This is a genomic window from Planktothrix rubescens CCAP 1459/22 (genome assembly GCA_904830895.1).
Lineage (GTDB): Bacteria > Cyanobacteriota > Cyanobacteriia > Cyanobacteriales > Microcoleaceae > Planktothrix > Planktothrix agardhii.
Map to the genome: position 1 here is coordinate 4,852,573 of LR882958.1, position 115,343 is coordinate 4,967,915.

The window sequence follows — 115,343 nt, forward strand, 5'->3', positions numbered from 1 at the left end:
GGAACACTTTCTTCAATTTGAGAGGGATGACTATAGAGTAATTCCACACTCGATCCAAAGACTGTTTCTAAATAAGCTAACCGATCCAAATTCACATCTAAAATTTGAACTTTTGCCCCCATTCCGATTGCAATTCTTGCTGCTTCAGTCCCGACTATTCCCCCGCCTAAAATCACAACTTTTCCGGCTTTTACCCCAGGAATTCCGGCTAAAAGTACCCCTCTCCCGCCCTGTTGTCGTTCCAAATAACGGGAGCCAAACTGAATTGATAAACGTCCGGCGATGATACTCATGGGCGTTAATAAAGGTAATCGACCGTCAGGAAGTTCTACGGTTTCATAGGCGATCGCCTGGACACCACTTGTAATTAATTGTTCTGTGAGTTCTCGATTAGCCGCCAGATGCAGATAGGTAAACAACAGTTGATTTTTTTGAATTAAGCCATATTCGGCGGGTAAAGGTTCTTTGACTTTAACCACAAGTTCCCGACTCCAGGCATCGGTCGCAGAATTAACGATTGTGGCTCCGGCTCGTGTATAATCGCGATCGCTAAACCCCGAACCCTCCCCTGCACCTGTTTCTACAAAAACTTGATGACCTCGTTCCGTGCAAACCCTGACACTATCAGGATTCAAGCCCACTCTAAATTCCTGATCCTTGATTTCTTTGGGAATACCAATTTCCATAAATTCTGATTTCTCCTAAGTCTTAATTAGATTTTTACACTGGATTTAAAGATCGATAAGACTTTTGCTATACCAAGAATGATATTCCTATAAAACCCTTCCAAGGCCTGATTTCGGGTTTATAAGGGACATAAAATTTGTCTAACCCCTAGACATTTAGAATCTTTTAGGTAGAATCAGAACAAAAAATCTAAGTATCGTAAACGTACAAACCATTTTTGGAGGATAGACCCATTACACTAGCTATACGTTCATCGAATGTTTCAACTGCGTCCCACGCTAACCAGTCCAGTCTTAAAATTTGGGGACGTCAACCCCTACGAGGTCATGTTCCGATTAGCGGAGCTAAGAATTCTGCTTTAGTCCTAATGGCGGGTGCATTACTCTGTTCCGAAGATTGTCGGCTACGGAATGTTCCCTCTTTAGCTGATGTTAATAGCATGAGTGAGATTCTCATGACTCTGGGTGTCAAGATTGACCGCCAGGGCGACATCATTGACATTAAGGCGGGTGAGTTATCAGAATCACAAGCCCCCTATGAACTGGTGAGCCAACTACGGGCGAGTTTCTTTGCCATTGGGCCAATATTGGCTCGTTTAGGGATAGCCCGGGTTCCCTTACCTGGGGGATGTGCCATTGGTGCTAGACCTGTGGATCTTCATGTTCGTGGACTTCAATCCATGGGCGCGGAAGTACACATCGAACATGGGATTGTTCATGCTCATGTAGCTGGGGCGAATCGTCGGCTCAAGGGTGCTCGCATCTATCTGGATTATCCCAGTGTCGGGGCGACGGAAACTTTGATGATGGCGGCCACCCTAGCGGATGGGGAAACCATCATTGAAAATGCGGCTCAAGAACCGGAAGTTATCGATTTAGCGAATTTCTGCCGGGCGATGGGAGCCAGAATTCATGGGGCTGGTAGCAAAACAATTGTGATTTCTGGAGTTCCGAGTCTACATTCTGCGGATTATTCGATTATTCCTGACCGAATAGAAGCCGGAACTTTTTTAATAGCTGGGGCGATTACAGGTTGTGAAATCAACCTATCGCCGATTATTCCAGAACATTTGAGTCCTGTACTGGCTAAACTCAAAACTATGGGGGTGAAAATCCGCATGGAAGGGCTAAACCATTTAAGCATTCTCCCCGGAGAACAACTAAAGGCGACGGATATTAAAACCCTACCCTATCCAGGCTTCCCTACTGATATGCAAGCCCCCTTTATGGCGCTATTAACGCTGTGTGAAGGCAATAGTTTGATCAGTGAAACGGTATTTGAAAATCGTTTTGGTCATGTTCCTGAACTCAGTCGCATGGGTGCTGATATTCAGGTGAAGGGGAATACGGTTTTAGTCCGAGGTGTTCCTTTGCTATCGGGTGCTCCGGTCACAGCGACGGATTTACGCGCTTCGGCTGCTTTAGTTCTTGCCGCCTTAGCTGCTGAAGGAGAAACGACGATTCAGGGATTAAAACATCTGGATCGGGGTTATGAACAATTGGAAGCTAAACTCCGACAATTGGGTGCTAAAATTGAGCGTTTTGATCCTACGCCCACGGAGTAATCAGTTATCAGTAAACAGTTATCAGTTATCAGTATAGCAGGGAACGCCGGATCTGGGAACGCCGGATCTCGGAGGAAAAGACTTCACCGTCTAGCTTTGCTGCATCACTCTTTGTCCTAATAGGTCTGGCGACTGCTGTAAGAGTTAATATTTCCGATAACTGATAACTAATAACTGGTACAGACGCGCCAATAGCCTACGGCATCGCTGCGCTCACCGCACGTCTCTACTAATAACTAATAACTAATAACTGATGAAATTTCAACGTTCAACATTAATTTTAATGGGTTTAGCTTTGGGTTTGACCGGGGCTGTTTATGTATTTGAAATTCATGGGAAAACACAACAGCAGGAAATTCAGGCTAAACAACAACAAATTTTTTCTTTTCCTAAGAATGAGATTCAATTCTTTACTATTACAACTCCCCAACAAACTGTTACTTTGGAACGGGTGACTAACGCCGATGAGTTGAAAAAATCTCCTTGGAAAATCACCGCACCAATACAATTTTTGGCTAATCCGGCTTCGGTAGATTATTTGCTTAGAGAACTATTTAAAAATCAAAGTAATCCCTCGGATATTAACTCAGGGATTCAGAAATTAACGGTTTCTACAGAAAAACTTAAGGATTATGGGTTAGATACGGTTACGGATAAAATAGAAATTAAACTTAAAAATAATACAATCTATAAATTAAGTTTAGGGAAAAATGATTTTCGCGGAGATTCTTTATATGCTCAAATTGATTCCCCCCAAACTTCTACAAAGGAAGTCAATATTTTGGTGATTTCTAATGATATTTTATCAACTATTAATCGTCCCATAGAGGAGTGGAAACTTCCCCCAGAAATTCCGCAAACACCTCCTAAACCTCCTACACCTCAACCCATTCCTACACCTTCCGCTAGTCCTAAATAATGTCAATTTAGCTGTTAGGAGTGCGCTGAAGCGCAACAACGAGCGCAACAACGAGCGCAACAACGAGTGCAACTATGAAACAGTCAAAAGTATTATCCCCATTCCCTGTTCCCTCCCCTCTAGCCCCCCGTGCACGGGGGGTTTGGGGGGCTGTTCCCTATTCCAATCATGAATTTAGAATCAGAAATATTTCCGGTAAATTTAGCTAACCGATTTGCTCAGTTTGGCTTGCAATGTGTTATACAAGAATATCCTCATATTCAATATTATTGGTTAGAAAGTTCTCAGGATTTAATTCCCCATCGACAACTTAATCCGGCATTTTATGGCTGTTTAGATTGGCATTCGGCGGTTCATAACCATTGGATGTTAACTCGGTTAATTAAATATTTTCCCGATGGGGATTTTGTGTCTTTTGCTAGAGATATTTTAACTAAAAATATTACCCCAGAACATATTAAAATAGAAGCCAAATTTTTACAATCTCAGCCTCGATTTGAATGTCCCTATGGGTTAGCTTGGTTTTTACAATTAATAGCCGAATTGACTGAATGGGAAGACGAACAAGCTAAAATCTTATTAGAATATTTACAACCTTTAAAAACTGTTATTATTAATAATATTCATAAATGGTTATTAACTTTATCCTATCCTAACCGCACCGGATTACATAATCAAACAGCTTTTGCATTGGGATTAATTTGGGATTGGGCAACCTTAACTCAGCATCAAAAATTATTAGAAGAAGTTGCACATAAAATCCAAAAATTTTATTACCATGATTACAATTATTCCCTCCATTGTGAACCCTTGGGTGATGATTTTCTCTCTCCCTGTCTAGCAGAAGCAGATTTAATGCGCCGGATTTTACCGCATTTTGAATTTGGAGAATGGTTAACTATTTTTTTACCCCACCTTCCCCAAAAGTTGGAAACCGATTGGTTTTCTCCGATTATTATTAATAATCCTGAAGATTACGGACAATCCCATTTTGATGGGTTAAACTTGAGTCGGGCGTGGATGTTAGAAGGGATAATCTCTGGTTTATTACCAACAGATAACCGCATCCCCGCTTTGAAAACTGTAGCAAATCTTCATTACCAAGTCGGGTTAAATCCTGTATCTGGTAATTTCTATGGCGGAAGTCATTGGTTAGGAAGTTTTGCCGTTTATCTAGGAACAAAAAGAGGTTTAAACAGCCATAAAAAATAATCAATCCTTTTTATTAGCAAATGCGCCTGTGCGGTTAGGACAAAGACTAATACATACTCTTTTCCTCCGGTGTTCTCCGTTCCCTGTTATCCGTTCCCTATTCCCTATTCCCTATTCCCTCCCCCCCCTAGCCCTGCGTGCACGGGGGGTTTGGGGGGGCTATTCCCTGTTCCCTGTTCCCTGTTCCCTTCTATATGACTGAACTCAGACAGAATCTAATCACCAGAGATTGGGTAATTATTGCCACCGAAAGGGCAAAACGACCCGATGAATTTACTAAAACTGAAACCCAACTTATTCCCACTCCTGAATATCGTTCTAATTGTCCCTTTTGTCCAGGGAATGAATTGTTAACTGGAGGTCGAGAAATATTGCGGTTATCGGATGATTTAAACTGGAAAGTTCGCGTTGTTTCTAATAAGTATCCTGCTTTATCTCCTGAAGGTGAAAGAGTCCGAGAAACCGATGGTATTTTTCATTCTTTATCAGGGTTTGGGTTTCATGAAGTAGTAATTGAACATCCTCGCCATGATTTAACAATGGCGTTAATGGAAATCAAAGATATAGCAAATATTATTCGAGTTTATCGCCAACGTTATATTCATATTCGCAAAGATGCTCGGGTAGAAACTATTATTATCTTTAAAAATCATGGTCAAGGAGCGGGAACTTCTTTAGAACATCCTCATTCCCAAATTGCTGCAATTCCCATTGTTCCCTATCAATGGCGTGACCGTGTTAGGGAAGCAATTCGTCATTATGATGATACCGGAGAATGTATTTTTTGTCGCACCTTAAAGGAAGAATTAGAAGCCCAAGAACGGATTATTTTTACCAGTGAACATTTCGTTGCTTTTATTCCCTATGCCGCTCTTTCTCCCTTCCATACTTGGATTTTTCCCCGTCGTCATAGTTCCTCATTTGATGAAATTACAGATGTGGAAATCTTGGATTTAGCTAAAACCTTAAAAAATGTCCTAGCTAAACTTTACTATGGGTTAAATAATCCCGATTATAATTATACTATTCGTTCCATTCCCACCGCCGAACAACGCACTGATTATTCCCATTGGTATATTGCCTTAATTCCTCGGGTTTCTTTATCCGCCGGATTTGAATTAGGTAGTGGAATGTATATTAATACCGCTTTACCCGAAGAAAGTGCTGCATTCTTGCGTTCTGTTAAAATTCCTCCTGATAATTGCTATTGATACTAATATTATTGTTAGATTTATTACTAGAGATAATGAATTACAGTATCAACAAAGTTTAGAATTGTTCAAAAATAAAAATATTTTTATTCCTGATACTGTTTTTGATGAAGTAATTAAACGGAAATAGATGAGTATGAGTTATTTATTAGATACTAATATTGTTTCCTGATAAAAATGACATTTATTGACTTTATTATTGTTTTCATAATCATCCTAATTTTAGTCTTATTTGGAATTAGAAAACGGGGAATTTTATCTAGTTTTACTGGTGGTAAACTTGATGAATATCTTAACCGATGGGAGGTTTATGCACCACAATCTTACCAGAAAATACGAGCAACCAATGATATTCAGATAATTGCTGAAAAGACGGGGTTTTCTCAGGTTAAAATTGCAAAAATTAAGGAACATATATTTTTTAAAGAACATCAATTAGATGATGGTATCAGGTTGTTTGATCCTGATCCTGATATTGCTGATGCTTGGTTTAGGTTACAAGAAGGAGATTATAATGATCAGGATCTAAGGTTATTGAAGCATGAATATTTTGAAGCTCGTTTTGAGGGAATATTTCAAACTGATTATCGGACTTCCCATAATGCTACAATTAAGTCAGGGAGAACATGGACTCCTTAATGAGTATCAATTTAAACTTTATTTAGAGGAATGTTTTATGGCTTTTTATGTAATGTTAATTAAGGTCAACGAAGATGAGCAAGGTGTTACTTATAATTTTGGAAGTGACTCTGAACATTTAGGAAAGATTCATCTTGATAAACATCAGGGAACAATTCAAGAAATTGAACCTATTAATAGTGAAAATTATCAACATCTTTTAGTTAGAGCAGAGGTTAAGTTACGTCAACATTGGAAAGCGGGTAACTTTCCTGACCACACTTGTTGGGCTTCTTGATTTTTAAATTGTTGTCTAATAATTTCGGGAATTTCAATAAATCCTGATTGATTTAAGGTGACTAAGTTCATAATATTTTCCTAACCTAAAGTTACCTGTGTATATTATAGCAGCGATCGCACTCCTAACTCCCTTACACTCCAAATTCTCCTAAACCCCTTACACCAACAAAAGTATATCTTTGAACATCATCGGGCAAGATTTCTGTAATATGCTAAGATTAGAATGGTTATCTAATTGTATTTGAATGGAGGCAATCAATATGTTATCAACTGATGTTAGACAAGAATCCATGATCAAAAGAATTGAGCAAGTTGTTTCGATTTTAATGGAAGAACGTCCTTTATTTAAAGAAGAACTGAATCAATCAGAAATGATTAAAGAGTTATTTAAACTCTTTCAAGAAAACTTACCTTTTGAAAAATTTAACACGATGTCAGATCAGGAATTAAAGAAACATTGTAGTCTGATTATGGTGACAGAAGCAGTGGCGGGAACCTTGAATGAATTAACACCTGAACAAATGGCTATTTTTGATGAAGTAATTAAACGGAAATAGATGAGTATGAGTTATTTATTAGATACTAATATTGTTTCCTTATCCCTGAAAAATAATCTTAAAGTTAAGGAAAAGCTCAAACAATTAGAATCTCAAAAAGAATTACTCTGTATCAGTTGCATTACTTATTTTGAAATTAAAAGAGGATTATTTGCAGTAAAAGCAACTAAACAACTAGAGAGATTTAATGAATTTTGCCAAGATTATAAAATTATTTTATTAGATGATTTAGCAATTTTAGAGAAAGCAGCCGAAATTCATGCCAATTTAAGGTTAAGAGGATTACCGATCCAAACAGAAGATATTTTAATTGCTGCGACTGCTATTGTTAAAGGTTTAATTCTGGTTTCTAATGATAGTGATTTATTAGACCTCTTGCAAAAAAAATCTATGCTATAATAACAAATTTTCACTTTCAGACTAAGAGTGTCAACTCATAATTATAAATGGCCGACAACAAATTACAACGAAGACCATAACGGCGACGACGATTTCGATAACGACTCGATAAGATCCTGAAAATTTTGAGGCTCCGATTAACGTGTTCAATCACAATTCGTTGATGAGCCAAAGCTTGATTATAGTCTTTTTCTAAGACCGAAAGATTGCCATTTTTGGGTTTCTTTTTGGGTACATAGCTATTCAAGTGATAATCCTTAATCCCTTGATAGCCACTATCTTGTAAACTATCAGTTTGGGGGTGAAAATGAATTTTGCTTTTTTTGAATAAGCTGAAATCGTGGCAATGTCCTTGTCCAAAATCTGTACAAATAATCTGTTTAGTTTCTTGATCAATTACTAACTGAATTTTGAGCGTGTGATGTTTTTTCTTTCCTGAGTAACATTTTTTCTGTTTTTTTTTCGGTCTTTCAATAGCCGTTTCCGTGACATCCATCACTACGATTTCGGGGTAGCCAGAATCTTGAATTAATGCTTTCTTTCCCGGAATCCGAAACTTTCCTGTTTTCATTAAAGTTGATTCAATATTAGCAACAATTCGGCAAATAGTTGATTCTGATACTCCCCAATTTGTCCCAATATGAAAATATGTTCTGTATTCTCGCCAATACTCCAAGGCTACTAAAACTTGCTCTTGGAGAGTCAGGTGGGTGTGACGTCCTCTCCTATCTTTAGGATGTTCTAACCTGAACTGCTCTATGGCATTAACCATTTCTTGAAAGGTTTGAATCTTGACACCAAATCTCCGTTTAAATTCAGGAGGTTTCAAATTTAGATAAAATTGAGTGTTCATCGCAGAGTTATTGTCTTAATTCACTTTCAATTTTTACCATTTTATGGAGTTTTTAGCAAAAGTTTGTGAAGAATGGTTAGTCTCTAGGATTTTATGAAATTGAGCAAAACTTACCATAATACCATAAAATTATTTTGCAAGAGTTCTATTGAGAGTTGAGGGTTTAAGTTTAGAGAATTGGGTAGAGTGATAAGTTGAAGTTTTGTTGAAGGTGTTATATAGCGATCGCACCCTCAACAACCCTAAAATAAAAAGCGATCGCATTAATAATTTTACTCCAGATCAAGGGGATTAAAAGTAATTAAAGATTGTGCGCTATGACGAAGATAAAGAATATAAACTATATCCTCTCGAATGGTGAAAATAATCCGGTATTTATTCCTTGATTTCCCATAAATAATTTGTCTGATTTCTTCAGGAAAATCATCGTTTTCTCTAGCTAAAGCAAAACGTTTTGGCTTATCTTGCAAAGTAGCAATAGTATTCATTAAATCTCTAAACCATTGATCAGCATAATTAGGGTTAAGATTTTTTAACCAAAGATAAGCAGATTCTATTTCTAGTTTAGCATTCCGGGTTAATTTAACTTGAAATTCCATGTTTTTGCTGCATTTCTTCGATGAATTGATTTAGGGTTTGTGTGTCACCTATTGCTATATCTTCTAATCCTTTTTTAATCCCAATAATAGTTTCTAATTTCTCGATAAAATCTAGTAATTTTTGATAAGATACAGCATCTTGTACTACTAATTCGGCTTTCCCATTAACAGTTAAAACGATAGGATTACCTGTTTCTTTCATCTGGGTAATCATTTCATTTGTATTCCGTTTAAAGGTGGAGAGGGATTGAATATCTCGATTTAGATTAATCATGATTGGGGACTTCGCACTAAATTTGCATTAAATTTAATGTTAGCACAAAATAGCAAAAGCGATCGCACTCTCAACACTCCTACAATAAAATAGGTTATAATAGCAAGCAGTTAAATAATCACCTAATTCATTATGCAACAAAGTTTTGATGCGGTTTTTGAAAACGGGGTTTTTCGCCCCTTAGCTGATTTCCAATTAACAGAAGGTCAAACCGTAAAACTTATTATAGAATCGGAATCTATGAAAAAAACGAAAAGCTTTCCTACGACGGGAATTATTGCTAAACTAACAGCAAATCCTATTGTGATTCCTAACTTTCATTCCCTGAAAAGAGAGGAAGCGAATGAACGCTGGTAAACCTCAACGTTTACATTCCTTACACAAACAAAAGCCGATTTTTGGACATCATCAGGTAAGATATCTATAATATGCTGAGATTAACTAATTAAGACGACCACTTTTCAAAAAAGTTATCAATTAATTGTTTAGCTTGACTTGCTGTTGTTCCTAATAACTTTCCTATTTCATAACTAATACTACCAATCCATTGTTTAAAAGAGCTTTGAGATTTAGTTGTAATACTCCTTTCAAAACTATCCATTTCGTTCAGCTTTTGAATTAAACGTTGTTTTAATAACTGTGTTGTTGAAAGAGCATTTTCTACTTCTGATGCGCTGAAAGTGTAGCCACAAGAGCAATTAAAATTACTGTTTAGTAAATCCCATTGTTTACTACAACCGCAACATTTTGCTTGTCTTTGATAAGGTTCAACTAAAACTTCACCATTAGAAAAACAATCATGATAACTTTTAACCCAAGAATCATGACATCTTGGGCATTTTGGAAAAGGTAAGGGCATCCATTCACTCATGATTTTAATTTTTTATTTTTCAGTCATAATCAAATCACTAATTAGTTAATCTCCCAACCCTGCTTCCCATCCTGCTCGCCAACCGCGACTAATGCCTCTACCCATATCTCTGAAAGTACCGACAATTTGACCAATGATATAACCAAAAAGTGCAGCAATAGATCTAAAGGCATCCGCAAGATAAGCTCTAAGACTAGCTTCAGATTTAGCTATAGTTCTTAAGTCAGCTTCATTCATTGAATCAATTTGTCTCTTAACTCTGGCTTTGATCTGATTATAATCCTCCGTAGGAATATATGTCTCATCTGGCACATATTGTGTCATTTCAAATGTCCTCATTTTAGTTGATTTTTATTGAAAAAAATAAAATTATTGTTGTTACAATCCTTGTGATTTTAGCCATTTTTCAAAAGCCTTTTTATCGCTTGATAATTTGGCAAATTCTTCAGGAGGCATATTGGCAACAATATCTGACATTTTTGAAGGTCTAGGTTGTTGATTTTGTAATCTTTCCCGTCTTTTTTCTGGAGGTAATAATTGAGGATCAACTAATTCTAAAAAGTCAGCTAAAGCTTTACGCGAAGCAACTACCCATCGTCTTTTATTAGGAACAGCATCCATCATGGCATCAAAAAGATGAGGTAAATTGTATCTTCTGTTAGCAGAATAGCCGACAATTGTTCCTCGCCAATTAGGAAGAACTTCATGAATTTTTCTTTTAACATCACGGATTCTTCCTTTGATATTTTCTTCTTGTTCTTCGCTAGGTAAATTAGCTAAAGGATGCCAATGAGTTTCACCCGGATGCACTAAATCTACTTTGTTTAAAGCGATAACCATTCTTTCTAAAAGTCTAGGATTAATTGATTTTAATTCAACTTCGAGATATTCTTGTATTTGGGCGATCGCTCTATTCTGACCATCTAAAATCCATAAAGCTACATCAACATCTTTTAAAATGTTTTCATATAGAGCAATATGTTCTCTTTGTTTAAGGCGACTTTCACCTAATCCTGGCATATCATAAGCGATTAATGCCCCATTAACTCCTTCAAGTTCGTTGAATTTAACTTCAATCCCTCTTGCTGTTTGTGTACAGGCTTCGATATGGCTAACTTCTAAACCTGCGTTGAATAGTGCATTGAGAGTAGAGGATTTTCCTACTCCTGTTTCACCAATAAAAGCAAAGCGAGGAGGAGGTTCGTTATCTACCTTATCCTCAATTATTTGGTAGATTTCCTCAAAATGTTCCTCTGACATTTGTTGACCCGGCAGAAGTTCATTTACTAGCCCCTGTAATACACTTCTTAAATCCATAAATTTTTCTTTCTTTAATTTTTAGGTACTTCTAGCATAAACTTAAACTTTGGATTTAACCACTCTCAAACAACGGATTTTAGCGGGAGTTTTTTACAGAATGTTAAGCAAAAAAGCGGAAAAGTTAGGAAAAATTGGGATTGACTTAGGCTATAATAGCTAAAACCTTTACTATATATGGTTTTTATGAATATAACAGAAGTTTTACAATTTGTGGATCAGTTAATTTTTGAACGCACTGGAAAGCATTTAGATAATGTGCAAAGGGCTGTAGTTGAGGGAACATGGCAGGGAGAAACCTATAGTCAGATTGGTGAAAAGAATCATTTTAATAAAAATCATGCTAGTGATGTAGGGGGTGAATTATGGAAATTTTTATCTGAAGCATTGGGTGAAGATATAAAAAAGACTAATTTTAGTTCCACTTTTGAAAGATTAGATATTTCATTGTCTCAATCATCTCAAAATATTTGCAATATGGGTAATATTTACTGTCATTTTGGATCACAAATTTTATATAATTCAACGCCAAATAATGAACAAAATTTAGCAAATCACAAATATAAATCACCTCATCACGATTTAACCCTAGCTCCTCAAATAATAAATTTTTATAACCGAGAAACTGAACTTAACACCATTTCTAATTGGATATTCAAACAAAATAGTCGTTTAATCTCAATATTAGGATTATCTGGAATTGGTAAAACTGCTCTTGTTAAAAGATGGGTTGATTTAAACTTAGATCAATTTGAATTCATTATTTGGAGAAGTTTAAAATATCCTAAACCTTTAGAATTGCTTGTTAAGGATTTATTGAATATTATTAAACTAGAAGACAAACAAACTATAGATGATCAAGTAAAACAATTATTAGATATACTCATTAATAAAAAATGTTTAATTATCCTTGATGATGTTCATAATATCTTTACTTCGGGTCAATTCACGGGACAATATCAACCGGAATATCAAAGTTATCAAAACTTTTTCACTCTGATCACAGAAACCGAACATCAGAGCAGTTTAATTTTAATCAGTCAAGAAAAATGTCCAGAAATGGAAGGTTGGGAAAACGAATTATATCCGATTAATTGTTTAGAGTTATCAGGTTTATATGATCTGGAAATTCTGAATAATAAAGGATTAAAAAATGACGAGTTTTGGTTAAATTTAATTAATTTATATGAAGGTAATCCCGTTTATTTAAAAAGTATTGCTATTTTAATTAAAAATATATTTGATGGTGATGTTGCTGAGTTTTTAGCTGAGAATGAATTAGTGATTACTCCAGAAATGCGATCGCATTTTAACCAATTATTTAATAGACTTTCACCCATTGAACAACAAATCGTTTTAAAATTAAGTCAATTTGAGCAATCTTTATCCAGAGAAACATTGAGAGAAAGTGTAGAATTATCATCAACGGATTTAATTAATGGGTTACAATCTTTACAACAACGGTATTTAGTTACCAAAATAAAACAGGATAAAATTATGTTTAAATTGTCTTCTATTTTTGGGAAATATGTAAAAAACTTTAATCTCGATTAGGAAGGGAACGATCTTGACGAATTTCTTGTTGCCATTTTTGAGGATTGATTTTAGAATAGACATTGTTTTTTGCTAATTTATTTAAGGCTTCAGACATTTTTTGACCATTAGATTTAGTTGCATTCGTTGATATTTCTTCTTCTAAAAAAGTAATTTTAACTTCAACTGAATTATCTAAGTTGATATCTGGAGTTTGATCCAGCCATTGAATAGAATTGTTTTTTAAAATAGCATTGAAAGTTTTTAGCATGATTTTTTCACTAATTAATAAGTTGATAATTCTGGTGAGTCCCCACAAGAAGCCTAGACTAATAATTATATAGCAATCCCCGCCGAGGTAGTAATATTTTCTCGTCGGGGTTTTGTCTCCCAACCCCTACCCTACATTGTTTTTTTCATACACGGATTGCTATAATCTTCCCTACACCCTTAGCGAGCGACGATACCCGCTCCACAGACCGCCTTCTTCATTCTTTACAAAATTTACAGTTTTTTGTGTTTGCACCAACCTATACTGCTAAATGTAGGCGATTGCGGGATAATGTTGAACCGGAATTCAAAGCGTCAACGTTTATCCTGCCCAAAAGTGAGCCCTATAACCTCACAATTGAAAGTCTACCGCCATCAAATTAACAATTTGGGATAAATGATTTTAAATTTCGGGTTTAGTTCATAGAACATCCCCAATCCTAAATCCTTGCATTCTCAGTGAAATTTTTAAGGAATATATTGTCATGTCCACCAATAGAAAAAAACGCACGACTCCTGCTACCCGTAACACTTCTGCCATTAGTGACAAAGTAAAAGTTACGGTTTCTTTAACGGCTGATTCTGCTCAACAGGTAGAGGCGCTCGCCAAAGAATTAGGAGTATCAAAATCAGAATTATTTGAACGTCTGACTAAAGAACATTTAAACCAAGCTACCCCAGGAGAAGAAACCACAGCTACCCTTAACGTAGAATCTTCTGCGCCTGCGACTGATGATACTGCTTTAAAACAGGAGATTGAAGCCCAAGCTAATACAATTCAAGAGTTAAAACAGCAACTCACCCAAACTATTGCCGTCCAAACATATCAAACCTTAAAACAAGAAGCAGAACAACAAAAACAAACTATTGCTGATTTACAACAACAACTAGAAAATAAGGTAACACAAACCGTTGATAAAGAAACGTATCAGGCTTTACAAGAAACCTCGAAAGAACAAGAATCAACAATTGCTCAATTACAAACTCAATTAAATCGAATTCCTGAATTGGAGCAACAATTAACAACAACTATTCCCGCAGAAACTTACCAGGCTTTACAAAGCCAGTTAGAACAGGAACAAAATACTATATTGCAACTCAACCAGCGCCTTGAAACCCTGGAAAAAGAAGTGGAAAAAAGCAATAGTTCTCTAGCTGAACTGCAAGTTAAACAAGGGAGAATTGCGGAATTAGAAGCAAAGTTATCTCATAGTATTTCAGAAGATAATTATCATAATTTAGAATATCTCTGTGCGACTCAAAAAAAACAAATGGCAACTCTGGAACAAAAATTAGCGAGTTTAATTTCCACTAAAACCCAACATCAAGGAACTGCTAGTTATGATGCCCTAAAAAACTATCTGCAAGAACAAGATGATTTAATTAATGTTTTGGAAAAACGGGTTTTAGAACTGCATGGGTTAGCTTCCTTTGGAGAATCTCAACTATCCAAATGGCGAAATCGCACATTCAACGGTTAAAATTACAACAAACACCCTTAATGGCTCAAACCCTCTAAGGGTGTAACTAACAAAACAATAATATTAAAATAAATTGAATTTTTCCGGTTTTTTGACCGAATCCCTAACACGAAGGGTGTAACTAAAGTTTACAATAAAGCGCAGATAGTTTCAACAAAAACAAAACTATGGTAACTCTTTACGTCAACCCCGCCACTGGAAATGATTTTAGTTCCGGGGAGTCGAATAAACCCTTTAAAACCCTAAAAAAAGCCCTTTCCCAAGCTCAGTCGGGAACCACAATTTACCTAGAACCAGGAACTTATAGTAGTTTAAGTGGTGAAACCTTTCCCCTTATCCTCGCAGATGGTGTCATAGTCATCGGGAATGAGTCAGGAAAAGGCAGTGGCATTTTAATCGAAGGGAATGGACTCCATAGCAGTAGCAGTGCTGGGAGTCAAAATATCACAATTTTGATGGAAAATAACGCCCAATTGCGAGGCGTCACCGTTACCAATATTCAAACTAGAGGAACGGGAGTTTGGATTGAATCTCAATCTCCTGTAATTGCTAATTCTACCTTTACCCGATGCAAACGAGAAGGGATTTATGCCGTAGGTTCGGGAAATCCTCAGATTCTCAATAGTATTTTTGTGCAAAATGAGGGCTATGGAGTCTCAATTGAAGGGGATATCAAAGGAGAAATCGGAGGAAATACCTTTGAAAACACCGGATACGGGATTTCTCTTAAAAATCAAGCTGCTCCGTTAATTCGGGATAATGCTATTGTAGAAAACCGTTCTGGGATATTAATTGCCGGGGACTCCCAACCGATTTTGCGCCAAAACTTAATTGAACGCAATACCGGGGATGGGGTGGTAATTATGAATCAAGCTACACCGGATTTAGGAACCGCCCAAACCCCAGGGGGAAATACTATTCGGAATAATGGCGGTTTTGATGTCCAAAATGCCGGAACCACCAGCTTAACCTCCTTTGGAAATATTCTTAGTTCTACTCGCGTTAAAGGAAATATACAAGTCGTGACTCAAAGCGTACCAACAGCCGCATCTGCAACCCTATTTGTTAATTCGGCTACCGGGAATGATTCGGCCACAGGCGGTCAATCTACTCCTTTAAAAACCATTGCTAAGGCTATTAGTCAAGCCCAGTCGGGAACCCTGATTCAAGTCGCTCCTGGGAGCTATAACGCCGCTACTGGGGAAGTATTTCCGTTAATTGTGCGGTCGGGAGTAACTATTGTTGGGAATGAAACGACCAAGGGCAAAGATGTCGTAATTCTGGGAAGTGGTCGCTTCAGTAGTCCCAGTTCGGCGGCTCAAAATGTGACGATTTTGATGGAAAATAACTCAACGGTTAAGGGGGTTAGCGTTACCAATGACCAAACGCGAGGGACTGGAATTTGGGTAGAATCGGTTTACTGTAATATCGGTAGTTGTACCCTGACGAAATCCAAACGGGAAGGGGTTTTTGCCACGGGAACAGCCATTGCTGCGGTAACGAATAGTGATTTTATCGAAAATGTGGGTAATGGTATTGCTTTGGGGGGGAATGCTAAGGGGGAAATTCGGGGGAATAAATTCCAAAATACCGGATATGCAATTTCTGTCCAAGCCCAAGCTTCTCCCTTAATTATTGAGAACGAAATTCTGGAAAATCGGTCTGGGATTGTGTTATCAGGACAGTCTAAACCCGTATTACGAAAAAATCAAATTAAGAAAAATCTTCAAGATGGTTTAACGGTAATTGCTGATTCTGCCCCGGATATTGGTAGCCCTCAAGATAATGGCGGGAATGTATTTGTTGATAATGGCAAATATGATGTTCAAAATGCCAGTAAATTTACCTTAATTTCGGTGGGAAATCAAATTAACCCGACCCGAACTTTGGGAAGTATTGAGTTTACCGCCAATCAAACCCCAACTCCTGGCCCTAGTCCTAGCCCGACCCCAACCCCCGGCGGCTCTACTCCCACACCGACTCCAACTCCGCCACCCGGAGGGGCGAAATTTAACGATATTGGTTCCCATTGGGCGAGAACTTTTATTGAAAGGTTAGCGGATATGGGGATTATTAGCGGTTTCCCCGATGGTTCGTTTAAACCCGATGCTACCTTAACCCGCGCCCAACACGCTGCGATGTTAAAGTCGGCGTTTGAATTAACACCAATTCGCGAAGGAATTGTGTTTACTGATGTGGCGGCGGATTTTTGGGGAAAAGAGGCAATTGATAAAGCAAATCGGGCCGGGTTCCTATCAGGTTATCCCGATAAAACTTTCAGACCAAATCAAAATTTAACTCGTTCTCAAGCGATTGTTTCCTTAGTCAATGGGTTGAAATTAACCGGGGGAACATCTAATAGTTTGGGTGTTTATACTGACAGGGCTCAAATTCAATCTTTTGCTACTAATGCAGTGATTACGGCAACGGAATTAAATATAGTGGTCAATTACCCGAAAAAGGAGGTTTTTAACCCATTAAAAGATGTGACTCGTGGGGAAATTGCGGCGATTTTCTATCAAACTTTGGTAGCAGTTAATCGGGCGCAAGCAGTTGATTCTCCTTATATTGTTTAACTAAAAACTCTGGTTCCCTGGTTCTACCTGGGAACCCACTCAGGGAGGCTCTGCCTCCGATGAACAGCAGGCGGAGCCTGCTTAAAGTATTGCTAGGTAGAACCTAGCAACAAGAAAATAGATAATCTTCATACTCCCCACATAACGTATTTTTACAATAATAATTGAATCTTTTCCTTTTCTTCAGAATCAACTGTTTCCAACTCCCTAACAATATTAAAATCCTTACTAACCTTAGATAACTCTAATAAAGTCGGGTCAATTCTATTTCTATATTTTTTCTCCTCATATAACCAGTTCAATATATCCGACAAGTGCCAGATAGAAGGAGTCCCGCTATAGATAGGTCTGGGACATTGTTATTATAAGGGCAGTAAATCTTTCCCCACGCATGAGAGCCACCCTCTGCAATACGCCATCCATTTTGTTCAGCATACTTCAAGGCTGCTTCAATTTCTGGCTTAGGATGTTTTTTCCTAGACATAAAATTCTGAGCTTGTATTGACTATAGTTTATTCTGATCAAATTGTCAAGTGACAACTTATTATTACCTGGATGGAATGAGTCAAACTCTCTGTTATATTTATAAGGAAATGCAAGTCTGGGTGCTGGTGCGTGTGCGTTGATAGCTGCACCCTACAATAGTTTAGAATGTTTATTATTGTGAAAAATTATGACTTATCCGCAAGTGATTTGTATTGGTGAAATCCTATTTGATCGATTATCTAATCAATTGGGAAAACCCTTAGAAACCGTTGAATTTTGGACAGATTACCCCGGAGGCGCTCCGGCTAATACTGCTTGTGGATTAGTAAAATTAGGGATTCCGACGGCTTTTATAGGCTGTATTGGGGAAGATCAATCGGGAGATCAATTAGTGGAATTATTAACTAAAACTGGGGTTAATATTACGGGAGTTCAACGGCATTCTAGTGCACCGACTAGAATTGTTTATGTGGTTAGAGATGAAAAAGGCGATCGCAGTTTTGCTGGATTTGGAGATAGAAAAACTACTGAATTTGCTGATACTTATTTACAATCAGAACAACTTCCAAAAGACTTATTTAAAACCGCAAAATTCCTGGTTTTAGGAACGTTAGAATTAGCCTATCAACCGAGTCAAGACGCTATATTAACAGCCCTTAAATTAGCTAAAAATTATCAGGTTAAATTATTTATTGATATTAACTGGCGACCGATGTTTTGGAAAAATCCTGATCAAGCAATTGAACTAATTTTAAACTTTGTTAAAAATGCCGATTTTCTCAAGTTAACCAATGAAGAAGCAGAATTATTATTTAATACTATAGATCCAAAAGTGATCGCTAAAAAGTTACAAATTCAAGGAGTATTTGTCACGGCTGGAGAACGGGGTTGTGCCTATTATTTAGCGGGGAATTATGGAAAAATACCCGCATTTTATGTTAATGTTACAGATACGACTGGAGCCGGGGATGGTTTTACCGCCGGAATTATTTATCAATTTTGTAAATTAGGGATAGAATCTATTAATAATCCTCAAATAGCCGAAAAAATAGTCAAATTTGCCAGTGCAGTCGGGGCATTAACCACAACAAAACCCGGTGCGATTGCCGCCCAACCTACCTTAACAGAAGTTGAAACTTTTTTAGATCAATTTTTGTAATAATTTTCCCAATTGTTCATCAAAAATAGGGAGAAACAAAGAAAAATCCATTTTAATATGGGGATAGACCCGGATTTTGATTATAATTTTTAATGCCAATTGTAATAAAGCTCATGAAAAAATACATTTCTCGTCTGTTAGCCCTAGTTCTCGTGGCTGCCGTTACTCTAGTCGGATGCGGTGGGAGTCCTTCGGGAATGTTAACGGGCAATTATTCTAAAGATACTTTAGCCGTTGTCGATAGCCTGAGAACCGCTATTCTCTTACCTGATGATGCTCCCCAGAAGGCTGAAGCCCAAGGTCAAGCTCGGGAGGTAATTAACGAATTTATTGCTCGTTACCGTCGGGATAGTGCTGTTACGACCCTAAGCTCATTTACCACTATGCGTACAGCCCTCAATGCCTTAGCGGGCCATTATAGCTCCTATCCCAACCGTCCCATTCCAGATAAATTAAAAGAACGTTTACAACAGGAATTTAAACAAGTAGAAACCGCAGTTAGTCGAGGAGCATAGTCAGTTATCAGTTATCAGTTATACGGGCGGGTTCTATTTATCAGTGTGTTTCCCTACTGATTTTATTTGGAACGTTGTGAATGCTTGAAAATGTAGTAAAATCCAATAAAATTTTATGTCAAATTTAATGATTCAGCAACGTCGTCTTTCAGGGTTATTATTAAATTTGTTAATAACCCTTTCCTTGAATCCTTTTTTATTGATTTCTGTAGCTAATTCTCAAACCCTGGCTCAGTGCAAATTATCTCCTCAAGCGATCGCCCAAAAAGAAAATTTACGACAAGCAGCATTAACGAGAGATTCAGAAGCTATAAAAAACTACAATACTATTCTAACACAACACGCCCAACAAGTCAATCAATGTCGTCAACAAATTACCCCTAAAAATCAAGCCATTTGGTTAAGATTATATCCCTGTGATACCAGAACTGGAGAAATTGATCGGATTTTAGATAATATTATTAATAAAGGTTATAACAAAGTTTATTTAGAAGTATTTTATGATGGTCAAGTATTATTACCTTCGGCAAAGAATCCCACTGCATGGCCAGCAGCTATCCGCAAACCCGGAACAGAAAACCAAGATTTATTAGCAGAAACCATCCAAAAAGGGAGACAACGGGGCTTAAAAGTTTATGCTTGGATGTTTATGTTAAATTATGGCTATACTTATACTTTAAAACCAGATCGAACATCAGTTTTAGCCATAAATGGGAAAGGAGAAACCACCACAACAGCAGTAGTAGACCAAACCAAAATAGACGAATATGGGGAAAGTTTTGTTAATCAAGGGTTTGTTGACCCCTATCATCCCGTAGCCAGACAAGATTATTTAACCTTATTAAATGCCATCTTACAACGTCGTCCCGATGGGGTTTTATTTGACTATGTTCGCTATCCCAAAGGGTTAGGAGCAGATTCCGTTGCCTCAAAAGTCAAAGACCTATGGATTTATGGAGAATATTCTCAACAAGCATTTTTAAATCGAGCCAGTAGTCAGAAAGGGCGAGACTTGATGCAGCGATTTTTACAGCAGGGATTTATTACCGAAATAGATGTTAAAACAGTGAATGAAAAGCATCCCGATGAAAAGGATAAACCCTATTGGCTTGATGAAAAACAGTGGAAGACTTTAGCCTCTATTCCCAAGATGGGAGAAACCTTACAACTACAATTATGGCGGCTAAGTGTTGCCCATGCTAGACAGGGAGTTTTAGATTTTTTAGCAATAGCAACTCAACCCGTACAAAGCCAAGGAATTCCAGCAGGAGCGGTATTTTTTCCCGAAGGAAATCGCAGAATTGGACAGATGGGTTTTGACTCTCGAATGCAGCCTTGGGATCAATTTTCGCCCTCGATTGAATGGCATCCCATGTCCTATGCTGTCTGTGGTCAGGTGAATTGTATTACGGCTCAAGTGCAGCAAGTTGTGACTCAGGCGCCCCCAGGAACTCAAGTTATCCCAGCTTTAGCGGGAGACTGGGGAAAATCGATCAAAAATCGCCCGTCTTTGGAACAACAAATGATAGATATTTACAGCACAATTCCTCAAATTAATGCTTTTAGTCATTATGGTTATGACTGGCAAGATACTGAAGAAACTAGACAAAGAAAATTTTGTAAACAATAATCAATTCTATCGGATTAACCTTAGCTGTGGTTCAGATTTGATCAATAACGGTATAATTATTTTATCAATTGGAGTAAGTTTCATGAAAAGTGCAGAACCACAAGCTGGGTTAACCAGTATTATTTTCGGAATTGCTTTGGCAATATTAGCTTTGATTTCTGTCAATTCTTTTGTGATTATTAACCCAGGTCAAGCGGGGGTATTGAGTATTTTAGGAAAAGCTCAAGATGGGGTATTATTAGAAGGCATTCATTTCAAACCGCCCTTAATTTCTGCTGTTGATATTTACGATTTGACGGTACAAAAATTTGAAGTTCCGGCTCAAAGTTCTACAAAAGATTTACAAGAATTATCGGCAAGTTTTGCCATTAACTTTAGGCTTGACCCGATACAAGTAGTCAGAATTAGACGAGAACAGGGAACTTTACAAAATGTTGTTTCTAAAGTTGTGGCTCCCCAAACCCAAGAATGCTTTAAAATTGCAGCGGCAAAACGAACCATTGAAGAAGCCATTACTCAACGGGAATTATTAAAATCAGACTTTGATGAAGCCTTGAATGAACGATTAGATAAATATGGAATTATTGTCTTAGATACCAGTGTGGTTGATTTGTCATTTTCTCCTGAATTTGCTAAAGCAGTTGAAGAAAAACAAATTGCTGAACAAAGATCAAAACGGGCTGTTTATATTGCCCAGGAAGCAGAACAACAAGCTCAAGCTGATATTAACCGAGCAAAAGGAACGGCGGAAGCTCAACGTTTATTAGCAGAAACTTTGAAAGCAACGGGAGGAGAATTAGTGTTACAAAAAGAAGCAATTGAAGCTTGGAAACAAGGCGGTTCTCAAATGCCAAGAGTGTTAATTATGAATGGGGATGATAAAAGCATGATTCCCTTCTTATTTAATTTAGGGAATACTTCAGAAATGAGTTATGAATAACCACAATTCCTAAATAATTAGAGGGTTTATAGCAGAAGGAATTACTAAACCCTCTAATTATTCAGCACCATAAGCAATACAAGCTAGAATATCTTCTCGTTCTATTCCAGAATATTCTTCTAAAAGGTATTCAATGGTGACTCCACTGGCTAAAAAATCTAAGATTAGAGACACCCAAATGCGATGACCCCGAATGCAGGGTTTACCAAAACAAATATTAGGGTCAATAGAAATTCGAGACAGTAAATCTGCTGACATCATACTTTACCTATTTTTATCGGTTTAAGTTCGGCTATTTCATAGTATAATTATAGTAGATTCCCGTGAATTAATTTATTCGGCTACAATCATCTATTTTTAATCCCTTAACGCTTATGTCTATTTTTACCTTACAATCCGTTAAAAAAGAATTTGGAACCAAAGAAATTCTCCGAGATGCTAACTTTAGTTTAGATGCGACGGATAAAGTCGGTTTAATTGGAACCAATGGGTCAGGAAAATCAACTTTATTAAAGATGATTGCGGGACAAGAATCTATTGATGAAGGGCAACTTTGGGTTAATCCCAGGGCAAAAGTTATCTATTTACCCCAACAACCTAATTTAGATGAAAACCTCACGGTTTTAGAACAAATTTTTGCCGATAGTGGCGAACAAATGCACCTAATTCAAGAATATGAAGACCTATCTCATAAATTAGCAAAACATCCTGAAGATTCCCAACTCTTAACGCAATTTTCCCAAGTTATGCAACGCATGGATGCCACCAATGCTTGGGAATTAGAAAACACAGCTAAAATTATTTTAACAAAATTAGGAATAGAAGATTTTGATACTCCCATTCGCCAATTATCGGGGGGATATCGCAAACGCATTGCTTTAGCAACAGCATTATTAGTAGAACCGGATGTTTTATTAATGGATGAACCTACAAACCATTTAGATGCAGCTTCCGTAGAATGGTTACAGGATTATTTAAAAAATTATCGCGGGGCTTTATTATTAATTACCCACGACCGCTACTTTTTAGACCAAGTAACCAATCGAATTTTAGAATTAGACCGAGGTGATTTATTTACCCATGGGGGAAATTATTCTTATTTTTTAGAAAAGAAAGCCGAAGCCGAGGATGTTGCTGTTAGTCAACAACGCAAACATCGGGGGGTTTTGCGTCGGGAATTAGAGTGGTTAAGACGGGGGCCAAAAGCTAGGAGTACCAAGCAAAAAGCCCGGATTCAAAGGGTTGAAGGGCTGCAAGATACGGAGTTTAAACAAGTCCATGGGAAAGTTGAAATTTCCACGCCCGGTCGTCGCATCGGTAAAAAAGTTATTGAATTAAACCATGTTTTTAAGTCCTATGATAATCGACCTTTAATTCAAGATTTCACCTATAGTTTTAATCCTGATGACCGTTTAGGAATTATTGGGGGAAATGGGGTAGGAAAATCAACTTTATTAGATATGATTACGGGTAGAATTAAACCCGATGAGGGAATAGTAGAAATTGGGTCAACCATTCATATCGGTTATTTTGACCAACATTCGGAGGATTTGTTGGCGGCGATGAATGAAAATCAGCGTGTGATTGATTACTTAAAAGAAGTTGCAGAATTTGTAAAAACTGCCGATGGAACCCAGATTACAGCATCACAAATGTTGGAAAGGTTTTTGTTTCCGCCTAATCAACAATATTCTCCGTTAAATAAACTTTCTGGGGGTGAAAAACGCAGGTTATTTTTATTGCGGGTATTAATGAGTGCGCCCAATGTGTTGATTTTAGATGAACCTACTAATGATTTAGATGTCCAAACATTATCGGTTTTAGAAGATTATTTAGAGGATTTTAATGGTTGTGTAATTGTGGTTTCCCATGACCGATATTTTTTAGACCGGACAGTAGAAACCATTTTTTCCTTTGAAGCAGGGGGAATTTTACGACAATATCCGGGGAATTATTCGGTTTATTTAGATTATAAAAAAGCCGAGGAATTAGAGTTAAGTCGTCAAGGGGTAAAAACAGAAGAAAAAAACTTATCTGCGGGTACAGATTCGGAAAAGTCTCAACGGTATTCTTGGGATAAAAGCGGACAACGGAAATTATCTTCTAAAGAAAAGCGAGAATATGAAAAGTTAGAGACAAAAATTGCTGAACTAGAAGGGAAAAAAGCCCAATTAGAACAGAAATTATATTATGCACCTCCGGGGGCGGTTTCTAATGTTCAAGACTTGCATCAACAGGTGGAAAATATTATCATAGAAATTGATAATGCCACAGAAAGATGGTTAGAATTAGCGGAAATTGATGCTTCTAGCTAATTATAAGTAGGTAAACAAAATTAATTACATAACAAGCAAATAATAATTTATACTAAAAAAACACTCTAAATCTCGAAAATCAATGATATTGCTGAAAGAAATGAATCTCGAAATAAGTGGAGAATTGAGGTGAGCATAATTAGAGAAAAGTTAAATCGGAAACAAATTTTCATCTAAAATTTGTTCTAAAGATCCAATTGAAATTACCGGAAAAGTATCTAACGGAAGTTGAGAACGAGCGCTCGCTTCTTTTCGCGCATCTTCATAACATTCATCAAAGATTTCTAAAATATAAGGTTTTAGACTAGGACTGCTTTTAAGTTGCTTGTTAATTTGTCTCCTAAATGCCATAATTTCTCCTTTCCAATGTCCTTGATTTCGTTCCCTTTCTCCTTGCCAAAATTGCAATTTTAGGAGATGCTCAAATAGCTTCACTAATAAATTTTCAATCTTGTGCTTTTCGCTTCTCCCCATTGTCTCTAATTCTTCCAGTAAATTCTCTAAATCAACCTGGGAAAACTGATTAGCACGCAGTTGGTTAATTGTTGTTTTCAACCAGAGATAATAGTCTTGGTCGTATAACGTTTCAGTCGGACGGGGAGATTGAGCCAACATAAACATAAAAACCTAAACCTCTCATTAATTATAGCTAATTTTTGTTAAAATTGTCAACCTGATTTTCTAAAATTTCTAATACCGCCTTCGGAGATAATTTATCCTTAAACCAAACCACAGGAACCGGGAGACGATTAATATTAATTCCGGCATTTTCTAAATTCAATCGTTCAGAAATTGCTAATATTAAATAGTCACAGCCAGAAGATTGAACTTGATAAAACTTTTTCTGTAAATATTCCGGTCGCCAATAACCAATAATCTCTAATAAAAACATTCTACCATCGGGATGAACTAAGCGAAAATCAGGAATCATTACACTCCCTGGAATTGGAATTAAATCGACTTCCCGTTCTAATTTCCACTCGGTTTTCAAGGTATTCCAGCGCTCGGCAAAAGATTGTTCAATCATACTATCATAGGGTTTACCGGGGGGATAATGACTGACTAAACCGCAATCATAATTCAAACTAAAATAACCAGTTTTTATCACCCGAGTATAGGGATCACGTTGTTGTAATTTAGCTTTTAAACTCCATTTGGTAACATGAAGTAAGGCGGGAATCATTTTAGCTAAAGATAAACCATAGCGGGTACTGGCTTTAAATAAACTGGTTGGGCCATCAATAGTTAAAGTAAAACCGTGATCTGCATCTCCTTCAATATAAGTCATTAATTGGAATAATTTTAAATAGCGAAATAAGAGTTTATATTCCCCTGGATCATTCCGATAGGCGTTAATAATAATTTGACTCGCTTGATAGAAAATTCCCTGAACTTGAGATAAATTATACCGATGTAATAATGCTTCTGGAGTGGGAGAATCTAATTGGGTTAAAATCCGATTTTCCTGTAAATCTGCATAAAGACCCGATAAAATTTGATGGGGTAAAACCTCTCGATTTAAGTCTTGACTTAGTTGAGTTGCTAACTGTTCTAAGGTCTGTTCTGTTGCGTCTAAACTCGGTATTGTTTTCGCGGATAATGTAAATACTTTTTGTCGTAATTCCACAGGTTCTAGGGGACTAACTATCTCAAAAGTACAAAAACCACTTCTTAATAAATGGGCTAATCCTCTTTTTAACCGATAGTCGGGACTATCTCCTTCAAATTCCTGTAAGCGTTTATTTAATTCCCCTTGGGTTTTATTCACAGATTCTTCAAAACATTGAATCACATCCGTTGCTAAATTGATATGTTTGGGATCGATTTTTAGCCGCAGGGGAATTACTGTTTCTCCCTGTTGTTTATAACTTAAAAGTTCAGAAGGTAGCATCAGAAATTCCAACTCATAAATTTAGGGTAAAACTGAAATTTTACTAACTTTTATTCAGCAATTTTTTGTTCTATAATTACCATAAATCCTCTAAATTTCCCAGTTTCGGGATGAAAACTTTGGGTAGTTCTAATTCGTTCGGAGGGACTAATCAGATTGATAGTTTCAACGGCTCTTAATTTACCTGTTGTTTTATCCCAAACCCTGAAAATAATTAAATCATCATCTCGTTCTGTTGCTATAGATTTATAATTAACAAAAGCCGAATCTGAACCTTCAATTAAGACTTCCCCTTCTCCGATAACCGTACCAATGAAATTTCGAGTTTCTGATTGACCATTACTATAGGTTTGAACATTTGTTTGCACCCACTGATTCTCAACAATATTTTGGGTTACAACCGCCGTAAATCGAGTTTTTTCTTGCCCATTTTCATCGAAAATTATCCAGTTTCCTTGCCAAGTTCCTATATGTTTAGGAAAAATGCTAAAGTCTTTTAATAAAGGCAGGTTGGTCAAATTCATTACTTTTTTCCTCTGAGATAAGCAAACTATACGAATAATTACTAATTATATCACACCTTAAAATTATTGCCTATATTTTTATTCGGATTCTTCTTGATTATTCCATATTTCTGAAGATTCTGCAACTCGTTTACCTGGAAAATTCTGAACACCATATAAAGGTTTAGGTTGAAATATATCCAACTGCTGATAATCAGATTTAGGCACTTTTTTGGGCGGTTGAGGTTGAGATTTTGTTTCACCTTTGCGACGTTGGGATGTGCGCTCTTCGCTGGTATCTTCCGTAACTACTTCATACAAAATCGCCTGTTTATTGGGGGTATTTCCTTTGCGTAAAACTCGTCCCAACCGTTGAATATATTCCCGTTCTGAACCTGTCCCTGATAAAATAATTGCTATCTTAGCATCGGGAACATCGACTCCTTCATTTAAAACATGGGATGCAACTAGGGTTTTATAGTCTCCTGCTCGGAATTTAGTTAAGATTTCATGGCGTTCTTTTACGGGGGTTTGATGGGTAATAGCTGGAATTAAAAAACTTTGAGAAATTTTATAAACCGTTGAATTATCGGCGGTAAAAATTAGGGTTTTTTCGAGATAATGTTGACTCAATAAATCTGCTAATATCCTCAATTTTCCGTTAGTACATAATGATATTTCCTTAGCTTGTCGGTGGGCTAACATTGCCCTTCTTCCTAAAGGCGATCGCGCACTTAACATCACAAATTGTTTCCAACCGTCTAAACTCGATAATTTAATATTATTCTCTTTGATAAACTCATTTCTGACTTTCATTTGTTCTTGATAAGTCTCTCTTTCCTTGGGAGAAAGTTTAACTAAAATTTGTACAACTCGATGATTTGCTAATGCCGATCCCGCTAAATCTTCCGGGGTTTTCCGATAAACCGTAGACCCAATTAACAACGATAAATCACTATGTCTACCATCTGAACGTTCAGGAGTTGCTGTTAGCCCTAAACGATAAGGGGCGAGGGAATATTCCGCAATAACTCGATAAAAGTCCGTGGGTAAATGATGACATTCATCAAAAATTAACAGTCCATATTTATTTCCCAATGTCTCAGAATTAATCGTTGCACTATCATAAGTTGCTACTAAAATCGGGGTTCTATCCTTCGATCCTCCTCCCAATAATCCAATTTCAATATCAGGAAAAGCCGCTAATAAATGGGCATACCATTGGTGCATTAAATCCAAGGTTGGCACAATAATTAAGCTACTATATCCTGTCTCTTGCATCGCTAATTGAGCTAAATAGGTTTTCCCTGAAGCTGTTGGTAAAACCACCACTCCTTGACTTCCTGCCGCTTGCCAAGCTGCTAATGCTTCCTGTTGATGAAGATAGGGGGGCATTTCAAAACTGGGAGTTAATTCTAGTCGGTTAAAATTATGAGCTTGATCAATAAAATCTACTTGATTTTTGCGTAAAGTTTCTACTAAATTGCGATAATAAAAAGCGGGACTTCTAAATTTTTCTACCCGATCATCCCAGGTCACAAAATCAATCCAACTTTTTCCCTTTGGGGGAGGATGTAATAAAAGTGTACCCCGATCAAAGGATAATGTAGGCGTGCGAGGCATGGGTTTCTATGGTATTTTTAATAGCGATTTTGAATCAAGATATCTTTGACTTATTAATCAATATTAGAATAATTATACCCATTGGATCAAAATTAGTATACAATTCTTAATATTCAGATTGACAGACCCATAGCATCTATCAGGATCAATAGAATTATGTTACTCCAACGCCATGAACGGATTAAATTAGATGAAACAGAGGACTCACTATTTTACTCGTTTCCTCGCTTTGTAACCCACGTTGATCAAGGGTTTATTGGTCAATTAACAACTCTGTATCAAAAGCATCTTAAACCCCAAACTCGGATTTTAGATTTAATGAGTAGTTGGGTATCTCACCTTCCCCCTGAAATTCAATTTTCCCATGTCGAAGGACATGGAATGAATGAAGAAGAATTAACTAAAAATTCTCAACTTGATCATTATTTTATTCAAGACTTAAACCAAAATCTCAAACTTCCCCTATCTGATCAAGATTTTGATGCGGTTTTAATTTGTGTTTCTATCCAATATTTACAATATCCTGAAGCAATTTTATCCGAAATTCATCGAATTTTAAAACCCGGTGGAATTACCATTATTAGCTTTTCTAATCGAATGTTTTATCAAAAAGCGATCTCCGCCTGGCGAGAAGCAACAGAACCTGATAGAATTGAATTAGTCAAAGGCTATATTAATTCCGTTAAAATTAATAATTTACCCGGATTTAATAGCCCCAAAGTTATTGCTAGTCAATCTAAAACCCCCCTATTTATGCAAATGTTAGGAATGGGAGGAAGCGACCCATTTTATGCTTTAATTGCATCCCGACAATCTTAACCGTAGTGAGCCCTTCAGGGCTCTCTCTAAACCTCTAAGCCCCGTAGTTGTAGTGAGCCCTTCAGGGCTCTCTCTAAACCTCTAAGCCCCGTAGTGAGCCCTTCAGGGCTCTCTCTAAACCTCTAAGCCCTGAAGGGCTTACTACTTAGAATTAACAAATATTATGAAACCTTATCAACAAATTCCGATTCAAGAATGTGGCGAACCTTTAGTTAATATACCCCTGGAAAAATTTGTAGTAGAAACTCCCCATGCTTATCAAAAATTAGGAGCGCCTTATCATTTTTCTTCGGTAGATTCTCCCTATTATTTAAGACAAGGTGTTTTAGAACGTCTGCTCGAAGCACAACTACAATTACAGAATAATTATCCTAGTTGGAAGATATTGATTTTTGACGCCTATCGTCCCGTAGAAGTGCAACAATTTATGGTAAATTATTCATACAACCAACTATTAGAAGAACGGGGATTAACACCAGATAATCTTTCAGCAGAACAACACCAATCTATATTAACAGAAGTTGATCAATTTTGGGCGGCTCCGAGCTTAGATCCCGCCACTCCTCCCCCCCATAGTACGGGTGCGGCTTTGGATATTACTTTAGTTGATTATATGGGGAAAATATTAAATATGGGTTCGGAAATTGATCAGATTTCTCCTCGATCCTATCCTAATTATTTTGAGCATAGTTCTGATCAAATAGAGAAAGAATATCATCAAAATCGTCTGATTTTATCCCAAATTATGCTATTAACAGGATTTCAACAACATCCGAATGAATGGTGGCATTTTTCCCTGGGTGATCAACTTTGGGCGTGGTTAATAAATCAACAAAATCCAGAGGAAAATGCGATCGCAAAATACGGTCGATATTCCTCTTAATTCTTGAAAAAATTAGGATCTTAAGTTTTGAATTTCTGCTAAACTTAACCCGGTTGTGCGACTAATAGTTTGATCATCTAAAATATTCAAAAGTTGACGAGCAATTTCTATCGCTTTTTCTTGTCTAGCTTCATTTTCTGCAAAACTAATTGCATTTCTTTGATCTTGTAAAAACAGTTCTACTTTTTCAACTTCATCGAGTTCCTCACGGGTTAAATTAGTTTGATTAGCAATTTGAAAAGCCCGTTGAATTTGAGGGACAGTTTCTAAGGTTTCAGGAACAGTTTCTAAGATTCTAGCACTTTGCATAAAATAAATCCATTTATCCGTTAAAGTTTCTAATTGTTCTAAGGATTTTTGAAATTTAGGTAATTCCACAAATACTAACTCTAATTCATTCTCAGAATAATTAAAATTTTGATTTTTTTCTTTAAAAATAAAGTGAGAAATCCCAGAATTCGTATTTTCAAATTGGATAAAATCCGTAATTGTTAAAGCAATCACAGGTTTTAAAAACCGATAGCCTTGTCCCACATCTAATTGCAGAGAATAGGTCTTAGCTGCATTATATAAGACTCGTTTGGTAAAGGCTTCTACATTAATCACCTGCATCTCAATAATGACAATTTCACCTGTATTTAGTTGAGCTTTAACGTCTAAATAAGTATCTTTTAATCCGGTAACTTTGGGCGCAAGGTAAGGATCAATAATCTCTAAATCCTGAATAACTAGCTCAGAATTATAAACCATTGCATTCAGAAAACTGATTAAAATATCCTTACTTTCCGAAGAACCAAATATTTTTTTAAAGGCAAAATCAGTTTTGGGATTGATAAAACGCATAGCTTTTATTTCCTTTTTAACATATCGAAATAATCACCATTAATTGGGGCAATATATTTCAAATTAGCCCGAACATAACAGACTCCAGAATTTAATCGAGGCCCATAAGGATGAATACTTTCTACTTTTAACCAAGATTGACCATTTTTAAGTACAATAGCATCACCTTTTCCATCATTAGAAAACAGGGCTGTCATCATTGCGCCCGACTCTAAGCGAGCCTTAACCGTTCCTTCGGGAGTATTGCGACAGTTCAAATATTCAGGATCGACAACTAACCAGTTAATATTATTATAAAGTCCTCGATTTCCTTGAACTTTTGCTGTGATAAAATCTCCTTTCATATTGGGTTTGGGGACTTCGGCCATTTGAGCCATGGCTAGACCTGTCACCAAGGTCAGGGCGGTAATCGAGGTGGTAATTCCAGAAAACAGGATAGAAATGAGTTTCATAATTTAGCTCTAAACCTCTAAACAAGGATTGAAAAAATATGGACAAGTTGACATTTTTTAAAGATTGTAACTTATCCTACTTTGGTGTACAATTCATACTGCTATTATATTCTTTCTGAATCAAATTAGAGGCAAAGTTAATAGATCGTATCGTTTTGTTCAAAAATATTAACAATTAAACGGAAATCTTTAACGAATGTCTAACTAATTTTATCAATTTTTACCCCTTTTAAACGCTATGGTAAACTTTACAGATATCACAAATCATTGGGCGAAAAACAGTATTGAAACTCTGGCAAATAAAGGTATCATCAGTGGCTATCGAGATGGAACTTTTAAGCCCGATGCTACCTTAACTCGTGCTGAGTTTGCCACCATGCTAATTAAAGCCTTTCCCCAACTTTTAGACATTCGAGAAACCATCCAATTTAAGGATGTTTCGGCTGATTTTTGGGCTCATAGTGTGATTCAAAAAACCTATAGTACGGGGTTTATGAGTGGCTATGAAGACCAAAGTTTTAAACCCCAACAAAATATTCCTAGAGTACAAGCATTAGTCGCTTTAGTTAAGGGGTTAAATTATGAACCCAGTCAGTCTATTATTAAAACCCTAAATCAAAGTTTAAATGATGCTAAAGATGTTCCTAATTATGCTAAAAATGCGATCACGGCAGCGATTGAATTTGGGTTAGTGGTTAATTATCCAGAGGTGAAACTTTTAAACCCTAATAAACCCGCAACTCGCGCCGAAGTCGCTGTGTTTTTCTGTCAAGCATTGCGCCAAGTTGAGGAGCCCTTAACTATTGCTGAACAGTATATTGTTAAACCGCCAATTATTCCCGTTCCTAGGGGTGAATTAAGGGGAGTTTGGTTAACAAATATTGATAGTGATGTTTTGTTCTCTAAAAATACCTTAACTAATGCTATTAATTTATTAGCAGAATATAATTTTAATACCATTTATCCTACCATTTGGAATAACGGTTATACCCTTTATCCAAGTGTTTTAATGGAACGGTTTACCGGAACCAAAATATATCCGATTCCTGAATTAAAAGATCGAGATATCCTCAAGGAAATGATTCCCTTAGCCAAAGAAAAAAAGATTAGTGTGATTCCTTGGTTTGAATATGGATTTATGGTTCCCCCGGATTCTCAAATTGCCCAACTGCGTCCCCATTGGATTACCTGTCGTCAAGATGGTACAAAAGTATATAAAGAAAGTCAAGTTAATCAATTTTGGTTAAATCCCTTCCATCCTCAAGTACAACAGTTTCTTTTAGGTTTAATCATTGAAGTCGTCAAAACCTATGATGTTGATGGTATTCAATTTGATGATCATTTTGGTTTACCTGTCGATTTAGGCTATGATGAATTTACAATCCAATTATATCGGAAAGAAACGGGAAATCCCCAACCCCCCACAGACTTTCAAGATGTAAATTGGGTAAGTTGGAGAGCGAAAAAGATCACAGAATTTGTGAATAGAGTTTTCTGGGTGATCAAAGATTATAAACCGAATTGTATTCTTTCTTTATCCCCAAATCCCTATCTTTTTGCCTATTCTCAGTTTTTACAAGATTGGAAAACCTGGGAACAAGAAGGCTATTTAGAAGAATTAGTTTTACAAGTATATCGGGATGATATCAATGGATTTTTAGCGGATTTAAAACGTCCTGAACTTTTGGAAGCAAAAAGCCATATTCCTGTTAGTATTGGTATTTTAACCGGGTTAAGAATTAAACCGATGTCTTTTGTTAATGTCAAAGAACAAATTCAACTGACTCGCGATCGCCAATTCGCCGGAACCACATTTTTCTTCTATGAAACCTGGAAACAAATGATGGAATTAGAAACCCAAAAAGTTGAATTTAAAACCCTATTTTCCCAGGTTTTAGAACGTCCACAATTTGTCTAAACATGAATGAAAATAATTACTATCCGTCCTTATTTAGAAACAGATTGGTCGGCTATTTGTCAGGTGCATGATCGCTCCCAACCCGATGAATTTAAAGGGTCTTGTGATTTAAGGGCGATGAGACCTCTGGAACAAAATCCCAATGTTCATCATATTTGCTATACTTACGATAAATTCGTAGCCTGTAAAGGCAAAAAAGTTGTCGCTTTTGTTGCCCTAGATTCTCACTGTATTGCTTTATTATATGTTGATCCAGATTATCAAAATCAAGGCATTGGTAAACGGTTGTTAGACTTAGCTTTAAAACTAATTGGTTCTCCTATTTATACAATTGTAATGGCAGGAAATCAACGGGCGATCGCATTTTATAAAAAAGCCGGATTTCAAGAAATTGGCACTTTTAACAGCAATATTTCCGGTTATCCCTGTCAATTTATTCGTTTAGTTTGTTCAACAAATTAGGTTTTTAATAAGAGGATTACGGAGATTAACACAGATTAAAATCTGAACACGGATTAAACGGATTACGCAGATTAACACAGATTAAAATCCGTGAAATCCGTGAAATCCTCTTAAATCCGTGATCCCTATTCCCTAATTAATTTTTGTAATTCTTGGCATGATCTTCCATTAATTGGGCAACATCTGGGTTATAAATTCTGAGATAATTCCAATAATTCTCAAATACGGATTTCACATAATCTTGAGTTTCAGGATAGGGAATTTTAACCACAAATTCATCGGGGTCTTGAAATCCAAAGCGCTGTAACCAACCCGAAACAGCCCCCGGCCCAGCATTATAACTAGCTACTGCTAACATCGAATTATTGTTATATTCTCGATGGGTAAAATCCAGATAATAGGTTCCTAAATTGATGTTATCATTGACATTATCCAAGGCATAATCCGTCAATTTAATTTGTTTAGCCACATCCGCCCCCGTTTCCGGCATCACCTGCATTAATCCAGTAGCTCCAACAACGGATTTAATCCCCGGCATAAACCGCGATTCTTGACGAATTAATGCTGTTACTAATACCGGATTTAGTTGCCGTTCTTTTGACCAATTAACAATAGTTTCTAAGTAGGGAAATGGATATAATGCTTCCCAATAAGCAGGTTTTTGTTTAATTTCTAAATATTGCGATCGCTCTTGGGGATCATCTCGACGATTTAAACTTGATAACATCCAAATCCCCTCTAAATTATCCCCAATTCCCATCCGCATTAAACCATCGGTATATTGTTCGGCAACCGAAGGCTGTTTAATATTTTTAAACTCCGTTTGCCATAGTTTCCAAGCCTCTTGATTTTGTCCTAACGCATACAGTTCTTGTAAAGTTTCAGAACCAGCCGGAGGCACTTCTCTAATATCAGGATGTTCAACATGGGGAGATAGGGGTCTAACGGTGGTAAAATCCCCCACAGGCCATCCTAAATGCACCGCCGAACGCCAAGCATAATAGGAAGAAGGATAACGAACAATTAAATATTCAAAGGCTTTTTTTGCCTCTTGAGAATTGCCATTTTTTTCCGCCCATTTCCCTACCCAAAATGTCGCTTCTGGGGCAAATTCACTGTCAGGATTCTTCGTTGAAACTTGTTTTGCCCAGTCGGATGCTGATTTTAAATCCCCGGCTTTTAAGGCTTGTTGGGCGAGTTCCCAACGCAATTGGGCAGCGGCTTCAGAATCACTATATTTACTGAGTAATTGTTGACGAGTTTGGGAGGATAATTTTTCCGATCCCATTTTATCTAAGAGTTTAGATTTATCTAATAAAGCCTCGGCTGCATGGCGGGGAAATTTAGCAATCACTTGATCTAAATAAACTAAAGCATCTTTTTGATCGGAAAGCCGTGATAAACGTAATAAACCAAATCCTGCATCTTCTCCTTGAGGATCTATTTCCTGGGGAAAGGTATTAATTAATTGTTTATAGGCAATTCGAGACTCAGGAATTTTATCATTTAACCATAATCCTCTCGCCTGACGGTAAAGATTTTTAGGGGTTTTGGTAGCTTTAGAATAGGCAATAGCCGCCTTCCCATAATCCTGTTTTTCCCAATAGCCAAATGCCACAATTTCCCATTGTTCTGGGGTGAGTTGATTTCCGAATTTGGCTTTTAATTGTTCTAAATAGGTTCCATAGTCTTTTAAAGATAATCCATGGTTTGCAATTAAGAATAATAATTCCGGTTGATTTGGATTTTGTTTTAGGCGAGTTTCAGCAATTTCTATAGTTCTGGGATGACTGGGAAATTTGGCGATCGCCTGATCCCAATATTCAGGATTTGTTTTTCCTAATGTATATAATGCTTCGACTACAACGGGTTGATCACCATAGTTTGTTAACAATTCCTGCCAAGTTTTTTCGGCTTTTTCCACATCTCCAATTTTTTCATAAGCCCGCGCCCGTTTGACTAAAATATGACCTCCTAATATGGGATAATCCTGCTCTAATCCTTTTAATAATTTAATCGCTGTTTCGGGATTTTCAGCTAAAGTATCACTAGCTAATAAATATCGTGCTCGACTTCTTTCTAAAGAGGGATTTCGGTCTTGGGCGATCGCTTCTAATTCCGTTTGACGTTCAGAAACTGGGGATAAAGCCAATCGTAATACTTTCGACTCAGGGATTTGTTGATCAACCGAATAACTTTGTTCAACGGACTGTTTCCATCCCTGAAAGACCGCCATCGGAAAGAACACACCCACTAACAAAGCCCCAGATGCGATCGCGGGCAAAATCCAAATTTTAGAGATTTTTCGCTTAATCATAATAAGTAGTTACACAAAATAAATTACCTAGTTGAGAGAGGGAACACCGGAAAAGCCCCCCCGAACCACCCGTGCACGGGGGGCTAGGGGGGAAGGGAACAGAGTGGAGGATGTGTAATTAATTTTGTTTAGGTACTTAGATGTTTAGAAACAGAAAATTACGAATTACGAATTACAGAATAATTAAGATAATTCGTAATTTCTAATTCGTAATTCGTCATTATGAGGAAGCATGATCTTCCCCTCAAACTCAAACTTTATTTATTTACCCGACATAATAACCAACGCAAGGACATCGGGGGTTTTTGGATCGGAACTACATCTCGACCCTGTGACCAATGTTCAAACCAACCCGTTGGCGGCCAGGATTCCGGGGGGAGGTGAGCGCGTTCATACTCATACACCGACTCATTGGAAATCAATTGTAGCGGTAAACCCTGGAGCAAGGAATTCATCTCACCTGGGGTAATCACATAAGACCATTGAATTTGACCCATTTCTCGAATTTTATCATCCGGCTCGAAATCGGCATCGGTGATAAACGTACTGAATAAAATTAAACCCCCGGCCGCCACCGCATCACAGACTTTGCTTAACAGGGTTTGGACATCATCCAAGTTGCGAAAATGGGAAATCACTTCTGCAATTAACCCTAACCGATAATAATTAGCCGGAAGGACTAAAGCCGGGTTGAGAATATTACTTTGGATTACCCGAATTGGTAAACTGGCGTCTTTGGCTTCCTTGGCGATAATTTGGGCAAAGTCTGGGGTGAGTTCCACCGCATCCACCGGATGTCCTTTGCGGGCTAAAGGTAAGGTATTACGGCCCACCCCCGCCCCCACATCTAAAATCGGAGTTCGGGCTGGGTCAGGAAATTCGGACACCACGGCCATTAATTTAGTATCGGGATGGGCTCCGAACAATGGCCCCTCGCGGGTGGTTAACCAGCGTTGATATTTGTTTTCTAAAGAGGCGACTTCGGTGGTTACGGTTAGTTTTAAACCACTGGTTAAGCCTTGAGTGGGTTCGGGAGGTTCATATCTAAAGATTAAACGGGCATGGGGTGAAGCCTGATATCCTTCATGCAGTTTGCGTTCGACAAGTTGACGTAACCCATTCATTTCCTCCGGGGTAAAGTTCTGTCCCAACGCCGCCAGCAGAGCGTTAAACTGAGTCATATATTCATCGATCAAAGCTGGCGCACAAGGGAGAACCAGTTGTCCCCGGGCTGAAGTGAGTCGTTTCACTTTCAGTAAAAGTGCTTTTTCAATCAGATTTTGATCATTCACGGCCATCGATTGATTTACTGTCTCCACCAATGCAATATCCTCTAAATGCTGTATACTGAGTCGCACTGTTATTCTAATTTACAACAATAACATGGGAGATTGAAAACAAGTGGGGTTTGCGCCTAACCAATAAAAACTGATCAACTCTGACACTGATAACCGATAACTAATAACTTATTAAGAGAATTTGGAGGTTAACAAACGTGCAATTGATCACGAAAGCTGCTCTCATCCGCCTGGGGATTTTGTTAGCAGGTTTAATGTTTTTTCTAATAGCGATCGGCTCTTTAATGATATCCATGCCGGGAAAAAGTTATTCAGGACAGTTACCCCCATTGACCCCCTCTCAAGAACAGGTATCGCAGCAGTTAAACCGATATATTAAAATAATTGCCGATGATATTGGTGAACATAATTATATTTTTTATAATCAGTTGATTCAAGTAGAAAATTTTTTAAATGAACGGTTGAGTCAGGCTGGTTATGCCGTAAAAACTCAAGAGTATTCCGTTGATGGAAAGGTTTTTCGCAACTTAGAAATAGAAATTAGAGGGACTGAAAAACCCGATGAAATTGTGATTGTTGGTGCTCATTATGATTCAGTTGTTGGTTCTCCAGGAGCTAATGATAATGGAACCGGAGCCGTTGCTATCTTGGCTTTAGCCGAAAAATTTGCTACCCTTAAACCGAAACGAACTTTAAGGTTTGTGGAATTTGTCAATGAAGAACCTCCTTTTTTCTGGTCAGAAAATATGGGAAGTTGGGTTTATGCCCAACGCTGCAAAGAACGCCAGGAAAATATTGTAGCAATGCTCAGTTTAGAAACGATGGGCTTTTACTCTCAAGCCTCGAATAGTCAACAATATCCGGTAAATATTTTAAAATTAATTTATCCCAACCAAGGCAATTTTATCAGTTTTATTGGCAATATTAGCTCTCGATCCTTAATCCATCAAGCGATCGGAAAATTTCGCAATTCGGCTCAATTTCCCTCCCAAGGCGTGAGTTTACCTAATTTTATTCCCGGGGTAGGGTGGTCAGATCATTGGTCATTTTGGCAAGCTGGCTATCCCGCTTTGATGGTTACAGATACTGCCCCCTTTCGCTATCCCTATTATCATACTCAGCAGGATACTCCCGAACACATTGACTATTATGCCTTAACCCTTGTGATATCTGGATTAGAGTCTGTCATTCAAGATTTAATCGAGTAATCTAGCAGATCCGCAAATATTGATTATAGATTTTTCCCAACCCTATAAGACACAAGATTTTGAAGCGTCTGGGATGTATGCAGCTATGCCCCGGGATATATTGCTGGTGGTGGGAGATGAAATTATTGAAGCTCCGATGGCATGGCGATCGCGTTTTTTTGAATACCGTGCCTATCGTTCTTTAGTTAAGGAGTATTTTCAACAAGGAGCCAAGTGGACAACAGCCCCGAAACCTTTGATGTCAGACGGGATGGACAACTAGAAGAATACGGGTTTTCTGATCGCTTGAACACTTAACCTTTGGAATCTTAACAAATTATCATCTTTCAACCGATCGGCAAAAGTATAACGTTTGATTACAATTACCCAATCCGGTATACTGTGATCCAGTTAAGATCGAACCACAAAATTTACTAAAATTCGGGAAGGTTGCAAATCAATGGACGAAATCAATAAACAACTAAGCGATCTAGGATTTTCTCCAGAGGAAATTTCTAAACAACTGGTGTCAATGGGAATTTCTCTTGACGAAATCGCTAAAAAGTTTGCCTCTCTCAGCTTGCCTGGCATCCTCCTGGCAGCTACATTTACCACATTTGGTGGTACAGGACTGATAGTTACTCTCGCCACCGCTTTGTCTGGCTCAATTGGTGTGATTGGAGATGGTTTAACCGGCTATGGAATCGAGATCATTCTTGCCACCTTTTATGTAGAGCGGAGCAAAACTGAAATTTTAGACAATTTGCTCAAAGAAATTGATATTTTGCCGGTTACAGACTCTTTGAAACTTAAGATAAAAAGCCAACTCAGTCAGGAAAAAGCTCCAGACAATAATATTATTGATACTCCACCAATAATTACTATTGTTGTCGAAGACTGAATCAAAAATACACCCCCATCCCCTACTTGCAAACTTCAAGAAAAACAGGAATAACCTTTTAACCCTGAAAAAAAGCATTCCCAAGCTCTAGCTTGGGAATCGAAAAAAATTAATCTCGGAGTCCGTCAAACTTCTAAGGGTAAAACTTCTTGAGCTTGACGGATTTTTCGATAATTCAGATCACTAACCATAAAACTATCAAGGCGACGTCGTAAATCTTCTCGACCTTGAAAATGTTCGAGCCGATATAAAATTTGACCTCGATCAAAAATAATTAATGTTGGTAAAGTTTGGAGGCGATAGGTATTCGCTAACTTTAAACTTTGATCTGCATTCACACCAACCACTTTAATTGTGCCTCGCCAGTCCTGCTGGAATTGACAAAGTTGAGGCGTAATCAGCTTACACAGTCCACACCAAGGCGCCCAAAAATGTACTAAAACCGGAGAAGAAGATTTCAGAACTTCTTGAGTAAACATCTGCTCATTGACTGACAATAGCATCATTTCTCAAATTTTATTAATCACTGTTTTTATATCCTTGAGATTATGCTACCAGTCTATGTTACCTGTTGCACGCATTAATAAGGGATGAATTTCCCAGAGTAACAGGATAAAAATACTGACTCCTAAATAAGACCATCGGAAAAACTCTTTTAATTCAAGGGTTTGGCGACCTTGGGCGATCGCTAAAAATGGAATTACTGAGGTGCGAGATCTCACGGTTTCAAAGGATTTGCCATAACGGGCCAACAAACGGCGATCGCCATGCCAAACGGCAAATAAGTGATGCAAGATCAACCCCAGGGAGGTTAACAGGGTGAAACTTGTCCCCAACCATAAGCTATGACCCACACACCAAATTACTTGACCCACCATTTGCGGATGTCTGGTAATGCGGATAATTCCGGTTTCATAGAGATGGACTTCCGGTTTTTGAATAGCCGCAATTTCTAACAAATTAAACGTGGCTGGATAGAGAAAAACAAATGAAATTGCTGATAAAATCCAAACCATGGGTTTAACAATAACCCGATCCTGTACCATCCAAAGTTGTAATCCATCGTAACGATGATTAAAAAAGTAGATAATCAAAACCGTGGCGAAGGGGATACTCACCAAAGCAAATAAAACTCGATAAGCCCTCGCCCCAATTTTTGATTCTCCCCAGGGTCGTAGGGCTGCTAACCCACTATGGGCGATCGCAAACCCTAAAATTAAACCCAACATCACAAAATGGCTAGATGTTAGCCAATACTCAGACATTTTGACCTTTTCTCCATTAATAATAAACTTAATTTCAATTACCCTTCATGGTTGCAGTATGCTGAAAGAACTTGATCCCCCATCCTAAAAGTCATCACGCTTCCTTATTTTACCGAGGTTGAGGAATATGTCTGACGTTCCATTTACTTTAGATCAGTTACGCATCCTGAAAGCGATCGCGGCTGAAGGTAGCTTCAAACGTGCTGCTGATAGTCTTTATGTCTCCCAACCCGCCGTTAGTCTTCAGGTACAAAACCTGGAACGACAGTTGGATGTGCCACTATTTGACCGAGGGGGACGCCGTGCCCAACTAACCGAAGCCGGTCATTTGCTCCTGAATTATGGGGATAAAATTTTGTCCCTGTGCCAAGAAACTTGCCGCGCCATTGAAGATTTACAAAATTTGCGGGGAGGAACTTTAATTATTGGGGCGTCTCAAACCACCGGGACGTATATGTTACCACGGATGATCGGGTTATTTCGAGAAAAATACCCCGATGTTTCGGTACAGTTGCACGTTCATTCGACCCGGCGCACCGCTTGGAGTGTGGTGAATGGACAAATTGACTTAGCCATTATCGGGGGGGAAATTGCCCCTGAATTGATGTCAGCTTTAGAAATTGTTCCCTATGCGGAGGATGAACTGGCGTTAATTGTTCCCACGTCCCATGAATTTGCCCAGCGAGAAACCATTCTCAAAGAGAATTTATACTCTTTAAAATTTATTAGTTTGGATTCTCAATCAACCATTCGGAAAGTCATTGATCAAGTTTTAACCCGTTGTGGTATTGATACCACCCATCTGCAATTAGAAATGGAACTCAGTTCGATTGAAGCGATAAAAAATGCAGTTCAATCGGGGTTGGGAGTCGCGTTTGTTTCTATATCTGCCATTGAAAAAGAGTTACAAATGGGGGTAATCAAACGGGTTAAAATTGATCAGGTAATTGTCAAACGGACATTATCAGTGATTTATAATCCGAATCGCTATCGATCCAAGGCAGCCGAGGCATTTACTAATGAAATTTTACCCAAGTTTGCCAGCCCCGATTTTAACAAACATAGTATAGATGTTCAATACCCAACTGAATATACGGCTTTACCTTTATCAGATTGATTTCACTGGGTTGTTTTTTACCCTTTCTGACTGATTTTTGATTCTATTTTTGTTCAATTCTTTACCCACTCTCACAATGACAGATGTTCCTTTTACTTTAGATCAATTACGCATTCTCAAAGCGATCGCGGCTGAGGGAAGTTTTAAGCGGGCGGCGGATAGTTTATATGTTTCCCAGCCCGCTATTAGTTTACAAGTCCAAAATTTAGAACGACAGTTAAATGTTCCTTTATTTGATCGAGGAGGACGCAGAGCTAAATTAACAGAAGCTGGACATCTTTTATTAAATTATGGCGAAAAAATCTTGAGTTTATGTCAGGAAACCTGCCGCGCTATTGAGGATTTACAAAATCTGCAAGGGGGAACTTTAATTGTCGGGGCTTCTCAAACTACCGGAACCTATTTACTCCCTCGAATGATTGGTTTATTTCGAGAAAAATATCCCGATGTCGCGGTGCAACTGCACGTTCATTCGACTCGACGCACCGCTTGGAGTGTGGCAAATGGACAAATTGACTTAGCTATTGTTGGGGGGGAAGTGCCGCCGGAATTGCAAGATGCTTTGACAATTCAACCCTATATTGAAGATGAATTAGCCTTAATTATTCCACCTTCCCATCCCTTTGCCAAATTAGACAAAATTCAAAAAGAAGACTTATATCAACTGGAATTTATTGCCTTGGATTCTCAGTCTACTATTCGCAAAGTCATTGATCAGGTTTTAACCAGAGCCGAGATTGATCCACGCTGTTTAAAAGTTGAAATGGAGTTAAATTCTATTGAAGCGATTAAAAATACGGTACAAGCCGGATTAGGGGCTGCTTTTGTTTCGACTTCAGCCATTGAAAAAGAATTAGAAATGAAAGTTTTACACCGTATGGTGATTGAAGATATTGTGGTTAAACGAATGCTTTCAGTCATTGTTAACCACCATCGCTATCAGTCCAAGGCATCTGAGGCTTTTATTCGAGATATCTTACCCTTGTTTACGGCTCAAAATTGGACATTAAACACCCATAATTTTTCCTCAAATTCTTCTAAAAAATTGATTAACATTGAGACGTTTGTTTCTCCTACGGATTTTGAAGAAACTCAAGAATTAGAACCTTGAACTCGCAAAGATCAAGTAGGTGATGAGTTGATATCGTGGGAATTTTCTTAATCCTAAACTTTCAAGACCATGAAACTCAAATTTTAATTTTTTATTGGCAGTAACACTATGAAAATTTACTGTACTCGTCCAGGTTGTTTGGGGGCTGATCGCAATAATTTTACCGATTTAGAGGATCAAATGACCCTCAAAACCGTACAGCAAAAATTCTGTACTACCTGCGGAATGCCTTTAATTTTAGATGGTCGTTATCTCCCCGAACTATTATTAGGACAAGGGGGATTTGGTACGGCCTATTTAGCTAAAGATCGGCGTTCTCCGACTCTTAAATCCTGTGTAGTTAAACAATTTAAACCCTCATCGGATTTAAACCCTCAACAATTAGCAACGGCCCAGATTTTATTTGAAAGAGAAGCTCATGTTTTGGAACAATTAGGCAATAAACATCCCCAAATTCCTGATTTATTTGCCTATTTTCCTTTAGAAGCTCCCCCATGGCGAACCTCAAAATCGGAAAGTTTTTTTTATATTGTTCAAGAGTATATTAATGGAGAGAATTTAGAAGCTGAACTAAATTCAAAAGGAGAATTTTCAGAAGCAGAAGTTAGGGAAGTTCTCCAAGAAGTGCTAAAAATTTTAGAATTTGTTCATGATCATGATGTGATTCACCGCGATATTAAACCCTCTAATATTATGCGCGATCGCCAAGGAATTTTACATTTATTAGATTTTGGGGCAGTTAAACAAGTCACCCAAAATCCCGCCGGAACATCGACCGGAATTTATTCTTTAGGGTTTGCACCTCCTGAACAAATGCGAGGTCATACCGTGTTTCTTTCCACGGATTTATATGCGTTGGCGGTGACTTGTATTGTATTATTAACAGCAAAAGATCCTCAAGATTTATTTGATAGTTATAGTAATCAATGGAACTGGAAACAATTTGTTAGGGTTTCCGATGAATTAGCTGATGTTTTAGATAAAATGTTATTATCGACACCGAGCGATCGCTTTGGTTCGGCTACTCAAGTTTTAACCGCCTTAAACCCTCCCCAAATTATACCAATTCCCCAACCTCCTCCAATTCCTTCTCCTGCTATTTCTCCTGCTATTTCTCCTCCTGTAACTCCGGTTCAACCTTTAACAACAACTCGTTCTTTTTCTACCTTAGAATTGTTATCGAATGCCGCCTTTATTGGGTTTGAAGTTGGAGTTTTCGCCAGTTTGGGATTTGCTATATTTAAAGTATTTAATTTCAACCCTATTGTTTTATTAATTATCGGTTTAGTCGGAGTCACGGGATTAATATTTGCCCTGTATCACCGTTGGATCGAAGCCGGATTAGATTCTATCATTATCCCCTTAATTTCCATAGGAGTTTTATATTTTATCTTATTAAAATTAAACTTTTATATCATGTTAACCACAGTCCCTTTAATTCTGGCTGTATTTAGCGTAGCTGTAACTACTTTATTCCGCTTAATTTATCTCCTACTTAAACGATTTTTATAAAAAATTTACCCGTAAGAGCGGATTCGTATTAATAGGGAAAGAATCGAATTAGGATGTTTTTTTCCCCGCAGCTATGCGCTTTGCTCGTTCTTTCATAGCTTGATAACCTTCCGGTGGAAAAGCTTGCAAAGGTCTATTTTTATAAAACCATAACTCACTTATAAATTCTGCATTTTCTGTCAGACTCCATTGCTCTGTTGTTCTATTCTTTTGAATGATTTTTTCTTGATTAAATCGCCCTAAGTAACCAGCAATGCTTTTTTTGCCAGATTCATTTAGGCATAAACCTCTGTGTATTTGTTTAATTGTAATTTTATCCCAGCAAGTAATTGTCCGTAATAAAGCAACTCTAAGCAATGGAAGACGATGACCTATACCATTGACTCCATTATTTGAGTAGTCGAGAAATTTAAAAATATCCGAACAACTCTGTGAGTAATATTGATTTTCAATTTGACCAGTTAAGATGACTTTATGAGGATTCACTCGACCATAAATTAATATTCTGGCTGTCTTTTTCGAGTTTAATAAAGAAACAGTTTCCAAAGTATTCTTCACACCAAGTGATATTTGGAATACTGTTTGCTTTTCCTCCGAGAAACCAGAGGACATCGGCTCCGACACTTGCATAATCTTTTGTCCTTTGTTCTAATAATTCTGGTGTGATGGCTGCTAACTGACACTCGTAAACCAATACCCATCCGCTAGGAAAAACGGCTGCTACATCGGCGATTCTACCATGTTCTCCTGCTTCTGGGATAGGATACTCGATAATAACTTCTACATCCGATTGTTCAGATAGCTCGGCTTTTAAATATTCAGCTAAAGCTAATTTTCCCGCAAAGTGTTCAACACTTTCTGGGTGATACCCCATTTTTGTAGAACATTCCGTGGCATGAACAAAATGTAAAGCGGAATACTTGGAAATTCCGCCTCTGCCAAATAACTCAGTTTTACAGAAAGGGCAAACTAATTCACCCCTTTTAAATTCTTTTCTGATTTGACTAGAATCTTGAAAGTCTGTTGCAAGAAGCCGTTTGCCTGATGGAGTATGTAATGCTGTTAATGGCATCTGTTGTACATCGATTAACCTTTTTGATTAAGCTAACCCTTTAATTAGTTTAGTAAGATTTTATCAAAAAAATAATCCTGAAGCAACCGGATTTTTAAGTCTCCCGAAATAATCACAAGGAACAAATAATTAAGGGAAACAGAATTGATCGCAGAACCCGACCCTATAATCCTACAAAAATGCTAAAATTTTCCTGAACATGAAAAACCCTCAAGAGGAGTTATGGCTCAAAAAAATGACACTACAACTTTAATCCTAGCCTTACTAATTACCGGAGGATTAATTAGTGGCGGAATTTGGTGGTTTACTCGCAATATGAATTTGTCAACATTCTTAAATTCTAATCCCTCTCCCTCTAGTTCAATTCCACCTAAACCCGCCCCAATTCCACCTAACTCTGTACCTCCAACCTCCACAAAAGATTTTAAAACCTTTGCTGAAGTTCCTAATGTTCCGAATGGAGTCTTTACCTATGGTGGGAGTACCACTTTTGCACCTATTCGTCAAGGAATTAACCCAGAAATTCAGAATGTTTTTCCTCAATTTCAGTTACGATATTTTCAAAATCCTAGTCAATCTCCAGGTTCAGGAAGTGGGATTAAAATGTTAATTGATAATCAAATTACCTTTGCTGAATCTTCCCGATCTTTACAGGAATCAGACTATCAACAAGCCAGACAAAGGGGATTAAATTTAATTGAACTTCCTATTGCTATTGATGGGATTGTAGTTGCAGTTAATCCTAACTTAAATATTCAAGGATTAACTGTTAATGAATTAAAACAAATTTATACAGGTAAAATCACTAATTGGAGTCAACTCGGCGGGGAAAATATTCCCATTGTTGCCTATTCTCGCACTCAGGAAGCCGGAACAACAGAATTTTTTATTACAAATGTATTAGGAGGAGAGAGTTTTGCAGAGACGGTAAAATTTATTCCTACTACCACAGAAGCCCTAAGAGCGATCGCCAATAACCCTGGGGGAATTTATTATGCTTCTGCCCCAGAAGTGGTCGAACAATGTACGATTAAACCTATCGCCATTGGTTTAACCTCTGATGCCTTAATTCAACCCTATAAAAATCCCTTAATTCCCCCGGAAAATTGTCCTCAACAACGGAATCAAATTGATCATATTGTGTTTAAAAATGGAGCCTATCCTCTCACCAGACGTTTATTTATTATTGTTAAGCAAAATAATCAAACTGAACAACAAGCTGGGGAAGCATACACTCAACTTTTATTGACTTCTCAAGGTCAAGATTTAATTGAAAAATTGGGATTTATTAGAATCCGTTAAATTTTCTAAGCTGGGTATGTTTCTGTCTGTTAACTTAGATTAGAGGTTAATCCCAGAAAAAAATGTTAAAATAGAACCTAAGCATCAATTTATAATCCGATGTCTCAAAAAAATGAATCTCTAATTTTATTTTTAGCCCTGCTAATTACAGGGAGCTTATTAGGGGCGGGTTATTTTTTATTTTTCGTATTTCCTCCTAAACCCCTATTGAATACGAATAACCCCTCTGGAACTTTACCCCCAACGTCCTCACCTAATATTGCGGTTGGGTCTATCGAAACTCGAATTAGTCAAGGGGAAAAAGTTTTAATTGCTTCAGGAAATTTAGCTCTCAAGCAGGCGGGAGTTGCGGCTTTAGCGTCTCGTCAATATCAGAATGCTGTTGAACAATTTAACGCCGCATTACAACAAAATAAAAATGATCCTGAAGCATTAGTTTATAGAAATAATGCTCAGATTTTGCAAAATAATCAACCCTTTTATACTATAGCAGTCTCAATTCCCATTGGAACTTCTGTTAATACCGCCCAGGAGATTTTAAGGGGAGTTGCTCAAGCTCAAATGGAAGTCAATCAAGGGGGAGGAATTGCAGGAAAATCATTAAATGTGATTATTGTCAATGATGATAATAGTCCTGAAGTTGCTAAAGAAGTTGCTCAAAAATTAGTCAATAATTCAGAAGTTTTAGGAGTAGTTGGTCATTTTGGGAGTAATACCACCGAAGCCGCAGCACCGATTTATGAAGCAGGGAAATTAGTCTTAATTTCTCCTACAAGTACATCAACAAATATTTCTAATGCGGGAGACTTTATTTTTAGAACTGTTCCTAGTGATCGCTTTGCTGGAAGTAGTTTATCTCGATATTTACTAAATAAGTTAAACTTAAAAAAAGCGGTAATATTTTTTAATAGTGCTAATCAATATAGTAATTCCCTACAAACAGAATTTACCACTGCTTTAAGTGGAGATGGGGGCGAAATAGTCAGTATTTTTGATATTGCAAAACCTGATTTTAACCCGCTTCAATCCCTAGAACAAGCCCGCCAACAGGGAGCAGAAGTAATTGTATTAACTCCCGATTCTTCTACTATTGAACAGGCGTTACAAGTGGTGAGAATTAATCGGAGACAGTTACCTTTATTGGGCGGGGATAGTTTATATCGACCGGAAACATTGAAGGTTGGAAGTGATGCGTTGGGGATGGTAATTGCAATTCCTTGGCATATTTTAGCTAATCCTAATTCGGCTTTTGCTCAAACAGCAAATCAACTCTGGGGAGCGAGTGTTAACTGGCGTACCGCCACCGCCTATGATGCTACAAAAGCCTTGGTTGCTGCTATTACTAAAAACCCTACCCGAACCGGGGTTCAACAAGCACTTTCCGCCCCAGATTTTACTCCCCAAGGTGCAACGGGTGTGATTAGATTTTTACCATCGGGCGATCGCAATCAACCCTTACAATTAGTTACAATTGAACCCGGAAATACTTCGGGATTGGGTTATGATTTTGTTCCAGTTCCTTGATTTTATTGTTTTTATTGATTTTAAATGCTTAGGCAGTTGTCAAAAAATCTGATTAATGTTAATATTAAATTCAGGAAAAGCAGCTAAAGTTAAGGTTTGTTCTACTGTAAAAAACTGAATAGATTGATAACCGTTGGCGGTGGGAGTGCGATACACGCGGACAATATTTTGATTCAGGTCAATTAACCAAACTTCCTGAATATCACTCTGACAATAGAGAGGAATTTTTACCTGTTGGTCAAAATCAATTGTTGTATCTGAGACTTCTATTAATAATATAATATCTGAGGGTTGTGGATGTCTTTCTTCATAAAAATCTGGACGAGGTTGCAGTAGAACTAAATCGGGTTGAGGTTGTGATAAATTATTTAATTGAATCGGGTTTTGAACACTGATCAGAATTCGATCACCCAATATTTGATAAAATAAATGGTTACAGCGATTAACACAAGCCGCATGACGTTTTCCAATTGGTGACATTTTAATAATTTCTCCTGCTACTAATTCATTATTTTCATCGGCTTTAAAAACCCCAACTTCTCCCATTTTCTGATAGTCTTCAACGGTAAAACATCTTTTTAAAACTTGGATTGACATTTTAACCTCCTTGTTTATTAATATAATTATAATCTATAGCAATCCTAAATGAATTGTATAGCAGGGAACAGCCCCCCAAACCCCCCGTGCACGGTGGGCTAGGGGGGGAAGGGGAGGGGTTCTATTTACCAACAATTAAAAGCGTTTTATTAGTAAGCTAATCCCACCAACCTAGCACTTAAATCCCACATTTTTTTGCCTTTTTCATCATCACTGGCTTGAGGAGAAACCTTCTGCACAAAAGACTGGCGATCTTTCTTCTGACGATTTCCCCAACTCCAATACATTCCAGACTGTTTATATTCAGGATCAGCCACCACCATTGCGACGCGATCGCCCGATAATTCCTCCGTGACAAATCCCCCGGTAATATATTTTTGAAATAGGGGAAAAATCTTTTGAAATAGGGGATAATGGTTGCGGAATAAAGCCGTTGTTGCCACACAACCCGGATAAAGAGAAGTAAAAGTAATCCCCGTGGAATCATGGTAACGGCGATGTAATTCTCGCATCGTTAACACATTACAAACCTTACTATCTTTATAGGCTTTAACAGGTTCAAATTGTTTGCCATTAATCATCGTAATCGGATCTTTGAAACCTTCCGCAAAACCTTCGAGATTTCCTAAATCTGGACGCGGGGGAATTTTACCTCCTAACTCGTCGGGGTTGTGAGTAACTGTTCCTAAAATCACCATTCTGCGATCAGCAAAAGTTGATCTTTTCATATCTTCTAACATCACATTGCAGAGGTAAAAATGGTTTAAATGGTTGGTCGCCATCGTTAATTCATAGCCCTCTGGACTCCATAAAGGCTCCTTAATTAAGGGCATATAAATCGCCGCATTACAGACCAAGGCATCCAGGGAGCGACCCAAAGACCGGAAATTAGCAACAAACTGTTTTACACTGGCTAAAGATCCTAAATCTATGGGAAGAATGGTATAGCTGTCCTTGGACATTCCCACGGATTGGGCCGCCCGTTCGGTTTTGGCTAAATCCCGACAGGCCATCACCACATACCAACCCTTTTCGGCCAAGGCTCTAGCGGCTTGCAAACCAACGCCCGAAGACGCTCCCGTAATCACAACTGTTGCTTGATTTGCCATGAAATTCTAACTCAATTTACTATTGTTGACTCTTTCTAGGATCTCATGTTTTACCACACTGGTCACTATTGTAGTGAGTCCTTCAGGACTCAGAGTTAGATAGCCCTAAAGGGCTTACTACAAAACTCGTAGTGAGTCATTTAGGACTCAGAGTTAGATAGCCCTAAAGGGCTTACTACAAGTCAAGAATCACTTTCAACATAAGGAATCGTAAAATGGAACTGACTCCCTTGATTTTTCCCCTGAGAATCTGCCCAAATTTCCCCGCCCCAACCATTCACAATTTGTCTGCTGATCGCCAATCCTAAGCCCGTTCCACCCACACTTCGACGTAAGGAACCTTCTTCTTGATAAAATCGCTCAAATACCGCACCTAAACGATTGGGTTCAATTCCCCGTCCCGTATCGGAGATCGTTACTTCTATCATTTGTTCTCCATTGCATTTGGCGTTAACAGTAACTTTGCCATCAGCACTCGTAAATTTACAGGCATTATCTAATAGTTTAGACAGCAATTCTACTAACCATTCGCCATCGGCTTGAACTAAAGGCAAATTTGAGGGAACTTGTGTTTCAATACCTGGAACTTGATTTTGATGGGTACGAATGCCACTAACGGCTAAATCAATACATTCTTTTAATCTTAAAGATTCGGGATTCCAGTCTACTCGACCACTTTCTAAATGGGATAATTTTAAAAAATCTTGGACTAATTTTCTTAACCGTTCTGCATCTGTTAAGGCTGTATCTAACATGATTTTTCGCATTTCTACGGGCATATCTGGCTCTTGATTCAAACTTTCTAAACAAATTAAAATTGTGGATAAGGGCGTTCTAAGTTCATGTCCGGTAATGGCAATTAAATTACTGCGGGTGCGTTCTAATGCTTCTAATTGTTGGTTTAAGTCTTCTAAATTTGCATAGGTTTCGGCTTGAATAATGGCAGCACCTAGTTGAGTTGCGATCGCATCTACCATTAATAAATCATCTTCTTTCCACAGGGAAAGATTACAATTACATTGGTGTAATTCCACCATTCCCAAGAGTTGACCTTGGTATAAAATAGGAATCATTAACCAACCTTTAATTTCCCATTTTTGGGTTATTTTTTTTAAGGATTCTTGGGATTTTACTGAATTATTATTATTGTTATTAAGCCAGTCTATGTCAATTTCATCCGTTTGATTAATATAAATTGGTTCTTGACGTTTAACAACTTCTTGGAATAGCGGATTTTCGCGTAAAATCCAAGTTTTTCCCATCACAGAAACGATATCACTACATAAATATTCATTAGAAATTTTAACAGAATTATCCGTTGCTTTGCAGCGATAAATTAAACAACGACAAGCTCCCATTGCTTCCCCTAATTCCTGGGTTGCCACCTTGATCACTTCTTGAGGGTTTAGAGATTGGCGAATTGTTGCCGTAATCGAGTTAACTAAACGTTCCTTCCGTTCTTTTGCTGCTAAGGAACGATAGACTCGTAAAAGTTCATGTTGTCCTGCTTGTAAATAGGTAACTAAACGATAAGCAAATGGATCATTGAGGGAAGAATAATCTGTAGAGATAGTATTTGGTTTTGTCCGATTTGAAGGTTTTTTGCCTTTTTTAGTTTCTGAACGAATACCATAAATACTATAGGCTTGTTCTACTTTTTCAGCTAATTTGGGACGGTAATATAAAATCCTTTCTAAAAGCAATTCTGCAACCTTAATACAAACTTGACGATCGGATGTCCAAATCCCTTCAAAGGGACGAGCTTGATCTATTAATAACTGTTCGGGTAAATCAGAATTCTGGACTAAATCTTCTCGTTCAACACAAACTAAACAGGTTGAATAATATTGTCCTAAAACCAATAAATTCCATTCTTGACTCAGTTGATCTTGGGCGGCAAACCCCAAGGTTTCATTAGTATCTGAGGAGTTTTGAAACTCAGTTTCTAGTGCCACCAGTACATAAACCTGTGGCGTGAGTTCCGCAATTTTTCGGTAACGGTGAGCTTCTTGACGATAAAATCTTTCCTGTTGAAAGGTAGCAATAACCAGAGGTTGATCAGTTCCAGCCAAAACCTGATCCTCCATCGCATGAGATAGGGCAGTTAAAGAGGATTTAAAATAAATTTGGGGCTTTAAACTGGGCAAAAACTGCACCAATTCCGTTAATACCGAGGTGGAGACACTCATTTTATATTAAATCTATAGCTTTAACTGGATTTTTAACTAAAGACGTATTTATGTTAGTGTTAGCCGAGCAAATGGAGGTTATCTTCACTATGGGTTATGATAGTGTTGCAGTTGTTTGACCAAGGCTAAAACTAGCTCAAAGTTAAGGGAAAGTTGATCATTAGCTGAACTCATTTTCCATTACCCTTTGGGTCTATAAGTATTTTACCGTAAATCATGGATACTGGAAAATAATCAATTTTTTTGAGTAGCTCTTGACTGGAGGCAAAAGCTGTGTTTTTAAAGCAAATGCAGGTCAATATCTAGTTATTTTTACTCAAATAAAAGACCTTTAAGTTATTATCAGGAATAAATAATGAATCAGAATGAATTATTAGATAAGTTTATTTGTGGAGATTGTATATCCATAATGAGTCGAATGCCAGATAATTGTCTGGATTTAGTTGTAACTTCCCCACCCTACAACCTAAAAAATTCTACCGGAAATGGGATGAAGGATGGTAGAGGTGGCAAGTGGAAAAATGCTCAACTTGTGCATGGTTATTCAGACTATGACGACAATATGCCCCACGAAAAATATGTGGAATGGCAAAGAGAATGTCTATCCCAAATGATGCGTTTATTAAAAGATGATGGGGCAATATTTTACAACCATAAATGGCGGGTTCAAGACGGTTTGCTTCAAGATAGACAAGATATAGTTTCGGGTTTTCCAGTGCGACAAATTATCATCTGGCGACGAAAAGGAGGAATTAACTTCAACCCGGGTTACTTCTTACCCACCTACGAAGTTATTTATTTAATCACTAAGCCAAAATTTAAGTTGACACCTAAAGCTAATGCTCATGGTGATGTTTGGGAGTTCACGCAGGAAATGAATAACTCCCATCCCGCACCTTTTCCCATAGCATTAGCCAGGCGATGTATTGAGTCAACAAATGCCGAAATAATTCTTGATCCTTTTATGGGTAGTGGCACGACAGCAGTAGCAGCAAAAAGGCTAGGAAGAAGTTTTATTGGGATTGATCTATCGGCAGAATACTGTCAAAAAGCTGAACACAGGCTAAGAACTGATACACCTCAATTGGAATTATCATTTTCATGAAAATATACACCAAAAATGAACTAAAAGCGGAATTAGCAAGAATTCGTGAGCTAGGATATATCCAAAATGCTCGTAAAGGAAATGATGGTGGAATTGGTAATACTCTCGAAGATTTACTCGGTATTACTGAGAATAACCTACCCATACCTAATGCGGCTGAATGGGAATTAAAAACTCAACGAATTAATACGACCTCTTTAACGACATTATTTCATTTTGAACCCTCTCCAACGGCATTAAAACTGGTACCATCATTATTACTACCTTGCTACGGGTGGAGGCACAAACAAGCCGGTAAGAAATATCCAGAAACGGAAATGAGCTTTCGACAAACTATTCATGGTTTAAATCGAAGCGATAGAGGTTTTCAGGTAATTGTAGATGAAACAAGCAAAAAAGTTTTGATATCATTTGATTATCAATTTGTAGCTGAAAAACATGATCAATGGCTACAAGGAGTTGAAAATGGGGTAGGAATTAATCAGTTAAATCCTCAGCCCTATTGGGGATTTGATGACCTATTCCACAAGGCGGGTACAAAATTACTTAACTGTTTTTATGTACAAGCAGAAGTAAAGAAAGAAAACGGGCATGAATTTTATCACTATACGAAAATTTTTATGCTTCAAGGATTTAGTTTAGTTAAGTTCCTTGAAGGAATTAAGCAAGGATTTATACTTGTGGATTTTGATGCAAGAACTGGACACAATCATGGCACAAAGTTTCGACTAAGGCGGAACCGGTTGGCAGATTTGTATGATTCAGTAGATGAAATTTAGGATTATTTTACTTATTAAAAAATAGTCAATAAAAATCCCCCACCCGCAGGCAGGGGATATTTTTAATTACCAATCAAACGAGGATGCAGTTAACAGTTACATTAACCAAACTTACTCGCAGTCGAGGCAATTAGGAACGCTGCGTAGGTGAGGATATAGCCAACGGTGAAGTGAGCTAAACCAACCACACGAGCTTGAACGATAGACAGAGCCACGGGTTTGTCTTTCCAACGAACTAAGTTCGCCAGAGGAGTCCGCTCATGGGCCCAGACAATCGTTTCGATTAACTCTTGCCAGTAACCCCGCCAAGAGATCAGGAACATAAATCCAGTCGCCCAAACTAGGTGTCCGAATAGGAACATCCAAGCCCAAACCGACAGGTTATTGGTTCCATAAGGGTTGTAACCGTTAATTAACTGAGCCGAATTCAGCCACAGATAGTCACGGAACCAGCCCATCAGGTAGGTGGAGGATTCGTTGAACTGAGCAACGTTTCCTTGCCAAACGCCCAGGTGCTTCCAGTGCCAGTAGAAGGTAGTCCAACCAATGGTATTCAGCATCCAGAACATCGACAGGTAGAAAGAGTCCCAAGCGGAGATGTCGCAAGTACCACCACGGCCAGGGCCATCACAAGGGAAGGCATAACCGAAGTCTTTCTTGTCGGGCATCAGCTTAGAGCCACGGGCATCCAACGCACCTTTGACCAAAATCAGGGTGGTGGTGTGCAGACCTAGAGCGATGGCATGGTGAACTAAGAAGTCTCCAGGGCCAATGCTCAGGAATAGGGAGTTGCTACCAGAGTTGATAGCATCTAACCAACCGGGCAACCAAACGTTACCAGCGTTAGGCCAAGCAGTGGTGGCGATGCTGTCAGCGTTGGACAATAAAACATCCATGCCGTACAGCACTTTACCCGAAGCCGCTTGAACGAATTGAGCAAAAACCGGTTCAATCAGAATTTGCTTTTCAGGAGTTCCAAAGGCAACCACAACATCGTTATGGACATATAAGCCCAGGGTGTGGAAACCGAGGAACAGAGACACCCAGCTTAAGTGAGAGATGAGGGCCTCTTTGTGCTGTAACATCCGATCCAAGACGTTGCCTTTGTTCTGTTCGGAATCATAGTCGCGCACCAGGAAGATTGCCCCGTGAGCGAAAGCCCCGACCATTAAGAACCCAGCAATATATTGGTGGTGGGTATACAGCGCCGCCATCGTGGTGTAATCCTTAGCGATGAAGGCGTAGGGAGGCAGCGCGTACATATGTTGCGCTACCAGGGAGGTGATCACACCCAGCGCAGCCAGAGCAAATGCTAACTGGAAGTGCAGGGAGTTATTCATGGTGTCGTACAACCCCTGATGAGGCAGGTTGAACGGCCCTTCATTTTTGATCCCGAACAAAGGATCTTTGGAATTCATCATTTCTTTGATGCTATGACCAATTCCGAAGTTTGTCCGGTACATATGGCCTGCAATGATGAATAACACTGCGATCGCCAAATGGTGGTGAGCCATATCCGTCAACCAGAGAGACTCGGTTTGAGGATGGAAGCCACCTAAGAAGGTTAGAATAGCTGTTCCAGAACCCGTAGAGGTTCCGAAAATGTGACCGGCGGTATCTGGGCTTTGTGCGTACACACCCCAGTTACCCGTGAAGAAGGGAGCCAGACCTGCCGGGTGGGGCAGAGTGCTGAGGAAATTATCCCAACCCACGTGTTGTCCGCGAGATTCAGGAATGGCAACGTGAACCAAGTGACCAGTCCAAGCCAGGGAACTAACCCCGAACAGACCTGCCAAGTGGTGGTTCAAACGAGATTCAGCATTCTTGAACCAAGACAGACTGGGACGATACTTCGGTTGTAGGTGTAACCAACCTGCGAACAGGAAGGTAGCAGCCAAAAGCAACAGGAAGATAGACCCTTGATACAGGTCAGCATTTGAGCGCATTCCGATGGTATACCACCAGTGGTACACCCCAGAATAGGCGATGTTAACTGGGTTAGAAGCACCCGCTTGGGTGAAAGCTTCTACCGCAGGTTGGCCAAATTGGGGATCCCAAATGGCGTGAGCAATGGGGCGAACATTTAAAGGATCTTTAACCCATTGTTCAAAATTACCTTGCCAAGCCACGTGGAACAGGTTGCCTGAAGTCCAGAGGAAAATGATAGCGAGGTGACCGAAGTGGGAAGCAAAAATCTTTTGGTAAAGATTTTCCTCTGTTATGCCATCATGGGTCTCGAAATCATGGGCTGTGGCAATCCCGTACCAAATCCGACGTGTTGTCGGGTCTTGGGCCAAGTCCTGGCTAAATTTTGGGAATTTAGTTGCCATAAGTCCTAACTAAATCGTGTTCTTTGTGATTCCGCTTCAGGGGGAGGGAGAAAGCTGATTCAGCCTTTCCCAGTCCCTGAGCAGAGAGTTTTCATCCTACTGAAATAATTCGGGCTAGGAAGAATGCCCAAGTTGTAGCAATGCCTCCTAAGAGGTAGTGAGCTACACCAACCGCACGACCTTGAGTAATACTCAGAGCGCGAGGTTGAATTGCTGGGGCTAATTTCAGCTTGTTATGGGCCCAAACAATGGACTCAATCAGTTCTTGCCAGTAACCACGGCCACTGAACAGGAACATTAAGCTGAACGCCCAAACGAAGTGGGCACCCAAGAACAACAGACCGTAGGCGGAGAGGGCTGATCCGTAGGAACTGATTACCTGAGCAGCTTGCGCCCACAGGAAATCACGCAGCCATCCGTTGATGGTAATGGCACTCTGGGCAAAGTTGCCACTGGTGATGTGAGAAACGGTGCCGTCTGAACCAACTGTTCCCCAGACATCGGATTGCATCTTCCAGCTAAAGTGGAAAATTACGATGGAGAGGGAGTTGTACATCCAGAACAGACCCAGGAAAACGTGATCCCAGCCAGAGACTTGGCAAGTACCACCCCGACCTGGCCCATCGCAAGGGAACCGGAAACCCAATTCACTCTTGTCAGGAACCAAGCGAGAGCTACGGGCGTATAAAACGCCTTTCAGCAGAATTAAAACCGTGACGTGAATTGTGAAGGCATGGATATGGTGAACCATGAAGTCCGCCGTACCTAACACAATCGGCATCATTGCTACTTTGCCACCGACGGCTACGACACCGCCACCAAACACGGGGCTAACACTGGCTAAGGCATGGGGAGCAGTGCTACCAGGGGCCAGAGTGTGAATGTTTTGTATCCATTGGGCAAATACGGGTTGGAGTTGAATCCCTGTATCCGAGAACATATCTTGAGGACGACCAAACGCACGCATGGTGTCGTTATGGACATATAACCCAAAGCTATGGAATCCCAGGAAGATACAGACCCAGTTTAGGTGGGAGATAATTGCGTCGCGGTGACGAAGCACCCGATCAAGCAAGTTGTTGACATTGTTGGCCGGAACATAATCACGCACCATGAAAATGGAAGCGTGAGCGCCCGCACCCACAATCAGGAAGCCACCAATCCACATATGATGCGTGAACAGGGACAACTGCGTGGGGTAATCCGTCGCAATGTAAGGATAGGGAGGCATTGCGTACATGTGTTGAGCCACAATAATACTCAAAGAACCCATCATTGCGAGGTTAATCGCCAACTGAGCGTGCCAAGAGGTGGTCAGGATTTCATAGAGTCCTTTATGGCCTTCTCCAGTGAAGGGGCCTTTATGGGCTACTAAGATTTCCTTCATGCTGTGACCAATGCCCCAGTTTGTCCGGTACATATGGCCAGCAATGATGAACAGGACTGCCAGTGCCAGGTGATGGTGTGCAGTATCGGATAACCACAGACCGCCTGTTTGGGGGTTTAATCCACCTTTGAAGGTTAAGAAGTCGGAATAGACTCCCCAATTCAAGGTAAAGAATGGTGTTAAACCTTGTTTAAAACTGGGATACAGTTCTGCCATCAGGTTGGGATTGAGGATGAATTCATGGGGTAAAGGAATATCCTTCGCCGCCACTCCTGCATCCAGCAATTTGTTCACGGGTAAGGACACATGAATTTGGTGTCCTGCCCAAGACAAACAGCCTAGACCCAACAAGCCAGCTAAGTGGTGGTTCATCATCGACTCCACATTCTGGAACCATTCCAGTTTGGGAGCGCGTTTGTGATAGTGGAACCAACCAGCAAACAGCATCAAACCTGCCATTACCAGCCCACCAATGGCGGTGCAATAAAGCTGGTATGTGTTGGTGAAACCAGAAGCTCGCCACAGTTGGAATAACCCAGAGGTAATCTGAATCCCGTGGAAGCCACCACCAACATCACCGTTTAAAATTTCTTGGCCGAAAATTGGCCATACAACTTGAGCGCTAGGCTTAATCCCCGTAGGGTTAGCCAACCAAGCTTCGTAGTTCGAAAATTTAGCGCCGTGGAAGTAGGCACCACTTAACCAGATAAAAATCACGGCTAAATGACCAAAATGGGCGCTAAAGATTTTACGCGAAATATCTTCTAAATCGCTGGTATGACTATCGAAGTCGTGAGCGTCGGCGTGTAGGTTCCAAATCCAAGTGGTGGTATTTGGCCCTTTGGCGAGGTCACGGCGAAAGTGTCCAGGTTTAGACCATCTTTCAAAAGATGTAGGAACCGGATCTTTATCAACCGTAACCTTTACTTTTGCCTCACGCTCTGGAGGACTGATTGTCATTTAGACTCTCCTCGACCTGTGACAAAAAATAAGTAACGTTGCAGATTTTGACAGAAGTTATACCCCTTTTTCAAAATCCTTAACAAAAGTTAGTGTTTCGTTAACTTGTTCCATAGATAAATTTCTATGAGACTAATTATTCAGGTTTATACCTGCACTAAAACCAACCTTTGTTCGGGGGCAACAGGACGCCCCTGTGTTTGCCTTAAGGCTTTTAAAATTTTATTTCCACAACTAACCCAGACTTAAACCCTTGCATAGCAATGGCTTTCCGTTTGGGGTAGCTGTTGTCTTTAAATGATATATCATCTTTTTGAATCCGGGGGGAACTACTTGTTAACAATAATTAAAATTTCGTCTCATTCTTTACAAAATCATCATTTTAGTTTCCATAAGGGTTTCAAAAAGTCAAATCTTTCTCAATAAATGTTACAAAACTTAAAATTTATCAAAATAACTTAGAAGGTTGAAAACCTTGTCCATTTCCAGATGGAATCAAAATCAATTCCACCGGACTTTCATCTCTATGTGCTTGATGTCCCGATTCCGCGCTAGGATTGGTCTGAACTCCTCAAGTGGCACCCTACCGAACCCAGGGAGGTTAAATACCCCCCTAAAACCGATAGATTAAGGCTGGGCTTATGATTTTCAATAAAAAACTTATGGATAAAATTAGATTGGGCTTCTTTCAAAAAAATCAGGTGCTAAATCCCATACTTCAGATATGGACAAGAGTAAAAACCCAACTCAAAACCCTGTTAGCACTCTTAATAATCGTCAGTCTGGCTGGATGTGGAAATTCCTCCTCGGAAGTTCCGCCCCAAACTCCTCCAACCCTGACGATATCCAAATCCGCGCCACCGATTTCCCAAGTTTCTCCCCCAAAACTAATCCAGAAACTGCATCAATCCTTGGATGCTTACCAGCCTCAAGTTACCATCCTCAATCCTAAACCCGATCAACTAATCGAAGACGATACAATTAACCTGCAACTCCAAGTTCAGGGTTTACCACTATTCCAAGATCCTAAATTCGGTTTAGGGCCACATTTACAAGTAATCCTCGATAACCAGCCCAATATTGATATTTACGATATCACCACCCCCATAACCTTCCCCAACTTAGGCCCCGGAACCCATACTCTCAGGGTGTTTGCAGCCTATCCCTGGGATGAAAGCTACAAAAATGAAGGGTCTTTTGCCCAAACTACCTTTCATGTTTTCACAAAAACCCCTGATCATGACCCCGATCAAAATTTACCTTTACTAACCTATAACCGTCCCCAAGGGGTATATGGGGCGGAACCAATTTTACTAGACTTCCACCTCAATAACGCCCCTCTACATATTGTGGCTCAAGACAATCCAACGGATGAAATAGTAGATTGGCAAATTCGGATTACCCTTAATGGCGAAAGTTTCACCACCGATAAATGGCAACCTCTATATTTAAAAGGCTTAAAACCGGGTAAAAATTGGGTACAAATTGAATATCTGAATGAACAGGGAAATCCCGTTGATAATGTTTTTAATAAAACCGCCCGGGTAATTACCTATAATCCCAATTTCAAAAATACCCTGTCTCAACTGACTCAAGAAAAATTGTCCTTTGCAGAAGTTAAAGGAATCCTGAATCCTAATTTTTCCACTCAAGACTTAATTAAAACTCCTGAACCGGAAGAACTTCCTCCGACCGAACCCGAAGTTATTTCGACTCCCGTAGACGAACCCACGCCCGAACCTCTTGAGGAAACGACACCAGAAGCAGAATTAATCGTAGAATCTGAAACTACTCCATTGGAAAATATAGAATCAATAGTAGAATCTGAAACTACTCCATTGGAAAATATAGAATCAATAGTAGAATCTGAAACTACTCCATTGGAAAATATAGAATCAATAGTAGAATCTGAAACTACTCCATTGGAACCAGTAGCAACTGAAATTCCAGCAGAAAAAACCACGCCGGATATTTCCCCTGAGTCCCTAATTAAACAATTAGGTGAGTTTTTGAGTCGTTTTCATCTTCCTTTTTTAAATCCAGTTCAGGTATAGCAGTTGCCGCATCTATTAGGACATTCTTGAAAGCTAAAAACTGCTCACAGTAAGTATTTACCTATAGCGAGATTGCCTATTCCCTATTGCCTCTTGCTATAACATCTAATTCTCCGATACCCTCACCTGAAATTGTTGATCAAGTTTCCATTTCAGAACCCGTCACCGAACCCCAACGGTCAGAAAATATTAATCTAGTTCCCGAACTTCCCTCAATAGAAGATTCCACACCAGAATCAATAATTGAACCCGAAATCATCACCGAAGAAACCCAAACCGTTGACATCGAGTAAACTATCTAATTTTACAGATTACGTTAATAGTTTGTTTAAAGGTTAATGTAATCTGTAAAATTCATTCAATTAATTATTTACCGATATTATGAAAGCTAATTCCCAATCTTCCCTATTTACTCCTGAATCAAAATCCTATAATTGGCAGGGATATGAATGTTATTATGAATATTATCCGACCGTTAATCCTAATATTGATAATGATATTTCATTATTATTAATTCATCCGATTGGAGTGGGATTATCTGGAAATTTTTGGTATAGATTTTGTCAAGAATCGCGGGAAAATGGATTAAATCATGCCATTTATAATCCCGATTTAATCGGTTGTGGAAATTCTGATATTCCAAAATTTGCCTATTATCCCCAAGATTGGGCGGAACAATTGCATTATTTTTTACAGAATATTATTCAAAAACCTGTTATTATAATAGTACAAGGAGCTTTATTACCCGTTGCGATCGCCCTAACTCAACTCCAAAACAAATCTAATTCTAACTTAATTAAAGGATTAATATTATCCGGCCCCCCAGCTTGGCGAGTCATGAACGAACCCAGTTCAGAAAAACAGCAAAAACTCGTCTGGAATCTATTCTTTGATTCTCCCATTGGCAATTTATTCTGGCTGTATGCCCGTCGTCGTCAATTTATCGAATCCTTCTCCATTCGTCAACTTTTTGCCAAAGCCGAAGATGTCGATCAAAATTGGTTAGACTTATTAGAAACAGGAGCCAAAAATGATCAAAGCCGTTATGCCGTTTATTCCTTTTTAGCTGGATTTTGGCGACAAAACTATATGGATATTATGGCAGAAATTTCGATTCCCACCTTAGCGGTTTTTGGGACAACTGCATCTAGTATTAGTCGCAGTGGATTTTCAGAAACCCCAGAACAACGTTGTCAACTTTATGAAAAAGGCTGGAAAAATTGCCAATCTGCTATAATTCCAGGGCGTAATGTTTTACCCTACGAATCGACCTCAGAATTTGTTAAAATTGTTGCCAAATTTATCCGTCAACTAACCCCTAATTTTTCCGACTAGGAAACACCCGCAAAGCATTTTCAAGGACAGAAACATTAACCCGCATTCCCACAGGTAAAGCCGTTGTCGCACTGGTTCTGGCGATGAGTTCCCGACCGGATGGAACCTGCAAACTATAGTGATTTTCTCGTCCGAGAAATTGGCGATCGCGAATCACAACCGGGGCGTTATCATCAGGTTTAAGAATAAAATCCTCTTGTCGTACCATTAATTCTACCCGGTCTAATTTATCCCAATCTGGGTTAACAGCATCTACAAGATAGGGGTTAATAGCAAAACAACCCAATTCCGTTTCCCAAAAATCTCCTCGACGTTTGGCGGGAATAAAATTAGCTTGGGTAACAAATTCTGCCACAAACCGAGAGGCGGGTTGTCGATAAATCGTTTCCGGTGTGCCAAACTGTTCTAGGTGTCCGTCTCGCATCACCGCCAACCAATCAGAAATGGCTAGGGCTTCTTCTTGGTCATGGGTAACAAAAATTGCGGTGGTTCCTGCTACTTTTAAAATATCGCGTAATTCCTGCCGCAATCTTAACCGAACCTGTACATCTAAATTACTTAAAGGTTCATCTAATAATACTAAAGCTGGATGGGGAGCTAAGGCGCGGGCTAGGGCGACCCGTTGTTGTTGTCCTCCCGATATTTCATGGGGATAGCGTTTTTCATAACCCGATAATCCCACTAATTCTAAAACTTCTGCTACCCGTCTGTTAATCCCTAAACTAGATTTTTTCTTACTATTTTTCAAGCCAAAGGCAATATTTTTAGCAACGGTTAAATGGGGAAATAGGGCATAATCCTGAAACACCATTCCCACATCTCGTTGTTCTGGCGGTATCCAATAGTCCAAGCCGGCGACTTCCCGCCCCGCTAGGGTAATTGTTCCGGTGTCCGGTTGTTCAAATCCGGCAATCATTCGCAATAACGTGGTTTTCCCACACCCAGAAGGGCCTAATAGTCCGAGGATATCCCCTTCATGTAAGTCTAGGTTAACGGCTTGAACGGCTGGGGTCTGGTTTTGAGGAAACTGTTTACCGACGTCCTCTAAATGCAGAATTACAGATTGAGTCATCTTTACAGGCATTAATTTGATCTTAGGGTTCAACGGTACTGTTGAAACTAATATTGCTGAAACTTCATTCCAATTATACTCCCTTTTTAGGATATATTCTCACTAAGACTTAATTAAATTTTTAGGAGTGTTTGGTTGTGTCATTATTGTCCTGGGAGTCCTTGAGCAAAGCCCTGCGTAGCTTTAAGCTGGACGTTTGGACTGTTTTTGTGGTAGCGATCGCTGTTTTGATTGCGACTCCGGTATTATTTGTATTAAGTAGTATTTTTGTTAATTCTAGCGAGGTCTGGAACCATTTAGGCTCAACGGTTCTCCCCGGTTATATCCTTAATTCCTTATTGCTAATCTTTGGCGTTGGTAGTCTTGTGTTGCTGCTGGGGGTGAGTAGTGCTTGGTTAGTGACCCTGTGTAGGTTTCCGGGTAGCCGTTTATTTGAATGGGGGTTGTTAATCCCCCTAGCCGCCCCTAGTTATATTCTCGCCTATGTGTACACTGAATGGTTGGAATTTTATGGCCCGGTACAAACCCTCCTAAGAAACACTTTTGGATGGAGTGGAATTGATGACTATTGGTTTCCTGATATTCGTTCGATTTGGGGGGCAATTTTTTTATTATCTTTAACTTTATATCCCTACGTTTATTTATTAACTAGAGTTGCGTTTTTAGAACAATCAACCTGCACCTTAGAAGCAAGTCGTTCCCTCGGTTGTAACCCTTGGCAAAGTTTTTTTACCGTAGCTTTACCCCTAGCCCGTCCCTCTATTATTGCCGGATTAGCTTTAGCATTAATGGAAACATTAAACGATTTTGGAACCGTTCAATATTTCGGAGTTGATACTTTTACAACCGGAATCTATCGAACTTGGTTCGGAATGGGAGAACGGGTGGCGGCTTCCCAATTAGCGGCGGTTTTAATGTTATTTATTTTAGGATTAATTTTACTCGAACTTTGGTCACGTCGTCAAGCCCAATATTACCAAACGGGAAATCGCTTTCAATCTTTAAATCAATTTAAACTCACGGGATTTCGGGCAGGATTAGCTTTTTTTATCTGTTTATTCCCGATTGTTTTTGGGTTTCTAATTCCTAGTATTATTTTATTGAAAATGACCTTAGAAAATTTAGGAACTTTTTTTAATTCTGAGTTTTGGAGTTATGCCTTACACAGTTTAACTTTAGCGACTATTAGCGGAATTTTAGCGGTTCTGATCGCCTTAATTATGGCCTATGGTGTTCGGTTAAATGCTAATTCCCTGATGCGATTATCCACCCGTATTGCTGCTATGGGATATGCGATTCCAGGTTCGGTAATTGCGGTGGGTATTTTAATTCCTATTGGTAGATTAGATAATGCAATTGATGGGGTAATGCGGTCTACCTTTGGTATTTCTACAGGATTGTTATTGAGTGGCACAATTATCGCTTTAATTTATGCCTATTTAGTTCGATTTTTAGCAGTTTCTTTCGGGACAGTAGAATCGAGTTTAAGTAAAATTAAACCTAATTTAGATGAAGCTGCCCGTAGTTTAGGATACGGGGCGACTAGCACTTTAATTAAGGTGCATACCCCGATTATGTGGAGTGGGTTATTAACAGCCGGAATGTTAACTTTTGTTGATGTCATGAAGGAGTTATCAGCTACCTTAGTGATTCGTCCATTTAATTTTGATACCTTGGCAGTTCGGGTTTATAATTTAGCTTCCGATGAACGATTAGCTGAAGCCGCTGCCCCCGCATTAGCGATTGTTTTAGTGGGGATAATTCCGGTTATTTTCTTAAGTTTAAAAATCAGTCAATCCCATCACCATTGACTGTTAAATTGTAACTATAGTATTAGATGTATTTGTCCTTGAAAAGTGTCAATTTCTACTGCTATTTTACCCAAACTCTCGACGTAAGCTCTACCAATTCTTGAGGAATACGAATTACATTTTTTAGATAGTTTTGGAAATCCTCTCCCGCTTCCCTAATATCTTCATCCTCATGCTGCAATGCTCGTTTAACAAGCTTTTCAGTGAGGTGATCGTCAATATTAATATACAGTTCTAACAACCGTCTATACTCTTCATCCGTACCATCAGCTAACAATTCTTCAGCACTGTTTTCAATATTGTCCAACAACCAAGTTTTCGGTAGAGAAAGAATGGCTTCCCGGCAGAGTTCAATATCCGAATGAGAGACAGTAGCTAAAGCCACTAAATCATTGAATAAAAGCTGACATTCTGGTACAGTGAGGTAAAAGAGCAATCGCAATGCAGTTCCTCTTTCTCTAGGGTTTTGTAATCCTTTTTGCAGCATTGCTACTCTGTCTGTACAACTGTTCAGAAATACTTGACGACTCTGAATATAACCCAATTCTTTAGTGACAACGGATTGCCATAAATCAAGATTTTGAGCAGTTTGTTGTTGACTTAACATAATTTTTTCTTTTTGGTTTTGTATTTATTTTAGCTCTTTCTTCCCAATATAAACCCACCCACTCCCCAGAAATTTCTCAACAAATTCTGTCAATAACATTTTTCGATTAGGGTAGATAGTATGATGAGTCGGCGAATGAGAACCGCCAACATCTCGGCCATCAGCGATTACATCAAGACCTTCAGGCAATAAAGTATTTTTATCTAGTCTATGATAGTGTCCCGTCAAAGCTGCATACTCAATATCCCCAAAAGTTGATGCACCTGTTGGGGGCTGGGTTGGTTCAACCTGATTGCTTTCAACAGCAATGTCCTTACCTTTACGGGGTGGACGAGGACGCTGTTTGTTGCCAAATGCGTATAGTGTTGTAGGTACTACGACTTGCTTGAATCCATTCACAGATTCTTTAGGTTCGATGGGTTGACCATTTATATTGTTATTGATCGCCACTGATGTATCACTAATTATATTATTGACCCAAGAGAAAATAGCGATCGCTATCAGTTTACTTTGTTTTGTTACCCGGTTAATTTTGTTTAATTTGGATAAATTCAATCTGCGGTAAAAGGGGCTCTTTAACCATTGCAATACCAGTAAATCCCCAACGCTGTAAAATCGGTTTAATTTGATAACCCGTAACTGATTCTACCGCAAACCGATCTTTGACATCCGTAGCGTGTTTGTTTAAATAACTCAAAGCATCAAAATTTTCTGAAAATAATAATAAATAAGCCAATGGACTATCGGGTTCAGGATGGGAGGTAACATAACGTCCATCGGCTTTTGAGCGCAGAATATAATAAACTTCAGAGAGCATTTAAACCGTCTCCTTAAAATTGCAAACTAGGTTTAACCCAATTTATTTTGATCCTATTATCTCTATTTTACCGCTAAAATTTCAACGTAAATCTTCTAATTTAATTCTAGGGTCAACGGCTTTTAAGAGTAAATCCGCTAATAAATTCCCAATAATTAACATAACCGCCCCCATCATTAAACTCGCCATAACTAAATATAAATCCTGTTGTTGTACCGCTTGTAAAATTAATTTACCCAATCCTGGCCAGTTAAAAAAGGTTTCGGCGATAAAAGCTCCCCCTAATAAACTGGCAAATTCAAAGCCTAATAATGTGATTAAAGGGTTAATGGCATTCCGTAGGGCGTGAACATAAATCACCCGATTTTCTGGGAGTCCTTTCGCCCTCGCCGTTTGAATATAATCTTGGCGTAAAACATCTAAAAGTTGCCCTCGCATTAATCTTTGTAACCCGGCAAAACTGGTAATACTTAATGCTAATGTCGGTAAAATACTATGCCAAGCAATATCGGCTATTTTTCCCAGGGGTGATAAATCGGGAAAATTAATACTGGTCATGCCGCCAACGGGAAATAGGGGAGAGGTTTTTTGAGCTAAAAATAATAATAATAAAGCGGTGATGAAACTGGGAAAACCCTGTCCGGTGTAACTAATAACTTGCAAAAATCGGTCGGTAAAACGATTCTGATTTACCGCCCCAATTATCCCTAATGGAATGCCGATTATCCAGGTTAAAATTAACGATGAAAATGCTAATAATAATGTAGCAGGAACTCGTTCTATTAGCAAGGAAGTAACGGAACGTTGATTGGCAAAACTAAACCCAAAATTTCCCCTAGTGACAATTTGGCTTAACCAATACCAATATTGTTCTAGGGGAGATTTATCTAGGTGAAATTGTTCTCGCAATTGTTTTAAGGTTTCGGGGGAAATTTGAGGATTATTTGAGAGGTTATCTAAATAGTCTCCGGGGGCAAGTTGAGTAATGGCAAAACATAAAGCCGATGCTAAAAGTAGAGTTAAAAGCGCCTGTAATAATCGCTTACCAATATAGACTAATGTTTCACCCATAACCTTGATTTTTTCCCTTGATAACTAATAAATTTACCCTAAAAAACCTTAAACTATTAATCATATTGTAATAGACTAATTATCGGAACATCGGGCAATTGTTCCCGTCCTTTTAACCCGGTAAGTTCAACCACAAAACAAAATCCTACTATTGTAGCCCCGGCTTGTTTAACTAATTCTGCGGTGGCTTTGGCTGTGCCTCCAGTGGCAATTAAATCATCAACAATTAAGACTTTATCCCCCGATGAAAGGGCATCTTGGTGCATCTCCAAACAATCTGTCCCATATTCCAATTCATATTCTGCCCGATAGACGGCTGCGGGTAATTTTTTGGGCTTACGAATTGGAATAAAACCTACTTCTAATTGATAGGCTAAAGGCATTCCAAATAAAAAACCCCTCGACTCCATTCCCAGAATATAGTCAGGAGACAAAGGACGACATTTTTCTGTTAAAGAATCAATTGTATATCGAAGTCCCTGGGGGTTTTGTAACAGGGTAGTAATATCTCGAAATAAAATTCCAGGCTTAGGAAAATCGGGAATATTGCGAATGAGAGACTTTAAATCCATGAGTATTTTAGTAAATAAGAAAATTGATTGACTCAGGGCAATTGTCTCTCATTTTGTCCGTTCTGTCGAGTTATTTTTTAGTCTGGCTTTTGGTATCTTCTTCGGGAAAACGAGTAATATCATCATCTCCTAAATATTCGCCATTTTGGACTTCAATCATCACCAAAGGAATTACCCCAGGATTTTCTAGGCGGTGGGGGGTATTCATGGGAACATAGGTGGACTGTTTTGGAAGTAATAAGGTTTCTTGTCCGCCACAGATTACCCTAGCGGTTCCAGCCACAACAATCCAGTGTTCACTGCGATGATAGTGCATTTGGGTACTGATATGATAACCCGGATTTACCACAATTCGATTAATCCGATAGCGCTCGCCTTCTTCTAGTAGGCTAACCTGACCCCAAGGCGGTGTCCGAGTCGTTGATTCTTCACTAAGGGTCGGTGATGGGGTTTTATCTTGGCTCATAATTATTTGTGGGTAATTGATTGGTTATTAATTTTAAAGCGTCTAAGGTCAATATGGATATTAAATATTATATCTCGATTTACCAAGGACTACCAATTAAGGTAAAACCCGACCAATAATAGGGGTGAGTCAGACTTTTAGAGGGTAAATTTTGCAATTCTGGAGGTAGAGGAATGGCTTGTTTATCGTCTAATTGTAAATAACCATTTTCCAATTTTATCTCTCCTTTTAAAAGTTTAATTTGTGCTTTTCTTAACGCAGTAGACTGCGTAATCCGGCATCTAAACTTAATAATAAGGTTTCAATATTTGGATGGGTCATCGGATTCATATTCCCCGGAATTGGAATAGAAAGGTTGGGAACTAAATCCGGGTATTTATTCATAGGAATCGGAGGAACAAATAGCGCGGGTGCTGGATTTGATGGTCTAAAATTAGGGTTAGTCAGCACCGGAGGTGGAACGGGTTGAGCAATAACATTGGAGGGAAAAACAGGAATTTGAGCCCCTGCTGGAAAGGTTAGGTGGCTGAAAACAAAAAGTGTAATCAATCTAGCTGTTAATTGATTGGTTTTCATTTTGTCTAACTTCCCCCAGATTTTTCTACAGCTATTTTAACGGATTTACCCCTTTTTTTAATTAATTTTTATTAACTCTTTACATTCATTATTCCTGGGCAAAAGGGAACAGGGATAATACATTAATTAGATCCAGGTTTTAACCATTGTTTCATCAGCTTAATTTCTGCTGCTTGGGAAACTAAAATAGCTTGGGAAAGTTGCTGAATTTCAGGTCGTTTTGACTTCGATTGAGCATCTTTTGCCATAATTAATGCCCCTTCATGGTGAGGAATCATCGCCTGAACAAATCGTTGATCAAAACCGCCATCAGCAGCGCCTAAATCAACCATCATCATCATTGATTCCATCTGTTCCTTAGACATGGACATACTATGACCCATAGCGGCATGATACATGATGGCATCTTTCGCTTGGGGATACCATGTTTTCCGCCATTCCTGCATCTGAGCAATTTCTTTTTTCTGGGCTTTAATAATTTCTTCTGCTAATTTTTTAAGTTCAGGATTATTAGATTTTTGAAGCACCTGTTCAGCCATTTTAATCGCCCCTTGATGGTGGGGAATCATCCCATCAATAAAGCGTAAATCATACTCAGCATCAGCCGGCCCCAAATCCATCATCATGCTATGATTTCCTGGCATCATGCCGTTATTTTGGGCTAGAACTGTTTCCGAACTAACGGGAGTTGCTGTTTCTGAAGTCATGGGTTTAGAATGGGATTGAAGCATTGTACAAGCTCCCAAAATCAAGGTAATAGGAAGACCTAGGATGGGTAATAAAAACCGAGCATTAATTTTCATAGTTTTGATGTCAAAATTAGCAAGAAAAGGATCAGTAAGTTAAGATTAAATCAAAATTTGATTTAACGCTTAAATCTTTGACTTTATTATAACACAAAAAAAATGAAATGAGCAAAAATAATTACCACTCTAATTCTTAGCAAGTGGTTAAAAATTTACTGAAAATATCAATTTAAAATTGCTGATTCATATTAGGATTAATAACAACAACCTGATCGCGTCCCTGGGCTTTAGCTTGATATAATGCCTGGTCTGCAAATTGTAATAAATTATCACAGGATTGGGTATGTTCAGGAAACCCCGCGACCCCAATTGATATAGTTACTCCTATTAAAAAATCATAGGAATACTCATACTGTAAGTTTTTAATCTTTTGACGAATTTCTTCCGCAATAATTTCAGCAACTTCAACATTTGTATTGGGTAAAATAAAGACTAATTCTTCTCCCCCATAACGATAAGCCAGATCAGAAGTTCGCATCACTCCTTGTACCGCTTGAGAGACTAATTTTAAAACAATATCTCCAGCTTTATGACCGAAATTATCGTTAAATTGCTTAAAATGATCAATATCCGCAATTAAAATACTTAAACACTCTTGTATTTTTTGGGCTGATTTGAATACCTGGGGTAATACGAGATCTAAATATCTCCGATTAAATAACCCGGTTAGGGGATCATGAATACTATCATAATGTAAGGATTCTTCGACAATATTACTATGTTCGATGGTTGTTTCTAGGATTAACTCTAAGTCATTTTTTTCCTGACTTAATAAAGTGACTAAGGATTGTAAATGTTCTTGAGATGCTTCGAGTTTGAGTTGGGCTAAATAGTGTTGTTCGATTTCGGCTTTGAGTTTTTTCTGGGATTCGCGTAACTGAGTTTCGACTAAATCTCCGTGATCAATGATAACTTCTAATAGAATTTCCAGATCAGCTTTTTCTTGTTTAAGAGTTTCTATATCTTGGCGAAGTCGGCTGATATAGTCTAACAGTTGTTTTTCAGAAAGATGCTCATTTTTCATTAACTTATACTTACCATAAAGGATGAAATTAGATTTATAACATTATTGATTTAATATTAATTCAAAAATTCATTTTATTAAAAAAAATAAATCTCCTGGGGATAGGATACTACATCTTTATAATGTTTATATAATCTATAAATATCCAGTTTAGATTTAAAATCAAAGTCTAAATGGGGATAAAATTCTATTCAATGTTTAGTTCTAAAGAGGGCATGAGTTTTGTTAGATTTTTGAGAGATTTTCCTTGCCAGGAAATTTTTTTTGAGGCTAAAACTTTTAATCTTAGTCTCTTTTTTATTGCGAACTTCAATTACAAATTTAGACAGCATATTAATACCAGAACTATTTAAAAACTCTAATTCTTGGAGATTAATAGTAATCAGGGATAGGTTTTCTTTTTGTAGATTTACCGTCGTGGGATCATCTTGATTTTCAGGAAAAAAGGTGGTGACATAATCAGCCATAAAATTAGCGGATAATCCATTATTGCGCCAACGGTGTTTCATGGGAATGGAACTCGGAGAGAAACCAATGACAAGAAATTCGTTGCTGGTTGGAGGAACTTCAACAAAGTCGCCAAAAATTTGTGTCATAAATCCTTTTGTTAACTGACCCATTATCGGCTGATCCAAAAAACTCCGTTAGCTCATTTTATCATGTCAGGGTAAAAAAATTTACTCATTCAATAAAAATTAATTAGGACTCTTTTTAATTACATTGATAAGGATTGAATCACACGCTGTAAGTAAATTTGAGCGACTTGATCCGAGGGATTTTCTTGTAGACAGGCTTCAAAGCACTGAGCCGATTCAAAAAATGCTTCCAGATGATATAGGGTTAAGGCTTGCTCAAACAAGGTTTTTGTTTCTACTTTTTTTTGATAAAGTAAGGGCGGATCGGCATCAAAAACTTCAAAAACCGAGACCATTTTTGATTTCCCTTTTACCCTAACTTTATCAATCACTCGGAAGGAATAACTATTAGGATCTTCAAGGGATAAAAATGTATGTTCACTAATTAATAAAGGAATTCCATACTGTTTACTTAATTCCTCTAAGCGAGATCCTAAATTAACCGCATCACTAATCACGGTACTATCCATTCTATGTTGTCCACCCACGATCCCTAACATTAAATCCCCGGTATTAATTCCGATCCCAATGCTAATCGGAGGGCGATCAGGACGTTGACGAGTCAGGTTATATTCTGATAATCTTTGTAACATAGAAATTCCCGCTTTCACCGCATCATCAGCACTCCCGCCAAAGAGTGCCATAATTGCATCGCCAATATACTTATCAATAAAGCCTCGATTTTCAGTAATAGCAGGTTCCATGCGGGATAAATAAGCATTAATAAATTTAAAATTATCTTCGGGGGTCATCCGTTCCGACATTTGGGTAAAACTCCGAATATCTGAGAATAAAATCGACATTCGTTTCTGTACCGCATCCCCGGATTTAACATCCACTAAACTTTCATATCCTAAAAACGATAAAAACTGATTCGGAACAAATCTTCCCGCCGCATCGGTTAATTGTTCTTCTTGATCTAAAGCCAATTCTAAATTACAATTAACCTCAAACATCTCCTCAATAAACTGTTGGCGTTCTTCCTCGGCTTTTCGGCGTTCACTAACATCTTGAAACACACCAATGGCATAGGTCACTTGACCAAATTCATCAAAAATTGGAGTTCCCCACATTTGCAAAGGTATAGTCTGATCTAAGGATATGATTTCTAAGGTATCAATGCAGCAAACGCCATCACGCAGGGCTTTAAAAATGGGTAAATTATCTAAAATATAAGGTGTTTTTGTGGCTGATGATGAATTTGAATAAACGTTCAATTGTAACGGGGGATTAGAAAATAAAACCTCAACTCCCAATAACTCTTGAGCCACTTTATTACTATAATATAACTTTCCCAGGGCATCCATAACCACAACACCTAAAGGAATCGCCTCTAAAAATTGATAGAGGTGTTGATTTTGAACCTTTAATTCTGACATCAAATCCAAATTTTCAGTTTTCAGCCTTTCGTTAAGCAGACTAATTTCTTGATAGGCTTGAGTTAATTGATTTTTCTGAACCTCACTAATTTTTTTCTCGGCTTTGAGTTGATTTAAACTCTGTTTTAATTCAATTTCTTTTTTCTCAAGGAGAAAAAGTTTTTCTTCTAAACCCTGATAGAGACGGCGTAGTTGGCGGGTCATTTGGTTAAAAGAAATAGCCAATTGTCCGACTTCATCATCAGTAACCACTGGAGCCACTAACGTCAAATCTCCATCGGAGACTTGAGTTGCTATTTCAGTAATATTGATAATTGGGCGAGTAATTTGTAGTGCTAAAATATAAACTCCAATTGCTAAAATAACCGCCGAAGTTAATCCCACCCATAAAATAATCCAAGCTAATCTTTCGGCGGGTTCATTTGCTTCAGATTGGTGCATTTCTACTAATAACGCTAATTCCTGTCTATCCAGCCAACGATAGGCTGCAATCACCGGAATCCCGGCATGATTAATATAAGTTTTATAGCCATTTTTTCCCGATAAAGCATCTTGAATACCTGGACTATTAACTTTTTTTGCAAATTCATACCGACCAAATTGTTCGGCGGTAAAAAATATCTGAGATCGATCAAATAAATAGGTTTCTCCCGTGGTTTTTAAACCTGTTTTATCAAAAACAATTTCTTCCATTTTTTTCATATTCAGGTGTACTACCAACACCCCAAATACATCCTGATTAGATCCCTTAATTGGTGTCGAGATCGTTAAATTTAGTTTATTTGTAATAGATGAAATATAAAGATTTTGAACAAAAGTCTTGTAAATACCAGATTGAAAATATTTTTCTTGATCCCGATATTGACCTTCGGATTTGGGATTAGTAGAAAAAACAATTTGTCCCCCAGTTGCCCTCAAAATCTGAACTTCCTGAAAGTCCGGTTTGGTAGCTAATACCGAAGCCATATATTGCCGGATTTGAGTATGAGCATCCTGCCAGAGTTGGGAACTGGGATCATCAGTTACTAAAATTTTGGTAGCTGTTTTAATATCAGGTAACTGTGCTAAGGAAAAAGTCGCATTTTTTTGGTTTTCCACCCATAAATTTAAAGATTTTTCCTTGAGGGTAGCCGTGACTTCCAATTGCTCAAAAATGAGTTGCTGCATGGAGGTTTTAGCACTTTGAAATGCGACCGCCGCCACACCAAGGACAGTGACCATAGATAGTAGTAAAAAATAGATCACAAGCCTGGACATCAGGCTTTTTGTCCAGAATTTCATTCAATTTGCCCTTGATCACTGGTCACAACTTCAGTTTCTCAGTTACAACACAAAACTTACACACACTTTTGTTAAGCACGGGAGAATTTTGCTGTTAGACCTGGTTTATACCAAGCCCGACGGCTAAGAATAGTCCCCAAGATTTCATCAGAAAAATGGGTAGAAACCCCGTCCCATTCGACAAGCTCAGGGCAGGCCTTCTAGGACGGCTTTATATTTTTCCCTTTTCAGGGAGGAGGGTATGGTTACCCTCCTAACTCCTATTTCTAGGGTAAAGTTAGCTTCGCCAATGTTTTAAGAGCTTGTTAGGCTAGTAGCAATGTCTTACCCCTCGTAAAACTGTTTAACTACTAACGACAGAGCCAGGGACTAGCTATGGCTGACGCCACGCTTCGCTATCGCATCCAACAGGGTGTCATGACTCAAAAAACGTAGTCAGTTAAGACTTAGGCTGGTCAACTAACTGAAGTTAGAGGCACGAAGCCCCGTCACTTCAGTGCGGGGTGCTGACTCCCTCAATACTTAGCATAAAACGTCTGCACCCTACTTTTTTATTGACACTCTCAGGTCTGAAGACACGCTCGATTCTGCGGACAGAATTAGTTTAATCTAATTCTCGCTACGACTGCCGCATATCGTCTACTGAGTTGATTAAGCGACAAACCTAATCTTCCCGATACTTTTTTTAAAATATTAGCTGCACCATTTAAGTCAGCATTAACAACAAAACCATCAGATGTCCGATAAAGACCACGCTTAATTCTATTCCCAGATGCTTTCCACCCCATCGGTTTTTCACCGTATTTGGGTAGGGAGTCTCCATCTAAGAAACTAGCTTTTGAAGTGTAGGCTTCCTCGGTTTCAATAAACCTAATCTCGTGTAAATCACAAAGTTGTTTTACACGGGATTTTAATTTACCCAAAGGCATTTGAACAAACTTTTGATTATTCAAATTCCCTAAATTTGCATCAACTTTAAACCCTTCATTCCAACCAATCACTAAAGTTCCAATGCCATATTTTGGTTAATATCTAACTCATGGTTTTGTTTCTCTACTTCGTAGGACATTTCCAGATAAAAAACACCATTTTTAGGTAGAATCGTGAACTCTTTAACTTTGGAATAGTCAAGATTTGATGGCATAGGTAAGAAAAATTCTGATATTCCAAACCATCTTTTAACTGTTAATCCCAGAGCGAATCTAAGTTGACCATTAATTAATGTTGGTCTTTGACCTCCAGAATTAGGATAAGCAACTTTAAATAGTTTAGAACCCTGGAGATAACCGGGAGGTTTAGGTCTAAAATGTAGCTGACCTTTCTTGTGTGAATCTCTCAAGTTTTTGAAAGATTTGAATGCTTCTGTCACCGACATTAAGGTTTGTTGCATCGGTGTTGATGGCATTGATTGTGCTAATAAAGATTTTGATACCGATGGTTCAAAAGCTAAATCAAACTTTCCTGTTAATAACTTACCTGTCTTAAACAATGTTTGACGGGCAAAATAAATTCCCGTGTTGTACAATTTACCGGATTGTTGACAAAGGTATTCTAGTAACGCACAGGTTTCTAGGTCGGGAGACAACAAGATTTGCTGTACTCCGATTGTTTTACTTGCTTTAGTCATTGACTCGACTATTACGGCCATGTTGGTTTCTTTATGATAGCATTACTAAATATTTCTAGGGGAATAAATTCCCCTGGGTCGTGTTTCCTCTCAGGTCTGAAGACACTGAGTTTCCACACTCCCATCCTTTTTTAATGATTCGGTACATTTCCTAAATTAATACTATATTCAATTTCTGAATTATTCAGGACTTACGCATCACCTCTATAGAAAATAGGAGTAATTCATGAATTACCCCTACTTATGGGCTTAAATCCCCAAATTTCCGTAAGTCCTGAATACTTTTAGACCGATAGGGGTAAGGGGGTGAGAATCTCAACTTCAGGGGTTGCTAAGGGGTGAAGATTCATCTGTTGCTCAATCCTTTCTCTAGCCAAGGCCCGATATTCCCAGAAATGTTCCCCAGCCGCACATAGCCCCAGATACAGATTCAGCAGTTGGGGTTTTTTCTGGAGGATGATCCAAAGCTGACTCCAAAACTGTCCTCTAATCTCAGGCCGCCGTATCCCCTGATGCCAGATCACCTGGGCTACTAATCTTAACCCTTTACCCAGGGGAAACTGCATGGTTTGTTTTTTAGTTGTGGAGCAGTTAATTTTCAGACATTGTTGCAAACAGCGACGCAGATAATTCTCTGGCTCGTATAACGTCCAAAACCCTTCGATATACTCCTGGGCGATATCGGCCATGGGGCGAGTCGGGATGAAATTCATCAGGGTATTTTGGTCGCCAGTGGGATGGCCGTTTCCCGCCATTAAGCGTTTTTCTTGTTTCAGCCGATCCCAAAGCGCCGTATTGGGGAGAGCCTGAAGGATACCAAGCATCGGTTGCGGAATACTGGTTTCTTCAATAAAGGCTTGTATCCGATCGCCCGCGCCCGCCTTCTCTCCATCAAAACCCAGGATAAACCCGGCATAAATCAGTAGCCCCGCCTGGTTAATTTTACGACAGGCTTCGGATAAGGGACTACGGGTATTTTGCTGTTTGCGGGTGAATTTCAGGCTATCTTGGTCGGGGGTTTCAATTCCCAGGAAAACCGCATAAAAACCCGCTTTCCCCATCAATTGTAAGAGTTCATCATCTTCGGCTAAATTGACCGAGGCTTCGGTAATAAAAGTGAAGGGATGGTTATGTTGCTCCATCCAGGGAATCAATTCCCGCAGAAAGGATTTAACATTCTTCTGATTACCAATAAAGTTGTCATCGACAATAAACAGAGAACCGCGCCACCCCAGATCATAGAGGGTTTGTAACTCCCCTAGGGCTTGAGACGGCTCTTTGGTGCGGGGTTTGCGGCCATACAGGGAAATAATGTCACAAAATTCGCAGTTGAAGGGACAGCCCCGGGAAAACTGCATCGCCATCATAAAATAGCTATCCCTCTGAAGCAGGTCAAAACGCGGGATCGGACTTTGGCTAACATCGGGCTTTTCAGTGGAGCGAAAGATCCCCTGGGTTTGACCTTGACTCAGGGCTTCTAGGAATAGGGGAATAGTCATTTCCCCTTCATCAAGAATCAGGAAATCAGCCCCAGCGTCGAGGGCGTCTTGGGGGACGGATGTGGGATAGGGGCCACCCACGGCTACGGTTTTACCCAGGCGCACCGCTTTTTGAATTAAGGCTTCAAAGTCGGGTTTCTGCACTAGCATGGCGGAAAGAATCACCAGATCGCACCAGTCCCAGTCGGCTTGGGTTTCACAGGCGACATTGCGATCGCGAAATCTCATCTCCCAGTCTTGCGGTAACATGGCTGCAACTGTAATAATACCTAACGGTGGAATTACTGCTTTGAGACCAGCAATTTCCATGAAGCGATCGTAAGACCAGAAAGATTGAGGAAATTGAGGATAGATCAGCAATACTTTCATGGATTTTTAGTTTCTAATTTTATTGAGTGTAGGTAAAATTGGCTTAATTTTTATCTATCTTAAGTATGATTATTTGATCAAATCACCAAAATTGAATTTCTGTTAATCTAATCTAAACTAAATTTTTTTTACAATGTCAAGACCTACTGTATATTTAGCAATTACCAATCATGGATTTGGTCATGCGGTTAGAACCTCTGCGGTTGCCAATGAAATCCAAAGGCGTTGTCCTGATGTTTTATTAATTCTCGTCACAACAGCCCCTCGATGGTTATTAGAATCTTATTTGGAGGGAGATTTTATTATCCGTCCTCGCGGTTTTGATGTGGGGGTGGTACAGTCCGATAGTTTGACCATGGATACAGCAGCAACCCGGGAACAATGGCAACAAATCCGTCAACAGCAACGGGCGATTATTGCCGGGGAAGTGAATTTTATTAAACAAAATAAAGTTGATTTAATTTTAGCTGATATTTCTCCCCTGGCTACGGAAATTGCTAAGGCTGCGGGGGTTCCCTGTTGGATGATGGGTAATTTTGGTTGGGATTTTATCTATCGAGATTGGGGGGAAGATTTTATGGAGTTAGCAGATTGGATTTCCGGTTGTTTTAGTCAATGCGATCGCCTATTTCGGTTTCCTCTCCATGAACCGATGACAGCTTTTCCCCATCAAATTGATGTGGGTTTAACCGGGGGAAATCCTCGGTTTGATTTAGACTATCTGAGAAAAACATTAGGGATTAAAACCCCACCGGAAAAAACCATATTATTAACTTTTGGTGGTTTGGGATTATCGGCAATTCCCTATCATAATATTGAACGGTTATCGGATTATACCTTTATTACCTTTGATCAACATTTACCCCCCTTTCCGAATTTAATTCAAGTCAGTAATTCTCTGAAATTACCCGATCACAATTCCCATCTATTCCATCTGCGTCCGGTGGATTTAATGCCCCTATGTAGGCAGGTAATTTCTAAACCCGGTTATAGTACCTTTGCGGAGGCATTACGGTTAGATATTCCGGTTGTTTCTTTAACCCGAGAGGGATTTGCAGAAGCTCCAGTTTTATTAGAATGGTTAGAAAATTATGGGACACATCAGATTATTCCGGCGACGGAATTTTTTGAACAGGATTGGAATTTTCTACACCAACCTTTAATTAAACCCCGTTTATCTGAAACCTTAGATAAAAATGGGAATGAAGCGATCGCTCAAGGGGTGATTGACTATCTTATGGGTTAACTTTACTATTTAAGGATAATTAAGCCCTGAAGGGCTTACTACGGGTAAAATTATGGCGCATTATCAAGAAATTTTAGAAATACAAACCAGTGGAAAATCCTTTTCTACAATTACGGCTTATGTACAGGAAGTGGTTAATAATTCTGGGATAAAAATCGGAATTTGCCATCTATTTTTACGTCATACTTCCGCCAGTTTAATTATCCAAGAAAACGCTGATCCTGATGTTTTGAGGGATTTAGAGAACTTTTTATCTAAGTTGGTTCCCGAAGGCAATTATTATATTCATGATGCCGAAGGAGCCGATGATATGCCCGCCCATATTCGCACTGTTCTGACCAATACTTCTGAAGAAATTCCGATTTCCCAAGGACGGTTACTATTAGGAACCTGGCAAGGAATCTATCTCTGGGAACATCGACGTCATCGTCAAACACGGGAATTAGTCGTACATATTACGGGAGACTAAAACCGATTTTAGGGGGATTCGGTCGGTATGGAAATGGACTCTAAATAGTGCAGAAAATCCAATAATTCATTATCAGTTAAATGCTGGCGAGACCGTTTCCCATAGGTTTTGAGTAAATGGGCGCGACCTTGTTCCTGCGTCCATTGTAGCCGCTTTAATTCAATATCCGTTTTAGCAATATCCGAGGAAAAATCCGTTGTTTCGAAAGAACGACCAGAACCCGCCGAGGCTTGGCTAAATTCGGGTTCATCGGGATAGGTGGGGATAACTTCGGGACTTGCAGGAACCGGAGGTAAGGAAGCACTACGTCCTTTAGAACCCTTAGCAGAGGACGATTTGCTCTCCGTATCCTTGTCCGGGGTCTTGTCGGTTTTGGGCTGAATATAGGTGGCTGATAACCAATCATCGGAGGTGAGAGACGCGGAGGGAATTCCCTCAGAATCTTGATCGGGGATAGAAGATGGAGCGAGGGGGGGTGGACTCTCAAGGTTAGGAGAGGCTGCGGGAACTGAAACAGGCGTCGCAACTTCCGGTTTGAGTTCCATGGGTGTCGGTTTTAAAGGTTCCCTGGGGGTAGAAGATTGGGGTCGGGTGGTATCAATATCTAGGGATTGAATCGCCCGTTTTTTGGCTTGATCCTCTGCTAACTCAACGGTATCGGCGGCGGCTAATCCCGTGGTTAGGATCGCCCCGTCGATTTCAACCACCGCCCGTACCACATATTTTCCTAGGTAAATGGTGAGTAACTCAGAAATTAAACTTGCCGTCGGATAACGCGATCGCAATTGAGCCAACATAATAAATAATTCCTAAACAAACTACGATATACTTAAAGATTAGTCATTCACAAAGCTAAACGTCACAAATTCTATACCCTATCTCACAAGCACCAAGGGAATCAACATTAGGTGCTATTTCATAAGCTCGAAGTTAGCATTGCCCAAGGGAATAGATACTAGGGTCTCCTCTGTTTAGCCTGTAGCCTCTATATCTAACGGACGGCTTTTGTGCATCCTTGATTGTAACACTGTCCCTATGGGGTTGGTACAATCAGCCCGTGAGAAGTTCCCCCCCAGGTGTTTTAAAGATGGGGTTTTGGGGATTGGGTGTTGGGTGTCCGATGTGTGGAAAGCACCAAATCACTTCTTTGCTCAATCTTCACCCGTTTAACACCCAATATCCTATCCCTAACACCCAAAACCTGATTCTGACAAAAAGAGGATTAATCGCTACATGGAATTTTCAATCGCTACACTATTAGCCTATTTTTCCGATGATAAATTAGTCACCCCCAAGGCTTTAGAGAAAAAACTCGCCCCCGACGAGGAAAGTCTCCGAAAGTTTCAGATTGCTTTGGATGCTTTGGAAAGAATTGGAATTCTGGAAAAAGATAAAGGTCGCTATCGTCGGGTTCCCGAAGAAGGAATTGTCGAAGCCAAACTCCGATGTTCCAGTAAAGGCTTCTGTTTTGCCATTCAAGATGCTGAAGGAGCCGAAGATGTTTATATTCGCGAAAGTCATCTAAGTACCGCTTGGAATGGCGATCGGGTTCTGGTTAGAATCATTAAAGAAGGCAGTCGTCGCCGTTCTCCCGAAGGGGAAGTTTATGTGATTTTAGAACGGGCGAATCCTTCGGTTTTAGCCAGAATTAAACAATCCAAAACCGGATATCGGGCGGTTCCTTTAGATGATCGGTTGTTATTTGAATTAGACCTAATTAATGATCCGTCGGAACTGTCCGGGGCTGTGGATCATTTGGTTCATGTAGAAGTCCTGCGTTATCCCATTGGTGTTCATCGTCCCCTAGGTCACGTTGTCCAAATTCTCGGTTCCGATGCCGAAGATGCCGATGATTTGGATATTGTTTGTTGTAAACACGATTTACCCCGCAAATGGCCCGCCGGAGTCCTACGGGAAGCGGAGGCGATTGACCGTAACCCGAAAAAAAGTGACTTAAAAAATCGGGTTGATATTCGCAATGTTTTAACGATTAGTTTTCAACCGGATTTAGGCAATCCTGAATTTTCGGTTTTCAAGGATTCAGAACGACCGAACCATCCACCCTGTATCGATCATGCCTTTAGTATTGAACAAACAAAATCCGATCATTGGCAATTAGGGATTCATTTAGCTGATGCTGCCCATTATATTCTTCCCGATAGTGATCTTGACCGAGAAGCCCGCAAACGGGGAACGGCGATTCATTTAGCGGATAAATTAATTCCGATTTATCCCGAAACCATTTCTGGTGATCGCTTGGCTTTAGTTCCCGACGAGGAACGATTGGCCATCTCAATTATGATCACCCTCGATATGGCGGGACGGGTAACGGAATACGAGATCCAACCCAGTGTGATCCGGGTTGATCATCAACTCGGCTTTGAACAAACCCAGACCATTCTCGATGGTGAACCCTCGCCTTTTGCGAATGTCCTAGAAAATTTCTTGGAACTAAGTCGGGCGGTACGCCAAATTCGCTTAGAACGGGGAAGTTTTGAACTAAATTTACCCGATAGTCATTGTCATTTTAATGATGAAGGGGAACTTGGGCCAATTGTTCTCTCATCTTTATCTCCCGCCCGGGCGATGGTTTCTGAATTGGTGGTTTTGGCGAATCAAATTGTCGGGAGTCATTTACATACTTTGGGTGTTCCGGCGATTTACCGCGTCCAACCACCTCCAGAAGCGTCTGATGTCTCGGAGTTAGCGAAATTAGCAACCCATTTGGGGACGGAATTATTTTTGGATGAGGATGAAGAAGTAGAACCCAGTACCTTCCAACAATTTACGGAGGAATTGGCAAATAGTCGGGCGGAAAGGGTTTTGAGTTATTTATTAGAGGAAACTCTCAAACCTGCGGTTTATAGCACCACTGCTAAACTTCATTTTGGTTTGGCCCTTCCCTGTTATACCCATTGCACTTCCCCTCTGTCTCGCTATTGCGATTTACAGATTTTGCGGGTACTCAAAAGCGTGTTTGAGGAAGGACGCGATCGCCGTTCCACCCGGGCTAAGGAGGGTGTGGATTTGGGCCATTCTTCCTGTCATGGGAAAATTACCTGGAATGTGCTTCCCCCGGAAATTCAGCATGACTTAGAAAGTCAGTTTAACCAGTTAGTGATTCATTTGAGTGAACGGGAAAGCGTGGCTGTGGATGCGGAGGAGGACTTAGAAGGACTCAAGAAAACCGGGTTCATGAAGGAACGCACGGGTCAAAACTTCATTGGCTTAATTACCGGGGTTCAGTCCTATGGATTCTTTGTGGAAATTGAGGTGAAGTCCCCCGGCGGTAAGGTTTTACGGGTGGAAGGACTGGTTCATGTCTCCTCCCTCAAGGATGACTGGTATGAATACCGTTCTCGTCAACAAACCTTAGTCGGTCGCAAAAATCGCAACCAATACCGTCTTGGGGATAATGTTGAAGTCCAGGTAAAAAGTGTAGACTACTATCGTCAACAAATTGATTTAGTCGCGGTCGGTGGTGGTAGTGAGGCCTCAGAGGATAACGACGAACCCTATTTTTCCTAAATCTTAACGCGGATTTAAGAGGATTTCACGGATTTTAATCTGTGTTAATCTGCGTCATCCTCTTAAATTCGTAATTCATAATTCGTAATTGGTAAAATGTCTATTACACAATTAATTAGTTTACTGATTCTGGTGGGGGGTTTGGCGATCTTTACGATCCAAAATCTATCCCCCTCTTTACCTTTGATTTTTTTAGGAAATCAATTGCCAACTTTACCTATTTCTGTTTGGATTTTAATTGCGATCGCTGCGGGAATATTAACCTATTTAATCATTCATAATTTATTTCAAATTAATCATCAGAAGGTTAAACCGTTTTCTCCCTCTAAAACATCCCCTGAAACCGTTGCTAAACCGCCCCTAGACCCTGTTAATCAGTCTTCTTGGGGTTATACTCCCGAACCCGTCGAACCCACTCCAGAAGCGGTTTATACGGCCCATAGTTCCGTGAGTCCTTCTGAACCCGAACCCCGTCGGAGTCGTTTTGCGGATGATGATGATTGGGAAACAGAAGTAAAACCTTTTGACCCTGCTTGGGAGCGAGAAGGGAGAGAAACCCCAGAAAAATCACCCCAAACCGCAACGGATTCGGATTCATCCTATGCCTATTCCTACGAAGATCGAGATTCTAGTAGTACCGGAGTCGGGAAAGTTGAAACGGTGTATGATGCTGATTATCGAATTATTACCCCGCCTCCTAAAACAAAAATTCAAGATGATATTAAACCTCAAAGTCATAATAATTATGATCAAGAAGATTGGGGATTAGAAGATGAGGAGGATCAACCTAATTTTCCCTAAAATTAAGATTTACTGTTGAAAATTTGAACTATAAAATGATATAATTAATGGCTAATTTCTCAGGAGATCTAATAATTTTGCAAGAACGATTAAAAGGCATCAATATTTATTTAATTGGGATGATGGGTTCAGGGAAAAGTACCATTGGCGGATTATTAGCCAAACAGTTAGGGTATAGATTCATAGATACCGATGACATAATTAGCAAAACAACTAATCAGTCTATTACTGATATATTTGCCACGGAAGGCGAAGATGTTTTTAGAGATTTAGAATCTCAAGTTTTATCGGAAATTTGTGCCTATAAAAAATTTGTGGTGGCGACAGGAGGAGGAATTATTCTTAAACAAATGAATTGGAGTTATCTCAGACATGGAATGATTATTTGGCTTAATGTTCCTGTTGAAGAACTCTATCACCGTTTAAAAGAAGATCAAACTCGACCCTTATTACAACATCCCGACCCGTTACAACAATTACAAATTCTATTAGAAAAACGTCAATCTTTGTATGCTCAAGCCGATCTCGAAATTAAAATTAATCCTGGTGGTGTCCCGCAACAGGTTGTTACCCAAATATTAGAAAAAATTCCCACCATTTTAAAACCTCAATCTTATGGTTTGAATTAATTCGATCCCGATAAACTGATACAGCCAGGACAGAGACGCGCCATGGCACGTCTCTACGGATATAGCTCATTCCCTGTTCCCTATTCCCTATTCCCTGATTTATGAATTATCGCAATCCTGCTCCTACCGTTGATATTATTATTGAATTAAGCGATCGCCCAGCCAGACCGATTGTATTAATTGAACGCAAAAATCCGCCCTTTGGATGGGCAATTCCTGGGGGATTTGTGGATTATGGAGAATCCGTCGAAACCGCCGCCATTCGAGAAGCAAAAGAAGAAACGGGATTAGATATCGAATTAATTGAACAATTTTATGTATATTCCGATCCGAATCGAGATCCCCGTCAACATACCCTCAGTGTGGTTTTTTTAGCCACAGCAATTGGTGAACCCCAAGCCGCCGATGACGCGAAAGATTTAGAACTATTTGAACCCTGGAGAATCCCGCAAAACCTCTGTTTTGATCATGATCGGATTCTCAAAGACTATTGGCGTTATCGCCATTACAAAATTAGACCGCAACTGAGTTAATCAGCAACGGTCTAGTGTTGAAGGATGCCAGGAGGGAGACTTGAACTCCCGACACGAGGATTTTCAGTCCTCTGCTCTACCGACTGAGCTATCCCGGCTTGTTTTCACTTTCACTAATCTAGCAAATCTGATCGAGTTTGGCAACCCCCCCTGTGGAGAAATTTTTTCTAATCGGAATCGATCGTAGTATTTTATTGGAGGGGTTTAGTCTCCAAACCCTGTGATTAATTGACTTTGGAGATTCAGCCCTCGGGGTTGGGTTCACAAATCTTATTAGAAAGTACAACGATGAAGCACAACAGACCCCCCGCAGAGCTTATTGGGGTTGGCTTAATTTGGCTGGTGGTGGCCGTTAGCGATCGCCTATGGTTTAGGATGGATCGGTCTGTTCCCGCTTGGGATCAGGCTGATTATCTGAATGAGGCGTTAAATTATTGGCAAGTTTGGCAACATCCCCAATGGTTTTCCGGGGACTGGTGGACTCAGATGTGGATGATGTCCCCTAAAATTCCGCCGTTGACCTATTTATTAACTATTCCCTTTCAGAATTTATTAGGAATAGGGCCGGATCAAACTAACGGGGTTCATCTATTATTTAGTGCTATTTTATTTGCTTCTGTTTATGGTTTAGGCACATTATTATTTAATCGTTCCGTAGGATTTTGGGCAACGGCGTTATGCGCTATTTTACCAGGACTTTATCAACATCGGTTACAATTTTTGCTCGATTATCCCTTAACTGCTATGGTGACATTAAGTTTCTATAGCTTGACTTTATGGTGGTTTTCTGGTCTATCTAATTCCGATAAAAAACTAACTCATTCTTGGCGGTGGGCTATTCTATTTGGGTTGACTTTTGGGTTAGCTCTTTTGACTAAACAAACGGCTCTTTTTTTCCTATTTACTCCCCTATTATGGGTAACAATAGGAGTGTTAAAACATCGTCAGTGGAACCGTTTTTTACAATTATTCGCAGCCTTATTATTATCAATAGCGATTATTTTTCCTTGGGCGAGAACTAATTGGTTATTAATGTTAACTTCAGGAAAAAGAGCGACTCTTGATTCTGCGATCGCCGAAGGTGATCCGGCTTTAAATACTTTAGATGCTTGGACATATTATTTTAAATTACTTCCCGCCCATGTTTCTTTCCCTCTATTAATTATTCCGATTATTGGTTTTTTATTCTATATTATTAAACACTATTCTTTATCTTGGAATCAACAGCACCATCCCTTTCAACATTTCTCAAAGTTAAAATTAAACTGGATATCCTTAAAATGGTTAGCAATATTTTGGTTTGGGGGATATCTCCTCTGTTCCCTAAATCCTAACAAAGATTTCCGCTATAGTTTACCCTTACTTCCGGTTTTAGCAATTGTTTTAGCCTATTTTTTAACCTTATTTCCTCAAGGTTGGGGGCGACAAATTCGCTGGGGAACCTTGGGTTTAGGAATAATATTAATGATGTTTAATTTATGGCCAATTGGGAGTTATCCAGTTAGACAGGTAATTAGAACTTTAAACCCAGGAAATGAACATCATGTTTATTTAGGAAATCCTTGGCCCCATGAACAAGTGATTACTGCAATCATTGAAGCACAACCCTATTTAAAAAGCAATTTAGGGGTATTACCTTCAACGCCGGAAATTAATCAACATAATTTAAACTATTATGGTTCCTTACAAGGTTCTCAGGTTCACGGGAGACAGGTAGGAACGAATAAAAAGAATGTTTTACAGGATGTGCGATCAATGTCTTGGTTTGTGACTAAAACCGGACAACAGGGCTCAGTAAATCGGGTTCAAGATGCTCAACAAATGACGATGGAAACCTTAGAAACCAGTCCCGAATTTAAGCTAAATAAACAATGGCTATTACCCGATAATAGTTTTTTAAATTTATATCAAAGAATTATTCCCTTTGTAGAAGTTTTACCTATAAAAGAATCAATTCCCAAAATAGAATTAGAACGGGTTTTAATTCCGACTGAAGCCCCCCCCGGACTTCCGGTTCCGGTTAGTTATCAATGGCGAGGATCGTTACGGGATTTGCAGCAGGGAATTGTGATTTTAAATTGGAAATTAACTAACCCTAACCCCAAAAGTTTATCATCTTGGATTCATGATCATGGTATAGGAACAGGACAATTATATGGGGATGCACCGGATCAAAGTTATCAAGTCACAGAACGAATGGCGATGTTTCCTCCGGTTGATTTGATTCCGGGAAATTATCAATTAGAAGCCACTTATTTGAACCGAGAAACGGGGGAAAGCTATAAAATTAATACTCCTAATATTACTTTAAAAATTGATCCTAAAGCTCCTCCTATTGTCGCCCCAGAATTGGATTTAGTGACGCAGTTAAGATTATTAATTGTGAATTTACCCGCAGGAATTAAGGGGTTAGATCCGATTTTTGCTCAGGTGGGAAGAATTAATCAATATGATCCGACTCAAGATTATACCATTCAAGCGGAAAAGGCGTTAGAATATCGCTTAAAACAGGAACCTAATAGATTGGATTTTGCTTATAATTTGGCTTTGGCTAATGTTTTACAACAGGATGCTGAAGGTGCGATCGCAGCATTAAAAATAGTGACTCAACTTGATAGTAAAAACCCCAATGCTCACGCCTATTTAGGATTTGTTTATCTGTATAATTTACAAGCAAAATTAGCAGAACAGGCTTCAAAACCAGCTTTAGAGTTAAACCCCAATCAACCTGAATTTAAGATTTTAACCGGGGTTTCTCAACTGATGCAGGGTAATTTTATTCAAGCTTGGCAGAATTTACAAGTCCTGAATAAAATTAACAGTTAAGTAGAGATTGATCAAGAGAAAATTCATTCCTAATCTAATATAGCCCCCCGTTGTTTGAGGTTTAATTTAGCTTCGGGAGAGAGTCCGACAACACCGACAAATTTGGCATTTTCAACAATTGTATCGGTGAGATAAATTCCACTTAAATTAGAACCGCTTAAATCCGCATCACTTAAATCAGCGCGGGTTAAATTTGCTCCAATTAAATTAGTTTCTTTCAAATCTGCATAACGTAAATCCCGTTCTATTCCCCCCTGGGTGACAATTTCTTGAACCAGTCGCCATTTATCACTCAGTTGGGTGGTTTCATCAATTAAGGTTCCACTTAAATTTGCACCCCTAAGATCGGCCCCTAAAAGGTTAGCACTTGTGAGATCAGCCCCAATTAAATTAACTCCAGTGAGATTAGAATTGGTCAAAATTGCCCTAGTCAAATTCGCATTAATTAATTTAACATTAGTTAGATTAGCCCCGGTTAAATTAGCTCCAATTAGTTTAGTATAAATTAAATTAGCTCCACTTAAATAGGTATTAATTAAATGGGTGCGGTTAAGATAAGCACCAACTAATTTAGCTCCATTCAGATAGGCGCGACTTAGATCAGAACCACTTAAATCAGCGCCACTTAAATTAGCATTAATTAGGTTAACCCCGGTCAAATCGGCTTCGCTTAAATCCGCTTCTTGCAAGTCGGCATTAATCAAATTTGCTCCACTTAAATCGACACTACTTAAATCAACGCCATTGAGTTGAATCCCAATTAAGATGGCACCTCGAAAATCCCTTTCCCCGTGGGCGTATTTTTCTAGTAATTGTTTAATATCCATTGTTTAATGTTCAATCTAATTCGTGTTACCCTGACTCGACAATAAATTTGCTACTGATGAACAAAGATATCGGGGTTAAAATCTATAATTTATTGCGATTCCGACGAGCGGAACGTAATAATTTTACCCGATAAGGATCGGCATCAGTACGCCAGTAGACACGATAACCCCTGATTTGAGCACAATGATCTTCTAAACATTTTAACCAACCCAGGCGCGTTTGAATCAACCCAAAGTTATCGAATAGCCCCCATTTTTCCTCTTGGTCAGAGAGTTTTACCAACTGTTGATGGTGGGGATACTCTGGGGTGACTAAGGTGTGTTTACGATGCAAAATTGGCGGGTTGGGGCCATCATAAGTTTGATAGCTAACATGAAGATCCCGCAGGTCAATTTGCATACAGTTACTCAAGGTCGGATGGGTTTCGAGATCAAAATCTGCGGAAAATAAATAGGAAATTTTGGGAGTTTTGATATGAAACTTAATTAAGTTTGCCCCTTCAGGACGACCCAGGGTTTGACTAGCACATCCTTCATAGAGTCGCAGTAATGGAGATAGTTTTTCCAATGCTGAAATATGAATCCAGAGGGAATTGGCTCGTTTTTGACCCAATTCACTGTTTTGGCAATGGTTAGCAATAATTTTAGGATCACCCAGAGTATATAACATTAAATCTGCTAAATCACAAGATTTTCTATAACTACCGAATAAACCTTTTATATCATTTTTCATTGCTTCTGAAAGTTGAAACAGTTTCGGACGACGACTAAATCGACTTAAGGCAATATAAACCAGTAAATCTTGACGGCGTTTATGGGCGATTACGTCCCATTCTTCGGGATTTGTAACTTGTAAAATAATTTGAAAAGCTCGTTTAATAGTGCCAAATTCCTGTTGAATTTGTTCGGCTTCTGGAAGTTCGGTTTCCACAGGTAAACGACCGCGATCGCTGATAAATTCAATTAAAGGTTGGAGTAATTCTTGATAATCTTCAAACCGTTTTAAGTTTAAACGAATTCGGGGAGAAGTTAACCGAGATCGGAAGCGAGAAGCTCGAAATTTTTCGGCTTCGCTCTCATCTCGAAACACAATATAAACCCCTAAATCTAAGGGAATTGCATCAACATTTAAGGCTTGATCAATATAAACTTTAAGTTCTTCCTGTTGATAATATTTTTGAAAGGTATTGCGACTGGTAATCACCCCATCCCCATACACCATAATCCCTTTTTCTTGAGCATCCACTAATACTTGTGCTGCAACAATTAAAACTTTTTGAGCTAAATTCCAGGCTTGAATTAAGGCTTCCCGTCGTTCGTTTTGACATTCAATTACATTAATCACATATCCCAAATTCACAATATCCGATTCTATTTGGGGAGTCTGGGGAGAATAATAAGGATCCCATCCGCTCCCTGTATACCCCTGTTCAGCTAACCGTTGAATATCTCCCCCATATCCACAACCATAATCAAAAAAAGTGCTATGTTCTTGAAATACTTCCGCTTCCAGGGCTAAACGCACCGGACGGGATAAGTTTTTACGGGGAATAGCGGCACGATGGCGTTCAATTTTGGGTGAAAAATGTAAGGCATTTTCGGAATTAAATTCGGTTAAATTATTAGTTATTTCTGAAAGTTTCATCACCCGATGATCATGGATTTCTACCCCATGTTTATGTAAGTGTTGTTGCCAACCTTTGCGAGTTCCAATAGTTCGGTATAAACGAGTTTCTGAGTTAATAAATTCTTGAAGGGATGAAAATTTAGGTGTTTCTAATAATCCTAATCTTTCTTCGGTTTTGGTGAGTTGTTTAAACGTTTGGTAATTGGGATAACTGGGTGTAACAAAGGTTTCTTTTCGATGTAAAATTGGAGGATTATCACTATTAGAATAATCCATAATATTTACCTGTCCAGTTTTAACATTTACTTGAAAACTAGCTGTTAAGGCAGGATGGGGATCTTGATCAAAATCAGGATAAAATAAATAAGAAATTAATGATTGATTGGTATGAAATTTAATCAGAGTAAAGGGTTTGAATGAAGGTAAATAAAAACGACTTAATTGTTCGTATATTCTTAATACAATATTTAACTCTGGTAAAGCCGAACGATGAATATATAAAGCGTTTGGTAGTTTTTTCCCTAGGGAACTTTGCTGACAATATTGAGTAATAATATTCAGATTTTCAACGGTTATTAATAATTGATTAATCAAAATACAGGTCTGTTGATAACTGCCAAAATAGTTGCAGATTTCCCGTTGAAATTCGGTCGTAAAATCATCAAAAGCTTTCAGACGGGGGGGAACTTGTCTTTGTAGAGCTTGTATAGCCAAAAACATCAGCAAATCATTCCCAACAGCAACATCACGGTTAGGAGAATTCAGTTGAGTTAAAACCTCAGAGGTGGTAAGGGATTCCCCAGAGTAACTCTGGGGAGGAAAAACAAGATGATGACTACTACTCATTCATCTGACCCCCATGAAAACGCGGCAGTTTGTTCTGATTTTAAGGCAAGAAACCGGAATTAACAATTAAGAATAATGAAGTTTAACCTAAGAATTTCTTAACTATGGCTAACGAATCTCTATTTCCGTCTAAATCTCCATATCTGACAATCCCAACCCAACAAAATTCAATCATCCAACGTCGTCGGACTCATAAAGGGGTGATTTTATTATTGTTAATTGGGTGTTTTTTTGGAGGTTTAGGAATTAAACTGATACAGTTACAATTAATCGAGGGAGAATATAATCGTATTCGGGCGGAAAATAACCGTTTACGTCTGATTCCTGTCCCGGCTAAACGGGGTCAAATTTTAGACCGAAAAGGAGATTTATTAGCGGGAAGTCAACTCTCGCGTTCCGTATATTTATGGCCCCAAGAACAGTCTCCTGAACAATGGAAAATCACGGCGGAACAACTCCATACTATTTTAAATCTTCCCGCTTCTGAGATTCTGCAAAAATTAGAAAAAACTGGATATAGATCTCGAATTCCAGTCAGAGTGAGTCCGAATCTTTCTGCTGAAATGTTTATTGGTTTAGCAGAAAAAGTGGAAAATTTACATGGTGTTGAAGTGCGGGGAGAATCTCGGCGTCATTATCCCAATGGAAAATTAGCGGCTCATATTTTAGGTTATATTGGAGAGGCAACACCGGAAGAATTAAAAGCAAATCCTAATTATCCGATGGGAATGATGGTCGGAAAAATGGGAGTTGAAAAATTAGTAAATTCCCAAATCAAAGGTATTTGGGGGAATAGATTAATTGAAGTCGATGCCAAAGGTCAGGAAATTCAAGAGTTAGGGTTACAATCTCCTAAACCGGGTCAATCGGTTCAGTTAACATTAGATTTAGAATTACAAAAAACCGCCGAAAAAGCCTTAGCAAATCGTCGAGGGGCGGTGGTGGTTTTAGATGTTAAAACCGGAGCTATTTTAGCATTAGCTAGTGGCCCAACTTTTGATCCTAATTTATTTACAAATCAGGTAACAAATCAGGACTGGAAAAAGCTACAAAGTGCGGAACAACCGTTATTAAATCGAGCTTTACAGGGATATCCTCCGGGGAGTACCTTTAAGATTGTCACCACCACGGCGGGAATTGAATCGGGGAATTTTTCCATTACTTCTAAAATCCCTACTGCTGCATCAATTAAAATTGGGGGAATTTCTTTTAATGAACATGGAAAAGGTTATGGTATAATTGGATTTAAAGAAGCTTTAGCTTTTAGTAGTAATACCTTTTTCTATCAGGTTGGGGTGAAAACGGGGCCAGAAAATATTGCTAAATGGGGTAAAGAATTAGGAATTGCTGGGACAATTAATTTGGATTTATTGGGGTTAGATGGCGCAAATCCCGGGCAAATTCCTACTCCTAAAGAGAAAGAAAAATTATATGGCGAACCTTGGTATATTGGGGATACGGTGACCATGGCAATTGGTCAAGGTTTAGTCTTAGTCACCCCGTTAGAATTAGCTGTGATGGTTTCTACTGTGGCTAATAGCGGTTGGCGAGTTCAACCCCATTTATTAATATCTCAAACTAATACAATTCAAACAAAACCGATTAAAACTAAGATTTCTGTATCTACTTTAAATCTGATTCAGGCTGGGTTAATTGATGTAGTAAAAAAAGGAACCGGACGGGGTTTAAATGATGGTTCAATTCCTTTAACGGGAGGAAAAACAGGAACGGTGGAAATCCATGGACAGCCTGATAATGCGATGTATGTGGGGTTTGGGCCTGCGAATAAACCAGAAATTGCGATCGCCGTTGTCGTCGAAGCCGGGGGATATGGGGCGGTTTCTGCAGCTCCAATTGCTCAGGATATTTTTAAAACCTATTTTAGCAATAGGAAATAGCCCCCCCAAACCCCCCGTGTACGGGCAGGGCTAGGGGAACTGTTCCCTGTTCCCTGCTATACTGACATTTTATGGCCTCACACCCCAGGCGCGACTGCTATATTTGTAGAATCATGTTGTTTTAACACCTGTTTTAAATAAATCCCGGTATAAGATTTATCATTTTTAACAATATCTTCCGGGGTTCCTTCGGCAATTAATTCCCCCCCTTTATCTCCCCCCTCTGGCCCTAAATCAATTACCCAATCTGCACAACGAATTACATCTAAATTATGTTCAATTACTAAAATAGAATTACCTTTATCCACTAATCTTTGCAATACATTTAATAATTGATGCACGTCATAAAAGGATAAACCCGTTGTAGGTTCGTCAATTAAATATAACGTTTTTCCCGTGGCTCTTTTAGATAATTCCGATGCTAATTTAACCCGTTGGGCTTCTCCTCCTGATAGCGTTGGGGCGGGTTGTCCTAACTGAATATAACCCAAACCGACATCCACTAAAGTTTGTAACCGACCTGCCGCCCTGGGGATATTTTGAAACACTTCTAAAGCTGTTTCTACGGGCATATTTAACACATCTGCTATCGAATATCCTTTATATTTTACCTGTAAGGTTTCCCTGTTATATCTGGCTCCTTTGCACACTTCACACTGCACATAAACATCGGGTAAAAAGTTCATTTCAATCACATTAACACCCTGTCCTCCGCAGGCTTCACACCGCCCTCCTTTAACATTAAAAGAAAATTGTCCGGCTTTATAACCTCTGGCTTTTGCTTCAATTGTTTCTGTAAAAACCTCTCGAATAATATCAAAAACTCCGGTATAAGTTGCGGGGTTAGATCTGGGGGTTCGACCAATGGGAGATTGATCAATTACAATTACTTTATCTAATACTTCTAATCCTTCTATGGCTTTTAAATCCTTGGGAAAAGGCACTTTTTTGGTAAAATGATGTTGTAAAGCCGGATACAGTAATTCACTCATTAAGGTAGATTTTCCCGAACCAGAAACTCCGGTAATACTAACCAGTTTTCCTAACGGAATTTCCACGGTAATATTATTTAAGTTATTGCGGGTAGCGTTAATTAATTTAATCCGTTTTCCATTTCCTTTTCTTCTTTCCGTAGGGGTTTCGATTTGTTTTCTTCCTGATAAATAAGCACCTGTTAAAGAGCGCTCAGTTTTTAACAAAACCTCTATATTTCCCTGAGCAACAATTTCGCCTCCATGTACTCCCGCCCCCGGCCCAATATCAACTAAATGATCCGCCGCCCGAATGGTTTCTTCATCGTGTTCGACCACAATTAAAGTATTACCTAAATCCCGTAATTTTATCAAGGTATTTAATAGTTTGGTATTATCCCGTTGATGTAACCCAATACTCGGTTCATCTAATACATATAAAACCCCCGTTAAACCCGCCCCAATTTGAGTCGCTAACCGAATGCGTTGGGCTTCTCCTCCTGATAGGGTAGATGCGGTTCTAGCTAAGGTTAAATAGTCTAATCCTACATCGAGTAAAAATTGCAATCTGGCTCTAATTTCCCGTAGGACTAATTCCGCTATTTTTGCCTGTCTTTCGGTTAGGTTTAACTGATTAATTCGGTTTAAACAATCCTGAATAGAAACCCCCGTTAATTCATCTATTTGATATTGTCCAACTCGCACCGATAGGGCTTCGGGTTTTAGTTTTTTTCCTAAACAAACTTCGCAAGGTTGATCAATTAAATATTGTTCTAATTTCTGCTTTTGTAATTCGGAAGCACTATCTTGATATTGACGTTGTAATAATGGAATTACCCCGGCGTAGGGTCGATAATATCCTTTATTTTCTCGATAGCGAGAATCTGTTTCAATTAAAATAGGTTCCTCTGAACCATAAAGGATAATATGTTGTTGTTCTTTTGTGAGTTGATTCCAAGGGGTTGTAATCTCGAAACCAAAAGCTTGACCGATACTATGCAATATTGATAAATAATAGGAATTATCCTTATCTGACCAAGGAGCAATTGCAGTATAAACTGGTTGAGTTAAGTCGGGAATTACTAACTCTGGGGAAAAGGTTTTTAGATGTCCTAAACCATGACAATTCGGACAAGCACCAAAGGGAGAATTAAACGAAAATAACCGAGGAGAAAGTTCTTCCATTACCGCCCCATGTTCGGGACAGGCAAAATTTTCTGAAAATACCAATTGTAAAGATCCTATCCCTTCATTTAGATTATCCAGATTAACTCCCCCCTTGGTAAGGGGGGCTGGGGGGGTCAGTTCGTCGCTATTTTCTGGATCTTTTTGGTTTTCAAAGCTTGCCTGTTTTGATGTTATTGGTGTATCATTAGTATTAGATGTATCATCTAATATTCCTATAATCGCAATTCCATTAGACTGTTTTAAACAGGTTGTTAAGGAATCGGCGAGACGTTCTTGTAGTCCGGGTTTTTTAATTAAGCGGTCAATAACAATTTCAATATTATGAATATGGTTTTTATCTAATTCAATATTTTCTGATAGTTCAAAAATCTCATTATTCACCCTAACCCGCACAAATCCTTGGGAGGCTAAACTCGATAATAACTTGCGGTGAGTTCCCTTTTTCCCCCTAACAACCGGAGCCAGGATCATAAATTTTGTCCGGTCTGGAAGTTCCATGATCCGATCGCACATTTCATCAATAGTTTGGGGCGCAATATTGCGATCACACATCGGACAATGGGGCTGTCCAGCCCGACCAAATAGCAACCGCAAATAATCATAAATCTCCGTCACCGTCCCAACGGTAGACCGAGGGTTATGGGAGGTTGATTTTTGGTCAATGGAAATGGCGGGACTCAAGCCATCGATCGCATCGACATCGGGTTTATCCAGTTGTCCGAGGAATTGGCGGGCGTAGGCGCTCAGGGACTCCACATAGCGGCGCTGACCTTCGGCGAAGATGGTATCAAAGGCGAGGGACGATTTCCCAGAGCCGGAAACCCCGGTAAAAACGATCAGGCGATCGCGCGGTAACTCCAAATCAACATTTTTCAAGTTATGTTGTTTCGCCCCCCGAATGCGGATGGTGTTGGGGGAGTTGTTGGGATAGGGTAGGGGGTCAGAGAGTAATTTTGAGTTCACTACATTTCGAGTGGTACAGTCCTTAATTATCTTAGCGTTACCATTGGCATCTGGGAGTTGTGAATCTGAAAAGGGACTGTTACTATATTATGAGATAGTAAAAATCCTAGTAATAAAATACAGCTTAAAAAAATGGAAATCAACATTAATAGTACAATCCCATCAGTGAAATCTGAAAAACCTTTTCCAACAAGTCATGAACTCCAGCAGTTTATGGAATGGTTAAAATCAAATGAAACTCCCTGGGAAGCAGCCAAGTATTTAGGGGAGTATGAAAAACTAATCATTGAAAATACAATTCGATCTTTGAAGCATAGCCATCCTGATCTATTTTTAACTTCACAGAGGGAGGAAAAAATAACTGGTGATATTAGTTTTTATCTACATTTAATTGGATACTCTTTAGTCGTAAGTAATAAAACAGCATTAGGTGAAGCTTTAAAACCCAATATCCTTGATACTTTATCTTTATCTTATAGCTGCTTAATTGAATCTCTCAATTTAATTAAGAATAATATTTTTCTTAAAGAAGATGCAAAGCAAGAGATTTTAGAGTATATAAACTATGCCATACAAAAAATTAGTGAAAAGGACAGGGGCAAGAATTTAGAAGATGACAATTATCAGCTTCCTTTCTGGCAAAAAATCATAGAAATTGGTACAACTGTTTCTCAAGCAGAATGGGAAAAATTACCCAAAGATTTTTCTAAAAACTTTGAACATTATTTGTATGGGGTTGCTAAAGATTCATGAAGTTTATTTTCTTGGATACTTCATATTTACAAGCTTTAGCTAACCCAGGTGATGATTTACATCAACGTGTCATAGAAGTAACAGAAAAGCTGGGTGTGTTTGTTCCTGTTACCAGTGAAATGGTACTTACTGAACTTTTGAATGCCCTATCGAGCAAAGGTCGGTATTTGCGACAAATTGCACTTGAGATTACTACTAAATTACAAAATGATTCACAGGTTGAAATAGTTATTCAAACCAGCGAATTGTTTAAAAATGCTGTTGGATTTTATAGCCAAAGATTGGATAAAGGTTACAGCTTAACAGACTGTGCCTCAATGTTAATTATGCGTCAAAAAGGAATTCAAGATATTTTGACTTATGATAAACATTTTTTGCAAGAAGGGTTTAATGCTTTGCTTAGAGAATAAGATAACCTTTAGAGGGTATTATAGAAAGAGGTTGACCCAATATGACAGAGATCAGGATTAATAGTGCAATGGATGAAGAAAAAAAGAAACGTTTAGAAGCTAAAGGTTGGAAAGTTGGAACTGTTGCTGAATTTTTAGAACTAACGCCCGAAGAAGCAATGTTAGTTGAAATTAAATTAGCCTTAAGTCGGAATAATCAAGAAATTTTAGTCGAAATTAGAGAGGTTAATGATTTTTGGTCAGCGTTACAAGATTTTAGACAAAAGGTAGACTTAGAAAGTATTGATGATAATACTTTTGAGAATTTACGCGACAAATTACCTGGGAGAGAGGTTGATTTATGACTCTTAAGTATTTACTAGACACTAATATTTTATCAGAGCCTAAACGTCGTTCGACAGAGCGATCGCCTCTATCGGCGCGTAGCCCATCGCATCATTCAACAACAGGAGGAAAATTAATGAGAGACTAGACAATTCATAAAGTGTCATACTGTACTAGATTCAGCTATAGTATTATGCTAAGTTAACAACAGTTAATTAAATGCAGAACAATCAAAAATAGGAGATCATTGTGATGTTACGGAAAATGACAATTCTATTATTGGCAGGTGTAATTGCGTTTTTAGGTATCGTGGCGAATATCAAGCCTGTCTATGCCTCTCCATTTGATGATCTTGCTAATGCAGGATCATCAGTGATCACTACAATTGGTGAAACAGCTAAACAAGCCATTAACTCAGCTACAAGATGCTACTACAATAGTCCAGATAATGCAATCGAAGAAAGTAGTTGTAATGCGGCTAAAGCGTTTGCAACAACAGGTATGCTTGTCGGGACTTGCTATCTCGTTGATGGAGCAGCCTCTTTTGCTTTTCCTCCTGCTATCGCATTAGAAACCGTCTGTGCCTCCTTGGGTATAGGTCAAGGTATAAAAGGAACCTTGAATAAAGGTTTACAAGTCATTCACTCTTGAGTTTTATATCAACACTCATTAATCATTAAATTGATCGGCGATTTTGCCTTGTTCCCAGGTTCTACCTGGGAATATCGCTCTAAGTTATTATGATAATAGTTAATAAGGAATCCAGTCTAATTTGTCTAACCACTCCTGAGCCTCAGTGATTTCCCAAATTAACACTAAAGATTCTGACCAAGTTCTAATTGTACCACCTGGACGTAGCCAAACTAATCCCCAAATATGACCTCCTTCTCCCCAATGATCCTGCAAATGTCCTCCCATACTATTGCGGTTATCGGTTACTAATAATCGTTGCGATACTTCCAAATAATTCAGCAATTCTGGATCAAGAGTTCCTAATGGGGGTGCTTCTGGTTCTCCCACTCGGATGATATCAATATCTGTATTGAAACGTTGTACCGCTAACTTCAATTTTGGCGGTAAATTTTCATCAAGGAGAAACCGAACTTTCATATTTTAATTTCTCCTGTTCTCTCTGTTGCTTAATCGCTTGTAAACGTTGTCTTAACGGTGAAGGATGAGTTATAAACTCTTGATAATGCTGTTCTCGCTGTTTCCATAATCGCAATAAATAAGCATCCATCGCAGAACGATTTTGTAAATAATAGGTTATCACAGCATAGATTTTTTCAAGGTTCAGGGTGGGTAATTCCTGTAAAATTTGTTCTGGGGTGTATCCATCCAGATAATATTTGATCACATCCTCAATACCAATGCGATGACCTTTGAGGTGAATTTCATCAGGATTAATAAATTCTAAATAATCTTGTAACTGCATGGTTAAAACGATACCTTATATTGTTCTTCAGCAAATTGCTCAAAATCTCTAAACCGTCCCTGTTCAAAATCTTCTAACCCTCGTTTAATGCCCTCAATCGCTGCTTCTATATCATCCGTTTCCCATGTTAAGATTTGATTGAGAAGTTCAGTGACAACATAATTAATATCCTGTCCTTGCTTGGTGGCTTTTTCTCGTAGTTTTGCTTCGAGTTCGGGAGTCAGTGTTACAACAATTGACATAAATATTTTTTGAGTGTTGTTAACCTTTACAGGGTATTATAGCAAGAAATGAGAGCGATCGCTCTATCTTTAATAATAATACTTTTATTCTGGTAAAAATTCCAGGGATAAAATCTCGCTTAAGGTATAGGGACAAATTTCTGGAAATAAAGATAACCCGGTTTCTCTTTCCGCGCTCAGAGTTGCCAAAGGGTAAACATCTTCTATCGCTTCAGTCAAGTTAGGTTGAAGACTAGGATTTTTTTGCAGAAGTTTTGATAAACGGAGGCGTTGCTCTTTGATGGTTAATTGCCAACTGCGAGAGCGTAAATTAGGCTGAAATTGCCATTTTAAGAGGTGCATAATTAAGAGTTCTAATCTGCTGTCTAATTGTCGTTTTTCCGAGCGTCCCATATCTTCTATTTCTTCAGCAATATTTTGCCAATCAATTTGATGGAGTTGTCCGGTTTTTAATAACTGTGATTGTTCCTGTGTCCAGGCATAAAAGTCTTGTTCATGGGTAGTTGAATTCATAGATTCTCCTGTAATTAAAGGCGATCGCTATTATTATAAATTAGGGTAAAAGTTGAGATTCAATCAAACTTAAACCCCAATTTAGAGTAATTTTCAACTCCTTGATTACAATTTCATGGTTAAACTAATCCGTTTTAACTTCTCATTAATTTCCATAACTCGCACTTTAACAACTTGTCCAACCTTAACAAATTTATTCGGATCATCGACAAATTGATCGGCGAGTTGGGAAATATGAACTAAGCCATCTTGATGGACTCCAATATCAACAAATGCCCCAAAAGCTACCACATTCGTTACACTTCCTTCTAATTCCATTCCGATTTTTAAATCGGTTATTTCTTTAATTCCTTCTCTGAAAGTCGCATATTTAAACTCAGCCCGGGGATCTCGTCCGGGTTTTTCTAATTCGCTAATAATGTCTTTTAAAGTAGGAATACCGATAGTATCAGTAACATATTTATCCAGTTTAACGGATTTAATTTTATCCTTAAATTGACTAATATTATTTAAGGTAACGCCTACATCCTTCGCCATAATTTCCACAACCGCATAACTTTCGGGGTGAACTGCGGTATTATCTAAAGGATTAACACCTCCTCTAATTCTTAAAAATCCCGCCGCCTGTTGAAAGGCTTTTGGGCCCAATTTAGCGACTTTTAACAGTTCTTTTCGGGTTTTAAAGGCTCCATTTTCATTGCGATAATTGACAATATTCTGAGCAACTGTTGGGGTAATTCCTGATACAAAGGTTAATAATTCTTTAGAGGCGGTGTTTAATTCCACTCCCACATAGTTAACACAACTTTCCACAGTATCATCCAGTTTTTTCTTTAATAACTTCTGATCTACATCGTGTTGATATTGTCCGACACCAATGGATTTTGGATCAATTTTTACTAATTCTGCTAGGGGATCTTGTAACCGTCGTCCGATACTAATTGCACCCCGCACCGTTAAGTCTAAATCGGGAAATTCTTGCCGCGCTACATCACTGGCGGAATAAATGGATGCACCGGATTCATTTACCATAACTTTTATCGGTTTTCGCTCTAATTTAGCGATAATTTCCGTTACAAATTCATCGGTTTCTCGTCCGGCGGTGCCATTTCCAATGGCGATTAATTCGATTTTATATTTATCAATTAATTGTTTAACTTTTTTTGCTGCTTCTTGACGTTGACCTGCCGCTTGATGGGGGAAAATTGTATGATATTCACAGAATTTTCCGGTTTCTGATAATACTGAAACTTTGCACCCAGTTCTAAACCCGGGGTCAATAGCTAAGGTGGGTTTCATTCCCGCAGGGGAGGCGAGTAATAATTCTCTTAAATTTGATTCAAAGGTTTTAATTGATTCTAAATCGGCGTAGGTTTTGCGATCGCTTCTAACTTCACTGATTAAAGATGTTTTCATTAACCGATTAAAAGCATCTTTTAACATCGATTGATAGATGCTTTTAATAATAGGATTTTTAGTTTTAATTTCCTGAGATTCTAAATGAGATAGAACAAAATCTTGATCAAATTCAATCTCAACTTTTAAGATTCCTTCGGTTTCTCCCCGCAATAATGCTAACAGATTATGGGGTTTAATATCCTGTACATTTTCTCGATATTGGCGGTACATTTCAAATTTAGTGCTTCCTTCGGGATAGTCGTCTTTAACTAGGGAAACAAATACCCCTCGATTCATTAAATATTCTCTTAAATAGGCTCGTAAATTCGCTTTTTCCGATACGATTTCTGCTAAAATATCAGAGGCTCCATTTAAGGCATCTTCAATAGTTTTAACGCTTTTTTCTTCGGAAATATATTTTTTTGCTTCTGCGTTTAAATCAAAACTTGGGGAATTGGGTTGATTAAAATTAGCAATAAATTGAGCTAGGGGTTCTAATCCTTTTTCTTTGGCAACGGTGGCGCGAGTTCTGCGTTTAGGTTTGTATGGTAAATATAAATCTTCTAGTTCGGTTTTTTGTAAACAGGTTTCGATTTGTTCTCGGAGTTCATCGGTAAGTTTTTCTTGGGATGCGATCGCTTCTAAAATACTTTTTTTCCGGTCTTCCAATTCCGTTAAATAGGTATAACGTTCTGAGAGATCCCGCAGTTGAATTTCATCTAAGGAACCCGTAATTTCTTTCCGATATCGCGCTACAAAAGGAATGGTTGCTCCCTCGGAAAACAGTTGTAGGGCGTTTTCTACCTGAAAGGGTTTAAGAGACAGTTCTTGAGCGAGAATTTGAGAAATATTGAGCATAGGATTCAAAATTAATAGTGACTGTATCTAACCTTAATTCTATCATATTTAATTCAAAAGAATAGCCCTAAATTTTGTATTTTACCAAACTCGATAGAAACTAGCAAAATAGCTTATAGTTATAAGTTATCTGAATTTTAGAACGTTATGCAACACTTTAAATATTCGTCGATTATTCATGCCCCTGTAGAAGTAGTTTGGGAGTTTCATACCCGCCCCGATATTTTGCAAGTGTTAACTCCCCCTTGGCAACCTGTAGAAATTCTGCGACGGGAAGGAGGATTAGAAATAGGGGCAATGTCTGAATTTCGGATAGGATTAGGGTTATTTTCCGTGCCATGGCTTGCGGTTCATACTGAATATAAACTATATCAGTTATTTACCGATGAACAACAGGAAGGAATACTGGAAAGTTGGGTGCATCGACATCAATTTGTGGCGGAAAATGGTCACACCCGTCTAACGGATGCGATCGCATTTTCCCTACCCGGTGGAGTCTTAGCAGAACAAATATTACAAAGTTGGGTTAATAGTCGTTTACAAGATATGTTTCATTATCGTCATCAAGTCACAAAAAAGGAATGTGAAACCTAAAACCCATTCGTAATTCGTAATTCGTAATTCGTAATTCCCCATTAGAATTACTATTTTTGTTGAACCGGTTTGACTAAATAGTCAGAGGAAATCGGTTCTGCTTTTTTTTGATAGACTAACCCTTGGTAAATCATCGAGGTAACTTCCCCATAAGTCGCCGATTGGTTTGGATTTAAGGTATTTTGATCAGGATAATTAACCACTAATCCGGCTTCTGTTGCTGCTGCAACACCTTCAATTGCCCAAGGCGGAATTTGATCCGCATCCTTAAATATTTTTAGGGTTTCTTGGGAATTAGTCGCAGGTTTTAAGCCTAAACCACTCGCTAAAGCCACTAAAACTTGAACCCGAGGAATCGACTGTTGGGGTTTAAATATATCATTGGGATATCCCGCCAAAAAACCCGATTGATTAGCCGATTTCAGATCGGATTTATTCGCAGAGTTTTGAGGAATATCTTTAAATTGAATAGCAGGTTGTTTAGGTTGAGGATTAAACGCTTTTTGTAGTTCAGTTGCAAATTGTTCCCGGGTAATTTTTTCATCGGGTTTAAACTGTTTTTGATCCGATTGAACAGCCCGATTTTGATTAGCAAAATACAGGATAAATGGAGTCGCCCAATAGGATTCGGTCGTTGTGGAAGATGGGACAACGGCAGAAGGTAAAGGGGTTGTACAAATATTTCCTGTCGTGGGTTGAACCGAACAAGCGGTTTTTGTTGAAGTTTTGTTTTGGGACTGAGTGCCTGGGATAATTTGGGGTTTGAGGGCGGGCTGAATCGGTTTCTGTGCCGGAGTTACAAAGACTAATCCCAAAATAGCTGATTCAGGTTGTTTCACCTGTGGTGTCGGTGAAATGGGGGTTGTTATTGCTGGGGTGGGAGTTTCCGAGAGAGGGGAAACCCCATCGGGAGGGGAATCTTTTGGGATTTTGGCGACACCTGGATTGGTTGAAGGGATTAGGGTTGTGGGGGAGGTTAAATTGGGGTTGAAAACTAATTTTCGGTTGGATTGACTTAAAACCCAATATAAAATTGTCCCAATTGTGGCCAGGGCGACAACAATGGCGATGATCTCATCTAGGGGGAGATTAGACCGAGGATTGGGGGGATAGGATTGTGACATGGATTCGGTGGCTAAATTAATTTCGGAATAATAAAGCACCCCTTAATTGGGATGAAGGAGTGCCTTTCAAATAGACAAAAAACGAGGGGAATTTAGGGGATAAAATCCACCTCGTTTTAACAAGTCCAAAGACTAATTGATAACTCGCAATCCGGCGGATTCTGGGTTATATCCTTCCATTTCTACGGGTACGGATTTAACGTTCCAGATTTCGTTACAATATTCGCCGATGGTGCGATCGCTTGAGAATTTACCCATCCGCAGGGCATTGAGAATCGACATTCTCGTCCATTTTTTGGAATCTTGAAATGCCACACTAACTTCCCGTTGACAATCAATATAGGATTGATAATCAGCAAAAAGCATATATTCATCGTGGTACATCAAGGAATCTACCAAGGGTTTAAACATTTCCTGATTACCATGGGAGAAATAACCGGAGGAGATTCGATCAATCACGGCTTTTAATTCCGGGTTATTATTATAGTAATCGCTGGGTTTATAGCCCTTTAATTTCAAATTATAAACTTCTTCTGCGGTTAATCCAAACAGGAAGAAATTCTCAAACCCGGCTTCTTCACGGATTTCAATATTTGCCCCATCCAGAGTTCCAATAGTTAAGGAACCATTCATGGCAAATTTCATGTTTCCAGTTCCAGAGGCTTCTTTTCCAGCCGTAGAAATTTGTTCGGATAAATCCGCCGCCGGATAGATGCGTTGACCCAAAGAAGCGTTAAAGTTCGCCAAAAATACCACTTTTAAGCGTCCCCGGACATCGGGATCTTTATTAACAACTTCCGCAACGGCATTAATCAATTTAATGATTAATTTTGCCATGAAATAACCGGGGGCTGCCTTTCCTCCAAAGATAAAAGTCCGAGGACAAATATGGGTATTGGGGTTCTGTTTGATCCGGTTATACAGGGTGATAATATGCAGCACATCCAGATGTTGACGTTTGTATTCGTGAATCCGTTTCACCTGAATATCAAAAATAGAATGGGGGTCAGCTTCAATCCCATTAAATTTCCAGATATAATCGGCTAACAGTTTCTTGTTGTACAGTTTAATTTGATGCCATTGTTCGCAGAATTCGGGATCATCAACGTAGGCCTCTAATTGACGCAGTTTGTCTAAATCTTTCAGCCAACCGTCCCCAATTTTAGAACTATAAAATTCGGACAAGGTGGGATTACTTAATAAAATCCACCGTCGAGGGGTGACACCATTAGTTTTATTGAAAAACTTCTCTGGCCAGAGTTTATAGAAATCCCGCAGGGTATCTTGTTTCAACAATTCCGTATGTAGGGCGGCGACGCCATTGACCGCATGACTACCGACGCAGGCTAAATGAGCCATGCGGACGTATTTTTCTCCGCTTTCTTCAATCAGAGATAACCGTCCAATTAAGTCATTATCCCCAGGATACCAACGGCGCACATCTTCAATGAAACGGCGGTTAATTTCATAGATGACTTGCAAATGACGGGGTAACAAATACTCAAATAAACCCACAGACCATTTTTCTAGGGCTTCGGGTAACAGAGTATGGTTGGTATAGGCAAAGGTTTTTTGGGTGACTCGCCAGGCGGAATCCCAATCAATGCCATATTCATCCAACAATAATCGCATTAATTCCGCGATCGCAATCGCCGGGTGGGTGTCATTCAACTGAATAGCAGCAGTTTCATTCAGGTTAGAAAGACTGCTGTTGTGCTTGAGATGGCGTTTGATAATATCGCGCAGAGAACAAGCCACAAAGAAATATTGTTGTTCCAGGCGCAATTGTTTACCCTGGGGGGTGTTGTCATTGGGATATAGAACTTTAGAGATGGTTTCCGATCGCATTTTATCGGCGACCGCCCCGTCATAATTTCCGGCGTTGAAGGCGTCAAAGTTAAAAGCGTCACTAGCTTCGGCTTTCCACAGTCGCAGGGGGTTGACGGTATTGGTATCATAGCCGGGAACGGGCGTATCGTAGGGAATCCCAATCACGGTTTTAGCCGGAATCCAACGAATTCGTTCCCGGCCTTTTTCGTCGTGATAAGTTTCGGTATGACCCCCAAAGTTAACATCAATGGCCTGGTCAGGGCGGGGAATTTCCCAAGGATTACCAAATCTTAACCATTTATCGGGGATTTCAGCCTGCCAGCCATCCTGCATAATTTGGTGAAAAATCCCAAACTCATAACGAATTCCGTAGCCCACGGCGGGAATTTCCAAGGTGGCCAGGGAGTCGAGGAAACAGGCGGCTAATCGTCCTAAACCCCCATTTCCTAAGCCGGGATCGGGTTCTTGTTCGAGGAGTTCATCTAAATCCAGTCCCGATTCTTCCACGGCCTGACGGATGCGATCATACAGGTGGAGGTTAATTAAACTGTTCCCCAGGTGTCGCCCCATCAGGAATTCGGCCGATAGGTAGTAAACGATTTTGACGTTATTGTCATCGTAGGTTTTAAAGGTTTTCAACCAACGGCTTAACAGGCGATCGCGCAGGGTATAGGCCAAGGCCATATAAAAATCTTCCTTGGAGGCAATGGCTTCATATTTGCCAAGCTCATAGAATAGATTATCGGCAAACGCCCGTTTCAGGGTTTCCACACTGGTTCCAGTCCGATCATCCTCAATTTGGATGGGACATTCATTAACAGGAATTAACGGTTCAGTCATTTATTCTCCTTTCGTGGGCATCAATCAATGTTAAAGGATTATCCAGTTAATAGAATACAGACTCGCGCTGAGTTCGTGATGTTGTATTCATGATGGTTTGCTGATATTTCCCCTCTGGATGTTTCTAATAGCGGAAAACTTATTGAGAACTTAGGGTTGATCAAGTTGGGACATACTTTAGCCTGTTTCTCTTGGCTAGATCATCCCCCTGGGGAAATCCTGACATTGGGGGATAGTCCCAGAATATCAATATTTGTATAGGTATTTGTATAAGTGTTGAATTCAATATATACTGGTAATGGAATTACTGTACTCAGGGAGATCCATGGGTTAGTTCTGCTGTTTTCGACCTGCTACTCAACAACCACACATCTTTCAACTAGATTTCTAATCTTGTCTTCCTTGTTACCAATGGACAATTTTTAGGAATCACACTACTGGATTTTTTTAATTAATTTCTGCTGCGTACTGTTTAGGCATAACTGACAAAAGCAACGGAAGCATTTGTGATGCCCGTTTTTTGTGTTTTTTTTCACTTGAATGGAGACGATAAAATTATGTTGACTTTTGTGTTGTCTTGTGTTGTCAATGGGACTGTTTTTTTACCTGAATATTCTCGAATGATCACCAATATTGGGAGTAATTCTATGGTTGAAATAGCTGTTTCTCCCCAATCATTAATAGTTCTAGCTCAAGTTCGCAAACATGGCGAGGATGATCCGATTGTTCCTCCGAATTAAATATAGCAACCGCGATTAGTTATTAAGATAATATATAGGCTGTCATTCGGTGCCCACGCACCGAATCCCTGTCCTAATTGTGATGGCGACGGCTATAATATTTGTGAGCTAAACTGTTGAGCATCTAAATCTGAATTCTATGAGCGAAAGAACACTATTTGATAAAGTATGGGAGTTGCATACCGTTGGAACCCTATCATCAGGACAAACTCAACTTTTTATTGGTTTGCACCTGATTCATGAAGTCACCAGTCCCCAGGCGTTTGCCATGTTGCGCGATCGCCATCTCAAAGTCCTGTATCCTGAACGCACAGTCGCCACAGTAGATCATATCGTTCCCACGGATAACCAGGCTCGTCCATTTGTGGATACCTTGGCGGAAGAAATGATGCAGTCCCTAGAACAAAGCTGCAAAACACACAATATCCGTTTTTATAATATTGGTTCTGGGAATCAAGGGATTGTTCATGTGATCGCACCGGAACAGGGATTAACTCAACCCGGGATGACCATTGCTTGCGGGGACTCCCACACCTCCACCCATGGGGCATTTGGAGCGATCGCCTTTGGCATCGGGACATCTCAAGTGCGGGATGTGCTGGCGTCTCAAACCCTAGCGTTAGGGAAACTGAAAGTGCGCCGGATCGAGGTAAATGGGGAACTAGCCCCTGGAGTCTACGCAAAGGACGTGGTACTCCATATTATCCGAACATTGGGGGTAAAAGGGGGCGTAGGTTACGCCTATGAATTCGCTGGAAGTACCCTTGAGGGGATGTCCATGGAAGAACGGATGACGATCTGTAATATGTCCATTGAAGGGGGTGCTCGATGTGGCTATGTGAATCCTGATCAGGTGACTTACGACTATTTACAAGGTCGGGATTTTGCCCCCAAAGGGGAGGACTGGGAAAAAGCGGTGGCTGGGTGGAATAGTATCCGTAGTAGTACGGATGCAGTCTATGATGATGTAGTCAAATTTAATGCCGCCGAGATTGCTCCCACCGTAACTTGGGGGATTACCCCGGGACAGGGTATCGCCGTTAATGAGTTGATTCCGACTTTAGAGCAGATTACCGAAACTGATCGGGAAGTTGCAAAAGAAGCCTATCAATATATGGAGTTTACCCCCGGAACCCCAATTCAAGGGACAAAAGTAGACGTCTGCTTTATTGGTAGTTGTACCAATGGCCGCCTCAGTGACCTGCGCGAAGCTGCTAAATTTGCCCAGGGTCGGAAGGTCGCCAATGGGGTGAAAGCCTTTGTAGTTGCTGGTTCAGAACGGGTGAAAGTTGCAGCCGAAGCCGAAGGGCTCGATAAAATCTTTGAAGCGGCGGGGTTTGAATGGCGCGAAGCCGGGTGTTCGATGTGTTTGGCGATGAACCCCGATAAATTACAGGGAAATCAACTGAGTGCATCTTCCTCTAACCGCAACTTTAAAGGTCGTCAGGGTTCGGCCCAAGGACGCACATTGTTAATGAGTCCGGTAATGGTGGTGGCTGCTGCGGTCAACGGGGTAATTACGGATGTACGGGAGTGGTTATGAACACACTTCATCCCCTGAGTAAGCCAGGGCTATTTCGTTGTCGGTTAAGACGGGGAGAAGATAGGGAGATGGAGTGAATTCATCAAAATTTTAATTGATCAACATTGACTATAAAATGGTGATCAATTCTTCACACAAACTAAAAGATTTCAACCATGAGCAAAATTAAAAGTATTTCAGGAAAAGGGATTCCTTTAGTTGGGAATGATATTGATACCGATCGGATTATTCCAGCCCGGTTTTTACGGTGTGTTACCTTTGATGGATTAGGGGAACAAGTCTTTGCCGATGATCGCCAACAAATGCAGGGAAAACATACCTTTGATTTACCCGAATATCAAGGAGCTAATCTATTAGTTGTTAATGCGAATTTCGGTTGTGGTTCATCCCGAGAACACGCGCCACAAGCTATCAATAAATGGGGGATTCAAGGGATTATTGGTGAAAGTTTTGCCGAGATATTCTTGGGCAATTGTGTCTCAATTGGGATTCCCTGTGTCACCGCAGAACCAGAGGATATCAAGACGATTCAAGAGGCGTTAAAAGTTAATCCTAAAGTGGCTATTAACCTAGATTTAGAATCAATGAAAGTCCATTGTGGAGATTTAACTATTGATGTAAATATGAATGCAGGTTCTCGTCAATCTTTTATCACCGGAATGTGGGATAGTTGCGGACAGTTAATTGCGAATGTTGCGGAAATTCGAGAAACAGCTACAAAATTACCCTATCTGAATTGGGTCAGTTAAATCCCAAAAAGGGCACGGAAAGGGTTGAATTAGAAGAAAATCTACAACCCCAAGGATCTAAACCGATTAGTTTAAAGCGTCTTCCAAATTAAACGGGATTGATATTAATTTAATTTCGTCTAATCAGTTTCAATTTATTTCTGTATAATAAGAAACTGTATTCGATATAAATTATGTATCTATTCTCGTTCCAAGATTAAATTCATTGCCTTTTTTATAATCTCCTCTCGTTGGACTAATTGACTTAATCCTTCTGCTTCATATTTACCTTCAAAAGCTTCGAGTGCTGCTTTTTCCAATGCCAAATCATAAGCATCTTCCAGGGTTGTTACTAATTCTGTATCAGTCATATAGGTTCCTTTTGCTTTTTCACGAGAATTAGTGCGTTGAATTTGCTTGACAGAATTGCGAATAGAAAGATTCCAAAACCTAGTTGTGCGGTTTTCAGCAGATTGCTTAATCAGGTGCAGAAGCAAAATAATCCCATAGCTAAATATTTTATTCAGTTTATCAGATTTGCTCATTTCTTCTAATTCTTCTACAATTAACAAAGCTTCTGTTATATTGCCTTGGTGCAGGAGTTCTTTGATGGTAAGTAATTCTTCCATATTCGTTATTTTTCCAGTGGTGCTGGTTATTAATTATAGTGTAAAAGAGGATATGAGCGATCGCTATTTCTGTAAACATTGCTGTTGGCAGCAACGACATATCACGCTTTTATAACTAATGTCCAGACGTGATAATTTACATTTATCCCTGCGCCGCACTCTCGAAAAAGATGGGTGGACGATTACGGATGACCCGTTAATTTTAGTGTTAGAACAAACGCTTTTGAAAGCTGATTTAGGAGCCGAAAAATTTTTCGCAGCCGAAAAAGAAGGACGGAAAATAGCTGTGGAAATCAAAGACTTCGATTCCCCTTCAGTCATTAATGAACTGGAAAAAACGATGGGGCAACTTCAGCTTTACCAATGGGCTTTGGAGGAGCAAGAACCCGAACGGCAGTTATTTTTAGCTATTAGTCAAGCCGTCTATATTCGACACTTCCAAAAACCAATTTTTCAGTTAGCCGTCCAGAGGAATAGAATTAACTTATTAGTTTACGAACCAGAGCGGGAGGCTATTATTCAATGGAGCACTCATTAAGTTATGCAGATATCCTGAAAAAAACGCTGCAAGAGGCAACACGAAACCAACCTCGCCTACAAGCGATTCAGCTTTATCCCGTCTGCGATACCGATTCCGGTCACTTTTTGATTCTAGCTACAGGCTGGGATAAGCAACGCTGGCTCGATACTATTCTATTTCACGCTCGCTTGGTCGAGCACCAGGTCATCATTGAAGAAGATAACTTTGAGGAAGGGTTAACCTCTGCACTTATTGACGCAGGTATCCAAGCAGAGCATATTATTACTAGCCTTGATTATCAAAGTGGTGCTAACCCGGTGGTGTTTCAGGCGGTGTGAAGTATTTCTGTCTTACCAGCCACAGAAGGAATTATTCAGCAGGCGATCGCTACCTGTGCAAGCATCGCTCTCCCTGGTATTCGCAGGAAAAGCGTCCTCTCGCTTGTCTCCCATTCCCAAGCCAATAAGTCTAGCGATCGCCTCTAAGCCTAATCTGAGCTACCCATCTGTTTCTCAAGTGACTGCCTTACAAGTCCAATAACATAGGGAAGTTGACTAAGCAAATACAGTCCAATTTCTACATCACCATTACCCCATCGTCCTAATTTCGTAACATCTTTGCAAATACCTTGGGGATCGTTGATTTCATTAAATGACATATTTAGCGAAAGTCTCAGGCGATTAGCTTGCGGCACAATATCCACAAAATTAGTTTCTGCTTTATAAGCAACATACAACTTAAAAAATTCCTCTGTTACGCAGGGATCGAGTGCAAGAACTTCTTTTCTAAAAGCTTCAAAAAGTTCGCGATTCTTTTTGGTTAAAAGGTATGGATGATCGTTGATGCTATACCCCAAAGTTTCAGGCTTAGACTTGTAGGAATCAACTACATTAGCTTTTAATTTAGGATAACCCCAAACATCTAAAGCAAGAGTAGATAAACGTTCAGCACGCTTACAAATAGCATCTTCATTCCATTCTTCAATTTGACTCAATCCTTGATTTAAAGTAAGTGGACTCTCTCTAAATCCTTTTTCCATATCACGTTTTTCTGAAAATAACCGATCGCTATATTCAGAGTTGTATCCAGTGAGTGTCAAGTTGCCCAATGTGTGCAAATAAGTTTGATGAACCCGTTTCCACTCTGAGCCTAATGTCGTTTTCCATGCTGTAGAAAGTTTTTCATTTTGAGGCATGATATGCTCGATGGTATATTCATCTATGGAGACACGCTCTTTCCTACCATAATTTTCAAGCCGACGAATCCAATAACTACGGTTGCGAAATTTATAAAGATCTTTGGTCTTTATTTCTCTTTTGAACTCATCATCATTGGGAAATCGTCGATAAGATGGTAGCAAAAGTAAATAAGACTGAATGCTCTCTAAATGCTTTTCTTTATTAACTGATTTCGATAGAGTGGCAAACGTCTTATTCATTGAGTTGCTAGGAATAGCACAAACAGTCCGCCTAAACACATAGGACTCAATTGTTTGGATCAAAATCAAGAAGTCTTGCTTTAATAATCTTTTGCAAACATAATCATGATAAAGCTCTAGCAAAAGTGGATAGGTAACATCAACTTTTAACTCTCGTAGATCCTGAAAAGCAACTTTAAGCTCAGAATTCTGTTCTTTCCCCAGTGCCATTGCACAAAAATAATTGGCAAAAGTATGGATATCCTTTACGAGATCTTCTACACCTGCTTGAGCAACATTCGGTGATCGTGAATGCTCCTTAAATGCTTCGTATACTCCACCAATATTTGGAATACTGCCAGTTTTTACGGTGAGATAATGTCTCATAAATCCATCGAAATGGATGCCGTAAGCCTCTTGACCAAATTCTATTTCCATTGGTCGCCAATACTTTTCATAGAGGCGCGTTTGTAAGATTGGCTCTAATCCCATCAACACATAATTTCGGATTAGATCCGCTTGACTGAGTTCTCGCCCAGTAGAATTCATGCTCTCAAAAATTAGCTGTGGATTATCTTGATCGCGATTGAGGGCAATGTCTACAACTACTAATTTAGAAAGTCCTTTACAAACTGTTGTTAGCTCACTCAGTTGATCGTTAAGCAGGGTCTCAAACAAGTTGAAATTTTCCATTACCCGAATAGAATGTTCTTTTGGCTGCTCACTATCCTCAAGAATATTGATAAGAGATTGCTTGTCAGCTTGCGAAAGAATGAGTTTGAAGTGCATCTCTCCACTTTCTTCAGGATTGAGCAAGTAATAATTCCTTAATTTGCGCCGAGAAAATCCTTCAAATAACTCACTATCACCTAGAGCATTAGCTAAAGCTGCTATCAGTAATGTGACAGTTGTTAACCTCTGCTGTCCATCAATTACAAGTAGTTGCGATTGACTCGTAACTTGATATATCCCTTTCTCTATGTAAACTATAGAGCCAACAAAATGAGCAGATATACTATCGTCTGAGCCAGTACGCAGGATATCATCCCATAACTGCTTACATTCTTTCTCAGTCCATGAGTAAGTACGTTGATATATCGGTATTATGAATTGAGGAGACTTTTTGATGAATGCAAGTAAATTGGCTTCAGTGGCTTTCATTTGGATAATTATTTAGTGAATATTTGATTTACTTTAGATAGTCGCCCACCGCAAAGCCTCCGCCTGCTCCTGAGTCAAATGAACCGATTCATCCGGTGCAAACCCTCCTTGCAACCAAAGTAAACCCATCCATCCCATCAAAGCACCTATACCCAACGTCGTCAATAGGATACCCGCCGCCACCACCAAAGAACGTGCAGAAGTCGCCACCCTTGTCAATGTAGATTTATCAAACTTTTTTGCTGACTCAGTAAAGTTTTTAATTCTTATGATGTTAAATCAATTCTTTCTTGATAGTTAACTTTCATATTGATTTTATTATGATATAGTTTCCCTGTTCAATGTATTACTCTCAATAAGATGACTAAACTCAATAAATTTAAGGCTTTTTCCCTATCTACCCTAGTCTATGGGATAGCAGCATTAACCTTTTTACCCATTCCCAAAGCACAAGCAGCAACAAATTTTAACTGTCCGGGTCAATTTCCTCAAAACAGAATGCAGTTTTCTGTGAGTTATCTTGATGGCCGATTTACAACCATTACCTTAACTCCTCAAAGTGGGCCGCCTCGCACCAATCAATTAAGATATGATCGACCCAACGAGCGGGGAGAATTGGTTTATCGGGGGGGTGATATGGGAGGCGCTGATATCATCGTCATCGACTTATCAAAAGGAGCCGTCAAACCGGGGACACAGGTTTCTGTCTCACTGGATGGACAGTGGGCGAGGGGAACTTGTCGGCTCTAATTCAGTTAACTTTTGAAATAGGAATGATACGGAAACCGAGTTTTTGATTGATAAACGCGGTTTCTGGGAAAAATATTCTAATTCTAAAAGAATATACAATAAAGATAGATTTTAATTTAGATAAAATCAGGAGTAACAAATGGAAGCAATTACGATTAAAGTTGATAATGAAGTAGCGAAGCTTTACCAGGAAGCGGATAGTAATAAACAAGAAAAAGCAATTTGGGTTTGTAGTCTGATTCTAAAAGAATTATTAAAGCCATCTGATTTTGATGAGATTGTTAAACAAGTGAGAGAAGAAGCTAAAGTTAATGGTTTAACTCCCGAAATTTTAGCCGAGTTATTAGAAGATGAATAAACTTAGAACTGTATTAGATACAAATATTGTAACTCTCTGATCACTTACCCTAAAATTATAACCCTTATAAATCTATTTATCAAGCAAAATATTTTAATTTTATCAAATATGATTTGTCATTTTATGGTTGGTATTCCGGGTTCGGGAAAGTCAACGGTTGCTCAACAGCTTGCGGATCTCACCCAGGGTTTAATTGTTTCTACAGATCGAATTCGAGAACAACTTTATGGGGATGAAATTATTCAGGGGAATTGGTTAGAAATTGAACGAAAAGTATTACAAGAAATGGAACAGGCGATCGCATCTTCTCAACTAATTATTTATGATGCGACTAATGTTTATCGACCTTGGCGACTCGATATATTAGAAAAAATTGCTCTAATTTATCCAGAAATTCCTCGATCTTGGATTGCTTGGGTATTAGAAACTCCGATAGAAACTTGCAAATTTCGGAATCAAAATCGCCAACGTCAAGTTCCTGAATCTGTGATTGAACAAATGGGAAAAGCGATCGCAGATTTTCCTCCCACTACCTCGGAAGGATTTATCAAAGTTTATAGTTTAAAACCAGACTATTTTGACTTAAAAACCCTTGTCAACAATTTATTATAGCAGTCACGCTTCGCAATTATAACATCCCAGGAGATACACTCTTTTTTTCCCTGTTCCCTCCCCCCCTAACCCCCCGTGCACGGGGGGTTAGGGGGCTGTTCCCTAATATCAATTAAAATCTCGTTTCATACTCAAACCGAACTTCACTTTCATTCCTAAAATTCGTAACTCCCCGCAACAATATATTATCATTAAGACGATAATTAATATTAAATTGAAACGGTTGATCCGCAGCTAAAACTCTACTCAAAGACACATAAGCATTATCAGTCACATCTAAACCAACTTCAATTCCCACTCCTAAAGCGGAAGCTGTACCCTTAGAACCTCGTTCGGCTACCCGCGAGGGATAAATCCTAAATTCCGTTAATCCCGTGGCGTTAATCACATTCTGTTGGAGTTTACCAAATAATCCGGTACTGGCAATATTTGCTAATACTAATGTACTATCATCTTGAATGCCTTGAAT

The 115,343-nt window shown here is 39.1% G+C and carries 113 protein-coding genes, 1 tRNA gene and 2 pseudogenes (2 of these 116 only partly in view); 57 read left to right on the top strand and 59 right to left on the bottom strand.

Annotated elements, in window-relative coordinates; translation table 11 throughout:
• Positions 1-686: the 5' portion of an alanine dehydrogenase gene (ald, locus tag NMG86_RS21965; RefSeq protein ID WP_026796513.1), read on the bottom strand. Its footprint begins 400 nt before the window's first position; only the first 686 of its 1,086 coding nucleotides appear in the window; it begins with the start codon at positions 684-686; its stop codon lies off the left edge, out of view.
• A 218-nt stretch (positions 687-904) separates the two neighbouring features.
• Here ald and murA point away from each other — a divergent pair, with 218 nt between their 5' ends.
• The 8 genes from murA (at position 905) to NMG86_RS22005 (ending at position 7,467) form a co-directional block, all read left to right on the top strand.
• Positions 905-2,251, top strand: coding sequence for a UDP-N-acetylglucosamine 1-carboxyvinyltransferase (gene murA, locus NMG86_RS21970; RefSeq protein WP_026796514.1), 1,347 nt, complete (start codon positions 905-907; stop codon positions 2,249-2,251).
• Between the two features lie 253 nt (positions 2,252-2,504).
• Positions 2,505-3,170, top strand: coding sequence for a DUF4340 domain-containing protein (locus NMG86_RS21975; protein ID WP_026787693.1), 666 nt, complete (start codon positions 2,505-2,507; stop codon positions 3,168-3,170).
• A gap of 168 nt (positions 3,171-3,338) precedes the next feature.
• Entirely contained in the window at positions 3,339-4,382 is a 1,044-nt protein-coding gene (locus NMG86_RS21980) for a DUF2891 domain-containing protein (RefSeq protein WP_026787694.1), read from the top strand.
• A 194-nt stretch (positions 4,383-4,576) separates the two neighbouring features.
• Positions 4,577-5,593 (top strand): galactose-1-phosphate uridylyltransferase, encoded by a 1,017-nt coding sequence (galT, locus tag NMG86_RS21985; protein ID WP_026787695.1) that lies wholly within the window; start codon positions 4,577-4,579, stop codon positions 5,591-5,593.
• 177 nt (positions 5,594-5,770) lie between these two features.
• Positions 5,771-6,232, top strand: a complete 462-nt coding sequence (locus NMG86_RS21990; RefSeq protein WP_199918582.1) for a hypothetical protein — start codon at positions 5,771-5,773, stop codon at positions 6,230-6,232.
• Positions 6,233-6,269: 37 nt separating this feature from the next.
• Complete coding sequence (locus NMG86_RS21995; protein ID WP_026787697.1) at positions 6,270-6,509, top strand: hypothetical protein; 240 nt, start codon at positions 6,270-6,272, stop codon at positions 6,507-6,509.
• A 262-nt stretch (positions 6,510-6,771) separates the two neighbouring features.
• Complete coding sequence (locus tag NMG86_RS22000; RefSeq protein WP_026796515.1) at positions 6,772-7,068, top strand: hypothetical protein; 297 nt, start codon at positions 6,772-6,774, stop codon at positions 7,066-7,068.
• A 6-nt stretch (positions 7,069-7,074) separates the two neighbouring features.
• Positions 7,075-7,467 carry a type II toxin-antitoxin system VapC family toxin gene (locus NMG86_RS22005; protein ID WP_087882126.1) on the top strand — a complete coding sequence of 131 codons (393 nt, stop codon included), beginning with the start codon at positions 7,075-7,077 and terminating at the stop codon, positions 7,465-7,467.
• A gap of 16 nt (positions 7,468-7,483) precedes the next feature.
• On the opposite strand, the gene NMG86_RS22010 is transcribed toward NMG86_RS22005, so the two are convergent.
• From NMG86_RS22010 to NMG86_RS22020, 3 genes are all read right to left on the bottom strand, one after another.
• Positions 7,484-8,320: an IS5 family transposase gene (locus NMG86_RS22010; protein ID WP_499075602.1), complete on the bottom strand. Its 837-nt coding sequence runs from the start codon at positions 8,318-8,320 to the stop codon at positions 7,484-7,486.
• A gap of 272 nt (positions 8,321-8,592) precedes the next feature.
• Positions 8,593-8,919: a type II toxin-antitoxin system RelE/ParE family toxin gene (locus NMG86_RS22015; RefSeq protein WP_026787700.1), complete on the bottom strand. Its 327-nt coding sequence runs from the start codon at positions 8,917-8,919 to the stop codon at positions 8,593-8,595.
• Positions 8,903-9,193 (bottom strand): type II toxin-antitoxin system Phd/YefM family antitoxin, encoded by a 291-nt coding sequence (locus tag NMG86_RS22020; RefSeq protein ID WP_026796516.1) that lies wholly within the window; start codon positions 9,191-9,193, stop codon positions 8,903-8,905. Before NMG86_RS22020 ends, NMG86_RS22015 begins: the two co-directional genes overlap by 17 nt.
• A gap of 132 nt (positions 9,194-9,325) precedes the next feature.
• Here NMG86_RS22020 and NMG86_RS22025 point away from each other — a divergent pair, with 132 nt between their 5' ends.
• Positions 9,326-9,550: an antitoxin family protein gene (locus tag NMG86_RS22025; RefSeq protein ID WP_199918586.1), complete on the top strand. Its 225-nt coding sequence runs from the start codon at positions 9,326-9,328 to the stop codon at positions 9,548-9,550.
• Between the two features lie 88 nt (positions 9,551-9,638).
• Here NMG86_RS22025 and NMG86_RS22030 read toward each other — a convergent pair whose 3' ends face one another.
• The 3 genes from NMG86_RS22030 to NMG86_RS22040 are packed head-to-tail and all read right to left on the bottom strand — an operon-like array spanning position 9,639 to position 11,381.
• Positions 9,639-10,064, bottom strand: coding sequence for a hypothetical protein (locus NMG86_RS22030; RefSeq protein WP_026796518.1), 426 nt, complete (start codon positions 10,062-10,064; stop codon positions 9,639-9,641).
• Between the two features lie 45 nt (positions 10,065-10,109).
• A complete protein-coding gene (locus NMG86_RS22035) occupies positions 10,110-10,388 on the bottom strand; it encodes a hypothetical protein (RefSeq protein ID WP_026796519.1) in 279 nt (92 codons plus the stop codon).
• A gap of 54 nt (positions 10,389-10,442) precedes the next feature.
• Entirely contained in the window at positions 10,443-11,381 is a 939-nt protein-coding gene (locus tag NMG86_RS22040; RefSeq protein ID WP_026796520.1) for a GTPase family protein, read from the bottom strand.
• Positions 11,382-11,567: 186 nt separating this feature from the next.
• Between NMG86_RS22040 and NMG86_RS22045 the strand changes: the two genes are divergently transcribed.
• Complete coding sequence (locus tag NMG86_RS22045; RefSeq protein WP_026796521.1) at positions 11,568-12,935, top strand: helix-turn-helix domain-containing protein; 1,368 nt, start codon at positions 11,568-11,570, stop codon at positions 12,933-12,935.
• On the opposite strand, the gene NMG86_RS22050 is transcribed toward NMG86_RS22045, so the two are convergent.
• Positions 12,922-13,185 (bottom strand): hypothetical protein, encoded by a 264-nt coding sequence (locus NMG86_RS22050; protein ID WP_026787704.1) that lies wholly within the window; start codon positions 13,183-13,185, stop codon positions 12,922-12,924. The genes NMG86_RS22045 and NMG86_RS22050 overlap by 14 nt on opposite strands.
• Positions 13,186-13,669: 484 nt before the next feature.
• Here NMG86_RS22050 and NMG86_RS22055 point away from each other — a divergent pair, with 484 nt between their 5' ends.
• The 6 genes from NMG86_RS22055 (at position 13,670) to NMG86_RS22080 (ending at position 21,971) form a co-directional block, all read left to right on the top strand.
• Complete coding sequence (locus NMG86_RS22055; RefSeq protein ID WP_026795483.1) at positions 13,670-14,665, top strand: ribbon-helix-helix domain-containing protein; 996 nt, start codon at positions 13,670-13,672, stop codon at positions 14,663-14,665.
• Positions 14,666-14,832: 167 nt separating this feature from the next.
• Positions 14,833-17,241, top strand: a complete 2,409-nt coding sequence (locus NMG86_RS22060) for a DUF1565 domain-containing protein (protein WP_026787706.1) — start codon at positions 14,833-14,835, stop codon at positions 17,239-17,241.
• Positions 17,242-17,914: 673 nt separating this feature from the next.
• Positions 17,915-18,886, top strand: a complete 972-nt coding sequence (locus NMG86_RS22065) for a carbohydrate kinase family protein (protein WP_026787707.1) — start codon at positions 17,915-17,917, stop codon at positions 18,884-18,886.
• Between the two features lie 113 nt (positions 18,887-18,999).
• A complete protein-coding gene (gene psb27 / locus NMG86_RS22070) occupies positions 19,000-19,401 on the top strand; it encodes a photosystem II protein Psb27 (RefSeq protein ID WP_026787708.1) in 402 nt (133 codons plus the stop codon).
• A gap of 115 nt (positions 19,402-19,516) precedes the next feature.
• A complete protein-coding gene (locus NMG86_RS22075; RefSeq protein ID WP_026796522.1) occupies positions 19,517-21,031 on the top strand; it encodes a family 10 glycosylhydrolase in 1,515 nt (504 codons plus the stop codon).
• Positions 21,032-21,113: 82 nt separating this feature from the next.
• Positions 21,114-21,971, top strand: coding sequence for a prohibitin family protein (locus tag NMG86_RS22080; RefSeq protein WP_026787710.1), 858 nt, complete (start codon positions 21,114-21,116; stop codon positions 21,969-21,971).
• 57 nt (positions 21,972-22,028) lie between these two features.
• Here NMG86_RS22080 and NMG86_RS22085 read toward each other — a convergent pair whose 3' ends face one another.
• Positions 22,029-22,232 carry a DUF433 domain-containing protein gene (locus NMG86_RS22085; protein WP_043937747.1) on the bottom strand — a complete coding sequence of 68 codons (204 nt, stop codon included), beginning with the start codon at positions 22,230-22,232 and terminating at the stop codon, positions 22,029-22,031.
• A 113-nt stretch (positions 22,233-22,345) separates the two neighbouring features.
• Between NMG86_RS22085 and NMG86_RS22090 the strand changes: the two genes are divergently transcribed.
• A complete protein-coding gene (locus NMG86_RS22090; RefSeq protein ID WP_026787711.1) occupies positions 22,346-24,286 on the top strand; it encodes an ABC-F family ATP-binding cassette domain-containing protein in 1,941 nt (646 codons plus the stop codon).
• A gap of 150 nt (positions 24,287-24,436) precedes the next feature.
• Here NMG86_RS22090 and NMG86_RS22095 read toward each other — a convergent pair whose 3' ends face one another.
• The 4 genes from NMG86_RS22095 to NMG86_RS22110 form a co-directional block, all read right to left on the bottom strand.
• Positions 24,437-24,907 (bottom strand): DUF29 domain-containing protein, encoded by a 471-nt coding sequence (locus NMG86_RS22095; protein WP_306439071.1) that lies wholly within the window; start codon positions 24,905-24,907, stop codon positions 24,437-24,439.
• Positions 24,908-24,935: 28 nt separating this feature from the next.
• Positions 24,936-26,177 (bottom strand): DUF790 family protein, encoded by a 1,242-nt coding sequence (locus tag NMG86_RS22100; RefSeq protein ID WP_026787713.1) that lies wholly within the window; start codon positions 26,175-26,177, stop codon positions 24,936-24,938.
• A 50-nt stretch (positions 26,178-26,227) separates the two neighbouring features.
• Entirely contained in the window at positions 26,228-26,701 is a 474-nt protein-coding gene (locus NMG86_RS22105; RefSeq protein ID WP_174235996.1) for a hypothetical protein, read from the bottom strand.
• 78 nt (positions 26,702-26,779) lie between these two features.
• On the bottom strand, positions 26,780-28,303 hold the full coding sequence (locus NMG86_RS22110; protein WP_026796523.1) for a DEAD/DEAH box helicase: 1,524 nt from the start codon (positions 28,301-28,303) through the stop codon (positions 26,780-26,782).
• Positions 28,304-28,459: 156 nt separating this feature from the next.
• Between NMG86_RS22110 and NMG86_RS22115 the strand changes: the two genes are divergently transcribed.
• Both NMG86_RS22115 and NMG86_RS22120 read left to right on the top strand, forming a co-directional pair.
• Positions 28,460-29,122, top strand: a complete 663-nt coding sequence (locus tag NMG86_RS22115) for a class I SAM-dependent methyltransferase (protein WP_026787716.1) — start codon at positions 28,460-28,462, stop codon at positions 29,120-29,122.
• A gap of 163 nt (positions 29,123-29,285) precedes the next feature.
• Positions 29,286-30,005, top strand: a complete 720-nt coding sequence (locus NMG86_RS22120; protein ID WP_026787717.1) for a M15 family metallopeptidase — start codon at positions 29,286-29,288, stop codon at positions 30,003-30,005.
• Positions 30,006-30,017: 12 nt separating this feature from the next.
• Here the strand turns inward: NMG86_RS22120 and NMG86_RS22125 are convergent, their stop codons facing one another.
• Entirely contained in the window at positions 30,018-30,848 is an 831-nt protein-coding gene (locus NMG86_RS22125) for an Rpn family recombination-promoting nuclease/putative transposase (protein ID WP_026787718.1), read from the bottom strand.
• Positions 30,849-30,853: 5 nt separating this feature from the next.
• Positions 30,854-31,300 (bottom strand): hypothetical protein, encoded by a 447-nt coding sequence (locus tag NMG86_RS22130; RefSeq protein ID WP_026787719.1) that lies wholly within the window; start codon positions 31,298-31,300, stop codon positions 30,854-30,856.
• Positions 31,301-31,538: 238 nt separating this feature from the next.
• Between NMG86_RS22130 and NMG86_RS22135 the strand changes: the two genes are divergently transcribed.
• Both NMG86_RS22135 and NMG86_RS22140 read left to right on the top strand, forming a co-directional pair.
• Positions 31,539-33,218, top strand: coding sequence for a glycoside hydrolase family 10-like protein (locus NMG86_RS22135; protein WP_043937749.1), 1,680 nt, complete (start codon positions 31,539-31,541; stop codon positions 33,216-33,218).
• Positions 33,219-33,224: 6 nt separating this feature from the next.
• Complete coding sequence (locus NMG86_RS22140) at positions 33,225-33,680, top strand: GNAT family N-acetyltransferase (RefSeq protein ID WP_036843496.1); 456 nt, start codon at positions 33,225-33,227, stop codon at positions 33,678-33,680.
• Positions 33,681-33,816: 136 nt separating this feature from the next.
• Here the strand turns inward: NMG86_RS22140 and NMG86_RS22145 are convergent, their stop codons facing one another.
• Complete coding sequence (locus NMG86_RS22145; protein WP_026787721.1) at positions 33,817-35,997, bottom strand: lytic transglycosylase domain-containing protein; 2,181 nt, start codon at positions 35,995-35,997, stop codon at positions 33,817-33,819.
• Between the two features lie 257 nt (positions 35,998-36,254).
• Entirely contained in the window at positions 36,255-37,355 is a 1,101-nt protein-coding gene (locus NMG86_RS22150; protein ID WP_237747558.1) for a class I SAM-dependent methyltransferase, read from the bottom strand.
• Between the two features lie 137 nt (positions 37,356-37,492).
• On the opposite strand from NMG86_RS22150, the gene NMG86_RS22155 reads away from it, so the two are divergent.
• The 3 genes from NMG86_RS22155 to NMG86_RS22165 all read left to right on the top strand — a co-directional run bounded on the left by NMG86_RS22155 (position 37,493) and on the right by NMG86_RS22165 (position 39,383).
• Positions 37,493-38,503 (top strand): M28 family peptidase, encoded by a 1,011-nt coding sequence (locus NMG86_RS22155; RefSeq protein WP_026796524.1) that lies wholly within the window; start codon positions 37,493-37,495, stop codon positions 38,501-38,503.
• A 19-nt stretch (positions 38,504-38,522) separates the two neighbouring features.
• A complete protein-coding gene (locus NMG86_RS22160; protein ID WP_026795468.1) occupies positions 38,523-38,765 on the top strand; it encodes a hypothetical protein in 243 nt (80 codons plus the stop codon).
• A 177-nt stretch (positions 38,766-38,942) separates the two neighbouring features.
• A complete protein-coding gene (locus NMG86_RS22165; protein ID WP_042154337.1) occupies positions 38,943-39,383 on the top strand; it encodes a hypothetical protein in 441 nt (146 codons plus the stop codon).
• Positions 39,384-39,508: 125 nt separating this feature from the next.
• On the opposite strand, the gene NMG86_RS22170 is transcribed toward NMG86_RS22165, so the two are convergent.
• Positions 39,509-39,886: a thioredoxin family protein gene (locus NMG86_RS22170; RefSeq protein ID WP_026787725.1), complete on the bottom strand. Its 378-nt coding sequence runs from the start codon at positions 39,884-39,886 to the stop codon at positions 39,509-39,511.
• Positions 39,887-39,934: 48 nt separating this feature from the next.
• Positions 39,935-40,648: an NnrU family protein gene (locus tag NMG86_RS22175; protein ID WP_026787726.1), complete on the bottom strand. Its 714-nt coding sequence runs from the start codon at positions 40,646-40,648 to the stop codon at positions 39,935-39,937.
• A gap of 127 nt (positions 40,649-40,775) precedes the next feature.
• Between NMG86_RS22175 and NMG86_RS22180 the strand changes: the two genes are divergently transcribed.
• From NMG86_RS22180 to NMG86_RS22190, 3 genes are all read left to right on the top strand, one after another.
• Entirely contained in the window at positions 40,776-41,765 is a 990-nt protein-coding gene (locus tag NMG86_RS22180) for a LysR family transcriptional regulator (protein ID WP_026787727.1), read from the top strand.
• A gap of 76 nt (positions 41,766-41,841) precedes the next feature.
• The gene (locus tag NMG86_RS22185) at positions 41,842-42,876 is read left to right on the top strand and encodes a LysR family transcriptional regulator (RefSeq protein ID WP_043939023.1); all 1,035 of its coding nucleotides are present in this window, start codon (positions 41,842-41,844) and stop codon (positions 42,874-42,876) included.
• A 108-nt stretch (positions 42,877-42,984) separates the two neighbouring features.
• The gene (locus NMG86_RS22190; protein WP_026796525.1) at positions 42,985-44,388 is read left to right on the top strand and encodes a serine/threonine-protein kinase; all 1,404 of its coding nucleotides are present in this window, start codon (positions 42,985-42,987) and stop codon (positions 44,386-44,388) included.
• Positions 44,389-44,436: 48 nt separating this feature from the next.
• On the opposite strand, the gene NMG86_RS22195 is transcribed toward NMG86_RS22190, so the two are convergent.
• Together NMG86_RS22195 and NMG86_RS22200 are read right to left on the bottom strand one after the other, a co-directional pair.
• Positions 44,437-44,874: a hypothetical protein gene (locus tag NMG86_RS22195; RefSeq protein WP_026787729.1), complete on the bottom strand. Its 438-nt coding sequence runs from the start codon at positions 44,872-44,874 to the stop codon at positions 44,437-44,439.
• Positions 44,861-45,460: a competence protein CoiA gene (locus tag NMG86_RS22200; RefSeq protein WP_026787730.1), complete on the bottom strand. Its 600-nt coding sequence runs from the start codon at positions 45,458-45,460 to the stop codon at positions 44,861-44,863. The genes NMG86_RS22195 and NMG86_RS22200 overlap by 14 nt, the downstream gene beginning before the upstream one ends.
• A 222-nt stretch (positions 45,461-45,682) precedes the next feature.
• Between NMG86_RS22200 and NMG86_RS22205 the strand changes: the two genes are divergently transcribed.
• On the top strand, positions 45,683-46,762 hold the full coding sequence (locus NMG86_RS22205; protein WP_026796526.1) for a PstS family phosphate ABC transporter substrate-binding protein: 1,080 nt from the start codon (positions 45,683-45,685) through the stop codon (positions 46,760-46,762).
• 99 nt (positions 46,763-46,861) lie between these two features.
• Positions 46,862-48,286: an ABC transporter substrate-binding protein gene (locus tag NMG86_RS22210; RefSeq protein WP_026796527.1), complete on the top strand. Its 1,425-nt coding sequence runs from the start codon at positions 46,862-46,864 to the stop codon at positions 48,284-48,286.
• A 39-nt stretch (positions 48,287-48,325) separates the two neighbouring features.
• On the opposite strand, the gene NMG86_RS22215 is transcribed toward NMG86_RS22210, so the two are convergent.
• The 3 genes from NMG86_RS22215 to NMG86_RS22225 all read right to left on the bottom strand — a co-directional run bounded on the left by NMG86_RS22215 (position 48,326) and on the right by NMG86_RS22225 (position 52,181).
• Entirely contained in the window at positions 48,326-48,883 is a 558-nt protein-coding gene (locus NMG86_RS22215) for a Uma2 family endonuclease (protein ID WP_026796528.1), read from the bottom strand.
• A gap of 149 nt (positions 48,884-49,032) precedes the next feature.
• Entirely contained in the window at positions 49,033-49,992 is a 960-nt protein-coding gene (locus NMG86_RS22220) for a protochlorophyllide reductase (protein ID WP_026787734.1), read from the bottom strand.
• Positions 49,993-50,174: 182 nt separating this feature from the next.
• Positions 50,175-52,181 (bottom strand): DICT sensory domain-containing protein, encoded by a 2,007-nt coding sequence (locus tag NMG86_RS22225; RefSeq protein WP_026796529.1) that lies wholly within the window; start codon positions 52,179-52,181, stop codon positions 50,175-50,177.
• Between the two features lie 355 nt (positions 52,182-52,536).
• Here NMG86_RS22225 and NMG86_RS22230 point away from each other — a divergent pair, with 355 nt between their 5' ends.
• Positions 52,537-53,286, top strand: a complete 750-nt coding sequence (locus tag NMG86_RS22230; RefSeq protein ID WP_043939019.1) for a DNA-methyltransferase — start codon at positions 52,537-52,539, stop codon at positions 53,284-53,286.
• On the top strand, positions 53,283-54,065 hold the full coding sequence (locus NMG86_RS22235) for an MvaI/BcnI family restriction endonuclease (RefSeq protein ID WP_026796531.1): 783 nt from the start codon (positions 53,283-53,285) through the stop codon (positions 54,063-54,065). The genes NMG86_RS22230 and NMG86_RS22235 overlap by 4 nt, the downstream gene beginning before the upstream one ends.
• A gap of 101 nt (positions 54,066-54,166) precedes the next feature.
• Here the strand turns inward: NMG86_RS22235 and psaB are convergent, their stop codons facing one another.
• Together psaB and psaA are read right to left on the bottom strand one after the other, a co-directional pair.
• Positions 54,167-56,395 (bottom strand): photosystem I core protein PsaB, encoded by a 2,229-nt coding sequence (gene psaB, locus NMG86_RS22240; protein ID WP_026787737.1) that lies wholly within the window; start codon positions 56,393-56,395, stop codon positions 54,167-54,169.
• 91 nt (positions 56,396-56,486) lie between these two features.
• The gene (gene psaA / locus NMG86_RS22245; protein ID WP_026787738.1) at positions 56,487-58,742 is read right to left on the bottom strand and encodes a photosystem I core protein PsaA; all 2,256 of its coding nucleotides are present in this window, start codon (positions 58,740-58,742) and stop codon (positions 56,487-56,489) included.
• A 662-nt stretch (positions 58,743-59,404) separates the two neighbouring features.
• Here psaA and NMG86_RS22250 point away from each other — a divergent pair.
• The 3 genes from NMG86_RS22250 (at position 59,405) to NMG86_RS22260 (ending at position 62,131) form a co-directional block, all read left to right on the top strand.
• Positions 59,405-60,796: a hypothetical protein gene (locus tag NMG86_RS22250; RefSeq protein WP_193372457.1), complete on the top strand. Its 1,392-nt coding sequence runs from the start codon at positions 59,405-59,407 to the stop codon at positions 60,794-60,796.
• An 86-nt stretch (positions 60,797-60,882) separates the two neighbouring features.
• Positions 60,883-61,089: a hypothetical protein gene (locus tag NMG86_RS22255; RefSeq protein WP_026787739.1), complete on the top strand. Its 207-nt coding sequence runs from the start codon at positions 60,883-60,885 to the stop codon at positions 61,087-61,089.
• A gap of 88 nt (positions 61,090-61,177) precedes the next feature.
• Positions 61,178-62,131: an alpha/beta fold hydrolase gene (locus tag NMG86_RS22260; RefSeq protein ID WP_087882108.1), complete on the top strand. Its 954-nt coding sequence runs from the start codon at positions 61,178-61,180 to the stop codon at positions 62,129-62,131.
• Here the strand turns inward: NMG86_RS22260 and NMG86_RS22265 are convergent.
• On the bottom strand, positions 62,115-63,203 hold the full coding sequence (locus tag NMG86_RS22265; RefSeq protein ID WP_026787741.1) for an ABC transporter ATP-binding protein: 1,089 nt from the start codon (positions 63,201-63,203) through the stop codon (positions 62,115-62,117). The two genes, NMG86_RS22260 and NMG86_RS22265, sit on opposite strands and share 17 nt — an antisense overlap.
• A 137-nt stretch (positions 63,204-63,340) precedes the next feature.
• On the opposite strand from NMG86_RS22265, the gene NMG86_RS22270 reads away from it, so the two are divergent.
• A complete protein-coding gene (locus tag NMG86_RS22270; RefSeq protein ID WP_081694410.1) occupies positions 63,341-65,014 on the top strand; it encodes an ABC transporter permease in 1,674 nt (557 codons plus the stop codon).
• A 61-nt stretch (positions 65,015-65,075) separates the two neighbouring features.
• Here the strand turns inward: NMG86_RS22270 and NMG86_RS22275 are convergent, their stop codons facing one another.
• From NMG86_RS22275 to NMG86_RS22350, 16 genes and pseudogenes are all read right to left on the bottom strand, one after another.
• On the bottom strand, positions 65,076-65,621 hold the full coding sequence (locus NMG86_RS22275; protein WP_043939017.1) for a hypothetical protein: 546 nt from the start codon (positions 65,619-65,621) through the stop codon (positions 65,076-65,078).
• A 24-nt stretch (positions 65,622-65,645) separates the two neighbouring features.
• The gene (locus NMG86_RS22280) at positions 65,646-66,176 is read right to left on the bottom strand and encodes a Tse2 family ADP-ribosyltransferase toxin (protein ID WP_237747559.1); all 531 of its coding nucleotides are present in this window, start codon (positions 66,174-66,176) and stop codon (positions 65,646-65,648) included.
• Positions 66,148-66,438 (bottom strand): hypothetical protein, encoded by a 291-nt coding sequence (locus tag NMG86_RS22285; RefSeq protein ID WP_026796534.1) that lies wholly within the window; start codon positions 66,436-66,438, stop codon positions 66,148-66,150. The genes NMG86_RS22280 and NMG86_RS22285 overlap by 29 nt, the downstream gene beginning before the upstream one ends.
• Positions 66,439-66,519: 81 nt before the next feature.
• On the bottom strand, positions 66,520-67,509 hold the full coding sequence (locus NMG86_RS22290) for an ABC transporter permease (protein ID WP_043939015.1): 990 nt from the start codon (positions 67,507-67,509) through the stop codon (positions 66,520-66,522).
• 56 nt (positions 67,510-67,565) lie between these two features.
• Positions 67,566-68,081, bottom strand: a complete 516-nt coding sequence (locus NMG86_RS22295) for an adenine phosphoribosyltransferase (protein ID WP_026796536.1) — start codon at positions 68,079-68,081, stop codon at positions 67,566-67,568.
• A gap of 70 nt (positions 68,082-68,151) precedes the next feature.
• Positions 68,152-68,547: a phosphomannose isomerase type II C-terminal cupin domain gene (locus NMG86_RS22300; RefSeq protein WP_026795454.1), complete on the bottom strand. Its 396-nt coding sequence runs from the start codon at positions 68,545-68,547 to the stop codon at positions 68,152-68,154.
• Between the two features lie 79 nt (positions 68,548-68,626).
• Positions 68,627-68,761, bottom strand: a complete 135-nt coding sequence (locus tag NMG86_RS22305) for a hypothetical protein (protein WP_264477055.1) — start codon at positions 68,759-68,761, stop codon at positions 68,627-68,629.
• A gap of 38 nt (positions 68,762-68,799) precedes the next feature.
• Positions 68,800-69,123 carry a hypothetical protein gene (locus tag NMG86_RS22310; protein ID WP_026787750.1) on the bottom strand — a complete coding sequence of 108 codons (324 nt, stop codon included), beginning with the start codon at positions 69,121-69,123 and terminating at the stop codon, positions 68,800-68,802.
• A 122-nt stretch (positions 69,124-69,245) separates the two neighbouring features.
• Positions 69,246-69,926, bottom strand: coding sequence for a DUF305 domain-containing protein (locus NMG86_RS22315; RefSeq protein ID WP_036831574.1), 681 nt, complete (start codon positions 69,924-69,926; stop codon positions 69,246-69,248).
• Between the two features lie 172 nt (positions 69,927-70,098).
• Entirely contained in the window at positions 70,099-70,953 is an 855-nt protein-coding gene (locus tag NMG86_RS22320; RefSeq protein ID WP_043937757.1) for a GGDEF domain-containing protein, read from the bottom strand.
• Between the two features lie 187 nt (positions 70,954-71,140).
• A pseudogene (locus tag NMG86_RS22325) lies at positions 71,141-71,336 on the bottom strand (slr1659 superfamily regulator); the annotation flags it as partial.
• A 44-nt stretch (positions 71,337-71,380) separates the two neighbouring features.
• Positions 71,381-71,549: pseudogene (locus NMG86_RS22330) on the bottom strand (slr1658 family protein); the annotation flags it as partial.
• 119 nt (positions 71,550-71,668) lie between these two features.
• Positions 71,669-74,188 (bottom strand): adenylate/guanylate cyclase domain-containing protein, encoded by a 2,520-nt coding sequence (locus NMG86_RS22335; RefSeq protein ID WP_158442132.1) that lies wholly within the window; start codon positions 74,186-74,188, stop codon positions 71,669-71,671.
• Between the two features lie 659 nt (positions 74,189-74,847).
• Entirely contained in the window at positions 74,848-75,249 is a 402-nt protein-coding gene (locus NMG86_RS22340) for a zinc ribbon domain-containing protein (RefSeq protein ID WP_026798777.1), read from the bottom strand.
• Positions 75,249-75,875, bottom strand: coding sequence for a hypothetical protein (locus tag NMG86_RS22345; protein WP_244639513.1), 627 nt, complete (start codon positions 75,873-75,875; stop codon positions 75,249-75,251). Before NMG86_RS22345 ends, NMG86_RS22340 begins: the two co-directional genes overlap by 1 nt.
• A gap of 284 nt (positions 75,876-76,159) precedes the next feature.
• Positions 76,160-77,743, bottom strand: coding sequence for a B12-binding domain-containing radical SAM protein (locus tag NMG86_RS22350; RefSeq protein ID WP_026796537.1), 1,584 nt, complete (start codon positions 77,741-77,743; stop codon positions 76,160-76,162).
• 133 nt (positions 77,744-77,876) lie between these two features.
• On the opposite strand from NMG86_RS22350, the gene NMG86_RS22355 reads away from it, so the two are divergent.
• The gene (locus NMG86_RS22355; RefSeq protein WP_026796538.1) at positions 77,877-78,989 is read left to right on the top strand and encodes a hypothetical protein; all 1,113 of its coding nucleotides are present in this window, start codon (positions 77,877-77,879) and stop codon (positions 78,987-78,989) included.
• 52 nt (positions 78,990-79,041) lie between these two features.
• The gene (locus NMG86_RS22360) at positions 79,042-79,458 is read left to right on the top strand and encodes a secondary thiamine-phosphate synthase enzyme YjbQ (RefSeq protein WP_026787753.1); all 417 of its coding nucleotides are present in this window, start codon (positions 79,042-79,044) and stop codon (positions 79,456-79,458) included.
• A gap of 8 nt (positions 79,459-79,466) precedes the next feature.
• Here the strand turns inward: NMG86_RS22360 and NMG86_RS22365 are convergent, their stop codons facing one another.
• Positions 79,467-80,255 carry a slr1353 family protein gene (locus NMG86_RS22365; RefSeq protein ID WP_043939014.1) on the bottom strand — a complete coding sequence of 263 codons (789 nt, stop codon included), beginning with the start codon at positions 80,253-80,255 and terminating at the stop codon, positions 79,467-79,469.
• A 436-nt stretch (positions 80,256-80,691) separates the two neighbouring features.
• On the opposite strand from NMG86_RS22365, the gene NMG86_RS22370 reads away from it, so the two are divergent.
• The 4 genes from NMG86_RS22370 to NMG86_RS22385 all read left to right on the top strand — a co-directional run bounded on the left by NMG86_RS22370 (position 80,692) and on the right by NMG86_RS22385 (position 84,949).
• Positions 80,692-82,986 carry a ribonuclease R family protein gene (locus tag NMG86_RS22370; RefSeq protein WP_026796539.1) on the top strand — a complete coding sequence of 765 codons (2,295 nt, stop codon included), beginning with the start codon at positions 80,692-80,694 and terminating at the stop codon, positions 82,984-82,986.
• Between the two features lie 96 nt (positions 82,987-83,082).
• A complete protein-coding gene (locus NMG86_RS22375; RefSeq protein WP_026796540.1) occupies positions 83,083-83,787 on the top strand; it encodes an ABC transporter permease in 705 nt (234 codons plus the stop codon).
• A 77-nt stretch (positions 83,788-83,864) separates the two neighbouring features.
• Positions 83,865-84,416, top strand: a complete 552-nt coding sequence (locus tag NMG86_RS22380) for a shikimate kinase (protein WP_237747560.1) — start codon at positions 83,865-83,867, stop codon at positions 84,414-84,416.
• Between the two features lie 101 nt (positions 84,417-84,517).
• A complete protein-coding gene (locus tag NMG86_RS22385) occupies positions 84,518-84,949 on the top strand; it encodes an NUDIX domain-containing protein (RefSeq protein ID WP_026787757.1) in 432 nt (143 codons plus the stop codon).
• Positions 84,950-84,974: 25 nt separating this feature from the next.
• Here the strand turns inward: NMG86_RS22385 and NMG86_RS22390 are convergent.
• A tRNA-Phe gene (locus tag NMG86_RS22390) sits at positions 84,975-85,047 on the bottom strand.
• A 190-nt stretch (positions 85,048-85,237) separates the two neighbouring features.
• Here NMG86_RS22390 and NMG86_RS22395 point away from each other — a divergent pair.
• Entirely contained in the window at positions 85,238-87,775 is a 2,538-nt protein-coding gene (locus NMG86_RS22395; RefSeq protein ID WP_026796542.1) for a phospholipid carrier-dependent glycosyltransferase, read from the top strand.
• A 29-nt stretch (positions 87,776-87,804) separates the two neighbouring features.
• On the opposite strand, the gene NMG86_RS22400 is transcribed toward NMG86_RS22395, so the two are convergent.
• Both NMG86_RS22400 and NMG86_RS22405 read right to left on the bottom strand, forming a co-directional pair.
• Positions 87,805-88,602 carry a pentapeptide repeat-containing protein gene (locus NMG86_RS22400; protein ID WP_026796543.1) on the bottom strand — a complete coding sequence of 266 codons (798 nt, stop codon included), beginning with the start codon at positions 88,600-88,602 and terminating at the stop codon, positions 87,805-87,807.
• Positions 88,603-88,684: 82 nt separating this feature from the next.
• Positions 88,685-90,949 (bottom strand): DNA phosphorothioation-associated putative methyltransferase, encoded by a 2,265-nt coding sequence (locus NMG86_RS22405; RefSeq protein ID WP_071783103.1) that lies wholly within the window; start codon positions 90,947-90,949, stop codon positions 88,685-88,687.
• A 230-nt stretch (positions 90,950-91,179) separates the two neighbouring features.
• Between NMG86_RS22405 and mrdA the strand changes: the two genes are divergently transcribed.
• Positions 91,180-92,973, top strand: a complete 1,794-nt coding sequence (mrdA, locus tag NMG86_RS22410) for a penicillin-binding protein 2 (protein WP_026796544.1) — start codon at positions 91,180-91,182, stop codon at positions 92,971-92,973.
• A gap of 77 nt (positions 92,974-93,050) precedes the next feature.
• On the opposite strand, the gene uvrA is transcribed toward mrdA, so the two are convergent.
• Complete coding sequence (gene uvrA, locus NMG86_RS22415; protein ID WP_043939012.1) at positions 93,051-96,095, bottom strand: excinuclease ABC subunit UvrA; 3,045 nt, start codon at positions 96,093-96,095, stop codon at positions 93,051-93,053.
• Between the two features lie 132 nt (positions 96,096-96,227).
• Here uvrA and NMG86_RS22420 point away from each other — a divergent pair, with 132 nt between their 5' ends.
• From NMG86_RS22420 to NMG86_RS22440, 5 genes are all read left to right on the top strand, one after another.
• Complete coding sequence (locus NMG86_RS22420) at positions 96,228-96,848, top strand: bilin-binding protein (RefSeq protein WP_052338568.1); 621 nt, start codon at positions 96,228-96,230, stop codon at positions 96,846-96,848.
• Positions 96,849-96,859: 11 nt separating this feature from the next.
• On the top strand, positions 96,860-97,258 hold the full coding sequence (locus NMG86_RS22425) for a type II toxin-antitoxin system VapC family toxin (protein WP_237747561.1): 399 nt from the start codon (positions 96,860-96,862) through the stop codon (positions 97,256-97,258).
• Between the two features lie 68 nt (positions 97,259-97,326).
• Entirely contained in the window at positions 97,327-97,602 is a 276-nt protein-coding gene (locus tag NMG86_RS22430) for a hypothetical protein (protein WP_087882109.1), read from the top strand.
• Positions 97,599-97,730 (top strand): type II toxin-antitoxin system VapC family toxin, encoded by a 132-nt coding sequence (locus NMG86_RS22435; RefSeq protein ID WP_144018138.1) that lies wholly within the window; start codon positions 97,599-97,601, stop codon positions 97,728-97,730. Before NMG86_RS22430 ends, NMG86_RS22435 begins: the two co-directional genes overlap by 4 nt.
• Before the next feature lie 101 nt (positions 97,731-97,831).
• Positions 97,832-98,233, top strand: coding sequence for a hypothetical protein (locus NMG86_RS22440; RefSeq protein WP_148291988.1), 402 nt, complete (start codon positions 97,832-97,834; stop codon positions 98,231-98,233).
• Between the two features lie 99 nt (positions 98,234-98,332).
• Here NMG86_RS22440 and NMG86_RS22445 read toward each other — a convergent pair whose 3' ends face one another.
• The 5 genes from NMG86_RS22445 to NMG86_RS22465 all read right to left on the bottom strand — a co-directional run bounded on the left by NMG86_RS22445 (position 98,333) and on the right by NMG86_RS22465 (position 102,028).
• Positions 98,333-98,692, bottom strand: a complete 360-nt coding sequence (locus tag NMG86_RS22445) for a DUF5615 family PIN-like protein (protein WP_026787763.1) — start codon at positions 98,690-98,692, stop codon at positions 98,333-98,335.
• Complete coding sequence (locus NMG86_RS22450; RefSeq protein ID WP_026787764.1) at positions 98,670-99,017, bottom strand: DUF433 domain-containing protein; 348 nt, start codon at positions 99,015-99,017, stop codon at positions 98,670-98,672. The genes NMG86_RS22445 and NMG86_RS22450 overlap by 23 nt, the downstream gene beginning before the upstream one ends.
• A 2-nt stretch (positions 99,018-99,019) precedes the next feature.
• The gene (locus NMG86_RS22455; RefSeq protein WP_026787765.1) at positions 99,020-99,259 is read right to left on the bottom strand and encodes a hypothetical protein; all 240 of its coding nucleotides are present in this window, start codon (positions 99,257-99,259) and stop codon (positions 99,020-99,022) included.
• Between the two features lie 84 nt (positions 99,260-99,343).
• Positions 99,344-99,772, bottom strand: coding sequence for a DUF29 domain-containing protein (locus NMG86_RS22460; RefSeq protein WP_026796547.1), 429 nt, complete (start codon positions 99,770-99,772; stop codon positions 99,344-99,346).
• A 105-nt stretch (positions 99,773-99,877) separates the two neighbouring features.
• On the bottom strand, positions 99,878-102,028 hold the full coding sequence (locus NMG86_RS22465; RefSeq protein WP_026796548.1) for a Tex family protein: 2,151 nt from the start codon (positions 102,026-102,028) through the stop codon (positions 99,878-99,880).
• 147 nt (positions 102,029-102,175) lie between these two features.
• Between NMG86_RS22465 and NMG86_RS22470 the strand changes: the two genes are divergently transcribed.
• Positions 102,176-102,622: an SRPBCC family protein gene (locus NMG86_RS22470; RefSeq protein ID WP_026795445.1), complete on the top strand. Its 447-nt coding sequence runs from the start codon at positions 102,176-102,178 to the stop codon at positions 102,620-102,622.
• Positions 102,623-102,672: 50 nt separating this feature from the next.
• On the opposite strand, the gene NMG86_RS22475 is transcribed toward NMG86_RS22470, so the two are convergent.
• Both NMG86_RS22475 and NMG86_RS22480 read right to left on the bottom strand, forming a co-directional pair.
• A complete protein-coding gene (locus tag NMG86_RS22475) occupies positions 102,673-103,785 on the bottom strand; it encodes an S-layer homology domain-containing protein (RefSeq protein WP_051319508.1) in 1,113 nt (370 codons plus the stop codon).
• 93 nt (positions 103,786-103,878) lie between these two features.
• A complete protein-coding gene (locus NMG86_RS22480) occupies positions 103,879-106,416 on the bottom strand; it encodes a glycogen/starch/alpha-glucan phosphorylase (RefSeq protein WP_026796549.1) in 2,538 nt (845 codons plus the stop codon).
• 557 nt (positions 106,417-106,973) lie between these two features.
• Between NMG86_RS22480 and NMG86_RS22485 the strand changes: the two genes are divergently transcribed.
• From NMG86_RS22485 to leuD, 3 genes are all read left to right on the top strand, one after another.
• Positions 106,974-107,156 (top strand): hypothetical protein, encoded by a 183-nt coding sequence (locus NMG86_RS22485; protein ID WP_141293294.1) that lies wholly within the window; start codon positions 106,974-106,976, stop codon positions 107,154-107,156.
• 139 nt (positions 107,157-107,295) lie between these two features.
• Positions 107,296-108,699 carry a 3-isopropylmalate dehydratase large subunit gene (leuC, locus tag NMG86_RS22490; protein WP_026787770.1) on the top strand — a complete coding sequence of 468 codons (1,404 nt, stop codon included), beginning with the start codon at positions 107,296-107,298 and terminating at the stop codon, positions 108,697-108,699.
• A gap of 155 nt (positions 108,700-108,854) precedes the next feature.
• A complete protein-coding gene (leuD, locus tag NMG86_RS22495; protein WP_026796550.1) occupies positions 108,855-109,448 on the top strand; it encodes a 3-isopropylmalate dehydratase small subunit in 594 nt (197 codons plus the stop codon).
• A 179-nt stretch (positions 109,449-109,627) separates the two neighbouring features.
• On the opposite strand, the gene NMG86_RS22500 is transcribed toward leuD, so the two are convergent.
• Positions 109,628-110,056: a DUF29 family protein gene (locus tag NMG86_RS22500; RefSeq protein ID WP_026787772.1), complete on the bottom strand. Its 429-nt coding sequence runs from the start codon at positions 110,054-110,056 to the stop codon at positions 109,628-109,630.
• Between the two features lie 118 nt (positions 110,057-110,174).
• On the opposite strand from NMG86_RS22500, the gene NMG86_RS22505 reads away from it, so the two are divergent.
• Both NMG86_RS22505 and NMG86_RS22510 read left to right on the top strand, forming a co-directional pair.
• Entirely contained in the window at positions 110,175-110,594 is a 420-nt protein-coding gene (locus NMG86_RS22505) for a XisH family protein (RefSeq protein ID WP_026796551.1), read from the top strand.
• Positions 110,579-110,914 carry an element excision factor XisI family protein gene (locus NMG86_RS22510; protein WP_026796552.1) on the top strand — a complete coding sequence of 112 codons (336 nt, stop codon included), beginning with the start codon at positions 110,579-110,581 and terminating at the stop codon, positions 110,912-110,914. Before NMG86_RS22505 ends, NMG86_RS22510 begins: the two co-directional genes overlap by 16 nt.
• 149 nt (positions 110,915-111,063) lie before the next feature.
• Here the strand turns inward: NMG86_RS22510 and NMG86_RS22515 are convergent, their stop codons facing one another.
• Positions 111,064-113,154: a GmrSD restriction endonuclease domain-containing protein gene (locus NMG86_RS22515; protein WP_026796553.1), complete on the bottom strand. Its 2,091-nt coding sequence runs from the start codon at positions 113,152-113,154 to the stop codon at positions 111,064-111,066.
• 33 nt (positions 113,155-113,187) lie between these two features.
• On the bottom strand, positions 113,188-113,373 hold the full coding sequence (locus NMG86_RS22520) for a DUF6753 family protein (RefSeq protein ID WP_026798773.1): 186 nt from the start codon (positions 113,371-113,373) through the stop codon (positions 113,188-113,190).
• Between the two features lie 141 nt (positions 113,374-113,514).
• On the opposite strand from NMG86_RS22520, the gene NMG86_RS22525 reads away from it, so the two are divergent.
• From NMG86_RS22525 to NMG86_RS22535, 3 genes are all read left to right on the top strand, one after another.
• Positions 113,515-113,904 carry a hypothetical protein gene (locus tag NMG86_RS22525; RefSeq protein ID WP_026796554.1) on the top strand — a complete coding sequence of 130 codons (390 nt, stop codon included), beginning with the start codon at positions 113,515-113,517 and terminating at the stop codon, positions 113,902-113,904.
• Positions 113,905-114,043: 139 nt separating this feature from the next.
• Positions 114,044-114,262, top strand: a complete 219-nt coding sequence (locus NMG86_RS22530; protein WP_026796555.1) for a hypothetical protein — start codon at positions 114,044-114,046, stop codon at positions 114,260-114,262.
• Between the two features lie 108 nt (positions 114,263-114,370).
• Positions 114,371-114,874, top strand: coding sequence for an ATP-binding protein (locus NMG86_RS22535; RefSeq protein ID WP_043939011.1), 504 nt, complete (start codon positions 114,371-114,373; stop codon positions 114,872-114,874).
• A gap of 112 nt (positions 114,875-114,986) precedes the next feature.
• On the opposite strand, the gene NMG86_RS22540 is transcribed toward NMG86_RS22535, so the two are convergent.
• A protein-coding gene (locus NMG86_RS22540) for a translocation/assembly module TamB domain-containing protein (RefSeq protein ID WP_026796556.1) crosses the window boundary here: on the bottom strand, positions 114,987-115,343 show its 3' end. 5,826 nt of this gene lie beyond the right edge of the window; 357 of the gene's 6,183 nt are visible here — the last part of the coding sequence; its start codon lies off the right edge, out of view; the stop codon is at positions 114,987-114,989.

What these genes read in the sequence shown, in the direction of transcription:
- NMG86_RS21975 (WP_026787693.1), top strand. Translation starts at nt 2,505, where the DNA reads ATGAAATTTCAACGTTCAACATTAATTTTAATGGGTTTAGCTTTGGGT.
- NMG86_RS21980 (WP_026787694.1), top strand. Translation starts at nt 3,339, where the DNA reads ATGAATTTAGAATCAGAAATATTTCCGGTAAATTTAGCTAACCGATTT.
- galT (WP_026787695.1), top strand. Translation starts at nt 4,577, where the DNA reads ATGACTGAACTCAGACAGAATCTAATCACCAGAGATTGGGTAATTATT.
- NMG86_RS21990 (WP_199918582.1), top strand. Translation starts at nt 5,771, where the DNA reads ATGACATTTATTGACTTTATTATTGTTTTCATAATCATCCTAATTTTA.
- NMG86_RS21995 (WP_026787697.1), top strand. Translation starts at nt 6,270, where the DNA reads ATGGCTTTTTATGTAATGTTAATTAAGGTCAACGAAGATGAGCAAGGT.
- NMG86_RS22000 (WP_026796515.1), top strand. Translation starts at nt 6,772, where the DNA reads ATGTTATCAACTGATGTTAGACAAGAATCCATGATCAAAAGAATTGAG.
- NMG86_RS22005 (WP_087882126.1), top strand. Translation starts at nt 7,075, where the DNA reads ATGAGTTATTTATTAGATACTAATATTGTTTCCTTATCCCTGAAAAAT.
- NMG86_RS22010 (WP_499075602.1), bottom strand. Translation starts at nt 8,320, where the DNA reads ATGAACACTCAATTTTATCTAAATTTGAAACCTCCTGAATTTAAACGG.
- NMG86_RS22015 (WP_026787700.1), bottom strand. Translation starts at nt 8,919, where the DNA reads ATGGAATTTCAAGTTAAATTAACCCGGAATGCTAAACTAGAAATAGAA.
- NMG86_RS22020 (WP_026796516.1), bottom strand. Translation starts at nt 9,193, where the DNA reads ATGATTAATCTAAATCGAGATATTCAATCCCTCTCCACCTTTAAACGG.
- NMG86_RS22025 (WP_199918586.1), top strand. Translation starts at nt 9,326, where the DNA reads ATGCAACAAAGTTTTGATGCGGTTTTTGAAAACGGGGTTTTTCGCCCC.
- NMG86_RS22030 (WP_026796518.1), bottom strand. Translation starts at nt 10,064, where the DNA reads ATGAGTGAATGGATGCCCTTACCTTTTCCAAAATGCCCAAGATGTCAT.
- NMG86_RS22035 (WP_026796519.1), bottom strand. Translation starts at nt 10,388, where the DNA reads ATGACACAATATGTGCCAGATGAGACATATATTCCTACGGAGGATTAT.
- NMG86_RS22040 (WP_026796520.1), bottom strand. Translation starts at nt 11,381, where the DNA reads ATGGATTTAAGAAGTGTATTACAGGGGCTAGTAAATGAACTTCTGCCG.
- NMG86_RS22045 (WP_026796521.1), top strand. Translation starts at nt 11,568, where the DNA reads ATGAATATAACAGAAGTTTTACAATTTGTGGATCAGTTAATTTTTGAA.
- NMG86_RS22050 (WP_026787704.1), bottom strand. Translation starts at nt 13,185, where the DNA reads ATGCTAAAAACTTTCAATGCTATTTTAAAAAACAATTCTATTCAATGG.
- NMG86_RS22055 (WP_026795483.1), top strand. Translation starts at nt 13,670, where the DNA reads ATGTCCACCAATAGAAAAAAACGCACGACTCCTGCTACCCGTAACACT.
- NMG86_RS22060 (WP_026787706.1), top strand. Translation starts at nt 14,833, where the DNA reads ATGGTAACTCTTTACGTCAACCCCGCCACTGGAAATGATTTTAGTTCC.
- NMG86_RS22065 (WP_026787707.1), top strand. Translation starts at nt 17,915, where the DNA reads ATGACTTATCCGCAAGTGATTTGTATTGGTGAAATCCTATTTGATCGA.
- psb27 (WP_026787708.1), top strand. Translation starts at nt 19,000, where the DNA reads ATGAAAAAATACATTTCTCGTCTGTTAGCCCTAGTTCTCGTGGCTGCC.
- NMG86_RS22075 (WP_026796522.1), top strand. Translation starts at nt 19,517, where the DNA reads ATGTCAAATTTAATGATTCAGCAACGTCGTCTTTCAGGGTTATTATTA.
- NMG86_RS22080 (WP_026787710.1), top strand. Translation starts at nt 21,114, where the DNA reads ATGAAAAGTGCAGAACCACAAGCTGGGTTAACCAGTATTATTTTCGGA.
- NMG86_RS22085 (WP_043937747.1), bottom strand. Translation starts at nt 22,232, where the DNA reads ATGATGTCAGCAGATTTACTGTCTCGAATTTCTATTGACCCTAATATT.
- NMG86_RS22090 (WP_026787711.1), top strand. Translation starts at nt 22,346, where the DNA reads ATGTCTATTTTTACCTTACAATCCGTTAAAAAAGAATTTGGAACCAAA.
- NMG86_RS22095 (WP_306439071.1), bottom strand. Translation starts at nt 24,907, where the DNA reads ATGTTTATGTTGGCTCAATCTCCCCGTCCGACTGAAACGTTATACGAC.
- NMG86_RS22100 (WP_026787713.1), bottom strand. Translation starts at nt 26,177, where the DNA reads ATGCTACCTTCTGAACTTTTAAGTTATAAACAACAGGGAGAAACAGTA.
- NMG86_RS22105 (WP_174235996.1), bottom strand. Translation starts at nt 26,701, where the DNA reads ATGAATTTGACCAACCTGCCTTTATTAAAAGACTTTAGCATTTTTCCT.
- NMG86_RS22110 (WP_026796523.1), bottom strand. Translation starts at nt 28,303, where the DNA reads ATGCCTCGCACGCCTACATTATCCTTTGATCGGGGTACACTTTTATTA.
- NMG86_RS22115 (WP_026787716.1), top strand. Translation starts at nt 28,460, where the DNA reads ATGTTACTCCAACGCCATGAACGGATTAAATTAGATGAAACAGAGGAC.
- NMG86_RS22120 (WP_026787717.1), top strand. Translation starts at nt 29,286, where the DNA reads ATGAAACCTTATCAACAAATTCCGATTCAAGAATGTGGCGAACCTTTA.
- NMG86_RS22125 (WP_026787718.1), bottom strand. Translation starts at nt 30,848, where the DNA reads ATGCGTTTTATCAATCCCAAAACTGATTTTGCCTTTAAAAAAATATTT.
- NMG86_RS22130 (WP_026787719.1), bottom strand. Translation starts at nt 31,300, where the DNA reads ATGAAACTCATTTCTATCCTGTTTTCTGGAATTACCACCTCGATTACC.
- NMG86_RS22135 (WP_043937749.1), top strand. Translation starts at nt 31,539, where the DNA reads ATGGTAAACTTTACAGATATCACAAATCATTGGGCGAAAAACAGTATT.
- NMG86_RS22140 (WP_036843496.1), top strand. Translation starts at nt 33,225, where the DNA reads ATGAAAATAATTACTATCCGTCCTTATTTAGAAACAGATTGGTCGGCT.
- NMG86_RS22145 (WP_026787721.1), bottom strand. Translation starts at nt 35,997, where the DNA reads ATGATTAAGCGAAAAATCTCTAAAATTTGGATTTTGCCCGCGATCGCA.
- NMG86_RS22165 (WP_042154337.1), top strand. Translation starts at nt 38,943, where the DNA reads ATGGACGAAATCAATAAACAACTAAGCGATCTAGGATTTTCTCCAGAG.
- NMG86_RS22170 (WP_026787725.1), bottom strand. Translation starts at nt 39,886, where the DNA reads ATGCTATTGTCAGTCAATGAGCAGATGTTTACTCAAGAAGTTCTGAAA.
- NMG86_RS22175 (WP_026787726.1), bottom strand. Translation starts at nt 40,648, where the DNA reads ATGTCTGAGTATTGGCTAACATCTAGCCATTTTGTGATGTTGGGTTTA.
- NMG86_RS22180 (WP_026787727.1), top strand. Translation starts at nt 40,776, where the DNA reads ATGTCTGACGTTCCATTTACTTTAGATCAGTTACGCATCCTGAAAGCG.
- NMG86_RS22185 (WP_043939023.1), top strand. Translation starts at nt 41,842, where the DNA reads ATGACAGATGTTCCTTTTACTTTAGATCAATTACGCATTCTCAAAGCG.
- NMG86_RS22190 (WP_026796525.1), top strand. Translation starts at nt 42,985, where the DNA reads ATGAAAATTTACTGTACTCGTCCAGGTTGTTTGGGGGCTGATCGCAAT.
- NMG86_RS22200 (WP_026787730.1), bottom strand. Translation starts at nt 45,460, where the DNA reads ATGCCATTAACAGCATTACATACTCCATCAGGCAAACGGCTTCTTGCA.
- NMG86_RS22205 (WP_026796526.1), top strand. Translation starts at nt 45,683, where the DNA reads ATGGCTCAAAAAAATGACACTACAACTTTAATCCTAGCCTTACTAATT.
- NMG86_RS22210 (WP_026796527.1), top strand. Translation starts at nt 46,862, where the DNA reads ATGTCTCAAAAAAATGAATCTCTAATTTTATTTTTAGCCCTGCTAATT.
- NMG86_RS22215 (WP_026796528.1), bottom strand. Translation starts at nt 48,883, where the DNA reads ATGTCAATCCAAGTTTTAAAAAGATGTTTTACCGTTGAAGACTATCAG.
- NMG86_RS22220 (WP_026787734.1), bottom strand. Translation starts at nt 49,992, where the DNA reads ATGGCAAATCAAGCAACAGTTGTGATTACGGGAGCGTCTTCGGGCGTT.
- NMG86_RS22225 (WP_026796529.1), bottom strand. Translation starts at nt 52,181, where the DNA reads ATGAGTGTCTCCACCTCGGTATTAACGGAATTGGTGCAGTTTTTGCCC.
- NMG86_RS22230 (WP_043939019.1), top strand. Translation starts at nt 52,537, where the DNA reads ATGAATCAGAATGAATTATTAGATAAGTTTATTTGTGGAGATTGTATA.
- NMG86_RS22235 (WP_026796531.1), top strand. Translation starts at nt 53,283, where the DNA reads ATGAAAATATACACCAAAAATGAACTAAAAGCGGAATTAGCAAGAATT.
- psaB (WP_026787737.1), bottom strand. Translation starts at nt 56,395, where the DNA reads ATGGCAACTAAATTCCCAAAATTTAGCCAGGACTTGGCCCAAGACCCG.
- psaA (WP_026787738.1), bottom strand. Translation starts at nt 58,742, where the DNA reads ATGACAATCAGTCCTCCAGAGCGTGAGGCAAAAGTAAAGGTTACGGTT.
- NMG86_RS22250 (WP_193372457.1), top strand. Translation starts at nt 59,405, where the DNA reads ATGGATAAAATTAGATTGGGCTTCTTTCAAAAAAATCAGGTGCTAAAT.
- NMG86_RS22260 (WP_087882108.1), top strand. Translation starts at nt 61,178, where the DNA reads ATGAAAGCTAATTCCCAATCTTCCCTATTTACTCCTGAATCAAAATCC.
- NMG86_RS22265 (WP_026787741.1), bottom strand. Translation starts at nt 63,203, where the DNA reads ATGACTCAATCTGTAATTCTGCATTTAGAGGACGTCGGTAAACAGTTT.
- NMG86_RS22275 (WP_043939017.1), bottom strand. Translation starts at nt 65,621, where the DNA reads ATGTTAAGTCAACAACAAACTGCTCAAAATCTTGATTTATGGCAATCC.
- NMG86_RS22285 (WP_026796534.1), bottom strand. Translation starts at nt 66,438, where the DNA reads ATGCTCTCTGAAGTTTATTATATTCTGCGCTCAAAAGCCGATGGACGT.
- NMG86_RS22290 (WP_043939015.1), bottom strand. Translation starts at nt 67,509, where the DNA reads ATGGGTGAAACATTAGTCTATATTGGTAAGCGATTATTACAGGCGCTT.
- NMG86_RS22295 (WP_026796536.1), bottom strand. Translation starts at nt 68,081, where the DNA reads ATGGATTTAAAGTCTCTCATTCGCAATATTCCCGATTTTCCTAAGCCT.
- NMG86_RS22300 (WP_026795454.1), bottom strand. Translation starts at nt 68,547, where the DNA reads ATGAGCCAAGATAAAACCCCATCACCGACCCTTAGTGAAGAATCAACG.
- NMG86_RS22310 (WP_026787750.1), bottom strand. Translation starts at nt 69,123, where the DNA reads ATGAAAACCAATCAATTAACAGCTAGATTGATTACACTTTTTGTTTTC.
- NMG86_RS22315 (WP_036831574.1), bottom strand. Translation starts at nt 69,926, where the DNA reads ATGAAAATTAATGCTCGGTTTTTATTACCCATCCTAGGTCTTCCTATT.
- NMG86_RS22320 (WP_043937757.1), bottom strand. Translation starts at nt 70,953, where the DNA reads ATGAAAAATGAGCATCTTTCTGAAAAACAACTGTTAGACTATATCAGC.
- NMG86_RS22335 (WP_158442132.1), bottom strand. Translation starts at nt 74,188, where the DNA reads ATGGTCACTGTCCTTGGTGTGGCGGCGGTCGCATTTCAAAGTGCTAAA.
- NMG86_RS22345 (WP_244639513.1), bottom strand. Translation starts at nt 75,875, where the DNA reads ATGACTAAAGCAAGTAAAACAATCGGAGTACAGCAAATCTTGTTGTCT.
- NMG86_RS22350 (WP_026796537.1), bottom strand. Translation starts at nt 77,743, where the DNA reads ATGAAAGTATTGCTGATCTATCCTCAATTTCCTCAATCTTTCTGGTCT.
- NMG86_RS22355 (WP_026796538.1), top strand. Translation starts at nt 77,877, where the DNA reads ATGTCAAGACCTACTGTATATTTAGCAATTACCAATCATGGATTTGGT.
- NMG86_RS22360 (WP_026787753.1), top strand. Translation starts at nt 79,042, where the DNA reads ATGGCGCATTATCAAGAAATTTTAGAAATACAAACCAGTGGAAAATCC.
- NMG86_RS22365 (WP_043939014.1), bottom strand. Translation starts at nt 80,255, where the DNA reads ATGTTGGCTCAATTGCGATCGCGTTATCCGACGGCAAGTTTAATTTCT.
- NMG86_RS22370 (WP_026796539.1), top strand. Translation starts at nt 80,692, where the DNA reads ATGGAATTTTCAATCGCTACACTATTAGCCTATTTTTCCGATGATAAA.
- NMG86_RS22375 (WP_026796540.1), top strand. Translation starts at nt 83,083, where the DNA reads ATGTCTATTACACAATTAATTAGTTTACTGATTCTGGTGGGGGGTTTG.
- NMG86_RS22385 (WP_026787757.1), top strand. Translation starts at nt 84,518, where the DNA reads ATGAATTATCGCAATCCTGCTCCTACCGTTGATATTATTATTGAATTA.
- NMG86_RS22395 (WP_026796542.1), top strand. Translation starts at nt 85,238, where the DNA reads ATGAAGCACAACAGACCCCCCGCAGAGCTTATTGGGGTTGGCTTAATT.
- NMG86_RS22400 (WP_026796543.1), bottom strand. Translation starts at nt 88,602, where the DNA reads ATGGATATTAAACAATTACTAGAAAAATACGCCCACGGGGAAAGGGAT.
- NMG86_RS22405 (WP_071783103.1), bottom strand. Translation starts at nt 90,949, where the DNA reads ATGTTTTTGGCTATACAAGCTCTACAAAGACAAGTTCCCCCCCGTCTG.
- mrdA (WP_026796544.1), top strand. Translation starts at nt 91,180, where the DNA reads ATGGCTAACGAATCTCTATTTCCGTCTAAATCTCCATATCTGACAATC.
- NMG86_RS22420 (WP_052338568.1), top strand. Translation starts at nt 96,228, where the DNA reads ATGGAAATCAACATTAATAGTACAATCCCATCAGTGAAATCTGAAAAA.
- NMG86_RS22430 (WP_087882109.1), top strand. Translation starts at nt 97,327, where the DNA reads ATGGATGAAGAAAAAAAGAAACGTTTAGAAGCTAAAGGTTGGAAAGTT.
- NMG86_RS22435 (WP_144018138.1), top strand. Translation starts at nt 97,599, where the DNA reads ATGACTCTTAAGTATTTACTAGACACTAATATTTTATCAGAGCCTAAA.
- NMG86_RS22445 (WP_026787763.1), bottom strand. Translation starts at nt 98,692, where the DNA reads ATGAAAGTTCGGTTTCTCCTTGATGAAAATTTACCGCCAAAATTGAAG.
- NMG86_RS22450 (WP_026787764.1), bottom strand. Translation starts at nt 99,017, where the DNA reads ATGCAGTTACAAGATTATTTAGAATTTATTAATCCTGATGAAATTCAC.
- NMG86_RS22455 (WP_026787765.1), bottom strand. Translation starts at nt 99,259, where the DNA reads ATGTCAATTGTTGTAACACTGACTCCCGAACTCGAAGCAAAACTACGA.
- NMG86_RS22460 (WP_026796547.1), bottom strand. Translation starts at nt 99,772, where the DNA reads ATGAATTCAACTACCCATGAACAAGACTTTTATGCCTGGACACAGGAA.
- NMG86_RS22465 (WP_026796548.1), bottom strand. Translation starts at nt 102,028, where the DNA reads ATGCTCAATATTTCTCAAATTCTCGCTCAAGAACTGTCTCTTAAACCC.
- NMG86_RS22470 (WP_026795445.1), top strand. Translation starts at nt 102,176, where the DNA reads ATGCAACACTTTAAATATTCGTCGATTATTCATGCCCCTGTAGAAGTA.
- NMG86_RS22480 (WP_026796549.1), bottom strand. Translation starts at nt 106,416, where the DNA reads ATGACTGAACCGTTAATTCCTGTTAATGAATGTCCCATCCAAATTGAG.
- NMG86_RS22485 (WP_141293294.1), top strand. Translation starts at nt 106,974, where the DNA reads ATGTTGACTTTTGTGTTGTCTTGTGTTGTCAATGGGACTGTTTTTTTA.
- leuC (WP_026787770.1), top strand. Translation starts at nt 107,296, where the DNA reads ATGAGCGAAAGAACACTATTTGATAAAGTATGGGAGTTGCATACCGTT.
- leuD (WP_026796550.1), top strand. Translation starts at nt 108,855, where the DNA reads ATGAGCAAAATTAAAAGTATTTCAGGAAAAGGGATTCCTTTAGTTGGG.
- NMG86_RS22500 (WP_026787772.1), bottom strand. Translation starts at nt 110,056, where the DNA reads ATGGAAGAATTACTTACCATCAAAGAACTCCTGCACCAAGGCAATATA.
- NMG86_RS22505 (WP_026796551.1), top strand. Translation starts at nt 110,175, where the DNA reads ATGTCCAGACGTGATAATTTACATTTATCCCTGCGCCGCACTCTCGAA.
- NMG86_RS22510 (WP_026796552.1), top strand. Translation starts at nt 110,579, where the DNA reads ATGGAGCACTCATTAAGTTATGCAGATATCCTGAAAAAAACGCTGCAA.
- NMG86_RS22515 (WP_026796553.1), bottom strand. Translation starts at nt 113,154, where the DNA reads ATGAAAGCCACTGAAGCCAATTTACTTGCATTCATCAAAAAGTCTCCT.
- NMG86_RS22525 (WP_026796554.1), top strand. Translation starts at nt 113,515, where the DNA reads ATGACTAAACTCAATAAATTTAAGGCTTTTTCCCTATCTACCCTAGTC.
- NMG86_RS22530 (WP_026796555.1), top strand. Translation starts at nt 114,044, where the DNA reads ATGGAAGCAATTACGATTAAAGTTGATAATGAAGTAGCGAAGCTTTAC.
- NMG86_RS22535 (WP_043939011.1), top strand. Translation starts at nt 114,371, where the DNA reads ATGATTTGTCATTTTATGGTTGGTATTCCGGGTTCGGGAAAGTCAACG.